The organism is Streptomyces sp. R-74717 (genome assembly GCF_047305335.1).
In the GTDB taxonomy this organism is placed as follows: Bacteria; Actinomycetota; Actinomycetes; order Streptomycetales; family Streptomycetaceae; genus Streptomyces; species Streptomyces atratus.
The window spans coordinates 5881783-5995933 of record NZ_CP102361.1 but is presented as its reverse complement, the minus strand read 5'-3'; the positions used below and the strand labels follow the sequence as shown (position 1 = coordinate 5995933).

101 protein-coding genes, 2 tRNA genes, 1 pseudogene and 1 riboswitch (2 of these 105 running past the window's edge) are annotated in these 114151 nt (G+C 70.3%); of the genes and pseudogenes, 44 read left to right on the top strand and 60 right to left on the bottom strand.

The features are described 5' to 3' along the window. Positions 1 to 181 carry the final stretch of a hypothetical protein gene (locus NRF20_RS27495; RefSeq protein WP_114244900.1) on the top strand. The gene continues 239 nt to the left of window position 1, outside the view, so the window shows 181 of its 420 coding nt (coding positions 240–420); the start codon falls outside the window, past its left edge; it ends in the stop codon at positions 179 to 181. Positions 182 to 214: 33 nt separating this feature from the next. Here the strand turns inward: NRF20_RS27495 and NRF20_RS27490 are convergent, their stop codons facing one another. Next, the gene (locus NRF20_RS27490) at positions 215 to 976 is read right to left on the bottom strand and encodes an SDR family oxidoreductase (RefSeq protein WP_413753460.1); all 762 of its coding nucleotides are present in this window, start codon (positions 974 to 976) and stop codon (positions 215 to 217) included. 148 nt (positions 977 to 1124) lie between these two features. Between NRF20_RS27490 and NRF20_RS27485 the strand changes: the two genes are divergently transcribed. Beyond that, positions 1125 to 1958 carry a helix-turn-helix transcriptional regulator gene (locus NRF20_RS27485; protein ID WP_398630955.1) on the top strand — a complete coding sequence of 278 codons (834 nt, stop codon included), beginning with the start codon at positions 1125 to 1127 and terminating at the stop codon, positions 1956 to 1958. Positions 1959 to 2324: 366 nt separating this feature from the next. Here the strand turns inward: NRF20_RS27485 and NRF20_RS27480 are convergent, their stop codons facing one another. Next, positions 2325 to 3731, bottom strand: coding sequence for a cystathionine beta-synthase (locus tag NRF20_RS27480; RefSeq protein ID WP_398630956.1), 1407 nt, complete (start codon positions 3729 to 3731; stop codon positions 2325 to 2327). A 155-nt stretch (positions 3732 to 3886) separates the two neighbouring features. On the opposite strand from NRF20_RS27480, the gene NRF20_RS27475 reads away from it, so the two are divergent. From NRF20_RS27475 to NRF20_RS27465, 3 genes are all read left to right on the top strand, one after another. After that, positions 3887 to 5005 carry an SGNH/GDSL hydrolase family protein gene (locus NRF20_RS27475; RefSeq protein WP_398631055.1) on the top strand — a complete coding sequence of 373 codons (1119 nt, stop codon included), beginning with the start codon at positions 3887 to 3889 and terminating at the stop codon, positions 5003 to 5005. A gap of 130 nt (positions 5006 to 5135) precedes the next feature. Further along, positions 5136 to 6356, top strand: a complete 1221-nt coding sequence (locus NRF20_RS27470) for an acetyl-CoA C-acetyltransferase (protein WP_266361056.1) — start codon at positions 5136 to 5138, stop codon at positions 6354 to 6356. Positions 6357 to 6748: 392 nt separating this feature from the next. Then, positions 6749 to 7588, top strand: coding sequence for a hypothetical protein (locus NRF20_RS27465; RefSeq protein ID WP_398631056.1), 840 nt, complete (start codon positions 6749 to 6751; stop codon positions 7586 to 7588). A gap of 66 nt (positions 7589 to 7654) precedes the next feature. Here NRF20_RS27465 and NRF20_RS27460 read toward each other — a convergent pair whose 3' ends face one another. After that, a complete protein-coding gene (locus NRF20_RS27460; protein WP_266361055.1) occupies positions 7655 to 7972 on the bottom strand; it encodes a hypothetical protein in 318 nt (105 codons plus the stop codon). A gap of 100 nt (positions 7973 to 8072) precedes the next feature. Between NRF20_RS27460 and NRF20_RS27455 the strand changes: the two genes are divergently transcribed. After that, positions 8073 to 8300 carry a DUF4287 domain-containing protein gene (locus NRF20_RS27455; RefSeq protein ID WP_266361054.1) on the top strand — a complete coding sequence of 76 codons (228 nt, stop codon included), beginning with the start codon at positions 8073 to 8075 and terminating at the stop codon, positions 8298 to 8300. A gap of 75 nt (positions 8301 to 8375) precedes the next feature. On the opposite strand, the gene NRF20_RS27450 is transcribed toward NRF20_RS27455, so the two are convergent. From NRF20_RS27450 to NRF20_RS27420, 7 genes are all read right to left on the bottom strand, one after another. Continuing rightward, positions 8376 to 9263: a Bax inhibitor-1/YccA family membrane protein gene (locus NRF20_RS27450; RefSeq protein ID WP_398630958.1), complete on the bottom strand. Its 888-nt coding sequence runs from the start codon at positions 9261 to 9263 to the stop codon at positions 8376 to 8378. Positions 9264 to 9400: 137 nt separating this feature from the next. Then, on the bottom strand, positions 9401 to 9742 hold the full coding sequence (locus NRF20_RS27445) for an ArsR/SmtB family transcription factor (RefSeq protein ID WP_398630959.1): 342 nt from the start codon (positions 9740 to 9742) through the stop codon (positions 9401 to 9403). A gap of 284 nt (positions 9743 to 10026) precedes the next feature. After that, positions 10027 to 10248 (bottom strand): alkylphosphonate utilization protein, encoded by a 222-nt coding sequence (locus tag NRF20_RS27440; protein ID WP_266361050.1) that lies wholly within the window; start codon positions 10246 to 10248, stop codon positions 10027 to 10029. Positions 10249 to 10278: 30 nt separating this feature from the next. Beyond that, positions 10279 to 10701: an ATP-binding protein gene (locus NRF20_RS27435; RefSeq protein WP_398630960.1), complete on the bottom strand. Its 423-nt coding sequence runs from the start codon at positions 10699 to 10701 to the stop codon at positions 10279 to 10281. A 19-nt stretch (positions 10702 to 10720) separates the two neighbouring features. Further along, the gene (locus tag NRF20_RS27430) at positions 10721 to 12418 is read right to left on the bottom strand and encodes a SulP family inorganic anion transporter (RefSeq protein WP_398631057.1); all 1698 of its coding nucleotides are present in this window, start codon (positions 12416 to 12418) and stop codon (positions 10721 to 10723) included. A 68-nt stretch (positions 12419 to 12486) separates the two neighbouring features. Then, positions 12487 to 12828 (bottom strand): ArsR/SmtB family transcription factor, encoded by a 342-nt coding sequence (locus NRF20_RS27425; protein ID WP_413753459.1) that lies wholly within the window; start codon positions 12826 to 12828, stop codon positions 12487 to 12489. 253 nt (positions 12829 to 13081) lie between these two features. Further along, a tRNA-Leu gene (locus NRF20_RS27420) sits at positions 13082 to 13167 on the bottom strand. A 466-nt stretch (positions 13168 to 13633) separates the two neighbouring features. Here NRF20_RS27420 and NRF20_RS27415 point away from each other — a divergent pair. Next, on the top strand, positions 13634 to 14404 hold the full coding sequence (locus NRF20_RS27415) for an ABC transporter ATP-binding protein (protein WP_266361044.1): 771 nt from the start codon (positions 13634 to 13636) through the stop codon (positions 14402 to 14404). A gap of 58 nt (positions 14405 to 14462) precedes the next feature. Next, positions 14463 to 16991, top strand: a complete 2529-nt coding sequence (locus tag NRF20_RS27410; protein WP_398630962.1) for an ABC transporter permease — start codon at positions 14463 to 14465, stop codon at positions 16989 to 16991. Between the two features lie 113 nt (positions 16992 to 17104). Here the strand turns inward: NRF20_RS27410 and NRF20_RS27405 are convergent, their stop codons facing one another. The 13 genes from NRF20_RS27405 to NRF20_RS27345 form a co-directional block, all read right to left on the bottom strand. Then, a complete protein-coding gene (locus NRF20_RS27405; protein ID WP_398630963.1) occupies positions 17105 to 18409 on the bottom strand; it encodes a class I SAM-dependent methyltransferase in 1305 nt (434 codons plus the stop codon). Between the two features lie 323 nt (positions 18410 to 18732). Then, positions 18733 to 20118: an NAD(P)/FAD-dependent oxidoreductase gene (locus NRF20_RS27400; RefSeq protein WP_114244909.1), complete on the bottom strand. Its 1386-nt coding sequence runs from the start codon at positions 20116 to 20118 to the stop codon at positions 18733 to 18735. 461 nt (positions 20119 to 20579) lie between these two features. After that, the gene (locus NRF20_RS27395; protein ID WP_266361037.1) at positions 20580 to 21521 is read right to left on the bottom strand and encodes a Ppx/GppA phosphatase family protein; all 942 of its coding nucleotides are present in this window, start codon (positions 21519 to 21521) and stop codon (positions 20580 to 20582) included. Positions 21522 to 21593: 72 nt separating this feature from the next. Next, entirely contained in the window at positions 21594 to 22136 is a 543-nt protein-coding gene (locus NRF20_RS27390) for a DUF501 domain-containing protein (protein ID WP_266361035.1), read from the bottom strand. Positions 22137 to 22195: 59 nt separating this feature from the next. Next, positions 22196 to 22666 carry an FtsB family cell division protein gene (locus NRF20_RS27385; protein ID WP_114244912.1) on the bottom strand — a complete coding sequence of 157 codons (471 nt, stop codon included), beginning with the start codon at positions 22664 to 22666 and terminating at the stop codon, positions 22196 to 22198. 102 nt (positions 22667 to 22768) lie between these two features. Continuing rightward, a complete protein-coding gene (eno, locus tag NRF20_RS27380; protein ID WP_030926869.1) occupies positions 22769 to 24049 on the bottom strand; it encodes a phosphopyruvate hydratase in 1281 nt (426 codons plus the stop codon). Between the two features lie 362 nt (positions 24050 to 24411). Further along, on the bottom strand, positions 24412 to 25170 hold the full coding sequence (locus NRF20_RS27375) for a transglycosylase family protein (protein ID WP_413753458.1): 759 nt from the start codon (positions 25168 to 25170) through the stop codon (positions 24412 to 24414). Positions 25171 to 25173: 3 nt separating this feature from the next. After that, positions 25174 to 25345: riboswitch (cyclic di-AMP (ydaO/yuaA leader) on the bottom strand. A 300-nt stretch (positions 25346 to 25645) separates the two neighbouring features. Next, a complete protein-coding gene (locus tag NRF20_RS27370; RefSeq protein ID WP_413753457.1) occupies positions 25646 to 26590 on the bottom strand; it encodes a transglycosylase family protein in 945 nt (314 codons plus the stop codon). A gap of 105 nt (positions 26591 to 26695) precedes the next feature. Beyond that, positions 26696 to 28009: a cytochrome P450 gene (locus tag NRF20_RS27365; protein WP_398630966.1), complete on the bottom strand. Its 1314-nt coding sequence runs from the start codon at positions 28007 to 28009 to the stop codon at positions 26696 to 26698. Between the two features lie 9 nt (positions 28010 to 28018). Next, positions 28019 to 28981, bottom strand: coding sequence for a nucleoside triphosphate pyrophosphohydrolase (locus tag NRF20_RS27360; protein WP_398630967.1), 963 nt, complete (start codon positions 28979 to 28981; stop codon positions 28019 to 28021). A 47-nt stretch (positions 28982 to 29028) separates the two neighbouring features. After that, positions 29029 to 29685, bottom strand: coding sequence for a SurA N-terminal domain-containing protein (locus NRF20_RS27355; protein ID WP_398630968.1), 657 nt, complete (start codon positions 29683 to 29685; stop codon positions 29029 to 29031). Between the two features lie 161 nt (positions 29686 to 29846). After that, positions 29847 to 30248: a GtrA family protein gene (locus NRF20_RS27350; RefSeq protein ID WP_413753456.1), complete on the bottom strand. Its 402-nt coding sequence runs from the start codon at positions 30246 to 30248 to the stop codon at positions 29847 to 29849. Next, the gene (locus NRF20_RS27345; protein ID WP_398630970.1) at positions 30245 to 31210 is read right to left on the bottom strand and encodes a glycosyltransferase family 2 protein; all 966 of its coding nucleotides are present in this window, start codon (positions 31208 to 31210) and stop codon (positions 30245 to 30247) included. Before NRF20_RS27345 ends, NRF20_RS27350 begins: the two co-directional genes overlap by 4 nt. 123 nt (positions 31211 to 31333) lie before the next feature. On the opposite strand from NRF20_RS27345, the gene NRF20_RS27340 reads away from it, so the two are divergent. Next, entirely contained in the window at positions 31334 to 33820 is a 2487-nt protein-coding gene (locus NRF20_RS27340; RefSeq protein ID WP_413753455.1) for a YfhO family protein, read from the top strand. Here the strand turns inward: NRF20_RS27340 and NRF20_RS27335 are convergent, their stop codons facing one another. The 4 genes from NRF20_RS27335 to NRF20_RS27320 all read right to left on the bottom strand — a co-directional run bounded on the left by NRF20_RS27335 (position 33821) and on the right by NRF20_RS27320 (position 39354). Beyond that, positions 33821 to 34654 carry a glycoside hydrolase domain-containing protein gene (locus NRF20_RS27335; protein ID WP_266361015.1) on the bottom strand — a complete coding sequence of 278 codons (834 nt, stop codon included), beginning with the start codon at positions 34652 to 34654 and terminating at the stop codon, positions 33821 to 33823. Positions 34655 to 34850: 196 nt separating this feature from the next. Further along, positions 34851 to 36389 (bottom strand): protein kinase domain-containing protein, encoded by a 1539-nt coding sequence (locus NRF20_RS27330; protein ID WP_398630972.1) that lies wholly within the window; start codon positions 36387 to 36389, stop codon positions 34851 to 34853. Beyond that, positions 36386 to 37066 carry a hypothetical protein gene (locus NRF20_RS27325; RefSeq protein WP_398630973.1) on the bottom strand — a complete coding sequence of 227 codons (681 nt, stop codon included), beginning with the start codon at positions 37064 to 37066 and terminating at the stop codon, positions 36386 to 36388. The genes NRF20_RS27330 and NRF20_RS27325 overlap by 4 nt, the downstream gene beginning before the upstream one ends. Before the next feature lie 119 nt (positions 37067 to 37185). Continuing rightward, complete coding sequence (locus tag NRF20_RS27320; RefSeq protein ID WP_413753454.1) at positions 37186 to 39354, bottom strand: N-6 DNA methylase; 2169 nt, start codon at positions 39352 to 39354, stop codon at positions 37186 to 37188. Positions 39355 to 39588: 234 nt separating this feature from the next. Between NRF20_RS27320 and NRF20_RS27315 the strand changes: the two genes are divergently transcribed. Together NRF20_RS27315 and NRF20_RS27310 are read left to right on the top strand one after the other, a co-directional pair. Continuing rightward, positions 39589 to 40425, top strand: coding sequence for a DUF4190 domain-containing protein (locus tag NRF20_RS27315; protein ID WP_413753453.1), 837 nt, complete (start codon positions 39589 to 39591; stop codon positions 40423 to 40425). Between the two features lie 28 nt (positions 40426 to 40453). Next, complete coding sequence (locus NRF20_RS27310; protein WP_413753452.1) at positions 40454 to 41191, top strand: hypothetical protein; 738 nt, start codon at positions 40454 to 40456, stop codon at positions 41189 to 41191. 98 nt (positions 41192 to 41289) lie between these two features. Here NRF20_RS27310 and NRF20_RS27305 read toward each other — a convergent pair whose 3' ends face one another. Further along, positions 41290 to 42045 (bottom strand): HNH endonuclease family protein, encoded by a 756-nt coding sequence (locus tag NRF20_RS27305; protein WP_413753451.1) that lies wholly within the window; start codon positions 42043 to 42045, stop codon positions 41290 to 41292. A gap of 295 nt (positions 42046 to 42340) precedes the next feature. On the opposite strand from NRF20_RS27305, the gene NRF20_RS27300 reads away from it, so the two are divergent. Beyond that, entirely contained in the window at positions 42341 to 43780 is a 1440-nt protein-coding gene (locus NRF20_RS27300) for an ATP-binding protein (protein WP_413753450.1), read from the top strand. Positions 43781 to 43847: 67 nt separating this feature from the next. Here the strand turns inward: NRF20_RS27300 and NRF20_RS27295 are convergent, their stop codons facing one another. Then, the gene (locus tag NRF20_RS27295; protein ID WP_413753449.1) at positions 43848 to 44714 is read right to left on the bottom strand and encodes an SCO6745 family protein; all 867 of its coding nucleotides are present in this window, start codon (positions 44712 to 44714) and stop codon (positions 43848 to 43850) included. A 114-nt stretch (positions 44715 to 44828) separates the two neighbouring features. On the opposite strand from NRF20_RS27295, the gene NRF20_RS27290 reads away from it, so the two are divergent. Beyond that, positions 44829 to 45437, top strand: coding sequence for a TetR/AcrR family transcriptional regulator (locus tag NRF20_RS27290; RefSeq protein ID WP_398630980.1), 609 nt, complete (start codon positions 44829 to 44831; stop codon positions 45435 to 45437). Positions 45438 to 45654: 217 nt separating this feature from the next. On the opposite strand, the gene mfd is transcribed toward NRF20_RS27290, so the two are convergent. The 3 genes from mfd to NRF20_RS27275 all read right to left on the bottom strand — a co-directional run bounded on the left by mfd (position 45655) and on the right by NRF20_RS27275 (position 52870). Next, entirely contained in the window at positions 45655 to 49185 is a 3531-nt protein-coding gene (mfd, locus tag NRF20_RS27285; RefSeq protein ID WP_413753448.1) for a transcription-repair coupling factor, read from the bottom strand. Positions 49186 to 49499: 314 nt separating this feature from the next. Next, entirely contained in the window at positions 49500 to 52085 is a 2586-nt protein-coding gene (locus NRF20_RS27280) for an ABC transporter permease (RefSeq protein WP_398630981.1), read from the bottom strand. Beyond that, positions 52082 to 52870: an ABC transporter ATP-binding protein gene (locus NRF20_RS27275; RefSeq protein ID WP_266360998.1), complete on the bottom strand. Its 789-nt coding sequence runs from the start codon at positions 52868 to 52870 to the stop codon at positions 52082 to 52084. Before NRF20_RS27275 ends, NRF20_RS27280 begins: the two co-directional genes overlap by 4 nt. A 551-nt stretch (positions 52871 to 53421) precedes the next feature. Between NRF20_RS27275 and NRF20_RS27270 the strand changes: the two genes are divergently transcribed. The 3 genes from NRF20_RS27270 (at position 53422) to NRF20_RS27260 (ending at position 57191) form a co-directional block, all read left to right on the top strand. Continuing rightward, on the top strand, positions 53422 to 54906 hold the full coding sequence (locus NRF20_RS27270) for an MFS transporter (protein ID WP_398631058.1): 1485 nt from the start codon (positions 53422 to 53424) through the stop codon (positions 54904 to 54906). 198 nt (positions 54907 to 55104) lie between these two features. After that, complete coding sequence (locus NRF20_RS27265; protein ID WP_398630982.1) at positions 55105 to 55569, top strand: DUF485 domain-containing protein; 465 nt, start codon at positions 55105 to 55107, stop codon at positions 55567 to 55569. Between the two features lie 26 nt (positions 55570 to 55595). Further along, positions 55596 to 57191, top strand: a complete 1596-nt coding sequence (locus NRF20_RS27260) for a cation acetate symporter (protein ID WP_413754612.1) — start codon at positions 55596 to 55598, stop codon at positions 57189 to 57191. 41 nt (positions 57192 to 57232) lie between these two features. Here the strand turns inward: NRF20_RS27260 and NRF20_RS27255 are convergent, their stop codons facing one another. From NRF20_RS27255 to NRF20_RS27245, 3 genes are all read right to left on the bottom strand, one after another. Continuing rightward, on the bottom strand, positions 57233 to 58126 hold the full coding sequence (locus NRF20_RS27255; RefSeq protein ID WP_398630983.1) for a cellulose-binding protein: 894 nt from the start codon (positions 58124 to 58126) through the stop codon (positions 57233 to 57235). A 182-nt stretch (positions 58127 to 58308) separates the two neighbouring features. Then, positions 58309 to 60768, bottom strand: coding sequence for an SUKH-4 family immunity protein (locus NRF20_RS27250; protein ID WP_398630984.1), 2460 nt, complete (start codon positions 60766 to 60768; stop codon positions 58309 to 58311). A gap of 5 nt (positions 60769 to 60773) precedes the next feature. Next, positions 60774 to 61751: an SMI1/KNR4 family protein gene (locus NRF20_RS27245; RefSeq protein ID WP_398630985.1), complete on the bottom strand. Its 978-nt coding sequence runs from the start codon at positions 61749 to 61751 to the stop codon at positions 60774 to 60776. 302 nt (positions 61752 to 62053) lie between these two features. On the opposite strand from NRF20_RS27245, the gene NRF20_RS27240 reads away from it, so the two are divergent. Next, positions 62054 to 62578: a YwqJ-related putative deaminase gene (locus NRF20_RS27240; protein WP_093896451.1), complete on the top strand. Its 525-nt coding sequence runs from the start codon at positions 62054 to 62056 to the stop codon at positions 62576 to 62578. A gap of 10 nt (positions 62579 to 62588) precedes the next feature. Beyond that, positions 62589 to 63122 carry an SUKH-3 domain-containing protein gene (locus NRF20_RS27235; RefSeq protein WP_398630986.1) on the top strand — a complete coding sequence of 178 codons (534 nt, stop codon included), beginning with the start codon at positions 62589 to 62591 and terminating at the stop codon, positions 63120 to 63122. Positions 63123 to 63290: 168 nt separating this feature from the next. On the opposite strand, the gene NRF20_RS27230 is transcribed toward NRF20_RS27235, so the two are convergent. Next, the gene (locus tag NRF20_RS27230; protein ID WP_398630987.1) at positions 63291 to 64604 is read right to left on the bottom strand and encodes a sensor histidine kinase; all 1314 of its coding nucleotides are present in this window, start codon (positions 64602 to 64604) and stop codon (positions 63291 to 63293) included. 156 nt (positions 64605 to 64760) lie between these two features. Between NRF20_RS27230 and NRF20_RS27225 the strand changes: the two genes are divergently transcribed. The 7 genes from NRF20_RS27225 to NRF20_RS27195 all read left to right on the top strand — a co-directional run bounded on the left by NRF20_RS27225 (position 64761) and on the right by NRF20_RS27195 (position 70418). After that, the gene (locus tag NRF20_RS27225; protein WP_413753447.1) at positions 64761 to 65621 is read left to right on the top strand and encodes a hypothetical protein; all 861 of its coding nucleotides are present in this window, start codon (positions 64761 to 64763) and stop codon (positions 65619 to 65621) included. A gap of 15 nt (positions 65622 to 65636) precedes the next feature. Next, a tRNA-Gln gene (locus NRF20_RS27220) sits at positions 65637 to 65709 on the top strand. 110 nt (positions 65710 to 65819) lie between these two features. Beyond that, the gene (gene glmU / locus NRF20_RS27215) at positions 65820 to 67268 is read left to right on the top strand and encodes a bifunctional UDP-N-acetylglucosamine diphosphorylase/glucosamine-1-phosphate N-acetyltransferase GlmU (protein ID WP_413753446.1); all 1449 of its coding nucleotides are present in this window, start codon (positions 65820 to 65822) and stop codon (positions 67266 to 67268) included. Between the two features lie 120 nt (positions 67269 to 67388). Continuing rightward, positions 67389 to 68363 (top strand): ribose-phosphate diphosphokinase, encoded by a 975-nt coding sequence (locus tag NRF20_RS27210; protein WP_398630990.1) that lies wholly within the window; start codon positions 67389 to 67391, stop codon positions 68361 to 68363. 183 nt (positions 68364 to 68546) lie between these two features. Further along, positions 68547 to 69125 carry a 50S ribosomal protein L25/general stress protein Ctc gene (locus NRF20_RS27205; protein ID WP_398630991.1) on the top strand — a complete coding sequence of 193 codons (579 nt, stop codon included), beginning with the start codon at positions 68547 to 68549 and terminating at the stop codon, positions 69123 to 69125. Positions 69126 to 69242: 117 nt separating this feature from the next. Further along, positions 69243 to 69836: an aminoacyl-tRNA hydrolase gene (gene pth / locus NRF20_RS27200; protein ID WP_114244947.1), complete on the top strand. Its 594-nt coding sequence runs from the start codon at positions 69243 to 69245 to the stop codon at positions 69834 to 69836. Between the two features lie 111 nt (positions 69837 to 69947). Next, the gene (locus NRF20_RS27195; protein WP_398630992.1) at positions 69948 to 70418 is read left to right on the top strand and encodes a hypothetical protein; all 471 of its coding nucleotides are present in this window, start codon (positions 69948 to 69950) and stop codon (positions 70416 to 70418) included. A 27-nt stretch (positions 70419 to 70445) separates the two neighbouring features. Here NRF20_RS27195 and ppc read toward each other — a convergent pair whose 3' ends face one another. Beyond that, the gene (ppc, locus tag NRF20_RS27190; protein ID WP_398630993.1) at positions 70446 to 73175 is read right to left on the bottom strand and encodes a phosphoenolpyruvate carboxylase; all 2730 of its coding nucleotides are present in this window, start codon (positions 73173 to 73175) and stop codon (positions 70446 to 70448) included. A gap of 276 nt (positions 73176 to 73451) precedes the next feature. Between ppc and NRF20_RS27185 the strand changes: the two genes are divergently transcribed. From NRF20_RS27185 to NRF20_RS27155, 7 genes are all read left to right on the top strand, one after another. Beyond that, a complete protein-coding gene (locus NRF20_RS27185; RefSeq protein ID WP_398630994.1) occupies positions 73452 to 74453 on the top strand; it encodes an acyl-CoA desaturase in 1002 nt (333 codons plus the stop codon). After that, positions 74450 to 75136: a TetR/AcrR family transcriptional regulator gene (locus NRF20_RS27180; protein WP_266360971.1), complete on the top strand. Its 687-nt coding sequence runs from the start codon at positions 74450 to 74452 to the stop codon at positions 75134 to 75136. The genes NRF20_RS27185 and NRF20_RS27180 overlap by 4 nt, the downstream gene beginning before the upstream one ends. Before the next feature lie 234 nt (positions 75137 to 75370). Further along, the gene (locus tag NRF20_RS27175; RefSeq protein WP_398630995.1) at positions 75371 to 75658 is read left to right on the top strand and encodes a hypothetical protein; all 288 of its coding nucleotides are present in this window, start codon (positions 75371 to 75373) and stop codon (positions 75656 to 75658) included. 163 nt (positions 75659 to 75821) lie between these two features. After that, the gene (locus NRF20_RS27170; RefSeq protein ID WP_398631060.1) at positions 75822 to 76199 is read left to right on the top strand and encodes an ATP-binding protein; all 378 of its coding nucleotides are present in this window, start codon (positions 75822 to 75824) and stop codon (positions 76197 to 76199) included. Then, entirely contained in the window at positions 76196 to 76798 is a 603-nt protein-coding gene (locus tag NRF20_RS27165) for a Uma2 family endonuclease (RefSeq protein WP_413754611.1), read from the top strand. The genes NRF20_RS27170 and NRF20_RS27165 overlap by 4 nt, the downstream gene beginning before the upstream one ends. A gap of 107 nt (positions 76799 to 76905) precedes the next feature. Next, the gene (locus NRF20_RS27160; RefSeq protein WP_413753445.1) at positions 76906 to 77256 is read left to right on the top strand and encodes a DUF6247 family protein; all 351 of its coding nucleotides are present in this window, start codon (positions 76906 to 76908) and stop codon (positions 77254 to 77256) included. After that, a complete protein-coding gene (locus NRF20_RS27155; RefSeq protein ID WP_398630997.1) occupies positions 77253 to 77513 on the top strand; it encodes a hypothetical protein in 261 nt (86 codons plus the stop codon). The genes NRF20_RS27160 and NRF20_RS27155 overlap by 4 nt, the downstream gene beginning before the upstream one ends. Before the next feature lie 13 nt (positions 77514 to 77526). On the opposite strand, the gene NRF20_RS27150 is transcribed toward NRF20_RS27155, so the two are convergent. Further along, entirely contained in the window at positions 77527 to 77889 is a 363-nt protein-coding gene (locus NRF20_RS27150) for a VOC family protein (RefSeq protein ID WP_114244953.1), read from the bottom strand. Continuing rightward, positions 77886 to 78686 (bottom strand): trans-aconitate 2-methyltransferase, encoded by an 801-nt coding sequence (locus NRF20_RS27145; protein WP_398630998.1) that lies wholly within the window; start codon positions 78684 to 78686, stop codon positions 77886 to 77888. Before NRF20_RS27145 ends, NRF20_RS27150 begins: the two co-directional genes overlap by 4 nt. 88 nt (positions 78687 to 78774) lie before the next feature. On the opposite strand from NRF20_RS27145, the gene NRF20_RS27140 reads away from it, so the two are divergent. Continuing rightward, complete coding sequence (locus NRF20_RS27140; protein WP_266360965.1) at positions 78775 to 79272, top strand: MarR family winged helix-turn-helix transcriptional regulator; 498 nt, start codon at positions 78775 to 78777, stop codon at positions 79270 to 79272. Here the strand turns inward: NRF20_RS27140 and NRF20_RS27135 are convergent. After that, entirely contained in the window at positions 79231 to 80016 is a 786-nt protein-coding gene (locus NRF20_RS27135; RefSeq protein ID WP_398631062.1) for a LuxR C-terminal-related transcriptional regulator, read from the bottom strand. The two genes, NRF20_RS27140 and NRF20_RS27135, sit on opposite strands and share 42 nt — an antisense overlap. A 276-nt stretch (positions 80017 to 80292) precedes the next feature. Between NRF20_RS27135 and NRF20_RS27130 the strand changes: the two genes are divergently transcribed. Continuing rightward, on the top strand, positions 80293 to 80736 hold the full coding sequence (locus NRF20_RS27130; RefSeq protein ID WP_413753444.1) for a GNAT family N-acetyltransferase: 444 nt from the start codon (positions 80293 to 80295) through the stop codon (positions 80734 to 80736). Here the strand turns inward: NRF20_RS27130 and galK are convergent. Genes galK through galT form a run of 3 tightly spaced genes read right to left on the bottom strand, consistent with a single transcriptional unit; the run spans position 80729 to position 83912 of the window. Continuing rightward, entirely contained in the window at positions 80729 to 81895 is a 1167-nt protein-coding gene (gene galK, locus NRF20_RS27125; protein ID WP_398631000.1) for a galactokinase, read from the bottom strand. The genes NRF20_RS27130 and galK overlap by 8 nt on opposite strands. Beyond that, the gene (gene galE, locus NRF20_RS27120) at positions 81892 to 82872 is read right to left on the bottom strand and encodes a UDP-glucose 4-epimerase GalE (RefSeq protein WP_398631001.1); all 981 of its coding nucleotides are present in this window, start codon (positions 82870 to 82872) and stop codon (positions 81892 to 81894) included. Before galE ends, galK begins: the two co-directional genes overlap by 4 nt. Beyond that, positions 82869 to 83912: a galactose-1-phosphate uridylyltransferase gene (galT, locus tag NRF20_RS27115; RefSeq protein WP_413753443.1), complete on the bottom strand. Its 1044-nt coding sequence runs from the start codon at positions 83910 to 83912 to the stop codon at positions 82869 to 82871. The genes galE and galT overlap by 4 nt, the downstream gene beginning before the upstream one ends. Before the next feature lie 224 nt (positions 83913 to 84136). On the opposite strand from galT, the gene NRF20_RS27110 reads away from it, so the two are divergent. Both NRF20_RS27110 and NRF20_RS27105 read left to right on the top strand, forming a co-directional pair. Beyond that, the gene (locus NRF20_RS27110) at positions 84137 to 85807 is read left to right on the top strand and encodes a sodium:solute symporter family protein (protein ID WP_398631003.1); all 1671 of its coding nucleotides are present in this window, start codon (positions 84137 to 84139) and stop codon (positions 85805 to 85807) included. A gap of 15 nt (positions 85808 to 85822) precedes the next feature. Further along, complete coding sequence (locus NRF20_RS27105; protein WP_398631004.1) at positions 85823 to 86110, top strand: hypothetical protein; 288 nt, start codon at positions 85823 to 85825, stop codon at positions 86108 to 86110. A gap of 30 nt (positions 86111 to 86140) precedes the next feature. Here NRF20_RS27105 and NRF20_RS27100 read toward each other — a convergent pair whose 3' ends face one another. The 6 genes from NRF20_RS27100 to NRF20_RS27075 form a co-directional block, all read right to left on the bottom strand. After that, positions 86141 to 86836: a helix-turn-helix transcriptional regulator gene (locus NRF20_RS27100; protein WP_413753442.1), complete on the bottom strand. Its 696-nt coding sequence runs from the start codon at positions 86834 to 86836 to the stop codon at positions 86141 to 86143. Positions 86837 to 87052: 216 nt separating this feature from the next. Further along, positions 87053 to 88957 carry a PQQ-binding-like beta-propeller repeat protein gene (locus NRF20_RS27095; RefSeq protein WP_413753441.1) on the bottom strand — a complete coding sequence of 635 codons (1905 nt, stop codon included), beginning with the start codon at positions 88955 to 88957 and terminating at the stop codon, positions 87053 to 87055. A gap of 64 nt (positions 88958 to 89021) precedes the next feature. Further along, on the bottom strand, positions 89022 to 90854 hold the full coding sequence (locus tag NRF20_RS27090) for a PQQ-binding-like beta-propeller repeat protein (RefSeq protein WP_398631007.1): 1833 nt from the start codon (positions 90852 to 90854) through the stop codon (positions 89022 to 89024). A 247-nt stretch (positions 90855 to 91101) separates the two neighbouring features. Next, positions 91102 to 92859 (bottom strand): PQQ-binding-like beta-propeller repeat protein, encoded by a 1758-nt coding sequence (locus tag NRF20_RS27085; protein ID WP_398631008.1) that lies wholly within the window; start codon positions 92857 to 92859, stop codon positions 91102 to 91104. 247 nt (positions 92860 to 93106) lie between these two features. Beyond that, on the bottom strand, positions 93107 to 94858 hold the full coding sequence (locus NRF20_RS27080) for a PQQ-binding-like beta-propeller repeat protein (protein ID WP_398631009.1): 1752 nt from the start codon (positions 94856 to 94858) through the stop codon (positions 93107 to 93109). Positions 94859 to 94972: 114 nt separating this feature from the next. Further along, positions 94973 to 96790 (bottom strand): ABC-F family ATP-binding cassette domain-containing protein, encoded by a 1818-nt coding sequence (locus tag NRF20_RS27075; protein WP_413753440.1) that lies wholly within the window; start codon positions 96788 to 96790, stop codon positions 94973 to 94975. Positions 96791 to 96949: 159 nt separating this feature from the next. On the opposite strand from NRF20_RS27075, the gene NRF20_RS27070 reads away from it, so the two are divergent. Beyond that, positions 96950 to 97615 (top strand): lipoprotein, encoded by a 666-nt coding sequence (locus NRF20_RS27070; protein ID WP_413753439.1) that lies wholly within the window; start codon positions 96950 to 96952, stop codon positions 97613 to 97615. A 34-nt stretch (positions 97616 to 97649) separates the two neighbouring features. Here the strand turns inward: NRF20_RS27070 and NRF20_RS27065 are convergent, their stop codons facing one another. The 6 genes and pseudogenes from NRF20_RS27065 to rsmI form a co-directional block, all read right to left on the bottom strand. Further along, a complete protein-coding gene (locus NRF20_RS27065; RefSeq protein ID WP_398631013.1) occupies positions 97650 to 98543 on the bottom strand; it encodes a 4-(cytidine 5'-diphospho)-2-C-methyl-D-erythritol kinase in 894 nt (297 codons plus the stop codon). Continuing rightward, the gene (gene rsmA, locus NRF20_RS27060; protein WP_114244970.1) at positions 98540 to 99415 is read right to left on the bottom strand and encodes a 16S rRNA (adenine(1518)-N(6)/adenine(1519)-N(6))-dimethyltransferase RsmA; all 876 of its coding nucleotides are present in this window, start codon (positions 99413 to 99415) and stop codon (positions 98540 to 98542) included. Before rsmA ends, NRF20_RS27065 begins: the two co-directional genes overlap by 4 nt. A gap of 79 nt (positions 99416 to 99494) precedes the next feature. After that, a pseudogene (locus NRF20_RS27055) lies at positions 99495 to 99941 on the bottom strand (ubiquitin-like domain-containing protein); the annotation flags it as partial. Between the two features lie 191 nt (positions 99942 to 100132). Next, positions 100133 to 100999, bottom strand: a complete 867-nt coding sequence (locus NRF20_RS27050) for a TatD family hydrolase (protein ID WP_398631015.1) — start codon at positions 100997 to 100999, stop codon at positions 100133 to 100135. 41 nt (positions 101000 to 101040) lie between these two features. Continuing rightward, positions 101041 to 101421, bottom strand: a complete 381-nt coding sequence (locus tag NRF20_RS27045; RefSeq protein WP_398631016.1) for a hypothetical protein — start codon at positions 101419 to 101421, stop codon at positions 101041 to 101043. Positions 101422 to 101580: 159 nt separating this feature from the next. Then, positions 101581 to 102477 carry a 16S rRNA (cytidine(1402)-2'-O)-methyltransferase gene (gene rsmI, locus NRF20_RS27040; RefSeq protein WP_266360942.1) on the bottom strand — a complete coding sequence of 299 codons (897 nt, stop codon included), beginning with the start codon at positions 102475 to 102477 and terminating at the stop codon, positions 101581 to 101583. A gap of 53 nt (positions 102478 to 102530) precedes the next feature. Between rsmI and NRF20_RS27035 the strand changes: the two genes are divergently transcribed. The 4 genes from NRF20_RS27035 (at position 102531) to NRF20_RS27020 (ending at position 107491) form a co-directional block, all read left to right on the top strand. After that, positions 102531 to 104297: a dolichyl-phosphate-mannose--protein mannosyltransferase gene (locus NRF20_RS27035; RefSeq protein WP_398631017.1), complete on the top strand. Its 1767-nt coding sequence runs from the start codon at positions 102531 to 102533 to the stop codon at positions 104295 to 104297. A 150-nt stretch (positions 104298 to 104447) separates the two neighbouring features. Next, a complete protein-coding gene (locus NRF20_RS27030; RefSeq protein WP_398631018.1) occupies positions 104448 to 106085 on the top strand; it encodes a penicillin-binding transpeptidase domain-containing protein in 1638 nt (545 codons plus the stop codon). Positions 106086 to 106145: 60 nt separating this feature from the next. Next, complete coding sequence (locus NRF20_RS27025) at positions 106146 to 106643, top strand: YbaK/EbsC family protein (protein ID WP_398631019.1); 498 nt, start codon at positions 106146 to 106148, stop codon at positions 106641 to 106643. After that, entirely contained in the window at positions 106640 to 107491 is an 852-nt protein-coding gene (locus tag NRF20_RS27020; protein ID WP_398631020.1) for an EamA family transporter, read from the top strand. Before NRF20_RS27025 ends, NRF20_RS27020 begins: the two co-directional genes overlap by 4 nt. A 30-nt stretch (positions 107492 to 107521) precedes the next feature. On the opposite strand, the gene NRF20_RS27015 is transcribed toward NRF20_RS27020, so the two are convergent. Then, the gene (locus tag NRF20_RS27015) at positions 107522 to 107950 is read right to left on the bottom strand and encodes a hypothetical protein (RefSeq protein WP_413753438.1); all 429 of its coding nucleotides are present in this window, start codon (positions 107948 to 107950) and stop codon (positions 107522 to 107524) included. Further along, entirely contained in the window at positions 107947 to 108210 is a 264-nt protein-coding gene (locus tag NRF20_RS27010; protein ID WP_413753437.1) for a hypothetical protein, read from the bottom strand. The genes NRF20_RS27015 and NRF20_RS27010 overlap by 4 nt, the downstream gene beginning before the upstream one ends. A gap of 71 nt (positions 108211 to 108281) precedes the next feature. Between NRF20_RS27010 and NRF20_RS27005 the strand changes: the two genes are divergently transcribed. Beyond that, positions 108282 to 109127: a Scr1 family TA system antitoxin-like transcriptional regulator gene (locus NRF20_RS27005; protein ID WP_413753436.1), complete on the top strand. Its 846-nt coding sequence runs from the start codon at positions 108282 to 108284 to the stop codon at positions 109125 to 109127. Between the two features lie 12 nt (positions 109128 to 109139). Continuing rightward, complete coding sequence (locus NRF20_RS27000; protein ID WP_398631022.1) at positions 109140 to 109346, top strand: DUF397 domain-containing protein; 207 nt, start codon at positions 109140 to 109142, stop codon at positions 109344 to 109346. A gap of 168 nt (positions 109347 to 109514) precedes the next feature. Here NRF20_RS27000 and NRF20_RS26995 read toward each other — a convergent pair whose 3' ends face one another. Next, positions 109515 to 111053: an MFS transporter gene (locus tag NRF20_RS26995; RefSeq protein WP_413754610.1), complete on the bottom strand. Its 1539-nt coding sequence runs from the start codon at positions 111051 to 111053 to the stop codon at positions 109515 to 109517. A gap of 292 nt (positions 111054 to 111345) precedes the next feature. Between NRF20_RS26995 and NRF20_RS26990 the strand changes: the two genes are divergently transcribed. Further along, complete coding sequence (locus NRF20_RS26990) at positions 111346 to 112338, top strand: Lrp/AsnC family transcriptional regulator (protein WP_398631023.1); 993 nt, start codon at positions 111346 to 111348, stop codon at positions 112336 to 112338. Between the two features lie 32 nt (positions 112339 to 112370). Here the strand turns inward: NRF20_RS26990 and NRF20_RS26985 are convergent, their stop codons facing one another. Both NRF20_RS26985 and NRF20_RS26980 read right to left on the bottom strand, forming a co-directional pair. Next, positions 112371 to 113171, bottom strand: a complete 801-nt coding sequence (locus NRF20_RS26985; RefSeq protein ID WP_398631024.1) for an SDR family NAD(P)-dependent oxidoreductase — start codon at positions 113169 to 113171, stop codon at positions 112371 to 112373. Continuing rightward, on the bottom strand, positions 113168 to 114151 hold the 3' portion of the coding sequence (locus NRF20_RS26980) for a serine hydrolase domain-containing protein (protein ID WP_398631064.1). 180 nt of this gene lie beyond the right edge of the window; 984 of the gene's 1164 nt are visible here — the last part of the coding sequence; the start codon falls outside the window, past its right edge; its stop codon occupies positions 113168 to 113170. The genes NRF20_RS26985 and NRF20_RS26980 overlap by 4 nt, the downstream gene beginning before the upstream one ends.

The window sequence follows — 114151 nt, the reverse complement described above, 5'->3', positions numbered from 1 at the left end:
CGGGATCATCTCGCTGATCCTGGCCATTCCGCTGTCGGCGATCGGCGCCGCGGCCGCCCATACCGGGGGCCTGGTCGTCGCCTGGCTCGGGATCGTCGCCGTCAATGCCGTGCACGCCGCCCGCAGCTGGCCCTGGTTCCGGCACCGTTCCGGGCGCACTGAGTCCGACTGGGAGGACTGAGGGCCGCGGGCCGGGCCCCGAAAAAACGGGGTGCTACGCCTGGCGGGTGGGCAGCACGACCAGCTGGCGCAGGTTGATGTGGCGCGCGCGGCTGGTGGCGTAGGCCACGAGGTCGGCGATCTCCTCGCTCGACAGTGCCCCGAGCGCGTCGAACATGCCGTCGAGCTGCCCGCTCAGCTCGGCGTTGTCGATGTGGCCGCCCAGTTCCGTGTCGGTGAGACCCGGCTCGATGTTCGTGACGCGGACGTCGCGCGGTCCGAACTCCGTGCGCAGCGACGACGACAGGTGGGTGAGCGCGGCCTTCGTCGCCCCGTACACCGCGTAGTTGGGGAACGTGACGTGCGCGCCGATGGACGAGATGTTCACCAGGTCCGTGGTGCGGCCGTCGGCGGCCGCCGCCACCAGGTCGGATGTGAAGGCCCGGATGATCCGAAGGGCGCCCGTCACATTGGTGTCGATCATCCGCTGCCACTCGTCCGTCCGACCCTCGTCCACCGGGTTCGGCAGCATCACACCGGCCGCGTTGACCACCAGGTCCACCTGCCCGAACGTGCTGTGCACCCGCTCGGCCGCGGCGTCCACGGACGCCTGGTCGGTGACATCGGCGGTGACGGCGAGCGCCTCACCGCCCTCCGCCTCGATCGTGACGGCCAGCTCCTCCAGCCGCTCCGCGCGCCGGGCCAGCAGTGCGACCCTGACTCCCTGGGCGGCGAGCAGCCGGGCGGTCGCGGCGCCCATTCCGCTGGCGGCTCCGGTGATGACGGCGGTGCGGCCTGCGAGGGTCTCGTACGACATGTCCGTACTCCTTGCGCTCTCAGGACCGGGGCGTTTCCCCGGGCCCGGTCCCACTCTGCGCGGCTGCCGCCCGGCTACCCAGGGATGCGTCGTTCCTGGGTCTGCCAGTACCAGGTTCGGCGCCCGCGCTTCTTCTACGATCGGTGTCATGGACGGCGACCTCGGTGATTTCCTCCGCTCACGGCGAGCCCGCATCCAGCCCGAGGACGTGGGGCTGAACGCGTACGGCGGCCGACGGCGGGTTCCCGGACTCCGGCGCGAGGAGGTCGCGCAGCTCGCGGGGGTGAGCGTCGACTACTACATACGACTGGAGCAGGGGCGCGGCCCGAGCGTCTCGGACGCCGTGCTCGACGCGATCGCCCGGGTGCTCCAGCTGGACGAGACGGAGCACACGTATCTGCGTACGGTGGCACGCCCGGGGCCGCGCGTCTCGGCCCCGGGCGCCACCCAGCGGGTCCGCCCCGGCCTGCGCCTGCTGCTGGACACGCTCGGCGGGGCCCCGGCGTTCATCCTGGGCCGCCGGATGGACGTACTGGCGTGGAACGCGCTGGGGGACGCGGTCGTCGGCTACTCGCGGATGCCCCCGGCGGAGCTGAACATCCCGCGCCAGGTCTTCCTCGACCCGGCAACGCGCGAGCTCTATCCGGAGTGGGCCGCGGTGGCGGCGGAGACGGTCGCACATCTGCGACTGGACGCGGGGCTGCACCCCGATGACAAGCAACTGGCCACGCTGGTGGGCGAGTTGTCCATGAAGAGCGAGGACTTCCGTCGGCTGTGGGCGGATCACCAGGTGAAGGCGAAGACCTACGGCGTCAAGCGCATCGACCACCCGGTGGCGGGCGAGCTGACCCTCCCGTACGAGACGCTCGGCGTGCCCGGCGACCCCGGCCAGTCCCTGGTGGTCTACACCCCGGAGCCCGGCAGCGAGACCGCGGAACGCATCGCGCTGCTGGCGAGCTGGGCGGCCGCACCGGCCGGATGAGGCGCCGCCGGGGGCGCGAACGGCCCCTCACCCGGCCGGCCAGGCACTCGCCCGTCGCACGGTCCGCGCACATGACCGTCGCAGACGTCCGTCGCACATGGATGTATCGCGGGGACCGCCGCACCCCCGGTTTCCCAGGGGGCGGGACGACGGCGGTCCCCGCGAGGGACACGGTCCGGGTCAGGGCCGGTCACCGCGTCCTGGCGACGGTGGAGGTCCGGGAGCCGCTCCGTAGTCCGTGTCGCCGTATCGGGTGTCGGCGGGTTTCCCTCCGACGCCCATCAATCTGCCGGACTCGTGTTAAGCCGGTGCTGCGCGTACGTGTCGCGCTCGTACCGTTTTCGCGAAGCCCGGCCTCCGAGCCGGCTACGGCTTGCCGGGCGCCGCGTCCTTGGCGAGGAACGCCAGCAGGTCCTGCCTGCTGACCACGCCCTTCGGCTTGCCCTCCACCAGCACGATCGCCGCGTCCGCCGCGTTCGTGCCGCCGAGCACCGCCATCAGGTCCGCGACCGGTTCGCCGGAGCCGACCTGCGGCAGCGGGGGCGACATGTGCTTCTCCAGCGGGTCGGAGAGCGAGGCGCGCTGCGCGAACAGGGCGTTCAGCAGCTCCCGCTCCACCACCGAACCGATGACCTCGGCGGCCATCACGTCCGGGTGGCCCGCGCCCGGCTTCACGATCGGCATCTGCGAGACGCCGTACTCGCGCAGGACGTCGATCGCCTCGCCGACGGTCTCCTCGGGGTGCATGTGGACGAGCGTCGGGATCGGGCCGTCCTTGTGGTCGAGCACGTCCCCGACGCGTGCGGACGGCCCGGTGTCCTCCAGGAAGCCGTAGTCGGCCATCCACTCGTCGTTGAAGATCTTGCTCAGGTAGCCGCGGCCGCTGTCGGGCAGCAGGACGACGACCACGTCGTCCGGGCCCAGTCGCTGCGCGACCTCCAGGGCGGCGACGACCGCCATGCCGCAGGAGCCGCCGACCAGCAGGCCCTCCTCCTTGGCGAGGCGGCGGGTCATCTGGAAGGAGTCCTTGTCGGACACGGCGACGATCTCGTCCGTGACCGTACGGTCGTACGCGCTCGGCCAGAAGTCCTCGCCGACACCCTCGACGAGATACGGGCGTCCGGAGCCGCCGGAGTAGACCGAGCCCTCCGGGTCCGCGCCGACGACCTCGACCGAGCCGCCGCTGATCTCCTTCAGATAGCGGCCGGTGCCGCTGATCGTGCCGCCGGTGCCGACACCCGCGACGAAATGGGTGATCTTCCCGTCCGTCTGCTCCCACAGCTCCGGACCGGTGGTCTCGTAGTGCGAGCGCGGGTTGTTCGGGTTGGAGTACTGGTCGGGCTTCCAGGCTCCCGGCGTCTCGCGGACCAGCCGGTCCGAGACGTTGTAGTACGAGTCGGGGTGCTCGGGGTCAACGGCCGTCGGGCAGACGACGACCTCGGCACCGTAGGCGCGCAGCACATTGATCTTGTCCGTGGACACCTTGTCCGGGCAGACGAAGATGCACTTGTATCCCTTCTGCTGGGCGACGATCGCCAGGCCGACGCCCGTGTTGCCGCTGGTCGGCTCGACGATCGTGCCGCCGGGCTGCAGCTCGCCGCTCTGTTCGGCGGCCTCGATCATGCGCAGGGCGATGCGGTCCTTGACCGAACCGCCGGGATTGAAGTACTCGACCTTGGCCAGGACCGTCGCCTGGATGCCGGCCGTCACACTGCGCAGCCTCACCAGCGGGGTATTGCCTACGAGACTGATCATCGAATCGTGGAATTGCACCGTGTACTCCGGGGTCTCCGAGATGGTGCGGCAAGCGTATGCGTACGGGCACGGGATTGGGCGAAGCGATTGAGCGGCGGTCACTGCGGGGCAGTTAGCTGTATGTACGGCGGTACGGCAACGAGGAGGTGGACCGGACTGTGTCGAGGGCAAGGGTGGCACGGCGGATCGCGGCGGGCGCGGCCTACGGCGGCGGCAGCATCGGGCTGCTCGGCGCGGCGGCGGTAGGCGTACTGCTGGCGGAGGTCCAGCTGGCGAAACGGCAGGTGGGCGGCGGTATCGCACCGGTTCCGCCGAGCGCGGACGGGCGGTACGGGGTAGCGTTCGCCGGCCCTGCGGACCCGTTGTCGCTGGTGTTGCTCGGTGATTCGACGGCGGCCGGGCAGGGGGTGCGCCGGGCCGGGCAGACACCTGGGGCGCTGCTCGCATCGGGGCTCGCGGCGGTGTCCGAGCGGCCGGTGGATCTGCGCAATGTGGCGCAGCCGGGCGCCCGGTCGGACGATCTGGAGCGGCAGGTCTCGCTGCTGCTCGCCGACCCGTCCCGTACGCCCGACGTGTGCGTGATCATGATCGGGGCGAACGATGTGACGCATCGGATGCCCGCCACCCAGTCGGTGCGCTGTCTGACCACCGCCGTGCGCAGGCTGCGTACGGCGGGTGCGGAGGTGGTGGTCGGCACGTGCCCGGATCTCGGCACGATCGAGCCGGTCTACCAGCCGCTGCGCTGGCTGGCCCGGCGGGTGAGCCGACAACTGGCGGCGGCCCAGACGATCGGTTCGGTGGAGCAGGGCGGGCGGACGGTGTCGCTGGGCGACCTGCTGGGGCCGGAGTTCGAGGCGAATCCGCGGGAGCTGTTCGGTCCGGACAACTACCACCCGTCGGCGGAGGGGTACGCCACGGCGGCGATGGCGCTCCTGCCCACGCTCTGTGCGGTGCTGGGGATGTGGCCGGAGTCCGACCGCCTGGACGGGGCCCGGCGCGAGGACATGCTGCCGGTGGCCAAGGCGGCCTCCCAGGCGGCCAGGGAGGCCGGTACGGAGGTCACGGGGGCGCGGGCGCCCTGGGCGCTCCTCAAGCACCGCAGGCGGCGGCGTCTGCCCGCGGCCACGGAGCCCCATCCGCACCCGGAGGCGCATGGAGAGGCACCCTCGGAGACACGCGGGGAACCACAGGGCGACTCGCACTCGCACTCGCACGAGGAGGCGCACAAGGACACGCGCAAGGAGCCGTATGGAGAGTCGCACGGGGAGTCGCACAACCTGCCTGCCAATTGATCGACTGAGCGGTCGCTTAGAAAAGAGGTCGGCGTCACATGCGCTGCCCGGTGACCCAGCACCTACGTACAGGTAACTTCCAAGTCAGCACCTGCCAGAACCCGCCTTCCAGCCCTCATGGAGCCGCGTGATGCCCGAAGCCGTGATCGTCTCTGCTGCCCGTTCCCCCATCGGCCGGGCCTTCAAGGGTTCGCTGAAGGACCTGCGCGCGGACGACCTGACCGCCACGATCATCCAGACCGCGCTGGCCAAGGTGCCCGAGCTGGACCCGGAGGACATCGACGACCTGATGCTCGGCTGCGGCCTCCCCGGCGGCGAGCAGGGCAACAACCTGGGCCGCATCATCGCCGTACAGATGGGGATGGACCACCTTCCCGGCTGTACGGTCACCCGCTACTGCTCGTCCTCCCTCCAGACCAGCCGGATGGCGCTGCACGCCATCAAGGCCGGCGAGGGCGACGTCTTCATCTCGGCCGGTGTCGAGATGGTGTCCCGCTTCGTGAAGGGCAACTCCGACAGCCTGCCGGACACGCACAATCCGCTGTTCGCCGACGCCGAGGCGCGGACCGCGGCCCGCGCCGAGCGGGGTGGCGACGACTGGCACGACCCGCGCGAGGACGGCCTGGTCCCGGACGCGTACATCGCGATGGGGCAGACCGCGGAGAACCTGGCCCGGCTCAAGGGCGTCACCCGCCAGGACATGGACGAGTTCGGCGTCCGCTCGCAGAACCTCGCCGAGGAAGCCATCAAGAACGGCTTCTGGGAGCGCGAGATCACCCCGGTCACCACCCCGGACGGCACGGTCGTCTCGAAGGACGACGGCCCGCGCGCGGGCGTCACCCTGGAGGGCGTGCAGGGCCTGAAGCCGGTCTTCCGCCCCGACGGCCTGGTCACCGCGGGCAACTGCTGCCCGCTCAACGACGGCGCCGCCGCGCTCGTGATCATGTCCGACACCAAGGCGCGCGAGCTGGGCCTGACCCCGCTGGCCCGGATCGTCTCGACCGGTGTCTCCGGCCTCTCCCCCGAGATCATGGGATACGGACCGGTGGAGGCCAGCAAGCAGGCGCTGAAGCGCGCCGGGCTGACCATCGACGACATCGACCTGGCCGAGATCAACGAGGCGTTCGCCGCCCAGGTGATCCCCTCCTACCGCGACCTCGGCCTGCCGCTGGAGAAGGTCAACGTCAACGGCGGCGCCATCGCCGTCGGCCACCCCTTCGGTATGACCGGAGCCCGGATCACCGGCACGCTGATCAACAGCCTGCAGTTCCACGACAAGCAGTTCGGCCTGGAGACCATGTGCGTGGGCGGCGGCCAGGGCATGGCGATGGTCATCGAGCGGCTGAGCTGAGCTGCAGCGGAGGGCAGGGGTCGCCTGAGGTACGAAGGCGGCACCTGCCCGCAGCGGAAGCGAAGCGAACGCGACCACAAGCTCGAGCGGCTGAGCTGAGCTGCAGCGGAGCCGACCCCGGCATAGCCGTCGACCGGTTCACGGCCGAGGACATGGCCGGTTCCGAGCCCCGACCGTGACCGAATCTCCCCCAGGATGTGACCTATCTCCTGGGGGAGAGCCATTCCCGCAGGTCACACCCGCAACAGGGTTAAACCCCAGGCCCAAAGACCTGTCCAATTCGTGACGTAATGCACTGACACCGGGCGCAGGTAGGGGACAAGCTGAGGTAGGAAGTCGGGGGATCGATTGAAACCGGGAGTATGTCAGTGAGCGTCATGTCTCTTGCCCTGTTGCTGACCACCGCCGCTGCCACGGCCGTCGGCGCTGCCGCTCTGCACGCCGCTCACGGGCTGCGCAAGCAGATCACGGCCCTTCGTACGGAGCTGACCGTGGCCCGCGTCCAGGGTGCCGCCGTACCCGCGCAGAGCCGCAACGACGTGTCCCCGGCCGCCGAGATACGCGCGGCCGTGGCCGAAGCACTCGCCGAGGAGCGGGAGCGCGAGCTCGCCGAGGCCCGCGCCTTCTGGGCCACCCAGGAAGCGCGCGACGCCGCCGACGCCCCGTCCCTGCTGGGCGGACTGACCGGGATCGGCGAGGACGCACCGTTCTTCATGCCGCGCCAGGCCGACTTCGCGGGCCTTGAGGCGATGGACCTCGACGCCACCGAGGCGCTCGAAGAGCTGACGGAGCTGACGGAGCTGGCCGAGCTGACGGACATGACCGAGCTGCCCGAGACGGCGGAGTTCGCCGAGGATTCCCCCGAGCTGGCCGCGGCCCGTCGCCGTCACCCCTCGCACCCCGACTTCGTTCCGGTGCAGACCCCGGTCGTCACCGACCACGAGCGCACCGTGAACCGCCTCGAAGAGCTCGCCGACAGCTGTACGGAACTCGCCGATGTGCGCCCCGGCCCGCTCGGCACCCTCGACGTCTATGTCTTCGCCGACGGCACCACGCTCTGCATGACCCCCGGCCACCGCGAGACGGCCGAGCGCCTCGCCGAGTCGCTGCTCGCGGGTGAGCACCCGGTACTGCTGGGCGGCTCCGGCGTCTCCGGCGCGTACGCCCTGACCTTCTCCTGCGGCAAGGAGAACGTCTACATCCTCGCCGACCGCGTCATCGCCTCGTTCTAGCCCCCGGCGCATCCGGGCAGGGCGGCTCTCGCCGGCCCCTGCCCCCGGACCACCGCCCGCCCGCCGCTACGCGAACGCCCGCGCAGCGGCCTCCGCCACGAATTGCACGGCCTCGTCCAGCTCAGCCGACGGGGCCGTTTCCAGTGCCACCGCCAAGTCACGCCCCGCTACGGCAAGTTGGTCGCCGATCGCGAAGATCCCGGCGTCCGGAATGATCCGCGGTTCCCGATCCGGCGCCTCGATGCGCTGGGCCCGCAGAGCCAATTCCCTGGCCGTGGCCAGCCCTTCGGCAGCCGCGCCGCGCTGCAGACGGCTCTGCGGCGCGGCGCGCAGCCGGTCGGCGAATCGGTCCACGGCGGTGATCAGCGGGGTCGTATCGAGCACTCCGTGACCCTACGCGCCCTGCCGGGATGGTTGCCAACGGGCCGCTGCTCGGGCACGGTGTCGGGAAGGACCAGCAACGCGCACTGCGTCGGAGGCGCCGATGTCCCAAGTCTTCTCCGAAGAGACCCATCGCAATCTGCTCTCCAGAATCCCCCGCTGCACCGGTCGTGAAGTCTCCGACTGGCTCCGCACCGTTGAGGAAGGCCCCGCTCTCCGCTTCGAGGAGAAGGTCAGCTGGCTGCGGAGCGAACACGACCTCGCCTACGGACACGCGAAGGCCCTCATCCACGAGTACGACCTCAGAAGGGCCGCGCGCAAGCTGCTCTAGGCACACGTGAGAAAGGGGAACGGCCCGCAGGCACAGTGCCTGCGGGCCGTTCCGTTCCCGTTGCGGGGCGGCGTGTCAGTCGTCGCCGCTGAGGATGGAGAGCAGACGCAGCATCTCCAGGTAGATCCACACCAGGGTCATGGTGAGGCCGAAGGCCGCCAGCCAGGACTCCTCGCGCGGGGCGCCGAACGCGATGCCGTCCTCGACCTGCTTGAAGTCCAGGGCCAGGAAGCACGCACCGAGGACGATCCCGATGACGCCGAAGAGGATGCCGAGGCCGCCGCTGCGGAAGCCCAGGCCGTCACCGCCGCCGAAGACGGCGAACAGCAGGTTGACCACCATCAGGAGCATGAAGCCCATGGCGGCGGCCATCACGAAGCCGTAGAAGCGGCGGGTGACGCGGATCCAGCGCATCTTGTACGCGAGAAGCACACCGGCGAAGACACACATGGTGCCCATCACCGCCTGCATCACGACGCCCGGCCCGATGTACGTGCTGACCGCGCTGGAGATCACCCCGAGGAAGACACCCTCGAAGGCCGCGTACGCGACGATCAGCGCCGGGACCGGCTTGCGCTTGAAGGACTGGACGAGCGACAGGACGAACGCCACCAGGGCGGCGCCGATCGCGATGCCGTAGGACTTGCCGAGGTTGGCCTCGTCGACCGGCAGCAGGGCCCAGGCGAGCACGGCGCCGAGCACCACGGTGCCGAGCGTGAGCGCCGTGCGCGTGACGACATCGTCGATCGTCATCGCACCGGAACGCGCCGGTGCCTGCGGGACGCCGTACTGGGTGTCCTGCTGAGCGTAGGGGTTGGTGGCGTACGGGTTGGCGGCGGTGCCCTGCGCGTACGGGTTGGTACCCGCTGCGGGGGCCCCGGCCTGCGGCGCCGCGTTGAAGCCCGCGTATCCGTTGTCGCGGCTGAAGCCCCGTCGCGAGAAGACCGGGTTGCTGCTCCTCATCTCACTCCTCCATGGCCACCCTGCGCGGCCTTCCCATAAGAGTAATGGGTAGGCAAAACAATCAGACTAGTGCTTGGGGAGGATCTTTGGGGAACAGGCGGACGGGTGGCCGTCCTCCCCGGCCGACGGCCACCCGCTCAAGGCCTGTCCGGGTCGGTGGCGCGCAGGTCGGCCAGCAGTTCGGCCTGGCCGGCCAGGACCCCGGACAGGATGGTCCTGGCGACCTTGAGGAGTTCCGCCACCTGCGTGTTGGCCAGGGAGTAGTACACGCCGGAGCCCTCCCGGCGCGCGACGACCAGATTCGCCCGCCGCAGCACGGCCAGCTGCTGCGAGAGGTGCGCTGGCTCGACGCCGGTCTCGGGCAGCATCTCGGAGACCGCGTGCTCCCGCTCACTGAGCAGTTCCAGCACCCGGATGCGCACGGGGTGCCCGAGCGTCTTGAAGAACTCCGCCTTCAGTTGGTACAGGGGCGCGCTCACCGAACCGGCCTCTTGCCCTCTGCCCCGGCCGTCCGGCCGGGGCGCCGCAGCTGCGCGTGTGCCGTGCATCGCGTCCCCCAAAAACTCTTCGCCATGGGGCCATCCTCGCGCGTTCGCTCAAACGTGCTGACCTCGTTAATTGCCGAGATTAGCAATCCGTGGCATCCGGACGGCAGGTGCGGGCCCGCCCTGGCCGGCGTCCGCCGTACGGCAGCACGCCCCGCTCCCGTACGGGACAGGGCGGGGCGTGGGCCGTGTGCCGACCGCGTCCGGAGCGGTGCCGCTCAGGCCTTCTTGAGGAACTCGGTCCTGAGCACCAGGCCCTTGACCTTCTTGGTGTTGCACTCGATCTCGCCGGCCTTGCCGGTGAGACGGATGTTCTTCACCAGCGTGCCCCGCTTGAGGGTCTCCGAGGTCCCCTTCACCTTCAGATCCTTGATCAGCGTGACGGAGTCGCCGTCCTCAAGGGCCGTTCCATTGCTGTCCTTGACGATCATTTCGGCCATCGTGCGTCCTTGCCTCGTTCTGCCCGCTTCCTACAGCGGGACGGTAATCCAGATGCTCTTGCCCCGGCCGTCCGCGTCCTTGCGCACGACCGTGGTGCCGCCGAGCCCCAGGGTGAGTTCGACGACCGTCGCCAGGCCGCCGCCCGTGCCGGTGGCCGGTCCGTGCAGGGCCGGCTCGTACGGGTGGCGGTCGTGGACGCCGAACGCGAAAGTGTCCCGGCCCGCCGCGTACAACACGGTCACGGTCGGGGACAGCACGGCGGCGTGCCGGACGCTGTTGGTGACCAGTTCGCTGAGGATCAGCAGCACCGGATCGACGCTGGGGTGACGCAGGCTGACGCCCCATTCGACCAGCACCTGCTCGGTCGTCTCGCGCGCGGTCCTGACGGCGGCACCCATGGCGGGCAGGGTCAGGACATGGCGCAGCGGCAGCGCCTCGTGCCGGTCCGTCATGAGGCTTTCTCGGCGGCGGTCATCGGGAAGCCTCCCCGGGCTGGACGGTGACGGGGCCGACGGCGGCGGGCATTCCGGTGACGGGTGCGACGGCGCCGCGGACGGCGGGTACGAGACCGACGGACCGCAGACGGTCGCGGGCCGCCGCGACGGCCTCCGGGGTGGTGGCGTGGTCCCGCCCGTCGGGCCGGAGCAGGTCCAGGGCGCCGACGGCCTCCAGCGCGCGCCGCTGGCCGGGCCGGATTCCGGAGGCCAGCACGGTGATGCCGCGTCGGTTGAGCTTCTGTACGGCGTCCTTGAGGGCCAGGGCGCCCGTGCCGTCCATCGTGGTGATCCGCGACATCCGCAGGATGACGACGCGGACGTCGGCGACCTCGGAGAGTTCGAGGAGGAAACGGTGGGCACCGGCGAAGAACAGCGGCCCGTCGATGCGGTAGGCGACGATGTGCTCGGCCAGCAGCGCGTGTTCCTCGTCGCTGTGCTCGCCGGGCAGGCCGGGGCGGAGGTCCACCTGATCCATCCGGGCCTGGCCGGCCACTGCCCTCAGCGCCAGCGCACCGGCCACCACCAGGCCGATGACCACCGCGTACACGAGGTCGAGGGCGAGTGTGGCGGCGGCCGTCAGGACGAGCACCGCGGCGTCGGAGCGGGTGGCGCGGGCCATCGCGCGCAGCGTGCCGACCTCGACCATGCGGATCGCGGTGGCCAGCAGCACCCCCGCCAGAGCGGCGAGCGGAATCCTGGACACCAGAGGGGCCGCCGCGAACACGATGCCGGCGAGGACGGCGGCGTGGGTGAGCGCGGCGAGCCGGGAGCCCGCGCCCGCCCGGACGTTGACCGCGGTACGGGCGATGGCGGCCGTCGCGGGGACACCGCCGAACAGCGGGGCGGCCAGGTTCGCGATGCCCTGCCCGAAGAGCTCCCGGTCCGGATCGTGTTTCTGCCCGACCGTCATGCCGTCGGCGATGGTGGCCGACAGGAGCGACTCCAGTGCCGCGAGCGCGGCCACGGCCACCGCGGGCGCGAGCAACGAGCCCAGCGCCGACACGTCCAGGAAACCCAGGGAGGGGACCGGCAGCCCGGACGGCAGATCACCGATCGGCTCTGCCGAATCCAGGTGGAACAACTGGGCGGCCAGTGTCGCGGCGATCACCGCCACGACGGAGAACGGGACGGCGGGCCGCAGACGCGCACCCAGCAGCATCACGGCCGCCACACCCGCCGCGAGGGCGACGGCGGTCCAGTTCGGCGCCTTCGCGAACTCCTCGGCCGCCCGCCAGGCCACCACGAGGACCTTGTCGCCCTCGGGTTCGGCCACACCGAGCGCGTTGGGGATCTGCTGCAGTCCGATGACACAGGCGATGCCCAGCGTGAAGCCCTCCACCACCGGAGCCGGGATGTACCGCATGTACCGGCCGGCCTTCAAAAGGGCCAGTCCGATGAGCAGGACCCCGGCCATCATCCCCACGGTCAGCACCCCGCCGGGCCCGAACTCGGCGACGATCGGCACGAGCACGACCGTCATGGCCCCGGTGGGCCCGGACACCTGGAGGTTGGAGCCGCCGAACAGCGCCGCCAGGGTGCCGGCCACCACCGCGGTCGCGAGGCCCGCCTCGGCGCCCAGCCCGGAGGAGACCCCGAAGCCGAGTGCGAGCGGCAGCGCCACGATGGCGACGGTGAGTCCGGCGAGCAGATCGCGGCGCGGGTTGCGGCGCATGGCCGCGAAGTCGGCCCGGTCGGGCAGCAGCGAACGCACCCGGCCCGGGGCCCGGCTGAGGTCCGTACTCACCGCGCCGTGACCTCGGATTCCCGCAGCTCCGTGAGCAGCTCGTTCCGCCCGTCCAGCATCTCGGTCAGGATGCGGCGCGCGGCGCGCATCAGCTCCGCGACATCGCCGCCCGCGAGCTCATAGACCACGGTCGAGCCTTCCCGGGTGGAATTCACGATCCCCGAGCGGCGCAGGACCGCCAACTGCTGCGACAGCGCCGAGGGCTCCACCTCGATCGCCGTGAGGAGCGCCCGCACCGGCATCGGACCGTTCTGGAGCAGCTCCAGAACCCTGATGCGCACCGGATGACCCAGCATCCGGAAGAACTCGGCCTTCGCCTGGTACAGCGGAACGGGCACGACCACGGACCCCCTGTCGGCCCTCGGAGACCCGGGGGCATCGCTCGGCACCACGCCTGCGGCTACTTGCGGACACAGCAAACGCATAATGTATCGAATTGCAGAAATTCGCAATTCGCAGAATGCGAGCTGCGCCGTTGATGACGGTTCGTCAATACGGGTCCCCACTGGATCGGCTGCCGCGCCGCGGCAACCCCGGTCGCCGGCAGGGCCGCCGTACGGCGCTCTGCCCACTCGGCCGCCGTGCGCAAGGTGGTGCCCGGAACCGGACTCGAACCGGTACGCCCCCGAGGGGCAGCGAGGTTTAAGCTCGCCGTGTCTGCATTCCACCATCCGGGCCTGGCGCGCGGCTCCGCGTTGGCACATGACCCTATCCGGGGGCTTCCTCCGATCAGTGGATCAGTGGCGCGATGTTGTCTTATTTTATTGACCGTTTGAGGGGTCGTCAGCACTCGCAAGAGGGCATCGCCACATGCCTGGGCGGGGTAGCGGGCGCGGCGACCGGTAATCCGGATTGACGTAAAGTCGCCGCACCCGGACGGCGCATTCGCCAGGCGCGCGCCAGTGATCGCCATGGGCACGCCACCCTGGCCGGGCAAGGGGGCCGTGTCGATGTCCTCAGGGTCGGTGTCATACCGCAGGAGGACGCAGAAGCCCCTCGGGTGCGACTCAAGACGGCCCCTGGAACGGGCACGGGGTCTGACGACCTGCGGCGATACGGCGGTGACGATAGAGGGGTTCCAAAGGCAACCGCACGCAACCCCGGACGAAGCCCTCGGCCGGAGCCCCGAATCAGGAGATTCCCGTGACCACCACTTCCACCGCACACCGCGTCACCACGGTGGCTGCCCGCGCCACGGATCTGTCGAAGGTCTACGGAGAGGGCGAGACCAGGGTCACGGCCCTGGACCGGGTCTCCGTGGACTTCCCGCGGGGCGAGTTCACCGCGATCATGGGCCCGTCCGGTTCCGGCAAGTCCACGCTGATGCACTGCGTGGCCGGCCTCGACAGCTTCAGCAGCGGTTCGGTACGGATCGGTGAGACGGAGCTGGGCTCCCTCAAGGACAAGCAGCTCACCCAGCTCCGCCGGGACAAGATCGGCTTCATCTTCCAGGCGTTCAACCTGCTGCCGACGCTGACGGCCCAGGAGAACATCACGCTCCCCATGGACATCGCGGGCCGCAAGCCCGACGCCGAGTGGGTCCGCAAGGTCATCGACATGGTGGGCCTCTCCGACCGGCTGACCCACCGGCCGACCGAACTCTCCGGCGGCCAGCAGCAGCGCGTCGCCGTGGCCCGTGCCCTGGCCTCGCAGCCGGAGATCATCTTCGGCGACGAGCCGACCGGAAACCTGGACTCCCGCTCCAGCGCCGAGGTCCTCGGCTTCCTGCGCAACTCGGTGCGCGAGCTGGGGCAGACCGTGGTGATGGTGACCCACGACCCGGCGGCCGCCTCCTACGCGGACCGGGTCATCTTCCTCGCGGACGGCCGGATCGTCGACCAGATGATGCACCCCACCGCGGACGGGGTCCTCGACCGGATGAAGGCGTTCGACGCCAAGGGCCGCACCAGCTGAAGCCCGCCCTTCCCCGCGCCCTCTTCCGGAACCCCTCCCCATCCCAGGACTGACAGACATGTTCCGTACCGCCCTGCGCAATGTGCTCGCGCACAAGGCCAGGCTGCTGATGACCGTCCTCGCCGTCATGCTCGGCGTGGCCTTCGTCTCCGGCACCCTGGTCTTCACCGACACCCTCGGCAACGCCTTCCGCAATCAGTCGGCGAAGAGCTACGACGACGTCGCCGTCGCCGTCACCACCTACGCCGACCAGCGCGACGAGAAGACGCCCGCCATCACCGCCGCCACCCTGAAGAAGATCCAGGGCCTGGACGGTGTGGACACCGCCACCGGCCGGGTCGACGGCTTCGCCGGGGTCGCCGACCCCGACGGCAAGCTGATCGGAAACGGCTGGTCGAACACCGGCAGTAACTTCTCTCCCGGCAAGAACGGCAAGGACTCCGCGTACACCTTCGTCGACGGCAAGGGTCCGGACGCGTCCGACCGGATCGCGCTCGACAAGGAAACCGCGAAGAAGGGCAAGTACCACGTCGGTGACCAGGTCCGGGTCGCCACGAACGGACCGGTGAAGGAGTACACCCTCTCCGGTGTCTTCACCACCGAGGACGGCACGGTCAACGCGGGCGGCAGCCTGGTCCTCTTCGACACCCCGGTCGCCCAGAAGCTGTACCTCAGGCCCGGCGAGTTCAGGGACGTCAACATCGCCGCCGCAGCCGGCGCCTCGGACCAGAAGCTGCTCGCCGAGGTGAAGCCGCTGCTGCCCAAGAACGCCGAGGCCAAGACCGGCAAGGCCCTCGCCGATGAGCAGGCCAAGCAGATCGAGAGCGGTCTGAGCAGCCTCAACGGGATGCTGCTCGCCTTCGCGGCGATCGCCCTCTTCGTCGGCATCTTCCTGATCGCCAACACCTTCACCATGCTGGTCGCCCAGCGCACCAAGGAACTGGCGCTGATGCGCGCGGTCGGTGCCTCCCGCCGCCAGGTCAAGCGCTCCGTGCTCCTGGAGGCGGCGGTGGTCGGCGCGATCGCGTCGGTCGTCGGGTTCGTGCTCGGCCTCGGTCTCGCCACCGGACTGCGCTCCGCGATGAGCCTGATCGGCGGGAAGATCCCGGCCGGACCTCTGGTCATCTCGCCCACCGCGGTCGCTGCCGCGTTCGGCGTCGGCATCCTGATCACCGTGCTGGCCGCCTGGCTGCCCGCCCGCCGAGCAGCGAAGATCCCGCCGGTAGCGGCAATGAGCAGCGTCCACGCGACGGCCACCGTCAAGTCCCTGGTGCTGCGCAACTCGATCGGTGCCGTGCTCACCCTGCTCGGCGGCGCGGCGATCGTCGCAGGTGCGGCCAAGGCCGGATCGACCGGCCGGTTCGTCGTCGGCTTCGGCGCGTTCCTCGCGCTGGTCGGTGTCATCGTGCTCATCCCGCTGCTGTCGCGGCCGGTGATCGCACTGGTCCGCCCGCTGCTGCAGCGGCTGTTCGGGGTCTCCGGCAAGCTGGCCGCGCAGAACGCGGTCCGCAACCCGCGGCGTACCGGAGCCACCGCCTCCGCGCTGGCGATCGGCCTCACCCTGGTCACCGGTATCTCGGTGCTGGGCGTCACCCTCGGCCAGGCGATCGACCGGGCCACGACGGACAACATCAAGGCCGACTACATGGTCTCGATGGCGAGCGGCAGGCCGCTCGACGAGTCAGCACTCACCGCCCTGGAAAAGGCCGACGGCGTCGTCGCGCTCTCGCCCCAGCAGGCCACCTCCATAACGGTCAAGGACACGTATCACTCGGCCTCCGGAGTCACGCCGGGCGATGTCCAGCAGGTCTTCTCCGTGAAGACGGTCTCCGGTTCGCTGGACTCGCTGGGCAACGGCGAGATCGCCGTCGACAACAAGACCGCGAAGTCGAACGGCTGGAAGACCGGCGACACTCTGCCGGTGACGTACGAGGACGACAAGAAGGGCACCCTGAAGGTCGGCGCAATCTACGAGGAGAGCGAGTTCCTCTCGTCGGTCCTGATGCCCAAGAACATCGTGAACGCGCACCAGAGCCACCCGGAGATCCGCGAGATCTGGCTGAAGATGGACGGGGGCGCGTCGAAGGCCAATGAGCAGGCCGTGGTCGACGCCCTGGGAGACAACCCGGCGATGTCCGTCATGGACCAGCAGGACATCCGGGACACGTTCGGCGGCTTCATCAGCCAGGCCCTGAACATCATGTACGGGCTGCTGGCAATGGCTCTGATCATCGCGGTGCTCGGGGTCGTCAACACCCTGGCCATGTCGGTCTTCGAGCGTCAGCAGGAGATCGGCATGCTGCGGGCGATCGGCCTGGACCGGCGCAGGGTGAAGCGCATGATCCGGCTGGAGGCCGTGGTCATCTCGCTCTTCGGCGCGGTGGTCGGCGTCGCGCTCGGTACGTTCCTCGGCTGGGCGATCGGGCAGACCCTGAAGTCCGACATCCCGGACTACGCCCTGGTCATCCCGTGGGACCGGATCGGACTCTTCCTGGTGCTCGCCGCGCTGGTGGGCGTGCTGGCCTCGCTCTGGCCGGCCCGCAGCGCCGCGAAGCTGAACATGCTGACGGCGATCAAGACCGAGTAGCAGCCGTCCGGCACCGGGACGGGACGGCCGGGGGCCGGTACGCGCAGCGCGGAGCTGCGGGTACCGGCCCCCGGTGCGTCCGGTCCGGGTGCCGGGGTCTCCCTGTGCCGGTGTCAGCCGGTCGCCGACGCCGTCCAGTCGCGGGCCCTCAGCGGCATGCGGGCGGCCCCGCCCTCCGCCGGGCGCACCACGAGGATCTGGTTGACGCCGATCTTGTTGTGTTCGAAGGAGAGCGCGGAGGCGGCCATGTAGAGGCGCCAGACCCTGGCCCGTCCCGGCGAGGTCATCCGGACCGCGCGGTCCCAGTTCTTCTCCAGGTTGGTGACCCAGCTGCGTAGGGTCAGTGCGTAGTGTTCGCGGATCGACTCGACGTCACGTGCCTCGAAGCCGGCTTCCTCGAGGGTCGTGACGGTCCGTCCCACCGGGGCCAGTTCGCCGTCCGGGAAGACATAGGCGTCGATGAACTCGTCCACGTGGTATGCGGACTCGTCCCTCTCGGGGCGGCGGGCGATCTGGTGGTTGAGCAGCCGGCCACCGGGCTTGAGGAGTGCGTAGATGTCGTCGGCGTATTCGCGGAAGCGGACCGAGCCGACGTGTTCCGCCATGCCGATGGACGAGATGGCGTCGTACGGGCCGTCCCTGACGTCCCGGTAGTCCTGGACCCGGATCTCGATCCGGTCGGTCAGGCCCTCTTCCGCGATGCGCTTCCTGGCGTAGGCGGCCTGTTCGACGGAGAGGGTCACTCCGGTGACCCGGGCACCGTACTCGCGGGCGGCGTGGATGGCCATGGAGCCCCAGCCGCAGCCGACGTCGAGGAGGCGGTCGCCCTCCTTCAGCGCGAGCTTGCGGCAGACCAGGTCGAGCTTGTCGCGCTGGGCGTCCTCAAGACTCCCGTCGTCCTCCCAGTAGGCGCAGGAGTAGACCATGGACGGGCCGAGGACCAGTTCGTAGAAGTCATTGCCCACGTCGTAGTGGTGGCTGATGGCCTCCTTGTCGCGGCGCTTGGTGTGGAGGGTGCCGGTGCGGCGGCGTACCTCCTCGGGCGGCGGGGCCGGCGGGAGCCAGGGGCCGGCGAGCTGCAACAGCCCTTTGGCGAAGGCCCGCACCTTCGGGTCGCGGACCGGGTGGACGCTGTCCTTGGCCTCCACGCCCCGGTCCCAGATCAGCGAGGCCATCAGATCCAGGGCCTCGTACAGATCACCTTCGATGTCGAGTTCGCCCGCCACCCAGGCGCGGGCCAGGCCCAGTTCACCCGGCTTCCACAGCAGCCGGCGCAGCGCGCGGCGGCTGTGGATGACGAGGACGGGGGCACCGGGCGGTCCGGATTCGCTGCCGTCCCAGGCCCGGATACGGACCGGCAGCCTTTCTCCCAGCAACTCCTCGGCGAGAGCGGTCAGCCGCAATGCGGCGTCTGCCATGGCGCACACCTCCGTGATGGTGTTCCCAATGTGCCCAAACATGCCCAAACATGCCTGCAACCACGCCGAGCACCCGCGGCGCCACGACGAGGTACTACACCGTCAACAGTCTGCGGAGCGCGCACCATCCCGCTACAGCGCAACGGAACAGCAAAATACCTGCACGACACATGTATCCGTTGGTGCACCGTCATCGGGCCACCGCACCGCGCACCGCACCGCGGCGGCCGGACGCACCGAAGGGGCCGCCCGCACCACGGATGGCGGACGGCCCCTTCGGGCGTTGTGCACGTACTGCGCGGGTGAGTGGACCCGCGGGCGGACTAGGAGGCCTTGGCCTTCTCGCCCTCGGCCTTGGCGGCGGCCGGTGCCGGGGCCGGCTTGGCGGCCTCGTAGAACTCCTCGCGCGGCGTCTCCATGGCGCCGAGCGAGACGACCTCGCGCTTGAGGAACATCGCAAGGGTCCAGTCGGCGAAGATCCGGATCTTACGGTTCCAGGTCGGCATCGCCAGACCGTGGTAGCCACGGTGCATGTACCAGGCGAGACGTCCCTTGAGCTTGATCTTCATCTTGCCCATGACGATCATCGCGACGCCCTTGTGCAGCCCCAGACCGGCGACCGCACCCTTGTTGGCGTGGCTGTATTCCTTCTGCGGGAAGCCGCGCATCCCGGAGATGACGTTGTCACCGAGGACCTTGGCCTGACGCAGCGCGTGCTGGGCGTTCGGCGGGCACCAGGCGTTCGGGTTGCCGGCCCTGCGGCCGACCATGTCCGGAACCTGGGCGTTGTCGCCCGCGGCCCAGATGTAGTCGGTGCCCTGCACCTGGAGCTTCTCGGAGGTGTCCACGTGACCGCGCGGACCGAGCGGCAGGCCGAAGCGGGCCAGCGCCGGGTTCGGCTTCACACCGGCCGTCCACACGATCGTGTTGGAGTCGACCTCGAGGCCGTTCTTCAGCACGACATGACCGTCGACGCAGGAGTCCATGGAGGTCGAGAGGAAGACCTCGACGCCACGGGACTCCAGGTGCTCCCGGCCCCAGGTGCCCAGCTTCGGACCGACCTCGGGAAGGATCTTGTCGGCGGCATCGACGAGGATGAAGCGCATGTCCTCGCGCTTCACGTTCGTGTAGTACTTCGCCGCGTCGCGGGCCATGTCCTCGACCTCGCCGATGGTCTCCGCACCGGCGAACCCGCCACCCACGAAGACGAACGTCAACGCCCGGCGGCGGACGTCCTCATCGGTCGTCGAGTCGGCCTTGTCCAGCTGCTCGAGGACGTGGTTGCGCAGGCCGATGGCCTCCTCGATGCCCTTCATGCCGATGCCCTGTTCGGCGAGGCCGGGGATCGGGAAGGTGCGGGAGACCGCGCCCATCGCGATGACCAGGTAGTCGAAGGGCAGCTCGTAGGCCTCGCCGACGAGCGGCGCGACCGTGGCGACCTTGCGGTCCTGATCGATGGTCGTGACGCGGCCGGTGAGAACCTCGGCCTTCGGCAGTACGCGTCGCAGCGGGACGACGACATGCCGAGGCGAGATGCTGCCGGCGGCGGCTTCGGGGAGGAAGGGCTGGTAGGTCATGTACGACCGGGGGTCGACGACCGTGACGGTCGCCTCGCCGTAGCGCATCTTCTTGAGAATGCGCCGAGCTGCGTACAGGCCTACGTACCCACCGCCTACTACGAGGATCCTGGGACGCTCCGTGGTGCTCATGCCATCGAGTATCCACCCCCCTCGGAGGGCATGCTCGTGAGCCCCTTCACAAGGTATTCCCCACCCTCTGCTACACTTCGCCGCCCGCGTGACCGAGGTCATGACACCGGAGGGGAACCACGGTGTAGTGGCGAACGTTGTTCACCGCCTGTGAGCTGGCTCTTGAGCCTCCGAGCGGGGTGAACCACCGCTTCGATTCACACATCGGCAACGCATCCGGAACAGTCCCGTATCGACACGGAACGACCCCGCGAGCGGCCCTGGATGCCCATACGGACCAGAACTGCCCCCCACGGGGCCGAATTCCTTGTGAAGAAGTTCACGAACTTCATTGCGACGTGTCTTGCGAGGCACCCCCCGGGTGGCCCACGAAGGCTCAAAAGTGCAGGCCAAAGTGCGCATGAGCACCGTTCTCGCACCCTGCCGGAGGGCCTCCGCGCGCCTCCCCCGCACAAGCGGACCTACGCGATCGACCAGCCGATTCCGTCGAGGATGTCGTGCTCACTGACGACGATCTCCTGGGCCCCGGTCCGCTTCATCACGGCGAGCAGGATCAGCGCTCCCGAGGTGATCACATCGACCCGTCCCGGATGCATCGCACCGATCGCGGCACGCTCGGCGTGGGTGGAGGTGAGGAGCCGTCCGGTGATCTCCTGGACCTGGTCGAGGGAGATCCGGGAGTGGTGGATCGCCTCGGAGTCGTACACGTCGAGCCCCAGGGCGATCGCGGCGACCGTGGTGACCGTCCCGGCGAGGCCGACGAGGGTGGCGGCCCCGGTGAGCGGGACGCTCTCCTCGGCGAGATCGAGGGCGGCGTCGATGTCGGCGCGGATCGCGGTGATCTGACCGGGCGTCGGCGGATCGCTCACGACACCGTCGTGCACGAGGTGCCGCTCGGTCATCCGTACGCAGCCGATGTCCACGGAGCGCGCGGCCCGCACATGGTCGTCGCCGACGACGAACTCGGTGGAGCCGCCGCCGATGTCCACGACGAGATACGGCTTCGCGAGGTGATCTCGGCCCGCGAGCTCCTTGGTGGCACCGGTGAAGGAGAACTCCGCCTCCTGGTCGCCGCTGATCACCTCGGGCTCGACGCCCAGGATGTCCAGCACGCCGCGGACGAACTCGTCCCTGTTCTCCGCGTCCCGGGAGGCGGAGGTGGCGACGAAGCGTATCTTCTGTGCCCCGTGCTCCTTGATCACCTCCGCGTACTGGCGGCATGCGGCGAACGTCCGCTCCAGTGCCTCGGGGGCGAGCCGGCCGGTGCGGTCGACACCCTGGCCGAGGCGGACGATCTCCATCCGGCGGTCGAGCTCGACGAGCTCACCGGTGGACGGGTCCGCGTCGGCGACGAGCAGACGGATGGAGTTGGTACCGCAGTCGATGGCGGCCACGCGAGTCATGAATGCTCCTGTGGGATCAAGCCCCTCCGGCGATCGAGGAGCGGGGCCCGGGGGCGGAGCCCCCGGGAACGGTCAGGCCTCGTCGCCCGCGTCCGCGGACTGGCAGGGCGTCACGCACGGCCCCTTGCGCCACCACTCCGGCAGCATCGCGATCGCCTCGTCGCCGAGCGGGTTCACCCCGGGCCCCGCGGCCAGCGAATGGCCGACCAGCACGTGCAGGCACTTCACCCGGTCCGGCATGCCCCCCGCACTCGGGAACCCCTCAAGGACCTCGATGGCGTCGCGCCGCGCGATGTAGTCCTCGTGCGCGGCCCGGTACGCGGCGGCCAGCTCGGGGTCCGTACCGAGGCGCTCGGTCATCTCCTTCATGACGCCGTTCGCCTCCAGCGTGCCGATCGCGGACGCGGCACGCGGGCACGTCAGGTAGTACGTCGTCGGGAACGGCGTACCGTCCTCCAGCCGGGGCTGCGTCTCGACCACGTCCGGGTTGCCGCACGGGCAGCGGTGCGCGATCGCGCGCAGCCCGCGCGGCGGGCGGCCCAGCTGCTGCTGGAAGGCGGCGATGTCCGCCTCGGTGGGCGCGGTGGACTCGGTCTGCGGAGGGGGGGTTTCCATGCCTGCCTAGGTTCTGATCGGGCTGCTCGAACTGCGGTTCTGCAGATGGATGAAGAGAGTCAGTCGCGGTCGGCGCTGTCGACGCCGTCCCAGAGGTTGGAGTGCCACGGCCGGCCGGACTCGTCCGTCTCGCCGTTGCGCTCCTTGACCGCGTCGGGGTCGATCACCGTGTAACCGGTCTCCCCGGGGAGAAGGTAGTGCAGGTGCTTGCGGGCCAGCTGCCTGATGTACGCATCGTCCTGGAGGCGCGCCTTCTCGTCGCGCAGCTCCTCGGTGCGGGCCGCGGCCTCCTGCGCCATACGCTCCTGGTCGGCGATCTCGTCCCGCTGCGACACGTACTGCCGCATCGGGTACGCGAGCGCGACCACCAGGGAGCAGACGACGAGGGCGAGGAAGGCCGCCCGGCCGGTGAGCCGGGAGCGGCGGGCCTGACGGCGGTTCTGCGACCGGTAGACGCGGGCGGCGGTCTGCTCGCCGAGCAGCCGCAGCCGGGTCGCGGTGGAGAACCGGTCCCGGTCCTTCGCGGCCATGTCTCCGCCTCCCCATTACGCACGTCCGTCCCCGCACACGGTACGGGACCGAGTGGGGGGACGGACGGAGGCCGGGGCCTTCGGCCCTCGAAGGGCCGGTGCTCAGCCCTTGAAACGCGGGAACGCCGAGCGGCCCGCGTACACCGCGGCGTCGTCGAGGATCTCCTCGATGCGCAGCAGCTGGTTGTACTTGGCGACGCGGTCCGAGCGGGCCGGGGCGCCGGTCTTGATCTGGCCGCAGTTCACCGCGACGGCGAGGTCGGCGATGGTGACGTCCTCGGTCTCGCCGGAGCGGTGGGACATCATGCACTTGAAGCCGTTGCGCTGGGCGAGCTCGACGGCGTCCAGGGTCTCGGTCAGCGAGCCGATCTGGTTGACCTTGACGAGCAGGGCGTTGGCGGAGCCCTCCTCGATGCCGCGGGCCAGACGCTCCGGGTTGGTGACGAACAGGTCGTCGCCGACGATCTGCACCTTGGCGCCGAGCTTCTGGGTGATGACGTTCCAGCCGGCCCAGTCGTCCTCGTACAGCGGGTCCTCGATGGAGACCAGCGGGTACGCGGAGACGAGCTCCTCGTAGTACTCGGTCATCTCGGCGGCCGAGCGGGACTTGCCCTCGAACTCGTACTTGCCGTCCTTGTAGAACTCGGACGCGGCGACGTCGAGCGCGAGCGCGATGTCCTTGCCCGGGGCGTAGCCGGCTTCCTTGATGGCCTCGAGGATGAGGTCGAGGGCGGCGCGGTTCGACTCCAGGTTCGGTGCGAAGCCGCCCTCGTCGCCGAGGCCGGTCGAAAGACCCTTGGTCTTCAGGACCTTCTTCAGCGTGTGGTAGACCTCGGCGCCCCAGCGCAGGGCCTCGGAGAAGGACTCCGCGCCGATCGGGGCGATCATGAACTCCTGGATGTCCACGTTGGAGTCGGCGTGCGACCCACCGTTGAGGATGTTCATCATCGGGACGGGCAGCAGGTGCGCGTTCGGGCCACCGAGGTAGCGGAACAGCGGCAGGTCCGAGGCCTCGGAGGCGGCGTGGGCGACGGCCAGCGAGACGCCGAGGATGGCGTTGGCGCCGAGCGAACCCTTGTTCTCGGTGGCGTCCAGGTCGAACATCGCCTGGTCGATCAGCCGCTGCTCGGTCGCGTCGTAGCCGACGAGCTCCGGGCCGATCTGCTCGATCACGGCCAGGACGGCCTTCTCGACGCCCTTGCCCTGGTAACGGTTGGGGTCACCGTCGCGAAGCTCAATGGCCTCGAACGCACCGGTGGAGGCGCCGGACGGCACGGCAGCACGACCCGTGCTGCCGTCGTCGAGGCCAACCTCGACCTCGACCGTGGGGTTCCCCCGGGAGTCGAGGATTTCCCGGGCTACGACGACGTCGATGGACGGCACGAGGCATCTCCTTCTGGGATATGACACTGGTTGTGCAGGGTCACTTTGGCCTTGCGACAAGAGCCTAACCGGCCCGGCCCGCTCAGTCGGACGACCGCCCGTCCCCTGGGACGAAAAAGGACCCGAGAGTGAGCATTACCGGACAAACAGTCAGAATTTTACTCGCCAGTAACTACAACAGTTGAACGATCACCCATAGTCGGCACTCCCTGCGCGGCACACGGCGCTCCCCCTATACAGGGGTGATGCACCACACATGGAGGTGGCACGTCGGACAGAGGTGACGCGTCACGCAGAAACCCCGGCCCGGCGCATACGGGGGATTGCGCGCCGGGCCGGGGTGCTCGGGGGGAGAGCCTGAACTACTTCGTCAGGTGGAGCTGCTGACCCGGGTAGATCAGGTCGGCGTCCTTGACGATGTCCTTGTTCAGCTCGAACAGCTGCTGCCAGCCGCCCTCGACCTTGCGGTCGGCGGCGATCTTGCTCAGGGAGTCGCCGGAGGCGACCTTGTACTCGCCGTCGCCCTTCTTGACCTTCTCGCCGGTCGGGGTGGTGACGGTCTTCTTCGACTCGGCCTGCGGGGCGGCGGAACGGTCCGAGCGGGAGGCGGCCGGGGCCTCGGTGCGCCCGGTCTTCTCCGGCTGGGCCTGCTGCTTCGGCGCGGCCGGGGTGCTCTTCTGCTCGGTGGCGTTGGAGCTGGAGGTGGAGTTCGAGGAGGAGCCGGTGTCGACGCCCGGGTCGACACCGTCGTTGGTCAGGTTGCCGGCACCGGCGCAGCCCCAGGCACCCGGACCCTGCATGTCGAGGAGCTTCTCGGCGGTGGCGATCTGCTGAGCCTTGGTGGCCAGGTCGGCACGGGGGGCGTACTGCGTACCCCCGGCGGCGGCCCAACTGGACTGCGAGAACTGCAGACCGCCGTAGTAGCCGTTACCGGTGTTGATGGACCAGTTGCCACCGGACTCGCACTGGGCGACGGCGTCCCAGGTGGCGACGGAGGCGGCGGAGGCGCCGGTCGCGCCCATCAGCGGCACGGCGACAGCGGTACCGGCGACACCGGCGAGCGTGGCGATACGGACGGCCTTGGACGGGCGGCGGTGCTTGCCCTTGCTGGAAAACAGCATGGAACTTCTCCTCACCGACGCCTACGAGGTGAGCTGTCGGGTTCGGGCCAAGTGAGTTGCCCGGTCGCACGTCCTAGCACGCGACTTCACCCCAAGCCGGTCCTGATGCGTCTTTCGACGATCGGGTCCGGCGCTTACCTGGGTCCCCCGCTCCTGCCTACGGCGCTTTTACGCGTCTGTTCCCTTCGACCGACGGCAGGATTCGGCGTGACGGTCGACGGGGCCCGCGGTGCGAGCGGTTCCGACCGTAAACATACGCAACCCCCACATTCAAAGACGGACACATCGGACAATCTTCCCCTACTTGCATCTGAGGAACCGTCGTTTTCGCAGGTGGGGGCGGTGCAGAAGGGTTACCCGGGCGCGACACACCAGTTGACGCAAAGAGACCCATGTCTCACTTACACATAAGCGGACATAAGTCTCTGAACTACCCCAGTTTTCGAGGCCCTTTTAACCGATTTTCAGACTGCCCTCACTCGGCCTTCACGTCGAGATCGAGGCTCTGGCCGGGGAGGATGAGGTCCGGATCGGAGCCGAGGGCATCCTTGTTGGCCTCATAGAGTGCGGGCCAGCCACCGGAAACCTTCTGTGCGTCAGCAATCGCCCAGAGGTTGTCGCCGGGGTGCACGGTGTACGTACCGTCGGCGACCGGAGCGGCCGCGTCGCGCGCGTCGGCGTCACCGCGGGAGGCATGGCGACCCGACTCGCGGTCACCGCCGTTCGCGTCCCGGTCCCCTTCGGGGGCCGGCGCGCCGCGATGCTTGCCACCGACACCGTCGGACGAATCGGATGAGCCGGATGAATCGGGCACACCGGAGGGCGGAGTGGCTGACGCGGTACCCGAGGGCTTCGCCGTCGCCTTGGCCTTGCCGGCCGACTTGTCGGCGCCGCTCGAGTCCTTCGAGCGGCGCGTACCGTCCGAGGCACTGTCCGACGGCGTGGCGTCATCGGACGGGGCCGCCGACGCGCCGTCAGCCGGCTCCGCGCTCTGTGTCGGCCCGGAGGAGGCCGCAGACCCCGGGTCGACACCCGGCAGCGTCCCGTCCACCGCGAGGCCGGAGATGACCGCACAGCTGGGCCACGCCTGCGGGCCCTTGTCGTCCAGGACCTTCTCGGCCACGGCTATCTGCTGCGCGCGGCTGGCGAGGTCGGCACGCGGGGCGTACGTCTCACCGCCGTACGCCTTCCAGGTCTCCTGCGAGAACTGCAGACCGCCGTAGAAGCCGTTGCCGAGGTCGGCGCTCCACATGCCGCCGCTCTCGCATTCGGCCACCCGGTCCCAGGTCGTTGCGTCGGCCGCGTGCGCACCGGCCGCGCCGAGCAGCGGGATGGCGATGGCCGATCCGGTCACGCCCGCGGCGACGACGATGGCGGGTGCCTGACGGGGGCGACGGTGTCTGCCGTTCGCGGAGCCCATGGGGTTGCCTTCCGTGTGACTGACGAGTGACTGGTGGGTCGAACGGTGAACCTAGCGGGACTCGAACGCGTGTCACAAGTCGATGCAGCACAGATCACGTGAAAGTCACAGAGTTGACGGAGTGTCACTTTCTGCCGTGACGGACCCTGGCGCGAACTCCACGGGCAGAGTGCGCAGTCCACGCATGATGAGCCCGCCACGCCACCGCAAATCGGTAGATTCCACCGCAAGTCGCAGATCCGGAAGGCGCCTCAGAAGCGTCGCGAGCGCGGTCTGTCCTTCCAGTCGGGCGAGCGGTGCTCCCAGGCAGTAGTGGATGCCGTGCCCGTATCCGAGGTGCTGATTGTCACGCCGTGCGAGGTCGAGCGTGTCGGGGTCCTCGAAGCGCTCCGGGTCGCGGTCGGCTGCGGCGAGTACGACAAGTACGGGGTCGCCGGCCGCGATGTCCTGTCCGCCGAGCGTCAGCGGCTCGGTGGCGAACCGCCAGGTCGCCAGCTCCACCGGGCCGTCGTACCGCAGCAGTTCCTCGATCCCGGTCTCCAGCAGATCGCTCTCCCCCGCGTCGAGGGAGCGCTGCAGCCGCTCGCGCTGCGCGGGGTTGCGCAGCAGTGCGTACACCCCGTTGCCGATGAGGTTGACCGTCGTCTCGAACCCGGCGAAGAGCAGGATGAAGGCCATGGCCGCGGCCTCGTTCTCGGTGAGGTGCTCGCCGTGGTCGCTGGCCCGGATCAGCCCCGAGATCAGGTCGTCCCCCGGGTTCTCCCGCTTGCGGTGGATCAGTTCGGCGAGATAGCCGCGCATCTTCTTCACCGACCTGGCCACCCCGCCGCGCGGGCCGCCGCCGTGGCGGATCATCATCCCCGCCCAGTCCCGGAAGTCGTCCTGGTCCTCGCGCGGGACGCCGAGCAGATCGCAGATCGCGTAGATGGGCAGCGGGAACGCGAAGTCGTGGATGAGGTCCGCCTTCCCCTCCGCGATGAAGCGGTCGATGAGGCGGTCCGTCAGTTCCTGCACCCGCGGCGCGAACTCGGCGACCCGGCGCGGAGTGAACGCCTTGGAGACGAGGCGGCGCAGCCGGGTGTGGTCGGGCGGGTCGATGTTCAGCAGATGCGTCATCAGCTCCGCCTTGCGCTCGCCCGGGATGCCCGTCTTCCCCTTGGCGTGCGCCGGCTCGGCGTGGTGCGCCGGGTTCTTGGAGAGCCGGGTGTCGGCGAGCGCCTGCCGGGCGTCGGCGTACCGGGTCACGAGCCAGGCCTCGACACCGCTGGGCAGCGTGGTCCGGTGCACGGGACTGTGCTCGCGCAGCCAGGCGTAGGCCGGGTACGGGTCGGTGGCGAACTCCCAGGTGAAGAGTTCGGGGGCGCCGGCGGGGCAGGCGGCGGGGTGATCGGCTGGGCGGTCGGCGGGGCTGTGGTTCACCCCCCGACGTTATCCGTTGCCCTCCGCCGCCCGGATGGCGTCCCGGTAGGCGCGGCCCGCGGCCCGCAGTGCGGCTTCCGGGTCGACACCGTCCTGTTCGGCGCGTACGGCGAGGGCGAGGAGCTCGTAACCGATGCCGTCGCCCGTGGGAAGCGCCACATCGAGTCCTGCGGTACGGACCCGGCCGGCCAGTTTCGCCGCGAGCGCCAGTCCGGGCTGGCCGAGCGGGACTCCGTCGGTGACCGAGTCGCGCTGCTTCTCGATGGCCTTGGTGCGCAGCCAGTGGGCGTGCACGTCCTCCGGGGTCTCGGCGGACTCGTCGCCGAAGACGTGCGGGTGGCGGTGGATCAGCTTCTCGACGAGGGTCGCGGCCACGTCGTCGACGGAGAACGGCTCGTCTTCGGCCTCCTCTGCGATCCGGGCGTGGAAGACGACCTGGAGGAGTACGTCCCCGAGCTCCTCGCGCAGCTCGTCGCGGTCGCCGTCCTCGATCGCCTCGACGAGTTCGTACGCCTCCTCGATGGCGTACTTGGCGAGGCCCTTGTGGGTCTTCTGCGAGGTCCAGGGGCATTCGACCCGGATCCGGTCCATGACCTGGACCAGATCGAGGAGCCGGGCGCCCGGCAGATCGTAGGAGCCGGGCAGCAGCTCCAGATCCGGCATCTGTACCCGGCCCGAACCGGCGAGCCTGGCCAGCCCGTCGGTCAGCGGCTGGCTGCCCTCGCCGCCCGTGAGAACGACGACGCTCCGGCCGCCCGCACAGGCGTCGACGAGCTCCTGCGCGGTGGGCGCGGAATGCTCGACGCCGACGCCCGCCTCGCGCAGATACGGCAGCTGCGGGTGGTCCGGCTCGGCGCAGAGCACCCGGTCGGCGGCGTGCAGCGTCTGCCAGGCGGGCCAGGACAGAAGTCCCGGCGCCACGCGGTGGCTGGCGGTGAGCAGGACGATGCGGCCGGGGTCTTCAGCGTTCACCGTTCGAATCTACCTCGGTCGGTCCGGTCGCCGTTTTCCACGGCCTTCTAGGCGCCGGACCCGTCGCCCGTCTCTGCGGGCTTGGTGACCTGGGTGATCCAGGGAGCCTTGTAGTTCGCGAGCTGGGTCTGCTTGTTGTCCCAGGCGCCGTAGCGCGGATTGACGTCGACCTTCAGTGCCTTCGACGCCTTGCTGAGTGCATCGCCGACGGCCTTCTGCCCCTCGGGCTGCTGCAGGTCGGCGCCGAGTGCCTGGGCCAGCTTCGTCAGCTGGACCTGCTCGCGCAGGACGGCGTCGATCTGGCCGGGGGCGACCCAGCTCTGCTGGAGCATCGCCGTCCGCAGCTGCGCCTCTCCGCCGGACTGGGCGGCCGCCGCCTTCCGCATCTGCTGGATCTCGTTGCGGCTGACGGTCACGCCCGCGTCCTGCGCGGCCCGGTCCAGGACCCGGTCGAAGATCATGCCGTGCAGCTTGGCCCGGCTGAGCTGCCCGGACTTGTCGATGAGCTGGGACGCGTCCTTCGAATCGCGCTGGGCCTCGCGTACGGCCGCCACCTGGCCCTGCAGCGTGGACACCTCGATCCGGTCCCCGCCGACGAGGGCCGCGGCGCCCGGGTGGGCCTGGCCGCCGCAGGCGGTCAGGAGTGGGGCTCCGGCGAGCAGGGCGGCGGAGACGATGAGCGCGGTGCGACGGCGGCGGTGCAAAGGAACCTCCCGGGGAGAGTTTGTGCATCAGTGCACAAGACCTTGCGGTGATCGATGTTAGGCAGTGGATGTGGTTGGGGCCACTGGTTCGACCAACGATTCGGAAGGAGTTGGGGATGTGGGCCCGCTCAGGGGCGTCCGACCGTGCTCGGCGGCGGCGCTCAGGACACGCGTTCGACCGCCGGGACCTTGCTGTCCGGGCGCAGCATGATCGTGCGCGAGACGACGAATGTGATCGGGATGGCCGCCGCGGCCGCGACCAGCGGCGCGTACCGGCTGCTGAACCCGGCGAGATCGACCAGCAGATAGACACCGCCGGTCGTGATGACGAAGTTGGCGGCGTTGGTGAGCGGGAAGAGCAGGAACTTCCGCCAGGTCGGACGGGTCCGGTAGGTGAAGTAGGAGTTCAGGAAGAAGGAGCCGGTCATGCTCAGCGCAAAAGCGACCACATGGGCGGCGATGTACGGCAGCCAGGTCAGCAGGACGAGGTAGCAGCCGTAGTACGTGCCGGTGTTCACGACTCCCACGAGGGCGAATCGGGCCATCTGTGCCTTGACCGTCATCGGCGTACGAACTCCTGGGGCTCCCGTATCGACTGCGGCGCCGCCTGGATGTTCGTGGCCTTCACCAGGAAGTGCGGGCGCCGCTTCACCTCGTAGTAGATGCGGCCGACGTACTCACCGACCACCCCCACTATCACCATCTGTACCCCGGCAAGGGCCGTGACCACGACGATGAGTGTGACATAGCCGGGCGTGTCCACGCCTTTCACCAGGGCGAATCCGACGATCCAGGCGGCATAGGCGAAGGCGACCGACATCAGCACCATGCCCAGGTATAACGCGGCGCGCAGGGGCTTGTTGTTGAACGAGAGCAGTCCGTCGAGTCCATAGTTGAGAAGCTTCCCGAAGGTCCAGGCGGAGCTGCCCTGCTCGCGGACGGCATTCTCGTAAGCGAAGGTCGTCGTCCGGAATCCGACCCAGGCGAACAGTCCTTTGGAGAACCGGTTGTACTCGGTGAGTTCGAGGACGGCGTCGACGGTACGCCGGGACAGCAGCCTGAAGTCACCGACGCCGTCGACCAGTTCCACGTCGACCATGCGGTTGATCAGCCAGTAGTAGGCGCGGGCGCTGACGGTGCGGGTGACACGGTCGCCCTTGCGGGTGCGGCGGGCGATGACCTGGTCGTAGCCGTGGGCGTGCTCGTCCAGCATGCGGCCGATGAGTTCCGGCGGGTGCTGGAGGTCGGCGTCCATGATGACGACCGCGTCGCCCTCGGCGTGCTGGAGGCCGGCCAGCATGGCGGCCTCCTTGCCGAAGTTCCGGCTGAAGGAGACATAGCGGGCCCGCGGGTCGGCGGCGGCCAGCTCCTGGAGGATCACCAGGGTCCGGTCCGCGCTGCCGTCGTCGACGTAGACCAGCTGGAATTCTTGTCCCAGCCTGGTCATTTCGTCCGTGACGCGTTCATGGAAGCGTTCGAGAATCTCTTCCTCGTTGAAACAAGGCACCACCAGCGAGATCAGCACGGATGCACATCAACCCGTCCACGTGTCGGAATCCGGTGCTTCATATGACCGATGGGCGTCCATCAAGTGAACTGACCCATTTTGGCAGGGGTTTATGCGTTCGAGGCTGTCATATTCCTGCGTATGCCGACTTTCCGTCCCCGCCTGCGTGCGGGCTCGCTCGCCGCGCTGCTCACCGTCGCCGCGGTCTGTGCGGGTGATGCCTGGGCGCGCAGTTTTCCGTTCGGGCCGCGCACCCGGAGCGTCAACGACCTGGGCAACCAGTTCGTGCCATTCCACGCCCGGCTGTGGGACCTGCTGCACGGGAGTGCCGACGGCGGAGTGCTGCTCAACTGGTCGTCCGGGTACGGGACAAGCTTTCTGCCGGATCTCGGCACCTATCTGACCAGCCCGTTCGCCCTGCTCGTCGGGGTCTTCCCGCGGGACCAAACGGACCTCGCGGTCTATGTGGTAACGGTCCTGAAAATGGCGTCGGCCGCGGCGCTCATGGCCCTGTTGCTGCTGACGCTGCGCGGCGGTCGCTGGTGGGTGGCGGGTGTGCTCGGTGGTTCGTACGCGCTGTGCGGCTGGTCGGTCGTCGAGGCGTCGTACAACCCGATGTGGCTGGACGGTCTGGTCGCACTGCCGCTGCTCTGCCTGGCCGCCGAGTGGGCCCGGACGGGACGGCACCGGATCGCCGCGCCGTTGCTCGTCGCGGTGGTGTGGGCGGCCAACTTCTACACGGCCTACATGGCGACACTCGGGGCCGCCCTGGTGCTCGCGGTGCGGTTCTTCACGGAGCGGGAGGACCGGCGGGCGGTGGGCCGGGGGCTGGTGCGGGCTCTCTGCACGGTCGGGGTGGGTGTCGGTCTCGCGGCGCCCGTCCTGATTCCCGTCTATCTGGGGACGAAGCACGCCTACCCGGGCTGGGACCGGGCGTTCGCGCCCGCCGCATGGCCCGATGTGCTCGCCCGGCTGCTGCCCAACACGTACAGCTTCTTCACCCCGGCTCTCTTCCTCGGCACGGGCACCCTGCTCCTGGCCTGTGCGCTGGCCTTCCAGCAGTCCGTGCCGCGGCGCGAGCGGTGGGCGTGGGTGGGGCTGGTGGCAGGGGTCGCGCTGTCGTTGCAGTGGGGGCCGACGCATCTGCTCTGGCATGCGTTCGCCACACCCAACGGCAGTCCGTACCGGCAGACGTTCGTGCTGGCCGGGCTGGTGGTGATCGCCGCCTGGATCTCGGTCTCGTACGACTGGCCACAGTGGCGGGCGCTGCTCGGCGGCGGCACGGTGCTGGTACTGATCGCGTCCGGAGCCGGCTTCAGCGACCTGGTCACGCGGTGGACGTATCCGCTGTTCGCGGCCGGTCTGGTGGCGGCGGTGGGTGCCCTGCTGCTGGTCGGGCGTGGCCGGAGGTTCGCGGTGCTCGCCGCCGTGCTGCTGATCGGCGCACAGGCCGGGCAGGCCGCCGCGACCACCGCGTTCGCCGACCGGCAGAAACTGAGACGGCTCGACCACTACGCGCCCTGGGGCGAGCGGCAGCGGATACAGGCGGCGGCGGTCGCGGGCGCCGACGGCTGGCCGGGCTATCGCACCGACCCCGGCCGGGAGCAGACCACCGCGAACGATCCCCTGCTGGTGGGCGGGCAGGGCGCCGCGTACTACAGCAGCCATACGCCGGCCGTGCTGACCCGCACGCTGCGTGCGCTGGGCGGCGGGTGGACTTCGGGCGGCCGGGCCGTGCAGAGCCTCGACAACCCCGTCACGGACGCGATCTTCTCGGTCGGTGCGCGGGTGCGCGGGCCGCGCGATCCGTATCAGGTGTGGAACGCCCCGGACGACCGGCCGGTGACGGTGAGCCGTGAGGAGGCGCCGCCGCTGGTGACGGTACGGCGGCCGGGCGGGCCCCTGCCCTTCGGCCGGTCGCCGTACCGGAACCAGGAGGAGCTGCTCGGCTCGGCGGTCTACACGGTGCCGACGACGGTGCTGCGCGCGGCGGGGGGCGGCGCGGTGGCGGACCGGGGTGCGTACGACTACCGGGTGGGGCGCGGTACGTACACGCTGACCGCCCACTGTCCGGCCGCCTCGGAGGCGTATCTGTGGACGCCCGGCCTGTTCGGCTCGGCGCGCCTCGGCGCGGGCCCGGAGGTCGAACTGAAGGGACAGCTCCCGGCCCGCCGCGCCCCGATGGAGCGCCTGGGGTCGGCGGGCGGGAGCGCGCCGGTGGTGGTCACACTGACCGCCGTACGCGAAGGGACCGTGCCGCACGAGGCGATCGGCTGCCTGGACCGGTCCCGGCTGGCCTCGGCGGTCGCCGGGCTGAAGCGCACCGGTGCGACCGCCGTCCATGTCACCGCCGACGGCATACGGGCCGAGCTGCCGCCCGGCAGCACCGGAACGGTCGTGATCGCCGCGCCCCGCATCGCCGGCTGGAGCTGCCAGGGCCGCCCCGCCGACAGCTACCTGGGCCTGGTCGCCACCCCTGCCCCCGCCCACGGCACCTCCGTCGACTGCACGTTCCGGCCCCCGGGCCTGCGAGCGGGTGCGACGGTGGGCGCGGGCGCGGTGTTCGCCCTGCTGGTGGCGGGGGTGTGGGGGGCACGGCGGCGACGCGACCCGGCCTCCGGGAACTAGCTAGCCCACGATCGCGACCGGGGCGTCCCAGGCGTTCCGGTCGATCGTGAGCGTGCCGCCGGTGTGCGTCACCTTCTTGTTGACGGCGTACTGGTGGCCGCGGCGGTGCCCGGTGTACAGCGTCGAGGCGTACGGGAAGCCCGTAGTGGTGGAGTACACGTCGTCGTAACGGGCGTACCAGAGGATCTCCGGCAGGTCCGTGCGGTTCGTGGCGTTGGCCACGACGGCGGCGCTGGAGTTGCTGAAGCCGTAGAAGCCGGACCAGTAGCCCTTGGCCTTGACCGTCTTGTCGAACGACCGGATGTAGGCGAGCACCGTGTTCACACAGGAAGTGTTCTTCGGGTCGAAGTACTCCATGTCGAGGTAGACCGGGCTGCCCGGCTTCATGCCGAGGGCGGCCTCCTTCGCCACGGCGTCGTTGGCGTCGGTGACGGCCAGCGAGGTGGCGTTGGCGGCGGTCATCTTCTCGGGGTTGGCGCTCGTCTGGCACGGCGGCTGCGCACCGACGTACAGCGGGACCAGCTTCCATCCGGTGGCGCTGACGGACTTCACCCAGGAAGCGGTGAGGTTGGGCTGTGCGCAGCCGCGGTTCTTCCCGCCGACGTACACGGCGGCACCGTGGTAGACGGAGGAGCTGTACCAGCCCTTCATGGTGGTCAGCGACGGCGCGGTGCAGGTGTCGAAGACATGCCCGGTGTAGATCTTCGGCGCGGGCCTGGAGACGGTGGTGGCGGTGGCGGCCTCGGCGGCGAAGGCGCCACCGGCGAGAACGGCCACGCCTGCCACGGCCATGGAGATGCGGCGACGCTTCTTGGATATGCGGTGAGAAGGCACAGAGACCTCGACAGTGCTCGAAAGAAGTGAGAGGCCGACGGGGCAGGCGAGTCGTCAGCCGCCCCGGCGGCAGCTCACAGTCTCATGCCGGAGTCGGCCCCAGGCCCCGGCTGCGGTCTCCGCGACAATCCATTGCGGAAGCTTGGCGTGTCCATTACTTGGCCTCGTCGCGACCGTCGCCGGCTCCGCCGCCCCGTCAGCCGCCGTGCACCTCCACCTGGCGGTCGAGGCGGCGGCGCAGCTCCACCGGCAGCGGATGGTGCGGCCCGTACGCCCGCTCCGTGTCGTACAGCAGCCCCTGCAGCTGTACGCGCGCCGCCGCATGGTCGCCGACCGCGAGCAGGAGGTGTCCGATGCGATTGCGGATCTCGAAGGAGCGGGCCGGGTCGTTGCCCATGGCGCGGTGGTTCTCGTAGTACGGCAGAACCGCGCGGTACTCCGCGAGCGCGGCGGCCGGTTCGCCGAGCTGCTCCAGGCACTGGGCCGCGTCGTAGCGGAACTGGAGGGTCTGGGCGTCGGCCGGGCCGGCCTCCGCCGCGCGGTCGTCGGCGAGGCGGCGCAGTTCGGGCAGGGCGCGGCGGTACTGGCCGTCGTCCATCAGCGTCGCCGCGTACTGCTTGCGCAGGATGCGGACCACGGCGGAGTCCTCACCGTGCTGTTCGGCCGCGACCGGGAGGATGGAGCCGAGGATGTCCACGGCCTGGGTGATGCGGCCCTCGCCGAGCAGCTTCTTGACGTCGTCGACGGCGGCGGCGACATCGGGCCGGGCGGCGGCCGGGGCGGGCGGGGCCGGAGGCGGGGGCGGCGTGGTCGCACGGTCGGGCCACGGGGCGTGCGGGCGCAGGAAGGGGCGGGTCGGGTCGAGCGGTCCTGCCGGGAGCCCGGTGCCCCGGGCGGGGAGCAGCGGGGCGAGGTGTTCGTACACCTCCTGGGCGCCGGACGGGCGGTGCTGCGGGTCCTTGGCCAGCAGCCGCAGCACCAGCGCTTCGAGTGGTTCGGGGATGTCGGGCCGGATCCGGCGGACCGGGAGCGGTGGCTCGTAGAGGTGGCGGTGCAGCACACCGAGGGCGGTCGACCCCGCGAACGGCACGTCGCCGCTGAGCAGTTCATGAAGGAGCACACCGAGTGCGTACAGATCGGTGTACGGGCCGACAGCACCGCCCATCGCCTGCTCGGGAGCCATGTATGCCGGGGAGCCGATCGGCGAACCGGTGTGGGTGAGACGGGTGGTGTCGGTGTCCAGGACGGAGGCGACGCCCAGGTCGAGGACGGTGATGGTGCCGTCCGGACGCACCATCACATTGCGGGGCTTGAGGTCGCGGTGGACGATCGGCACCGCGTGCACGGCACAGAGGACGGCGCAGAGCTGGGCGGCGACCGCGACGGACCACTGCCAGGGGTACGGGTCGTGCTCGGCGAGATGGTCGGCGAGGTCGGCGCCCTCCACGTACTGCATGACGAGGTACAGGTCGTCGCCGTCGCTGCCCGCGTCGTGGACGGTGACCAGGCCCGGGTGGTCGACCTGGGCGGTGACCCGGCACTCGCGGACGAAGCGACGGCGCAGCTCGCCCGCGGCCTCGCTGCCGATGGGGCCGGTGACCCGGTCGGGGCGGAGCAGCTTCACCGCGACCCGGCGGTCCAGTCGCTGGTCGTAGGCCGTCCAGACCTGGCCCATGCCGCCCTGGCCGAGGATGGTCGCCAGCTGGTACCGCCCGCCGATGAGGCGTCCGCTCACCGCCCCTCCTCCTTGCGGAGGTAGTCGCTCAACTCGTCGAGCTCGGCGCGGACCTGGTCGATGCGCTGGGGCTGGGGGTTCGGCTGGGGGTTCGGTTGAGGGTGAGCCGAGGGGTGCGGCTGGGGGTTCGGTTGAGGGTGAGCCGAGGGGTGCGGCTGGTACTGCTGCGGTGATACGGCGGGCGGCTGCATCGGCTGCCTTGCCTGCATCGGCTGACGCAGCGGCGGCTGTTGTACGGGCATGGGCGCGGGGGCGGGCACACGCATCGGCACCGTGGGCGCGTATCCGTACCCCGGCGCCGAGGGCGCGTAGCCGCCCATGAGGTTCCGCTTCGTGAGCTGTTCGTAGTGACGGATGTCCCCGACCAGGTAGTAGGCGGAAGCGGCCGCCATCACCAGCAACAGCAGCGGTATGAGGACGTTGTCGATGCCTGTGGGCTCGTCATTGCCGTCCCTGCCGAGGATCGGCAGGAGCACGCAGACGAACACGAACCCGGCCCCGGTCAGCCACCAGTCGGACGTCCGACGGCGCACGATCGCGAGGCGGAGCAGCGGGCTCCACAGCAGCAGTCCGAGCGAGCACACCGAGAGCACGACGAACAGCACACGCATCGAGACGATCCAGGCCCGGCTGGGAACCCGGCGCGGCGGCGTCGGCGGATGACCCGGGGCGTACATGGCTGCTCCTGGAGACCTGGTCGTGAACGTCCGCGCACACGCTCCGTGTACGCAGATCCGAGCGTAAAGGGCGACATCGACAACCGGCCCCGGGTTGTACGGAACCGTTGTGGTTCAGCTCACTTCGGCGAGACCGTGCCGTCCGTCAGCCCGTCGTACATCCCCTGGACCAGTTGTCCGCCGAGCCGGCCGGCCAGCCGGAGCGCGTCCTCGAACTCGGCCAGGGCGCGGAACCGTTCCCCGTACCTCTGCTGCTCCGCGAGCGGCAGCCGGGGCAGTTGGAGGCGGCGGGCGTCCAGCCGGGTGGCGGTGGAGGCGTAGCTGCTGGCCTGGCGGTTGTTGGCGGTGCCGCGCAGGAAACCGGCGAGGAACCAGGGGTCGAGGGCGGCCGGATCGGGGCGCAGCAACTGAAGGTTGCGGCCCAGTGCGGCGCCCGCGGTGGCGTCGTCGATGACACGGGCGACGGAGCCGCCGCCGAGCACGGGGACGACGACATCGCCCGGTTCGACGAGGACCGGCTCCTCGGGGGGCCCGTCGACGGGGAGGCTTCCCGAAGGTGCGGTGGAGCCGAGGACGTCGTGTTCCGTGAGGACAGGAACCGGGCCGGTGCCGGAGCCGCCGGTGCGGAGCTGGAGCGCGCCGGCACGGGCGAGTTCACCGACGGTGGTGAGCGGCCAGTGAGCCGGGTCGGAGAGGGTCACGGCCGGAGGGGTGAGGGTGCCGGCGAGACCGAGCGTCTCGCTGAGCCGTTCCCGTACACGGATCAGTTCGACCGGTCCTCCCGCGGCTGCCGGGGGCGGCAGATGCCGGGCGGGGGCCAGGTCCACGTCGTCGTCGAGGAGTTCGATGACGGGGACGGCGCGGCTGACGCCCGGGCGGACCCCGGGCGGGTGGCCGGGGTCGGTCCGGTCCGTCCGTCCGGGCCTGCCCGTGCCTGCGCCCTCGCCCTCGCCCTCGCCCTCGCCCTCGCCCTCGAACGACTGCCAGGCGTCGAGCACGGCGCTGCGCACCGCCCGCCAGTCGAGCCGGTCGCGTCCGCCTGACGGGGCGGCGGCCGCCGGGCCCGCCGAGGGGGATTCGGCGGGTTCGGCGGTGTCGACGAGCAGCAGTTCGGGCGAGGGATGCAGGCCGCTGCCCGGCTTGCGCAGCACCCAGAGGTGGAGCGGGATGCCGTACGGGGGTGCGGCGCCGGCGGGGAGCGCGATGACGGCGCGCAGAGCGCCGCGGCGCAGCAGATCGGCGCGGATCCGGCGGCCGGAACGGCGCGACGCGGCGGCCGGGGGCATCAGGAGTACAGCGGTACCGCCCTCGCGCAGATGGGCCAGGGAGTGCTGGACCCAGGCGAGTTCGGACTCGGTACGGGCCGGGAAGCCGTACTCCCAGCGCGGGTCGTAGGCGAGCTCGTCGTGCCCCCAGTTGCGCTCGTTGAACGGCGGGTGGCACAGGACGGCGTCGGCGGCGAGCCGCGGGAAGGCGTCGGCACGCAGGGTGTCGCCGGTCCGTACCGCGAGGGCGCAGCCGTTGTCGGGGTCGGTGAGCAGGGCAAGCCTCAGTGCGGTGAGCGCGGCGAGGTCGGGGTCGGTCTCCTGCGCGTACAGGGCGGTCGGGCGGCCGACGGCGCGCAGCAGGGCGCCGGTGCCCGCGGCGGGGTCGAGGACCGTGCGGGCGGACTGTTTCCCGGACTCCACCAGGGCTGCCATCAGTTCGGCGAGTCCGGGCGGGGTGAGCGTGTACTGGCGCGGGTTGGCGTCCAGTTGGCGGCCGAGCAGGAACTCGAAGGTCTGCCGGGCCCCGGTCTCGGCAGCGAGTTCCACGACGCCGCGGAGCAGCGGAATGGACGGCAGCAGTTCCGCGCGGCTGGGGGTGTGAACAGCCCGTCCGGCTTCCGCGGCCGGCCCGAAGCGGGCGGCGAGCATGTCGTTGAGGGCGAGGGACAGCACACCGGCCATCCGCTCGTCCGACACGGCGGTGATCTCGGGCCAGACGGTGGGGCTCTTCTGCAGGAGCAGCAGGGCGCAGCCCGCGTGGACCAGGGCGGGGACCGCGCCGGCCGGGTGTCCTGCGAGTTGCTGCCAGACCCGTTCACGAAGGGGGACCTCGGCGAGTTTCCCCTGGTCGCGCAGCCACTGCTCGACCTCGGGCAGCGCGAAGGACGGGCTCGTCTCGGTGCCGCCGACGGGCTTGGGGAAGTCGGCATGGCGACGGCGCCAGTTGCTGACGGCGGCGCGCCCCACGCCCGCGAGCCGGGCGATCCCGGCGGCGGTCACCTCTGTCGAGTTCTCCGGCACTGGCTGTCTCCCTGGTCCTGATCCTGACGGTCCTGGCGGTCCTGGCGCTCGTCCCCGTCGGCGAGCATACCGACCGCGTTCACGCGACACCGATTCACAGCGTGCATCAACCCATCCGGCGTGAACAGTGTTGACTCGGTTCACAAGCTCTGCTGTTATTGACCCCGTCGCTACACGAGAGCGATGCACAGAACCGCTCACCACCCGTCTCTGCATTTGCCGGAGGGCACAGCCATGTCCCAGTTCACGCAGCCGCCGCAGTCCCCGCAGCCCCAGCAGCCGTACGCCCCCGCCCAGACGCCGGGCGTGCGCCCGGCCCGTAACGGACTGGGCATCGCCGCTCTCGTCCTGGGTGTCATCGGCGCAGTCTCGGGCCTGATCCCGTTCCTGTTCTGGCTGGCGGGCATCCTCGGCGTCATCGCCCTGATCCTGGGCCTGGCCGGCCGGGGCCGGGCCAAGCGCGGCGAGGCCACCAACAAGGGCATGACGACCTTCGGCGCCGTCCTCGGCCTGATCTCGCTGATCCTCGCGGTGGTGGGTGCGGTGATCACGTTCAAGGCCGTGCACGATGCGGTGAACGACCTCGACAAAGCGGTGTCGGACACCACGGCCTCCGCGAAGCCGAAGCCCGGCAGCGACTCCGCGAAGGACGGGGACGCGGCGAAGAAGAAGGACACCGGCAAGGCCCTGGGGGCCGGTGACTCCGCCGTGTACGACGACGATCTGACGGTCACGGTCGGCGACGCCACCTCGTACACCCCGGACACGTACGCCGCCGGGCACACCAAGGGCAACAAGGCCTACCGGGTCGCCGTCGTCATCGAGAACGCGGGCAAGGAGAAGTTCGACTCCGCGCTCGTCAACGTCACGGCCCACGCCGGCCAGGACGGCGTGGACGCCGATCAGATCTTCGACGGCAAGGTCGGCGAGGGCTTCAGCGGCACGGTACTGCCGGGCAAGAAGGTCACGGTCCAGTTCGCCTTCGACGCCCCCGCGGACGCCAAGAACCTGACCGTCGAGGTCAACCCCGGGTTTACGTACGACGCCACCCAGTGGGACCTGAAGCTCTGACCTTCCCTCTCGACCGGAGCCGACCACCATGCGCCCACTCGCCCGCACCGCGGCAGCCGCTCTCTGCACCATGACAGCCCTCGGCCCCACGGCGGCCTGTGACACGCTCTTCGACGATGCGCGAAGCGCCACTCCCTATGCACGGCTGACCGGCCCCGAGGTCGTCGACAAGGCCCTCGCCGCGACCCGGGGCGCCAAGTCGGTACGTATGACGGTGGAGACGACCTCCCCCGAGGGCCCGGTCGAGGCGTACGTCGCCACGGACGTCAGGGGCGAGTGCACCGTCACGCTGTCCCTGGGCGCGGCGGGCACGATGGAGCTGGTGCGGACGGGCGGCACGGTCTACACCCTGTCCGACGCCGCGATGCTCCGGGCGGCCGCCGCTCCGGACACGCCGCGCAAGGGTGCCGAAGCCGAGGTCAAAAGGCTCACGGGCCGCTGGGTGAAGGCGCCCGCCGCCGACCGGCACACGAGGCTGGCCCTGCGCTACTGCGACCGGAAGGAGTTCCTCGACCTCCTCGCGTCGAAGAGCGGAACGGCCCGCAAGGGGAAGACGGCGACGCTCGACTCCGTACCCACCCTGACCGTCACCGGCAGGACGGACGGCGGGACATGGACGGCGAGCATCGCCGCCGAGGGCAGGCCCTACCTCCTGAGGGCACGCCTGACGGACGGCGCACGCGGCAACGGCCGCCCCCTCACCATCGAACTCTCCGAGTTCAACAAGCCGTTCACGGCGAAGAAGCCGAAGATCTCACCCGCCTGACCCGCCCGACACCAAGGAACCCGCCCTCGCCCGGGCGGGTTCCGTCTGCGCGTTCACACCCGGTGCCGCACCCACACATTGGGCTCCACGACACGCGATCACCCGCCGCACTGCTCCAGCATGGTCCGCTTGTCCGCGGTCGTCACCGGCAGTTCGTACTTCAGGGACACCTGCGCGAACCGCACCGCGTACGAGCAGCGGACCGGCTTGTACGGCGGCAGCCAGGAGGCGGGCCCCGAGTCCCGCTTGGCGTTGTTGGCCGGGCCGTCGACCGGAATGAGGTTGAGCGGGTCGTTGGCGATCTGCTGCCGCTTGGCCTCGTTCCAGCGCGCGGCGCCCATCTGCCAGTCGTACGAGAGGGGCATGACGTGATCGATCTGGACCTCGGTGGCCTGCTGCTTGCGCCAGTCGATGGTCGAGCCGGTGTACGGGTCCTTGAGGGTCATCGACACGACCACACAGTCCGAACCGGAGCGGAACTTCACGTCCTTGCCGTCCCTGGCGAGGAGGTCGTTACGGGTGTCGCAGCCGTTCCTCGCGAGCGGTATCCCGTCGACCGAGTCCTTCCACGCGTAGCCGAACTTGTCGCGCGCGTACCCGGTCTTCGACCCCCGCCCCTTCGTCGCCACCTTCTCGATGATCTTCCGGCCGGCCGCCCTGTCCGCCTCGGACGTGAGCGGCGCGAGCCCCGGCTTCGTACCGTCGGCGTTGTCGAGCGGACTGGCCCCGAATCCGGTGACGGCCTGTCCGCCGCCCTCCGCCCCGCTGCCCTTCCGGCCGGTCCCGGAGGCCGCCTGCTCGGGGTCGCAGCCGGCCAGGGCCAGCACAGCCGCCACACTGAGGGCGGGCAGCATCACTCGGTACGTGCGGGGAGATATCACTCGAAGCCGTCCTGACGGGGAGAAAGCCGAACCCGCGAATCCTACGGAGGCCTTTCCCTGGGAGGCATGCACATGGCTACGGTTCGGGCCGGATGCGGCCTGAATCACACTCCCGTCGAACCACCGAACCACGGCAGGTTCACCACCGGGGGCTACAGCCTGTTCACCGATACCCGCGATCACAGCTCCGGTTAACATGCATCTATGTATGTTTCCTCGACGTATGATTCATCCATGCATGTTTCGCCGAGGTCCGGGAGGTAGACGCATGGGCTTCTACGGCCGTCAACGCACACTCGCCGATCTGGAACGCCGCATGCTGCGCATCCGGGAGTCCGGAACCGGGCAGCTGCTCGCCGTGCGCGGGCGTCGGCAGGTGGGAAAATCCCGGCTCTTCACACGCTTCGTCGAGCAGTCGGGGCTGCCCTACCTCTACTTCTCCGCCGTGAAGAACGCACCGCCCGCCCTCCAGCTCCAGACCCTCACAGCCGAGCTGCACACCTCGACGACCCCGCTCGCCGATGCCGGTTCGCTCTTCTCCGCTCCTCCCGGCGACTGGCGGGACGCACTGGGCCGGATCGCCGTCGCCTGCCGCAGCACCCCCTCCGTCGTCGTCATCGACGAGTTCCCGTGGGCTGCCGCGGCGGATCCGACCCTGGAGGGGCAGCTCCAGAACGCCTGGGACCGACAGCTGGAGAACACTCCCGTTCTCTTCGTACTGATCGGCTCCGACGTCGGGATGATGGAGCGGCTCACCGAACACGACAGACCGCTCTACGGCCGGGCCAGGAGCACCACTGTCGCTCCCTTCGACCCCGCCGAGTGCGCCGAGGCCCTGGGCGGCGGCGGGAACCCTCTGGCCGCTTTCGATACCGCACTCATCACCGGGGGCTACCCACGCCTGGTGCTGGACCGAGCACGCGCGCGCAGCACTCGGGCGTTCGTGCACGAACAGCTCGGTGACGAGAACAGCGATCTGGCGGTCATGGGACAGCGGTCTCTCGACGCCGAATTCCCCGACGCGCAGCAGGCGCGCCGCGTCCTGTCCGCGATGGGGGGTGCCGATATCGGAGTCAGCACGTTCACCCAGGTCGTCGGAAGGCTTCCCGAGGAAGGAAGCACCGCGCACACAGCGGTCACCAGGGCCATAAAGGTGCTCGCCGACAAGGGAGTGGTCAGCGTCGACGTACCGGTGGGCGCGCCCGCGAACAGCAGGCTGCGGCGCTACCGCATCGACGACCCGTATCTGCGCTTCTGGTTCCGCTTCGTCGAGGAACAGCAGGCCCACATCGCCCGCGGCCGGGCGGACATCGCCCGCGGCGCCTTCGACCGGGGCTGGCCGAGCTGGCGGGGCCGCGCCATCGAGCCGCTCGTCCAGGAGGCGGTGTACCGGCTCAGCCCCGAGCTGCCGGGACTGGAGGACGCCGGGCGGGTGGGCAGTTGGTGGAACCGCGACAACAGCCAGGAGTACGACATCGTCGTCCCCGCCGCCTCGGGGAAACGCACGCTCCTTCTCGGCTCGGTCAAGTGGCGCGAGACCAAGCGCTTCAGCAACCGCGAACTCTCCCACCTCGCCGAGGCCCGGTCCGTCGTACCGGGCGCGTCGGCGGCCCCTCTGCTTGCGGTGTGCCCGGCAGGGGTCGAGGACGGCGTGCGCCCGGATCTGACCCTCACCCCTGCGGATCTGCTGGCCGCCTGGGGCGCGTGAGGGGTGCGGGCGGCGTCCGCGATCCGGCCCCTCCGCGCACACGCACACCGTCCGGTCCCCCGTCGGCTCACACCTTCCCGATCCCCAGCGTCGTCTCGGACGGCAGCATCCCGGAACCGATCGCCGCCACCCAGAACGGCCCCAGCAGTTCGGCGAGCCGCTCCTGCCCCTCCCCGCCGAGCACCCGCCACGGGTCCGCCGCCGCTTCGTCCGTACGCCGCTCGACCTCGGCGCGCAACGCCCGCCCCGCCTCGGTCTCGACACCGCGCCCGTCCAACAGCCCACGCTCCACGAGCCGTTGGCCGGCGGCCCGCCACTCCGCGTCGCTCCATCCCCGGCTCGCGAACACCTCCGGCCGCGCCGCCCCGACGGCGGCGAAGGAGACCAGCGACTCGACCGGGTCGAGCCCCGCCTCGACGAGCGCCGCGAGATGACCGTCGCCCCGGTGCTCACGCAGGACCGTCGCCGCCTGCCAGAGCGCGAGGTGCGGCTCCTCCGGCCAGGGCAGGGCGGCGTTGGCCGCGGCGAGCGGCCGGTCGGCGATGTCGGCGGCCTCCGCGACGCGACGCATGAGCGCGGCGGCTTCGCCCAGCTCCGGACCGTCGACCGCGTCCCCCAGCAGCTTCCGGTAGGCACGGTCGACCGCCCGGGTCCGGGCCGCGAGCACCGCACCGGGTGAGGCGACGGACCAGACGCCGGGCACGTGCTCACTCGCCATCGCCGGGCTGAAGCTGTAGAAGGTGTCGGCCACCCGCCCCGCATCGGCCTCCCCGAGCGGCGCCGCGCGCCAGGCGAAGTAGCCGGGCCACCGCTCGTCGGTTCGGTATCCGAGCGCGGCGGCCTCCGCGACGGCCTCCGGCGCGTAGTACAGAACAGCGTGCAACGGCTCCAACAGATGCCACATCCGTCGCACCTGCCCCAGCGACTCGGACATGATTCCGCCCTCCACGACGTCACCGATCTAGCCACTGACTAGATATCGAGATCCCCAGACTGCCGCCCCACCCTCGAACTTGTCAACGACTAGATTCCGCGTAATCTCCTGCCCATGACCAGCGAGCGCACCTACCACCACGGCGACCTGCGGCGGGCCGTCCTCACCGCCGCACTCGACGTCATCCGCACCGAGGGGCCGGGCGCACTGAGCCTGCGCGACCTGGCACGCCGGGCCGGCGTCTCCCACGCGGCCCCCGCCCATCACTTCAAGGACCGCACGGGCCTGCTCACCGCCATCGCGACGGAGGGGTACGAGCGGTTCGCCGACGCCCTGGCCGACGCCCCTGACCTGCGGGAACGGGGCGTGCGATACGTGCGGTTCGCCACCGAACACCCGGCGCACTTCCAGGTGATGTTCCAGCCGGACCTCTACCGCACCGACGACCCCGGCCTGCTCGCTGCGAAGGACCGCGCCTCGGCCGAGCTGCGCGCGGGCGTCACCGGCCTCCCCGCTGCCGGACGCGGCGACGATGCCCGGCTCGCGGGTGTGGCCGCCTGGTCGCTGGCCCACGGGTTCGCCACGCTGCTGCTGAGCGGCAACCTGGAGGCGGCGGTGGGCACGCGGGACCCCGAGGCGGTCTTCCGGTCGGTCACGGAGTTGTTGTTCGCGCCGGCGGATGAGCGGTCGGCGTCGGGCGGGCCGGAACGGGGTGACGCGTGAGCCACTCCTGGAACTCGCGATGCCGGAACCGGTAGGCGGCACCGGTCACCCGGATCAGGCCCACTGTCCGGGACCACTCCAGAAAGCGACTCAGGAGGAACGGAAGTCGTCGGCAGTTGATCAGCAGCCAGTTCAAGTGGCTGCCACTCCATTCGCTCCATGAAAGGGATCGGCCCCGCCGGACATCCGACGGGGCCGAGGCAGGAGGCGTTCGGGGCTACGACCCCAGAATCGTCGTGAGGAACTCCCCCGTCCACGCCAGCAGTTCGCGGCCGACGACCGGCTTGCCGCCGATCCTTCCGGTGGTGGGGCGCGGGACCAGGATCTGATGGACGGCCGGCTTGATGATCGTCTTCGGATAGAGGCGCTTCAGGCGGAGCTCCTGCGATTCGCGCAGCTCGACCGGGGCGAACCGGATGTTCGAGCCCTGGAGCACGATCTCGCCGACGCCGCAGGCACGGGCCAGCATGCGCAGGCCCGCGACCAGGAGCAGGTTCTCGACCGGCTCGGGGAGCTTGCCGTAGCGGTCGGTGAGTTCCTCGCGGACCGCCCTGATGTCGTCCTCCGTGTTGGCGGAGGCGATGGCGCGGTACGCCTGGAGGCGCAGCCGCTCGCCGGGGGCGTAGTCGTGGGGGACGTGCGCGTCGACCGGGAGCTCGATCTTGACCTCCAGGGGCGGCTCCTCCTCCACGCCGCCTTCGAGGGAGGCCCGGTAGTCGGCCACCGCCTCGCCGACCATGCGTACGTACAGGTCGAAGCCGACGCCCGCGATGTGGCCGGACTGTTCGCCGCCCAGGAGGTTTCCCGCGCCCCGGATTTCGAGGTCCTTCATCGCCACGTACATGCCCGCGCCCATCTCGGTGTGCTGGGCGATCGTGGCCAGGCGCTCGTGGGCCGTTTCGGTGAGCGGCTTCTCCGGGGGATAGAGGAAGTACGCGTAGCCGCGTTCCCTGCCACGGCCCACTCGGCCGCGCAGCTGGTGGAGCTGGGAGAGGCCGAAGTTGTCGCCGCGCTCCACGATCAGGGTGTTGGCGTTGGAGATGTCGATGCCGGACTCGACGATCGTCGTGGAGACCAGGACGTCGAACTTCTTCTCCCAGAAGTCCACCACCACCTGTTCCAGGGCCTGTTCGGACATCTGGCCGTGGGCGGTCGCGATCCTCGCCTCGGGGATGATCTCGCGCAGCCGCGCGGCGGCGCGGTCGATCGACTCGACGCGGTTGTGGATGTAGAACGCCTGGCCCTCGCGGAGCAGTTCACGGCGGATCGCCGCGCCGATCTGCTTCTCCTCGTACGGGCCGACGAAGGTGAGGACCGGGTGGCGCTCCTCGGGGGGCGTGGTGATCGTCGACATCTCGCGGATGCCCGTCACGGCCATTTCGAGCGTACGGGGGATGGGCGTCGCGGACATGGTGAGGACGTCCACGTTGGCGCGGAGCTTCTTCAGCTGCTCCTTGTGTTCGACGCCGAAGCGCTGCTCCTCGTCGACGATGACCAGGCCCAGGTCCTTGAACTTCGTCTCGGAGGAGAAGAGGCGGTGGGTGCCGATGACCAGGTCGACGGAGCCCTCGCGGAGCCCTTCCAGGGTCGACTTGGACTCGGACTCGGACTGGAAGCGGCTCAGCGCCCGTACGTTGACCGGGAATTGGGAGTAGCGCTCGGTGAATGTGCCGTGGTGCTGCTGGACGAGGAGGGTCGTGGGCACGAGGACGGCGACCTGCTTGCCGTCCTGGACCGCCTTGAAGGCCGCCCGTACCGCGATCTCCGTCTTGCCGTAGCCGACGTCGCCGCAGATCAGCCGGTCCATCGGGACGGACTTCTCCATGTCCTCCTTGACCTCGGCGATGGTGGTGAGCTGGTCGGGCGTCTCCGCGTACGGGAAGGCGTCCTCCAGTTCGCGCTGCCACGGGGTGTCGGGGCCGAAGACGTGGCCGGGGGCCGCCATCCGCGCCGAGTAGAGCTTGATCAGGTCGGCGGCGATCTCCTTGACGGCCTTCTTGGCGCGCGCCTTGGTCTTGGTCCAGTCGGCGCCGCCGAGCCGGTGCAGGGTGGGCGCCTCGCCGCCGACGTACTTGGTGACCTGTTCCAGCTGGTCGGTCGGGATGTAGAGGCGGTCGCCGGGCTGGCCGCGCTTGGCGGGGGCGTACTCGACGAGGAGGTACTCGCGGGTGGCGCCCTGCACGGTGCGCTGCACCATTTCGATGTAGCGGCCCACACCGTGCTGTTCGTGGACGATGTAGTCGCCGGTCTCCAGCGTCAGCGGGTCGATCGTCTTGCGGCGGCGGGCCGGCATCCGGCCCAGGTCCTTGGTGGCGGTGCGCTGGCCGGTCAGGTCCGTCTCGGTGAGGACGGCGAGCTTGAGCACCGGGTCGACGAAGCCTTGGTCGATCGCGCCGCAGGAGACGTGGACCAGCGACGGGGAGATCTCCGCCAGGTCGGGGTCCAGGCGGGCCGCGATGCCCTCGCCGCTCAGCACTTCGACGGTACGGGAGGCGAGCCCCTGGCCCTCGGTGACGTACACCGTGCGCCAGCCGTCGGCGATCCAGCCCTTGGTGTCGGCGAGCGCGCGGGCGGTGTCGCCGCGGTACGACTCGGGGGCGTGCATCGTGAGCTTGAGGGTGTCCTCGTCGAGCTCTTCGTCCGCGGCGAACGGGGAGACCGACCACCACATCATCTCCAGCTCGCGGGCCCGGTCACGGACGTCCGCGATGCCCCACAGGGAGGCCGCGCCGACATCGATCGGGGCCTCGCCTCCGCCCGCAGTGGCCGCCCAGGACGCCTGGAGGAACTCCTGGCTGGTGGCGACCAGGTCTGCCGCCCTGGTGCGGACCCGCTCCGGGTCGCAGACCAGCGCCATCGAGCCCTTGGGCAGCACGTCGAGCAGCAGCTCCATGTCGTCGACGAGAACCGGGGCGAGGGACTCCATGCCCTCCACCGCGATCCCCTCCGCGATCTTGCCGAGCAGTTCGCTCAGCTCAGGGTGGAGTTCGGCGAGGGCGGCGGCCCGCTCGCGCACCTCGTCGGTCAGCAGCAGCTCACGGCAGGGCGGCGCCCACAGCCCGTGCTGGGCGATCTCCAGCGACCGCTGGTCGGCGATCTTGAAGTAGCGGATCTCCTCGACGTCGTCACCCCAGAACTCCACTCGAAGGGGGTGCTCCTCGGTCGGCGGGAAGACGTCCAGGATGCCGCCACGCACGGCGAACTCGCCGCGCTTCTCGACCAGTTCGACCCTGGAGTACGCGGCTGCCGCGAGCGCGTCGACCGTCTTGCCGAGGTCGGCGCTCTGTCCGATGCGCAGCGCTACGGGTTCCAGGTCGCCGAGCCCCTTGACCTGCGGCTGGAGCACGGAGCGGACCGGTGCGACGACGACCTTGACCGGGCCGGTCTCCGGGTCGTCCTTCCGCGGGTGCGCCAGGCGCCGCAGCACGGCGAGGCGGCGGCCCACGGTGTCGGAGCGGGGCGAGAGCCGCTCGTGCGGCAGGGTCTCCCAGGACGGGAACTCGGCGATCGTGTCCGGCGGCAGCAGGGTGCGCAGCGCGGCCGCCAGGTCCTCGGCCTCCCGGCCGGTCGCGGTGACGGCGAGCACGGTCCGCCCGGCCTCACGGGCCAGCGCGGCCACGGCGAAGGGGCGGGCGGCGGGCGGACCGACGAGGTCGACGTGCATACGGTGGCCGTCGGTGGCGGCCTTCACCGCTTCGGAGAGTGCCGGATCACGTACGACGACATCCAGCAGGCCGTGCAGGCTCATGAAGGGCTTCCGTCCGGGTAACGAGGGCGAGGTCTGACAGCCGGCTGCTGCCAGGGGGCAACGCGAAGGACCCGACACGTCTCACGGGCCGGGGGTTCCCAGCGTACGACTCCGCTGGGACAGCCGCGCCCGCAATCCGGCTCCGCGCGTTGGATCCGGCCCGGTCCGTGCGCCGGGCACGCGCCAGGACAACAGCCCTGCCCCGCGCGCCCACGGTTCGCGCCCCGGGCCGTACGGACACGGATCCGGCCCCGGAGTGTTTGGAGGAACACCCCGGGGCCGGATCCGTCATCCTACGTCGGTCGTCACCCTCGCTATTCCGTGGCGATCGCGTTCAGGACGTTCATCCTGCCCGCCCGGAACGCCGGGACCAGGGCCGCGAACAGGCCGACGAAGGCCGATGCGACGAAGACCGTGAGGATCGTCGGCCACGGGATCTCCAGGACGCCGAGGCCCTCCAGGGCCAGCAGCTTCTGGGCCGCCGTGCCCCAGCCCATGCCGAGGCCGAGACCGAGCAGGGCGCCGAAGACCGCGATGACCACCGACTCCAGGCGGATCATCCGGCGCAGCTGGCGGCGGGAGAGGCCGATGGCGCGCATCAGGCCGATCTCGCGGGTCCGCTCGACCACCGACAGGGCCAGGGTGTTCACCACACCGAGCACCGCGACGATGATCGCGAGCGCCAGCAGACCGTAGACGATGTTCAGCAGCTGGCCGATCTGGTCCTTCAGCTGCTGCTTGAAGTCGGCCTGGTTCTTCACCTCGTACTGCGGGTACTTGACGAGGGCGTCCTTGAGGGCGGCGTACGCCTCCTTCTCCTTGCCGTCCGCGGCCTTCGCGAACATGATCATGTTGTCCGGCAGGGCGTCGGCGGGGACGTACCGCGCGGCGGTCGTGATGTTGATGTACATCGCGCCCTTGTCGATGTTCACGTCGTCCGAGGTGATCGCGGCGACCTTCAGCTTCGCGGTCTCGCCGTCCTTGAACGCGACGGTGAGCCGGTCACCGACCTTGACGTGGTGCTTGGTGGCGTACGTCTCGCCGACCGACATCGCGTCCTTGCCGTACGCGTCGGCCAGCTTCCCGGAGACGGTCTCGCGGCGGACGTCGTCCTTGTACGTGGGGTCGACGGCGGCGAGGCCCTCGTCCTCGGTGGCGCCGTCGGGGGCGGTCAGCTTGGCATCGACGATCTTGTAATTGGTGAGGTGCTCGATGTCCGGCACGGACTCCAGGGACTTCACGGCCTGGTCCACGATCAGTGTGGGCGTGTTGCCCGACGCCTGGACGATGAAGTCCGCGCCGACCGACTTGTCGAGTTCCTCGGTGGCCGAGGCGACCATGGAGGAGCCGACGACGGAGAGACAGGCCACCAGGGCGAGGCCGATCATGAGGGCGGCGCCGGTCGCTCCGGTGCGGCGCGGGTTGCGCAGGGCGTTGCGCTCCGCGAGCCGTCCGACGGGGCCGAACATCCGCAGCATGACCGCGCTCAGCACCCGGACCACGAAGCCGGCCAGCAGCGGGCCGATCACGATGAAGCCGATCAGGGTGAGGACCACGCCCGCACCGAGGAAGAGCGAACCCTCGCTCGACTTGTCGGCCCGGGTCGCGGCGAGGAGCGCGGCGCCACCGGCGAGGGTGAGGACAAGCCCGATCGCGGCCCGGACCCGGCCCGCGCGTCCGTCCGCCGGGGTTCCGGCGTCGCGCAGGGCGGCCATCGGGGAGATCTTCCCGGCCCGGCGGGCCGGGATGTACGCGGCGACGACCGTGACGACGATGCCGAGCGCGAGGCCGACCACCGGGGTCGTCCAGGCGACCGTGAGGTCCTTGGTGGACAGGTCCATGCCCATGGCGTCCATGAGCTTCATCAGGCCCACGGCGAGGCCGACACCGGCGCCGACGCCGAGGACGGAGCCGACGATGCCGAGGAACAGCGCCTCGATCAGCACGGACCGGTTGACCTGCCTGCGGCTGGAGCCGATGGCCCGCATCAGGCCGATCTCGCGGGTGCGCTGGGCGACCAGCATCGAGAAGGTGTTGACGATCAGGAAGATGCCGACGAGGAAGGCGATCCCGGCGAAGCCGAGCATCGCGTACTTCATGACGTCGAGGAAGGAGCCCATCGAGTCCTTGTTGGCGTCCGCGGCCTCCTTCTGAGTCTGGAGCTTGTACGCGGAGGTGTCGCCGAGCGCCGTGGCGACGTGTCGCTTCAACTGTGTGTCGGTGACGCCGGATTCGGCGGTGACGGAGATGAGGCTGAAGACGTCGGGCCTGCCGAGCAGCTTCGTCTGCGCGGTGGCGGTGTCGAAGTAGACGATCGCCGCACCGGGGTTGGTGACCTTGAAGGTGGCGATGCCGCTGATCTTCGCGTTGATGTCGCCGGTGGCGGCGATGGTGCGCAGCTCGTCACCGATCTTGAGGTCGTGCTTGTCGGCGGTGTCGGCGTCGACCATCACCTCGGTCGGGCCGCGCGGTGCGTGGCCGGAGGTGATCTCCATCGAACGCAGTTCGTTCTTGGTCCAGTTGCCCGCGATCGTCGGGGCGCCCGTCGTCGAGCCCATGTTCTTGTTGTGGCTGTCGACGACGGTGACGGACATGCTGTTGACCGCGCCCTCGGCGTCCTTCACACCGGTGGCCTTGCGGACCTGCTCGACGGCGGAGGCGGGGAGTGTGACGGGCTTGCCGTTCCCCGGGAGCCGGTCGTTGTCCTCGGGACTCCTGGGGCTGACGGTGACATCGGCCGACGTCACGGCGAAGAGCTTGTCGAACGTGGTGTTCATGGTGTCGGTGAAGACGAGCGTGCCGCACACGAACGCCACCGACAGCAGGACCGCGACGGCGGAGAGCGCCATTCGTCCCTTGTGCGCGAAGAAGTTGCGCCTCGATGTCTTCCAGACGGTCATGACGTCCGCCCTCTCGAGTCGAAGTCCTTCATGCGGTCGAGGACCTGGTCGGCCGTCGGGCCCAGCATCTCGTCGACGATGCGTCCGTCGGCGAGGTACAGCACCCGGTCCGCGTAGGAGGCGGCGACCGGGTCGTGGGTGACCATGACGATGGTCTGGCCCAGCTCGTCGACCGACCTGCGCAGGAAGCTCAGCACCTCGGCACCGGCCCGCGAGTCCAGGTTTCCGGTGGGTTCGTCACCGAAGATGATCTCCGGCCGGGCGGCGAGCGCCCTGGCCACCGCGACGCGCTGCTGCTGGCCGCCGGAGAGCTCGGTGGGCCGGTGCTTCAGCCGCTCGGCGAGACCGACCGTCTCCACGACCTGCCGCAACCAGGCCGCGTCGGGCTTGCGGCCCGCGATGTCCATCGGCAGCGTGATGTTCTCCAGGGCGTTCAGCGTCGGGAGCAGGTTGAACGCCTGGAAGATGAAGCCGATCCGGTCCCGGCGGAGCTGGGTGAGCTTCTTGTCCTTGAGCCCGGTGATCTCGGTCTCGTCGAGATGGATCTGGCCCGAGGTGACGGTGTCCAGGCCGGCCAGGCAGTGCATCAGGGTCGACTTGCCGGAGCCGGACGGTCCCATGATCGCCGTGAACTGCCCGCGGGCGATGTCCACATCGACATGGTCGAGCGCGACGACCCGGGTCTCCCCCGCCCCGTACGCCTTGACGACCTGCCGCGCTCGCGCAGCGACGGCCGTACGCCCTCCAGTGCCCCCGTGCCTGGGAATGGTTACAGCCGTTGTCACGGTTTTTCTCCTATGTCGGTCAGCATTTTTCGGTCAGCGTTCGAGATGTCGCGGGTGTACCTGTGAAGTCTGGTGTTCCGAGGGGGTCCGGCACCCTGGTGCACAGCGCAGTCTTCGAGTGGGGTTTTCCCCACCCCGCCCCCCTGCGGTCAGCCGCATTCGCGGTGGGAATCAGCCGCTTTCTGCGGTGTAGGAACACGCTAAGGAACGGGCCCCCACCATCACGTCCTCCGCCGGGAGGAACCACCCCTGGGCAAAACTGAGGAGCGCCCCCTAGGGGTCTCGGCCCCCGGGTGGAGACCCGCCTCAGGGACTGGACCCATGGGTGCACGCGCCGGGGTCCGCAGAGGTCTTCGGACACATCCCCCAACAGCGGCACTCTCCCCGCCGGGATCCACGGGTGAGACAGTGTCCCGAGAAAATACGTGCAGGGGGAAGGAATCTTGGTGAGCAGCGCGGGCGGCAATACCGAAGCGGTGTCCGGGCCCGGGGCCGGCCCGGCCCCCTCCCCCGCGGCGCCGCGGGGACGCGGCCCGGTGGTCGCCGCTCTGATGCTCGGCATGGCCCTGGCGGCCATCGACGGCACCATCGTCTCGACCGCCGTTCCGCAGATCGTCGGCGACCTCGGCGGCTTCTCCGTCTTCTCGTGGCTGTTCTCCGGCTATCTGCTGGCCGTGACGGTCTCCCTGCCGGTGTACGGGAAGCTCTCCGACACCTTCGGCCGCAAGCCGGTCCTGATCGCCGGCATCGCCCTGTTCCTGTTCGGTTCGGTGCTCTGCGCCGCCGCCTGGAACATGGCCGCGCTGATCGCCTTCCGGGTCGTCCAGGGCCTGGGCGGCGGCGCCCTGCAAGGCACCGTGCAGACCATCGCCGCGGACCTGTATCCGCTCAAGGAACGCCCGAAGATCCAGGCCAAGCTGTCGACCGTATGGGCCACGTCGGCGGTCGCGGGGCCGGTGATCGGCGGGCTGTTCGCGGTGTACGCCGACTGGCGCTGGATCTTCCTGATCAATCTGCCGATCGGGGCCCTCGCGCTCTGGCTCGTCGTACGCCACCTCCACGAGCCGGCCCGCACCCGCCGGGCGGCCGGCGCGCCCCGCCCCCGCATCGACTGGGCGGGCGCCCTCGCCGTCTTCGCCACCGGCACCCTGCTGCTGACCGCGATCGTCCAGGGCGGTGTCGCCTGGCCCTGGTTCTCCGCCCCGTCCCTCGGGCTGCTGGCCGGCAGCGTCGTGCTCGGCGCGCTGACCGTCGTCATCGAGCGGCGGGCCGCCGAGCCGATCATTCCCGGCTGGGTCTGGCGGCGGCGGACCATCGCCTCGGTCAATCTGGCGCTGGGCGCGATGGGGCTGCTGATGGTCGCCCCCACGGTCTTCCTGCCGACGTACGCCCAGTCGGTGCTGGGTCTCGGCCCGATCGCCGCCGGTTTCGTGCTGTCCGTGATGACCCTGAGCTGGCCGGTGTCGGCGGCCTTCTCCAACCGCGTCTACAACCGCATCGGCTTCCGCCGCACCGCGATCACCGGCATGAGCTGCGCCCTGCTGATACTGCTCGCCTTCCCGTTGCTGCCGTATCCGGGCGAGCCCTGGCAGCCCGCCCTGATCATGCTGCTGCTCGGTGCGGCGCTCGGGCTGTTCCAGCTGCCGCTGATCGTCGGGGTCCAGTCGACGGTCGGCTGGGCCGAGCGCGGCACGACGACCGCCTCCGTACTCTTCTGCCGCCAGGTCGGCCAGAGCGTCGGCGCCGCGCTCTTCGGGGCCGTCGCCAACGGGGTCCTCGCCTCCCGGCTGGCCGCCGCCCCGGTCCCCGGGCTGCCGGGCGACCTGGACGCGATCTCGCACGCCCTGGACGCCCCGGGCAGGCTCTCGGCCGCGGCGACGGACCATCTGCGGCGGGCCGTCGACGCCGCCGTCGACCACGTCTACCTGGGTGCCGCCGGGGCCGCGGCGCTCGCCCTGCTGGTGCTGGTCTTCGTGGCCCCGCGCCGTTTCCCGGTCCTCACCGAGGAGTCCGGGAACGACGCCCCGGCGCCGTAGACGTCCGCATCGCGCCGCGGGGCAAAGGGGCCCCATTCGGCGAGACCTCATGCAACTGAGCCATTACCGTGGGCAGTTCAGGCCAACCCCTCCCCAACCACCGTACCCGCGAGTAATGTTCGCGCTTCCGACAGCACAGCCGCACTCCTGCCTTGCCGTCCAACCCAGGACCCGAGCCATGCAAGGAGCAGCACCCAGATGTCGTACGGAAGTCCACCCCCGTCCCCGTACTCCTCCTGGCCCGGACGGCTGCCGAAGCCGTCCCGGCGGCATCAGCCCCCGCCTCCGCATGACCCCGAATACCTGCCGCCCTGGCAGAGTTCGGAGCCCTCACCGCCCCCGGAACGGCCGAGCGCCCCCACCGCCCCCGTGCCCGTCCCGGGCCGTCACGGCGATCTGCGCCGGCTGCGCACCGCGTACCGGCTGCTGCGGCGCATCACGACCCTGACCGCACTCGGCTACTTCGTCGTCTTCCTGCTGCTCTCCGGATTCGCCAAGGACCTGATGGACCGCCCCCTGTTCGGCGGTCTCAACATCGGCCTGGCGCTGGGACTCTGCCAGCTCCCCGTGACACTGCTCGCCATCGTCCTGTACGAGCGGACCGCCCGGAGCACGGTCGATCCGCTCGCCGCACGGCTCCGAAGAACAGGAGCGGCCCGGTGAACGGATTCGACAATTCCGCGCAGTCGATGTCCCTGGTGGCCTTCCTCGCCGTGGCCACCGTGGCCCTGCTGCTCTGCGTGATGACCGGCCCGGACCGCGACGACCTCGACGAGTTCTACACCGGCCCCCGCTCGCTCTCGCCCCTGCGCAGCGGTCTCGCGCTCGCGGGCGACTATCTCTCCGCGGCCACGGTTCTCGGCACCACCGGCATCATCGCCCTCACCGGCTACGACGGGATGATCCTCGCCCTGAGCATCACCCTCTCGCTCGTCCTGCTGATGTTCCTGCTGGCCGAACCGCTGCGCAACGCGGGCGGGTTCACCATGGGCGACCTGCTCGTGCGCCGCGCCCCCGGCCGCGCGGTCCGTATCACCGCCTGCGCGGCCACCATCGCCGCGCTCGTTCCGATGATGGTCGTCCAGCTCGCGAGCAGCGGCGATCTGCTCTCCTTCATCCTGGGGTTCGACAGCTCCGGATTCCGCACCGGTGCCATCATCGGGCTCGGCATCCTGATGATCGGTTACGCGGCGATCGGCGGCATGAAGGGCACCGCGCTGATCCAGATCGTGAAGACCGTGGTCCTCCTCGTCGCCGCGTTCACCATCTCCGTACTGATCATGAACCGCTTCGACTGGGACACCGGCGCCCTGCTCTCGGCCGCCCGGCAGGGCAGCGGCGCGGGGGCCGCGTATCTGCGCTCGGGGCTCCAGTTCGACGGCAGCGGACTCGACATGGTCAGCTCCGAACTGACCGTAGTACTCGGCGCCGCCTGTCTGCCGCACGTCACCATGCGCATGACGAGCGCCGGCTCCACACAGGCCGTCCGCCGCTCGCTGTCCTGGGCGGTCGCCGTGGTCGCCGTACTCTGTCTGCTGCTCGTCGTGATCGGCTTCGGTGCGGGGGCACTCGTCGGCCAGGACCGCATCACCGCCGCCGGGGCATCCGGAAACAGCTCGATCCTGCAGATCAGCGGGGTGGTCGCGGGCGGTGGCCAGCTGGGCGCGCTGGTCGTCACGACGATGACGACAGCGATCTTCCTGACTCTGCTCGCCTCGGTCGCCGGAATGATCCTGGCCTGCGCGAACTCCCTCGCGCACGATCTCTTCGCGCACGGTCTGCACGGGGTGCGCGACCCGGACCGGAAGCCGCTGGCGGGCCTGTCCGAAATGCGTACGGCACAGGCCGCAGCGGTCGCCGTCGGGCTGCTCGCCACCACACTCGCCGTCGTGGCCAGGCACTGGAACGTACAGGCGCTGGCGACGCTCTCGTTCTGTGTCGGTGCGTCGGCACTGGCCCCGGCGCTCGTCTACAGCATGTTCTGGCGACGCTTCACCCGTACCGGACTGCTCAGCACCCTGATCGTCGGCACCGTCACCGTCATGGTGCTGATCACCGGCACCAATCTCGTCTCGGGCTCACCGTCTTCGGTCTTCCCCGAGTACGACTTCAACTGGTTCCCGTTCACCACGACCGGGCTCGTCTCCATCCCGGCCGGTTTCCTGGCGGGATGGCTGGGAACGGTGCTCGAGCGGCGCACGGCGGCCGAAGAACGCCGACGGTACGAGGCCGAGGAACCGCAAATCCTGGCGGGCGCACCGCAGAACACGGCGGCCCGCACCTGAGAAACCCCCATGTCCGGAGGCGAAGGCCCCGGCGGTCGGTCTCAGTCCTCCGCCGGGGCCACCCGCCCGGTGAGCGCCGCGAGTGAGTTCCGCACGTGCGCCATGTGCGCCTGGACCTCCTCGCGGCCCTCCTCGTGCTCCCGCAGGATCCGCTCCGTCTCCCGGACCACCCGCTCCTCACGGACCCTGGCCGCCGCGATCAGCTCCGCACCCTGCGCCTCGGCGTCCTCCTGGCCGTGCCGTGCGGCCTCCTCGGTCCGAGCCAGCGCCCGCCGCGCCTCGGCCAGTCGGACCTCCGCCTGCTCGGTCAGCTCGTCGTGGTGCGCGGCCTGCGCGGCCTCGGCCTCCGCCACCTCGCGTTCGGCCGTCTTCCACCGCTCGGAGTGCTCCTGCTCCTGATGCGCGAGGACGCTCGCGGTACGGCGACGCGTCTCGGCCATCGCGGACTCCGCCTGCTCCCGCACCTCCGCGGCCTCCTTGCGGGCCTCGGCGACGGCCTCCTCGGCGGTTTCCCCGGCCGTGACCAGCGTCCCGTCGGCGTACTTCTCGGCCGCTGCCCGCATCGCCTCACAGTCCGCGCGCGCCGACTCGCGGAGCCTGCGGCCCGCCTCGTCCGCCGCGTCCCGCAGCGCCTGCGCCTCCTCCTGGGCGGCGCCCCGTACATCCCGGGCCTCGCTCTCGGCGAGCGCCAGGATCTGCCGGGCGCGCTCACCGAGTGATTCATAGGTCTGCGGGGCGAGCTTGGCGACGGCCTCGCTCAGCCGGACCGACTCGGCCGAAAGCTCCTCCACCAGCGCGGTCAGCCGGGACACCTGCTCCCACGCCTCGTCCCGCTCGGCCGACAGCCCGGCCACGGTGCGGTCCACCTGCTCCGGACGGTAGCCACGTCCGCGTACGCCGACGAAACCATGCGCGGACACCGGTGCAGAACTCATCCTTGAAGCCTCTTTCCGACTCTCCGACCACCTGCAGTACGTCTAAGGATGCGGCAATTGATACAGAAGTCGGAATCGTTTCGCGACTTTCCGGACGGAAGCGACCGGCATCACAGACCGCCCACAGCACGGCGCCCGGCCCCCTCTCGGGGAGCCGGGCGCCGTCCGCAGAGCCTGCCGGGTCAGATCAGCCCGTCCCACATCTGCTCAAGGAGTACCGACCACCAGCTCTCCGACGACGCCAGCGCCGCCGCGTCCAGCGCCACCAGCTGGGCCTGGAAGTCGACCGTCCAGCGGCCCGCCTGCTCCGGGTTGAGCCCGAAGCGCAGCCGCCACATCCGGCCGAGCAGCGCCATCGAGCGCTGGAACTCCGGCAGCCCGGTGTTCACGAACTGCGGCGCCACCGACTGACCGTGCCCGCCCGCAGGGGAACCTGCCTCGACCGGCACCGCCACGATGTTCGCGGTGCCGTACTGGACACAGATCGCCCGCCCGAAGTCGGACCCCATGACGAGGTACGACCCCGCGTCGGGGGCCGCCTGCACCTGCCGCTGCGCGGCCAGCTCGGCCAGCGTCGGCACCACCGGCTGACCCGGCTGCGCCCAGAAGAACGGCCCGAAGTCGGCGGGCAGCCCCGCCCACACCAGCGTCCGCGCCACGGCCTCGGGCACGCCCTGACGCGACACCGCGCGCTGGTCGAAGCGGAGGATGCCCTGCGGCCCGAAGGTCTGCACCATCTCCTGGGCGATGGCCTCCGGCGGCACCGGCGGCGCGGGCGGCATCTGCGGCAGCGGAGCCCGAACCGGTGCGGGACGAGCCGGCCCGTCCGCGACCTGATGCAGCTCCCCCTGATGGGTGAGCAGATGCTGCATGCCCTGCTGACGGCTGGCGTGATCGGTGCCGTACGGGGCGACGCTGGTGATCCGCACCTGCGGCCAGGTCTCCCGGATCATCCGCGCGCAGTAGCCACCGGGCAGCTCGCACGACTCCAGCTCGGTGTGCAGCTCGATGACCTGCTGCGGCGGCACGTTCATGGCCCGCAGCTCGTGCAGCATCTGCCACTCGGGGTGCGGGGTGCCCGGCGCCGAGCGGCGGATCAGCTGCTGCTCGCTGCCGTCGGGCGCGCGGTAGCGCAGCACGGCCTGGTAGCCGGGGCCGACGGTCGGCTGACCGGTCGGCGCCTGCGGATATCCGTACGCCGGGGGCGGCGGGGTGTGCGGATTCGGCGGTATGGGGCCGGGGGCGCCGCCCTGCGGCATTCCCGGCGGACCCGGCGGACCGGGAGGCTGCGGCGCGGACGGCCCGACCTGGCCGGGGCCCGCGAGCATCGTCGCAGCATGGTGCACACCGCCACCGGGCGGCGGAGGCGTCGACCCAGAAGGAGCGGGGGGCGCCGGGGGCCCAGGAGGCGCGGGCGGCTGCGGGGCTCCAGGAACTCCGGGCGGCCCCGGAGGCTGCGGCGCACCCGGACCACCCATGCTCGGGTCCGCGAGCATCGTCGCAGCATGGTGCACACCGCCACCAAGCGGCGGAGGCGTCGAACCAGGAGGAGCGGGGGGCGCCGGGGGCCCAGGAGGGCCGGGCGGCTGCGGGGCTCCGGGCGGACCCTGCTGGGGGACGAGCTGCGTCGGCAGGTACCCGCCCGCCGGAGCGCCGGGCGCACCCGGTCCCGAGGGCGGTGGCACGGGCGCACCCGGCCTGGCGCCCGGGGTGCCGGGGGCACCGGGTGGCGGCGGGGTCGTCGAACCGCCCCCGCGCGCACCGCGCGGCGGCACGACGGCCTTGCTGGTGGCCGCATCCGCGATGTCACCGGCACCGGGGCCAGGAGCACTCGGGGCAGGTGTTCCGGGTGCGGGTGTGCCGACTCCCTGCCGGTCCAGGCCAGGGGCGATCGCCGTCGGGGGCAGTCGGCTGCCACCGGACATCAGGGCGGTCGGCGCATCGGCCGGTACGACCGGCGGCGGGGTGCCGTCGTCGTCGGCGCCGGAGAGCGGCGGTGCGAACACCGTGGCCGGCAGTGGCACCGCACCGTCGTCGGAGCCCGCATTGGTGTCGGTCCCGGCCCAGGGGGTCGACCCGACAGGCACGTTCGGCGGGGATACCGGAATGCCGTCGTTGGCGGTGGGCTCGTACGCGACCGGCCCGCCCGGCGAACCCTGCGCAGCCGCGGGCGCGGGAGCAGCAGGGGCGACGGGGGGCGGAGTGGTCGAAGGGGCCGAAGGGGCTGAACGGGCCGAAGGGGCCGCGTCCCGGTCCGCCCGACGGTCCGGGATGCCCAGCTTGTCGGCCGCCTCCTGGAGCCACTCCGGGGGGCTCAACAGGAAGGACGTCTGGTTCAGATCGATGCGCTGCGGCGGCTCCGGAGCGGTCGGTGCCGCATCATGTGCGCCGTACTCCTCCTCGTACCGCCGGATCACCTCGCCCACCGGCAGCCCCGGCCACAGGGTGGCCTCACCGCTGTCCCTGGCGATCACCAGCCGCTGCCGGCCGCCGTCCGAGACGGGACCCTCGGCACGGTCCTCGCCCCACGCCACGAAGCCCAGCTCGAACTCCCGTACCCGCACCTCGCGGTGCTGGTACGCGGGCACGTCGCCGTTGATCCACTCGTCCGCGCGCTCCTGCGCCTGCGCAAAGGTCACCATCGCGCTCACCCCTCCACCGGGACGGCCCGCGCGAAGCCGCCGTCCACCATCAGGTTCGCCACGGTCTCCAGCTCCGGCGGATTGCCCGCCAGACGCTGCAGGAAGGCGTCGAAGTCGCCACCGCACGGCAACAGCAGCCGGTCCACCCGCTCCTGCACGTTCCAGCCGTCCTGGTCCCGGGCGTCGTCGTACGCGCAGAACCAGACCGAACCGACACCGTTGCCCTTCACCTTCACCGCGAGGATGCCGCCCTGGACGAAGCCGACGCCCAGGTAGTCCTTGGTGAGGTGATCCCGCAAGCACTTGTTGACGTACACCAGGTCGTTCACGGCGGCCTCCTCGCGCACCGTGAAGAACGGCTGGTCGACCAGGAGACCGAGCTCCGCGTCGAGCGCCGCACCGACCGGGGCCGAGCCGCCCGCCGCCTTGAGGAAGGAGCGGTAGGCACCGGGCAACCGGTAGCCGAGGTCCTCCTCGACGCCCAGGATCTGCTGCTCGCTCACCGCGACGGCGCCCTTGGGCAGCCGGAAGTGCGCGGGCCGGGTCTCCTGCAGCGGACGGGTGCCGCGCTTGTTCTGGTCGACCGCGGTGGCGGCGAGGCCGCCGTGATGCCGGAGCAGCGCCTTGACCTCGACCGGGATCAGCTCCATGCGCCGGCCGCCGGCTACGTGGTGCCAGGTCCAGCCGTGCGGGGTGGCGACGGCGGGAATCGTGTCCCACAGCTCATGGCCGCTCGCCGCCAGCGCGGTGTTGGCCGAGACGTAGTCGGTGAGCCGCAGTTCGTCGACGCCGAAACCCTGCGGGGGCTCGGCAATCTCGGCGGCGGCGCGCGCGTACGGCGCGAAGTCCGGGCTGCCGTTCTCGTCCATGCGCACACCTCTGGGGTGGCGGGACGCCCGGACCGGGTCCGGGAAATGCACGAGCTGCCCGGCGTAGGCCGCGTTCGGTGGCGCGGCTTGCTGCCCGAGCCGACCTGTCGTCATGGCTGTTGCCCCCTGCTGCGTATGACTGGTGAGGACCGACCTGCCCAAGGGGGCGGTCCGGGCACAGCCTATGCGGTGGCGCAAGAGCGGGTCTCGCCCCTACGCCACCCCTCTCCTCTTCCGTCACGAACCGTCACAGCGACGTGACTGACGAGCGATGCTCCTGCCACTGCCGGGTGACACGGAGACGCGTTTCCCCGCCCCAGCTTCCCCACCAGCCGGGACATTTGGCAGGCTGTCACCGAACTCGGGGGCGTGCACATCGCGCAGCTACCGCTGCGGGCACGGGAGGGAAAAGCACCATGCACAGCGCACAAACAGTCACATCCGGGGATCCACGCCTCAGCTGGAGCAACACCGGAACCAGCCTCACACCCCGGCTGCACCACCGCCGCGACGGCATCCTGCCCGCGGTGGCCGCAGCGCTGTCCGTACGCGGTGAGACGCTCACCTGCACAGCGGGCAAGGGCGACCAGCCGCCCGTACTGCACCCACTGGTCCAGGACTTCCTCGACACCCTCACCAGCGGCCAGCGTGAACGCTTCACCGGCCGCTGCCCCGAGGCGATACTGCTCTCCCGGCAGCTCACCGCGGCCGAAGCCGGCCGTTCCAAGCGGGCCCAGCGCAAACCGCTGACCAACGGCGAGGCCCGCCGCGCCCTGAAGCACTCTCGGCTCACCGCACGGCGCATCCGTGAGGACGGCGACCCGATGCACGGCAGTTACGCGCCGCCGTGCCGCTCCTGCGAGGCGATGCTCGCCCACTTCGGCGTACGCCCCGTCGACCTCACCACCACCGGGGCGGCGACCACCGCCGAGAAGGGCTGACCGCGCGCCGATGCACGACCGAACCGACCTACCCGCACAGGCGGGCCCCGCGGACCGCGACCGCCACTCCTCGACCCGCTTCCCCGTCGCCGTCGACGCCGCCCTGCGCGCCGCGGGCTGGCAGCCCGGCCGCTGGGACATCCGGCAGGCCGAGGAGTGGGCCGACGCACTGCGCTCGCACGCGTCGCCCGCCGGTCATCAGCACGCGGTCTTCCCGGCAGCCGTGGAGGCATGGGCGGAGTTCGGCGGACTGCACATCACGGCGTCCGCGCCGGGCCGGCAGATCGCACCGGCCTCGGTGCGCATCGATCCGCTGAGCGGACTGCATCTCGCCCGCACTCTCGGCGACCTCGGCCGGGCGCTGGAGACCGAGGTCAGCCCGCTGGGCGAGGAGGGGGACGGGCAGGCCGTCCTCGCGATCGACACACAGGGGCGGGTGTACAGCATCGATCACACCGGGGACTGGTACCTCGGCCCGGACATCGACCGGGCGCTGGCAACACTGGTCGGCGGCATCCAGCCGGAGCGCCTCGCCCCGGGCTGAGCGGCCTGATGGTCCGGCCCGTCCGGCGATCGAGGACAAGACGGCACCCGGCCGTGCCCGGTCACGATTCCGCCCCGGCAACCCACTGTCCCGGTTCCGTCCTCGAACGCCGGACGGGCCGGAATCGCCCGCCTGGCGATCCAGGACGAAGCGAGGCCGCAGGGCGGATCAGGCCACCCCCCGGTCCGGCAGTACCGCCGACACCCGGAAGCCGCCCGCATCCGTCGGGCCGGAGACGAAGACGCCGCCGAGGCCCAGCACCCGCTCCCGCATGCCGACCAGCCCGTTGCCCCCGCTCGGCAGCCCCGCGTCCGCCGTGGCGGCGTCCGACGGGCCATTCTCCACCTGCATCGCGACTTCCGAACCCCGGTGCGCAAGCCGCACCCACGTCTTCGCACCCGCCGCGTGCTTGTGCACGTTCGTCAGGGCCTCCTGCACCACCCGGTACGCGGTCTGCTCGACCTCGGGCGCGTACGGGCGGACCTCGCCGTCCACCGAGAGTTCCACGGTCATGCCGGCCGCCCTGGATTCCCCGACCAGGGTCTCCACCTCGTGCAGCCGGGGCCCGTCCTCCGTGGCGGCGGCCGCCGCGGCCGCCGCCGCCCGGCCGACCGAGGCGAGCGGCGGCTTCGCGGAGCGGGCCGCCGCGGGCTCCCCGCTCCGCAGCACCCCGAGCATCTCGCGCAGCTCGGTCAGCGCCTGGCGGCCCATGTCGCCGACCAGGGCGGCGTTCCGCACCGCTTTCGCCGGGTCCTTCGGCGCGACGGCCTGGAGCGCGGCGGCGTGCACGACCATCAGGCTGACCCGGTGGGCGACCACGTCGTGCATCTCGCGGGCGATCCGGTGGCGCTCCTCCGTACGCGCCCACTCGGCCCGCTCCTCGGCCCGGTCGGCGAGCAGCGACAGCTCCCGCTCCAGCGAGTCCGCCCGCTCCCGAAGGCTCTCCATCAGCCGCCGCCTGGCCCCTATGTAGAGGCCGAACAGCACGGGCGGTGCGGTGAGCCCGAGCGACATGAAGAGGGACAGCAGCGGTATGTACCAGGCGTCGCGCCCCAGGTCGGTCTGCTCGGAAACGCTCTGCCGCAGCTGTACGTACGTGACGATGAACGTCCCCGTGAAGGACATCCCCATCAGCACCGCGGTGATTCTTCGCGGTACGTCGGAGGCGGCCAGCGTGTAGAGGCCGACCAGGCCCATCAGGAAGCCCATCTCGGCGGGCGTCGTCGCGATCGACACCAGCACCACGGCGATCGGCCAGCGCCGCCGCACCACCAGCACGGCCCCCGCGAGCAGCCCGAACACGACGCCGACCGGCACCGGCAGCCCCGTGCCCCCGGCGAACTCCACCCCTTCCAGTGCGCATTCCAGCGCCGACAGGAGCGCGAGCCCCACGTCCAGAGCGACACTGCGCCGTCGTTCCCACCACCAATAGCCGCGGGTGGTCGTACCCGCGGCTTCCCGGTATGCCCCCGTTGCGGTCATGCGGTCCAGCCTACGGGCGGGCGCACCTCATTTTCGGGCGACCTGGACAGCACGTGGTGCGTTCGAACGGAGGACGAAACGAGCGACGATCGCCCGAAATGGCGAATCGACCGCACTTTCGACCCGGACGTTCGCATTCCGGACGACGCTCACCGTATGACGGAAACCACAGGCAGGTACGCCGATTTCGAGGGCCTCCGCAGGCAGGCCATCGCACTGCGACGGGAGGGCCTCAGTCGCCGCCAGATCAACCGGCTCCACGTCCACAACAACGACATCCTCAACCGGCTCCTGGTGGGCGAACCCGCCCCGGAGTGGACGAAGCGCCCGAACGCCAAGGACGACCTGCGGGAGAAGGCGCGGGAGCTACGGCGCCAGGGCATGACGTACGACCGGATCCAGGTGGAGCTGGGCTGCTCGAAGAGCTCGATCTCGCTGTGGGTGCGGGATCTTCCGAAGCCTGTTCCCGATCACAGTGCTGTCGAGCAGGCTCGACTTGCCGGGCGGATGCGCTGGGACCACGAGCTGGCGATACGGGACGCCGAGCGGCAGCAGACGAAGGACGCTGCGGAGGGCGAGGTGGGAGCGATGAGTGACCGGGAACTCTTCTTCGCAGGTGTGGCCCTCTACTGGGCGGAGGGGAGCAAGGACAAGTCGTACAGCCGACGGGAGACAGTCACCTTCATCAACAGCGACCCGGACGTCGTGAAGGTCTTTCTCGCATGGCTCGACCTGCTCGGCATCGAGCGGGAACGCCTGCGGTACCGAGTGATGATCCATGAGTCCGCCGACGTGACGGCCGCCGAGCTCTACTGGGCCGACCTGGTTCATGCAGACGTCTCAACCTTCCAGAAGACGACGCTGAAGAAGCACAACCCCAAGACGGTACGGAAGAACGTGGGCGCCGGGTACAGGGGATGTCTCGTCGTCCGGGTGTCCAAAGGCGCCGACTTGTATCGTCGTATTGAGGGGTGGTGGCGCGGAATCACTAGCCAAGCCCAACTCCGGCTCGGGTAAGGTCTGACGCAGTGATCCGCCGTAGTGTAATCGGCAGCACGGCATCCTTTGGAGATGTTCGGTCTAGGTTCGAGTCCTAGCGGCGGAGCCCACAAAATGCGGGCCCCGACCAGTGCGGTCGGGGCCCGCGCCCATGTCGGTCCAGAGGTGCCCCGGTATCCTTCGGGTGTCCACCACCCGAAGCCGAAGGGCATTTCCGTGAGCTCCGAACGCCCGGCAGCCGTCGTCGTCCTCGCAGCGGGTGAGGGCACCCGCATGAAGTCGAAGACCCCCAAGGTTCTGCACGAGATCTCCGGGCGCTCGCTCGTCGGACATGTCGTCGCCTCCTCCCGCGAGCTGGACCCAGAACACCTCGTCGTGGTCGTCGGCCACGAGAGCGAGCAGGTCAGCGCGCATCTCACCGCCGTCGACGACCGGCTGCGGACCGCCTACCAGGCCCAGCAGAAGGGCACCGGAAACGCGGTGCGCGTCGGCCTCGACGAGCTCGGCGGGACCGTCGAGGGCACCGTGATCGTCGTCTGCGGCGACACCCCGCTGCTCTCCGGCGAGACACTCACCGCGCTCGCCGCCACCCACACGGCCGACTCCAACGCCGTCACCGTGCTGACCGCCGAGGTCCCGGACTCCACCGGCTACGGCCGGATCGTCCGCGACCCGGCCAGCGGTGCGGTCACCGAGATCGTCGAGCACAAGGACGCCACCGACACCCAGCGTGCGATCCGGGAGATCAACTCCGGGGTGTTCGCCTTCGACGGCCGGCTGCTCACGGACGCCCTCGGCAAGGTCCGTACCGACAACAGCCAGGGCGAGGAGTACCTCACCGATGTGCTCTCCATCCTGCGCGAGGCCGGACACCGGGTCGGCGCCTGTGTCGCCGACGACCACCGTGAGATCCTCGGCATCAACAACCGGGTCCAGCTGGCCGAGGCCCGGCGGCTGCTGAACCAGCGGCTGCTGGAGCGGGCCATGCTCGCCGGTGTGACCGTCGTGGACCCGGCGTCCACACTGATCGACGCCACCGTCACCTACGAGCGGGACGCGATCGTGCACCCGGGCACCCAACTGCTCGGCAGCACTCATCTCGCCGAGGACGCCGAGGTCGGCCCCAACACCCGGCTCACGGACACCGTTGTGCACGCGGGCGCACGCGTGGACAACACGGTCGCGGACCGGGCCGAGGTCGGCGAGGGCGCGACGGTCGGCCCGTACGCCTATCTGCGACCCGGCACCAAGCTCGGCCCGAAGGCCAAGGCCGGTGCTTATGTGGAGATGAAGAACGCCACGATCGGCGAGGGCACCAAGGTCCCGCACCTGAGCTATGTCGGCGACGCGACGATCGGCGATCACACCAACATCGGTGCCGCCAGCGTCTTCGTGAACTACGACGGTGTGGCCAAGCACCACACGACGATCGGCTCACACTGCCGTACCGGGTCGGACAATATGTTTGTGGCGCCTGTCACGGTCGGGGACGGCGTCTACACCGCGGCCGGCTCGGTCATCACCAAGGACGTACCGTCCGGTTCGCTGGCTGTCGCCCGCGGCCAGCAAAGGAATATCGAGGGTTGGGTGGCCCGCAAGCGTCCGGGAAGCGCCGCCGCGCAGGCAGCTCAGGCCGCCACCCAGGAGCACGACGGCGAAAGCTGACCGGAAACAGGTGCGCCTCGTACGGCGTACCGTGATAGATGCTCACCCCATTTCGGCTGGCTCGTTGCACATCGGGACACATGCGTGCAGCGCCAGAAACACGTCTGAGGAGACTGTGCTGTGACCGGGATCAAGACGACCGGCGAGAAGAAACTGATGCTCTTCTCCGGCCGCGCCCACCCCGAGCTGGCCGAGGAGGTTGCGCACCAACTGGGTGTCGGCCTCGTGCCGACGAAGGCCTTCGATTTCGCCAACGGTGAGATCTACGTCCGCTTCCAGGAGTCCGCCCGCGGTGCCGACTGCTTCCTGATCCAGAGCCACACCGCTCCGATCAACAAGTGGATCATGGAGCAGCTCATCATGCTGGACGCGCTGAAGCGCGCCTCGGCCCGCTCCATCACGGTGATCGTGCCGTTCTACGGCTACGCCCGCCAGGACAAGAAGCACCGCGGTCGCGAGCCGATCTCGGCCCGTCTGGTCGCCGATCTGATGAAGACGGCGGGTGCCGACCGCATCCTCACCGTCGACCTGCACACCGACCAGATCCAGGGCTTCTTCGACGGCCCGGTCGACCACCTCTTCGCGCTGCCGATCCTGGCCGACTACGTCGGCGCCAAGGTCGACCGCTCGAAGCTGACGATCGTCTCCCCGGACGCCGGCCGGGTGCGTGTCGCCGACCGCTGGTGCGACCGCCTGGACGCCCCGCTGGCGATCGTCCACAAGCGCCGTGACAAGGACGTCGCCAATCAGGTGACCGTCCACGAGGTCGTCGGCAACGTCAAGGGCCGGGTCTGTGTCCTGGTCGACGACATGATCGACACCGGCGGCACCATCTGCGCCGCCGCCGACGCCCTGTTCGCGCACGGCGCCGAGGACGTCATAGTGACGGCCACGCACGGTGTGCTCTCGGGTCCGGCCGCGGACCGTCTGAAGAACTCCAAGGTCAGCGAGTTCGTCTTGACGGACACTCTGCCGACCCCGGGTGAGCTGGAGCTCGACAAGATCACGGTGCTCTCGATCGCCCCGATGATCGCCCGCGCGGTGCGCGAGGTCTTCGAGGACGGCTCGGTCACCAGCCTCTTCGAAGCGCAGTAAGCGGCACAGCACGGAAGATCCACTTTGGGGTGCGGCCTCCCCGCCGGGTAGACTCAGCGAGTTGCTCGGCGAGGGAGGCCGTACTCATGTGTACGGCGGTCCGTTATCGACGCGCTCTTCGTAGCAGGCCTGTCGTGGGCCGGGTGACCGTCCAAGTTTCGTCACCATACGAGGAGTGCAGTCATGGCTGAGGTCAAGCTCGCCGCCCAGGCCCGTACCGAGTTCGGCAAGGGCGCTGCCCGTCGCACCCGCCGCGCCAACCTGGTTCCCGCGGTCGTCTACGGCCACGGTGCCGAGCCGGTTCACATCAACCTGCCGGGCCACGACCTGATGATGGCGCTCAAGACCGCCAACGTCCTGATCGGTCTGGAGATCGACGGCAAGGACGCCCTGGTCATCCCCAAGGCCGTGCAGCGCAACCCGCTCAAGGGCGACATCGAGCACGTCGACCTGCTGACCGTCAAGCGCGGCGAGAAGGTCAACGTCGAGATCGCCGTGCACGTCGAGGGCGAGCTGGCCCCGGGCGGCAACCTCCTGGAGTACGTGCAGAACACCCTGCTCGTCGAGGCCGAGGCCACCCACATCCCCGAGTCCGTCACGGTCTCCGTCGCGGGCCTGGACGCCGGCGACTCGATCCTCGCCAAGGACATCCCGCTGCCCAAGGGCTCCGTGCTGGCCGGTGACGAGGACGCCGTCGTGCTCCAGATCGTCGCCGCGCAGGCCGAGGAGCCGGCCGCCGAGGCCGAGGGCGCCGAGGCCTGAGCCTCGCCTTCCCTGCTTCACTGACGGGGCGGCGGTTCCTTCTTCGAGGGTCCGCCGCCCCGTTTCCCTGTAACCGGGCCATCCGGAACCATCCGTACGCGAGGAGACCGAGCGCAGATGTCCGACGCCACCGAACCCTGGCTCATCGTGGGCCTCGGCAACCCCGGTCCCGAGTACGCGGCGAACCGGCACAACGTCGGTTTCATGGTCGCCGACCTCCTCGCCGAGCGGATCGGCGGGAAGTTCAAGCGGGCCCAGAAGGCCCAGGCCCAGGTCGTCGAGGGCCGCATGGGCCCGCCGGGACCGGAGAACCGCCGGGTGATCCTGGCCAAGCCGATGTCGTACATGAACCTCTCCGGCGGCCCCGTCACCGCGCTGCGCGACTTCTACAAGGTGCCGACCGACCACATCGTGGCGATCCACGACGAGCTGGACATCGACTACGGGACACTCCGGCTGAAGCTGGGCGGCGGCGACAACGGGCACAACGGGCTCAAGTCGATGACCAAGTCGATGGGCGCCGACTACCACCGGGTCCGGTTCGGGATCGGCCGGCCGCCGGGCCGGATGCAGGTCGCGGACTTCGTGCTGAAGGACTTCTCGTCCACCGAGCGCAAGGAGCTCGCCTACCTCGTGGACCGGGCCGCCGACTCGGTGGAGTGCCTGCTCGCGGAGGGTCTGGAGCGCGCGCAGAGCGCGTACAACTCCTGACACCCGCAGCAGCGGTCGCGGCGCGTACAACTCCGACATTCCCGCCGGTACCCCAGCGATTTTCGGTCATAAGTTGACCGCGAGCGTTGCTCTGCCCAAGGATCGCTCCCCATGAAGCGGAGCTCCTCCCACCGCGCCCTGGTCTACGCCCGCAGCGCCGCCATGGGCTGTGTCGTCCTGCTGCTGCTCGTCGCGGGTGTGCTGTCCTCCTGGAGTTCGGCGCACCACATCGTTCTGGCCAAGGGCCGTGAGCACGGCACGATGACCGTAACGGGCTGCGGCGCCGATGTCTGCACCGGACCGTTCGCGCCGTCCGGTCAGGCCGCCGCGCGCCCCCGGGTGACGATCGAGAAGTCCGTCGCGGCGCGGAGGGGCGATCGCTTCCCCGTCGTCGTGAAGCCGGGCACGGACGATGTCGTACGCACCGGAACACCCGGTTTCCTGCATGCCTGGGTGCCGCTGGGCGGTGCACTGTTGCTGGCCGCCCTGGTCATCGGCGGCGGTCTGCGGCTGTCCCGGATCGCCTGGGGCACCGGGGTCGCGGGCGCGACCCTGCTGGTGGCGACGTTCATCGCCCTCTGAGCAGGGCCGCACCCGCGTCCGGGGGGCTCAGCCGGTGTTGCGCAGACCCGCGGCGACACCGTTCACGGTGAGCAGCAGGGCCCTGGCGAGCAGCGGGTCCGCTTCCTCGCCGCGTGCCGCCGCCTCGCGCTGGCGGGCCAGCAGCGAGACCTGGAGATAGGAGATCGGGTCCAGGTAGGCGTCCCGGATGGCGAAGGTCTGCTGGAGCACCGGGCTGGTGCCGAGCAGTTCGGTGCCGCCGGTGACCCTCAGGACCTCCTGGACGGTGAGCGCGTGCTCGGCCTCGATGTCGGCGAAGACGTGCTTCAGCTCGTCCGGGACGAGTGTGTCGACATAGTGGCGGGCGATCCGCAGATCGGTCTTGGCGAGCGTCATCTCCACGTTCGAGATGAAGTTCCGGAAGAAGTGCCACTGCTCGTGCATCTCGTCCAGAACGGTGTCCAGGCCGGCCTCGCGCAGCGCCTTGAGCCCGGAGCCGACGCCGTACCAGCCGGGCACGATCTGCCGTGACTGGGTCCAGCCGAAGACCCACGGGATGGCCCGCAGCCCGTCCAGGCCGGCGCCGGAGTCCGGACGCCGCGACGGACGCGACCCGAGGTGCAGCTCGGCGAGCTGGTCGACCGGGGTGGAGGCGAAGAAGTACGCGGGCAGGTCCGGGTCCTCGACCAGCTTGCGGTACGCGGCGTGCGCGGCGTCGGAGACGGTGTCCATCGCCGCGTCCCAGCGGGCCAGGGCCTCGTCGGACTGGCGGGGCGCGGTGTGCAGCGCGGAGGCCTGGAGGGTGGCCGCGACGGTCAGCTCCAGGTTCTCCCTGGCGAGCGCCGGGATGAGGTACTTGTCGGAGATGACCTCGCCCTGCTCGGTCACCTTGATCTCGCCTTCGAGGGTGCCCCACGGCTGCGCGAGGATCGCGTCGTGGGAGGGGCCGCCGCCGCGGCCGACGGTGCCGCCGCGGCCGTGGAAGAGCCGCAGCCGTACGCCGTAGCGGTGCGCGACGTCACGCAGTCGGCGCTGCGCCCGGTGGATCTCCCACTGCGAGGTGGTGATGCCGCCGAACTTGGAGGAGTCGGAGTACCCGAGCATGACCTCCTGCACATCGCCGCGCAGCGAGACGAGGCGGCGGTACGAGGGGTCGGCGAGCATTTCGTCGAGGATGACGTCTGCGGCGCGCAGCTCGTCGGTGGTTTCCAGGAGCGGCACGATGCCGATCTTGGCCCAGCCGCCGTGCAGGTCGAGCAGGCCGGCCTCGCGGGCCAGGACGGCGGCCGCGAAGACGTCGTCGGCGCCCTGGCACATCGAGATGATGTACGACTCGATGACCTCGGGGCCGAACCGTTCGAAGGCTTCCTTGACGGTGTGGAAGACGCCGAGGGTCTTCTCGCCCGCGGCGTCCAGCGGGGCCGGGGTCGGGGCGAGCGGGCGGCGCGAGCGCAGCTCCTTGGCGAGCAGCTTCTGCCGGTAGTCGCGCGGCATGTCGGCGTAGCGCCAGGACTCCTCGCCGAGCCGGTCGAAGAGCTGGCCGAGGGCGTGGTGGTGGGCGTCCGCGTGCTCGCGTACGTCCATGGTGGCGAGCTGGAGGCCGAACGCGGCGAGCGTGCGGATCGTGCGGTCCATCCGCCCGTCGGCGAACAGGCCGCCGCGGTGCTCGCGCAGTGAGGTCTGGATGAGTTCCAGGTCGGCGATGAGCTCGGCGGTGCCGAGGTAGTCGCAGCCGGGGCGGTGCGGGGTGCCGCCGGCAAGGCGCTCGCGGGTGTTGACGAGCTTCTGCCGGATGCAGGTGGCCTTGAGGCGGTACGGCTCCTCGGCGTTCAGCCGCTTGTAGCGCGGGCTGATCTCGGGGAGGCGCTCCAGGTCGGCCTGGAGCGAGGTCAGCAGCTCGTCGGTGGCGCCGGTGTAGCGGATGGAGTTGGAGAGCTGGGCGCGCAGGTGGTCGACGAGTTCCAGGGCGTCGGTGATGCCGTGCTCGTGCTGGAGGATCAGCACCTCCCTGGTGACGGCTGGCGTCACGTTGGGGTTGCCGTCGCGGTCGCCGCCGATCCACGTACCGAAGGTGAGGGGGCGGGTGCCCGCGGGCAGCTCGACGCCGACCCGCTCCAGCTCGGCCGCGAGGTCTTCGAGTACGTCCCCGACGGCGCCCGTGTGCAGTTCGTCGAGGTAGTAGATGGCGTTACGGGCCTCGTCGGCCGGCTCGGGCCGGACCACGCGCAGCTCGTCGGTCTGCCAGATGAGGTCGATGTTCTCGGCGAGCCGCAGATCCTGGCGGCGCCGGTCGGCGTCGATGACGGGCGTCTCCAGCAGCTCGGCGATGCGGCGGAGCTTGTTCAGCACGGAGCGCCGCGCGGCCTCGGTCGGGTGCGCGGTGAAGACGGGCCGTACGTTGAGGTTCTTGACGGTCGCGCGCAGGTGCTCGGGGTCCGCGTCCTTCAGCCGGTCGGCGGTACGGGCGAGGAGACCGCCCTCGGCGGCGCGCCGGTCGCGCATCTCGTGGGCGCGGTGGACCTGCTCGGTGACGTTGGCGAGGTGGAAGTAGGTGGAGAAGGCGCGCACCAGCTGCGCGGCGGTCTCCAGGTCCGTGTCGCCGAGGAGTTCGGCAGCGGCTTCGCCGTCGGTCCGGGTCAGGGCGCGGACCCGCTCGACCAGGTCGAGGAGTTCCTGGCCCTCCTGGCGTACGAGGGTCTCGCCCAGCAGATCGCCGAGGCGTCGGATGTCGGCGCGCAGCTCGGGGCTGGCGGCGGGGGTCTGGTCGGCACTGCTCACGGTGTGCGGCTCCTTGCAGTGGTTGAGCACGGGGATCTCCGGGGCCTGGTGCTGACGACACCCCGGGAAGCAGAGTGCGGACCGCGCTGTCCGACCCCACCAGGATAGGTGTCCACGCCGTCGGCACCGCTCGCGCCCCGACCGGGTTTCCCGTTCACGGGCGGCCCGTCGCGCTCTCGTGCAGCGGGCCTCCGCGCTGCCATACTTACGTAGCCGTAGGTTACGGATGCGTAGCCAGAGCTATCCGTCGTATTCCTCATCCCCAGGGGACTCCCCATGAACACCAGCCCCGCTGTGATCGACGACACCCAGCCATCGGCGGCCGACGGTCAGGTCCTTCCCTCCGCCACGCTCGGCGGGGACGACAAACGGTCGGTCGAACAGATCGCCCTTCTGCTGTTCATCGTGGTGCCGTTCGTGGCGCTGGTCGCCGCAGTGCCGCTGGCCTGGGGCCGAGGCGTGAGCTCGCTCGATCTGGGTCTGCTCGTGGCGATGTACTTCATCGCCTGCCACGGCATCACGATCGGCTTCCACCGCTACTTCACCCATGGCTCCTTCAAGGCGAAGCGCCCGCTCCGCATCGCCCTGGCCGTCGCGGGTTCGCTGGCCGTGGAGGGCCCGCTGGTGCGCTGGGTGGCCGACCATCGCAAGCACCACCGCTTCTCCGACGCGGAGGGCGACCCGCACTCGCCGTGGCGTTTCGGCGAGAGCCTCCCCGCCCTGATGAAGGGCCTGTGGTGGGCGCACATCGGCTGGATGTTCGACGAGGAGCAGACCCCGCAGCAGAAGTACGCCCCCGACCTGATCAAGGACCCGGCGATCCGCGGGATCTCCCGCCACTTCCTCACTTTCACGATCGTGTCGCTGGCGTTCCCGCCGCTGGTCGGCGGTCTGGTGACGATGTCGTGGTGGGGCGCGGCAACCGCCTTCTTCTGGGGTTCTCTCGTACGGGTGGCCCTGCTGCACCACGTCACCTGGTCGATCAACTCCATCTGCCACGCGGTCGGCAAGCGTCCCTTCAAGTCCCGTGACCGGTCCGGCAACGTGTGGTGGCTCGCGGTCCTGTCCTGCGGCGAGTCCTGGCACAACCTGCACCACGCGGACCCGACGAGCGCGCGCCACGGCGTGATGAAGGGCCAGATCGATTCGAGCGCCCGGCTGATCCGCTGGTTCGAGAAACTGGGCTGGGCGTACGACGTGCGCTGGCCGGACTCCGCCCGGATCGACTCCCGCCGTATCGAGTCCCGGCGCGACCCCGCGCGCGCCGACGCGGCATGATTGACGACGTGGCGACCGACTCCAGCACCAGCAGCGAGAACAACCGTCCCCCCTCCGCCCGGCGCACCCGCCGGGTGAGGATGACCGGCAAGGAACGCCGCGAGCAACTGCTGGACATCGGCCGCACCCTCTTCGCCGACAAGGGCTTCGAGGGCACCTCGGTCGAGGAGATCGCGGCCCGGGCCGGCGTCTCCAAGCCGGTCGTCTACGAGCACTTCGGTGGCAAGGAGGGCCTGTACGCCGTCGTGGTCGACCGCGAGATGCGCCAGCTGCTCGACATGGTCACCGGCGCCCTGACCGCGGGCCACCCCCGCGAACTCCTGGAACAGGCGGCGTTCGCCCTGCTCGACTACATCGAGACGTACACGGACGGCTTCCGCATCCTGGTCCGCGACTCCCCCGTCGCCCAGTCGACGGGCACCTTCGCCTCCCTCATCAGCGACATCGCCACCCAGGTGGAGGACATCCTGGGCCTGGAGTTCAAGGCCCGCGGCTTCGACCCGAAGCTGGCCCCGCTGTACGCCCAGGCACTGGTCGGCATGGTCGCCCTGACCGGCCAGTGGTGGGTCAACGCCCGCAAGCCGAAGAAGGCGGAGGTCGCGGCCCATCTGGTGAACCTGGCCTGGCACGGCCTGGAGAACCTGGAGTCGAAGCCGCGGCTGGTAGGACATCGCAAGAGCTGAGGGGGCGGCGTGCAGGGGCCGGCCCGAGCGGTCCAGCCGGATCGGGCCGCCGATGGAGTGGACCGCACCAGCTGGGGCGGCCCGCTCCGCGTTGCTCCGGAGGCGGTCGCGTCAGACAGTCCGGTCCAGCCCACTACCCTTGGCTCCGCCAAGAAACACAGCAAACGCGTCGCCGGGTATAGCCGGCACAGGGCCGTGCGCGATGGCTTACATGCAGAACATATAGGTGACCCGGTGATCCGGCTGCTGCCCTGGACCGGGGCGGTCGGGAAGCCCAACTACCTCTCCACTGACGGCACCGGCCCGTTGTCCCGGCTCGCCGACCAGATCGAGTACGTACAGCTCGGCCTCGCGGGCAAGCTCCTCAACCACGTACGAGTCGCGCTCTCCGGCCCCACGCCGGATACCTCGGAACTCAGGCTTCTGACGGCCCAGTTGACCGACGCACTGCGCGACGCCCTGCTCATCGCCGAGAGCCGAGGCGCCCGCCTCGCCCCGGTGGACACCGATGAGGACCAGTGAAGGAGGCGCGGTCGTGCCACCGCTCATCGAAATCGTCCACGGTGCCCTCGCTCACTGCGCCACCGCTCCACAGGCACTGGGCCTGGTCTCCTTACCCGGCGGAACCCTCGCGTCAGCGAGCGCGGCCCGCTGTTACGCAACGACGACGGCCCGGTCCTGAGGACTGCCGCCGGATGCGGTGGACGCCCTGGAACTGATCACCGGGGAGCTCGCCGCCAACGCCCTGGAGCACAGCGCGAGCCGTTCGATCACCGTTGTGCTGTCCCGTACCGCCCGGACGGTCGTCGTCGGAGTGATCGACGAAGGGCGGGGCAGCGCGACCGCAGCGGGCACACCACCGCCGGATCAGGAGGACGGGCGCGGGCTGCTGATCGTCGGCGCGCTGGCCTCCCGTTGGGGTCAGCGTCGCGCATGCGGCGGTCTCATGGTCTGGGCCGAGGTCGACACCGGCCCGGCGTCACTCCTTGTGATGACGCCGCTCGATTCCGACCGCTACCGTGAGGGAGCAGGCCCAGAATCCCGCCCATGGGAGGAATCATGACCGCCGAGCCGATCGCCGGGCAGAGCAGCCGCTGGCCGGTGCCACCCCAGGACGGATACACGGTGGACGATCTGTTCACCTTGCCCGATCTCCCGCCGCACACGGAGCTGATCGACGGGAGCCTGGTTTTTGTGAGTCCACAGCGAGATTTTCGCAGCACGATGATCGATCTGTTGATGGCCGGGCTGCGTGGCACGGCGTCACCCGCGGTGAAGATTCGCCGCGAGATGACCGTCGTGCTCGACCGACGCAACGGCCCGGAGCCGGATATCTCCGTCGTCCGTGCCGAAGCCGTCACCGGCCCCGAACTGACCCGCTTCCGGGCCGCCGACGTCCTCCTCGCCGTCGAGGTCGTCTCCCCCGACTCCGAGGCCCGCGACCGCAACGCCAAGCCGCAGAAGTACGCCGCGGCCGGTATCCCGAACTTCTGGCTGGTCGAGATGGCCGGCACCGACCAGCACCCGGTGGTGCGGGTCTACGAGCTGGCCCCGGTCTCCAAGGCGTACGCCCTGACAGGAATCCACCACGACCGGCTCAAGACGGGTGTTCCGTTCCCGATCGACATCGACATCACACGGGACGCACTCAAACAGCTCTGACCGCCGGGCACGGGCCGCTGTGCCCCGCCGGCCTTACTGGGCGAACACCGCGCCGGCACCACTGTCGGTACCGTACGAAGACCGAACCACCCGCACCGGAGGTCACCGTGAGCGCCCAGCCCGACAGCCCATACGGACCGCTGATTCCCATGCCTGAACTCACGCCTGATGCCCTGCGGGCTGCGGTTGCCCGGATCGCCCCCAGCCGCATTCCCGCGCTCACTCAACACCTTTTCGAGGCTACGACGAACGCACAGCAGACGCAGAGCCTCGCTCCGCTAAGGGCGTTCGTCCACTCCTGGGCCGTGTTCGTGGCAATCGAGCGGCATCCCGAGCACGCCGCCCGGCTGCATGCACTGGAGCGGGTTGTGAACGCGGGCGAGGAAGACCCGACCGAAGCAATCACCGAGATACAGCGTATCCGTGAGACAGCCGAGGCGGAGGCCGGACTGCGGTGACCGGCTGGACGTGGGACTTCAACCCCAGCGCGGAGTACATCACTGGTGGACTACCGCCCGGCGTCGTGGCGGAAGTCGAGCGGCTCGCCACTGAGCTCACCGCGCTCGGGCACGACGCGGTGAAGGTCGGAAGGCCGCTCGACAAGGAAGGAGGTCTCAGAGAGTTCGACCTCATGGGCGGGCGTGGGTTCATCAGCTTCCTCGCCGTCCCACGCCATGAGTGCGTCTACATCTGCAACGTCACCTGGTACGACTGAGCCCTGCCGCTCGTCAGGCAACCCGCTCCAGAAATTCCAGCCGGTTGCCCACCGGATCGTGACTGAAGAAGCGCCGGTGCCCCGGCAGTTCGCCGTCCCAGCGCACCTCGGCACCGTGCTTCTCCAGTCGCGCCGCGAACGCCTCGATGTCCGTGACGCGCAGGCCCGGGTGGGCCTTCCTCGCCGGGCGGAAGCCGGGCTCGATACCCAGATGGAGCTGGACCGGACCGGCCTGGAACCAGCAGCCGCCGCGGGCCGCGAGGGCGGGGGGTTTGGCGATTTCCGTCATGCCGAGGGTGTCCGCGTAGTACGTGCGCAGCGCATCCTCCGAGCCTTCGGGGGCGGCCAGCTGGACGTGGTCGACGGCGGCGATCATCGCGTCTCCTTGCGGGCCACGGCAAAGATGCGGCGGAACGGGAACACCGTGCCGTGCGGGCCCTTGGGGTAGACGGTGCGGAGCCGGTCGCGGTATTCGGCGAGGAACGCTTCGCGGGCCTCGGGGTCGTCGGCGAGGGCTGTCAGGACGGGGCGCAGGCCGGTGCCCTTCACCCAGTCGAGTACCGGGTCCTCGCCGTGCAGCAGATGCAGATACGTGGTCTCCCAGACGTCGGCCGTGATGCCGGGGGCCGTCAGCGCGTCGAGGTAGGCGGCAGGGCTGAGCACCGCGTCGGCGTGGCGCAGCTCGCCGGCCAGACGGTCGCGCCAGCGCGGGGACCCGGCGAGTTCCCGCATCAGGACATGGCTGGGCTGGTCGAAGTTGCCGGGGACCTGGAAGGCGAACGTGCCGCCGGGGGTGATCGCGTCCAGCCAGAGGGGGAAGCGGGCGGTGTGGTCCGGGACCCACTGGAGCAGGGCGTTGGAGACGATCAGGTCGTACGGCTCCGCGGGGGTCCAGGTCGTGGCATCGGCCTCGGCGAAGTCCAGGAGGGGGCCGGCGTGTGCCCGGGCCTGTTCCAGCATCTGCGGGGAGTTGTCGTAGCCGGTGATCCGGGCCTTCGGCCAGCGGTCGGCGAGGAGGGTGGTGACGTTTCCCGCTCCGCAGCCGAGGTCGGCGACGCGGGGCGCGGGGGCGGCCGGAGGCTCGGCGATGCGGGCCAGGAGGTCGTGGAAGGGGCGGGTGCGATGGTCCGCGTGGCGCAAGTACTGCTGCGGATCCCAGGTGGGTGCGGTCATGGAGCCAGGATCACGCCAGAATTATCTTGATGTCAAGACACTCGAATTCAAGAGACTTCATGTCGACAGACCCTCTACACTGATCCACATGGAGGACGAGGTCGACCGTCTGGTCGCTGCATGGCGCCGCGAGCGCCCCGACCTCGACGTGGAACCACTCGAGGTCCTCAGCCGCGTCTCCCGCCTGGCACGCCATCTGGACCGGGCCCGCCGGATCGCCTTCTCCGAGCACAATCTGGAGCCGTGGGAGTTCGACGTACTGACATCGCTGCGCCGCGCGGGTGATCCTTATCAGCTGTCCCCCGGCCAGTTGCTCACCCAGACCCTGGTCACCTCGGGCACGATGACCAACCGTATCGACCGGCTGACCAAGAAGAACCTCGTCGAGCGGCTCCCCGACCCCAGCGACCGCCGCGGCGTACTGGTCCGGCTCACCGCCGAGGGGCGCGACAAGGCCGACCAGTCGCTGGCCGGCCTGCTCGCCCAGGAGCGCGCCATCCTGGGCGAGCTATCCGCCCGGCAGCGCGGTGAACTGGCTGGACTGCTACGCCAGTTGACCGCCCCGTTCGACAACATCCCCGGCTAGGGCCGGTTCCGGATCGACCGGTCCGACACCCGCCCGCCGGGCCAGCGCGACCGCGGCCAGCGTGGAGTGCACGCCGAGCTTCCCCAGCACGTTCTGCATGTGCGTACGCACCGTGTGCGGGGAGAGGTAGAGCCGCTCCGCCACTGCCTTGCGGCCCAGGCCCGCCACCATGCAGCGCAGCACCTCGCGCTCGCGCGGGGTCAGTGACGCGACCAGCTCCTCGCTCTCGGTGCGGTGCTTGCGCGCCGCCGTCAGTTCCCGCAGCACGCCCGTGAGCAGGGCCGGGGGCAGATGTGTCTCGTCCCGCAGCACCCCCCGGATGACCGTGAGCAGCCGTTGCAGTGAGCAGTCCTTGGCGACCCAGCCCGAGGCTCCGGCCTGCAGCGCCAGCGCGGCCCGGAGCGGGTCGTCCTTCTCGGCGAGCACCACCGTATGCACGGAAGGCTGGCCCGAACGGACCCCGGCGACCAGCGAGATGCCGTCCACCGGGCCGTTCTCCCCGCTGCGGGGGACCGGGACGGGTGCCCGGCGGCCTCTCGCCGCGGTCAGGATGCCCAGTTCGGCATCGATCAGCATCACGTCATAGCCTCGCCCCTCGGCGGCCGCCCGTTCCAGACATCGCAGCGCGGCGGGGCCGCTGCCCGCCGCCGTCACATCGACGTCCGGCTCGGCCGCGAGCGCCGCTGCGAGCGACTCGGCGAAAATGCGGTGATCGTCCACCACGAGAACCCGGATACGAACCACAGGCACCCCCATGCTGCCTCTGTTGCTGGGCCACCCCCGGCCCGACGAAGGGACGGAACGGCGCGGGTACGGCCGCCCGGATCGGGGAGATGGACCGCAGTCCCACGGCCGCCGCCGTGTTTCGACTGCAACCCGCCCCGGGCGCCGTACCCGACTGTCTCGTACCCCTGAATCAGCACCGGCCCCCACCGGTGCTGTGCATCAGGGTACGGCCGGGGCGCCGGGGCGGAAGGAAATTCGCAGAACTGACAGGCTCTGCTCCGTAGGCTGTGTTACATGTTCCGTCTTGAGACAGAAGTGGACAAAGGGCGGCGCACCCTGCTCAGCCGGCGACTGCGCGACGACAACACAGCCGGCTCCCCTGAGCTCCGCGTGCTGCGCACCGACCCCGCCGGACAGGAAATCCCCCTGGAAGTGTGGGCATTGGACGAGCTGGGCGCCGTCGCCGGCGGTCTGACCGGCCGCACCTGGGCGTACTGGCTTCATGTGGACCAGCTCTGGGTCGACGCCCGCCACCGCGGCTGCGGCCTCGGCTCACGGCTGCTCGCCGAGGCGGAACGGGTGGCCGGGGCCGATCGGGCCTGCACCCGCTCCCGGCTGGAGACCTGGGGTTTCCAGGCTCCGGACTTCTACCGGAAGCGGGGCTACGAGGTGAGCGGGCAGGTCGAGAACTACCCGCCCGGAGTCACCGAATTCATCATGACCAAGAACCTCAGCTGAGGCGTCGGGCACCCGCCGAAGGAACGGCGGGGAAGATCCGCGGCGCCGCGTACCCCGCCGAAGCGAACGCCTCCATCACGGACTTGGCGACCGTGTCCGCCTGCGCCTCGTCCACCAGCACGATCGCCGAGCCGCCGAAGCCACCGCCGGTCATCCGCGCACCGAGCGCCCCGGCCTCGCCCGCCGCCGACACCACCAGGTCCAACTCCGGGCAGGAGACCCGCAGATCGTCACGGAGCGAGACGTGCCCCGCGTCGAGGACCGGGCCCGCGCCCCGCACATCGCCCGCGTCGAGCAGCGCGATGACCTGCTCCACCCGCTCGTTGTCGCTGACCACATGGCGTACGTAACGCACCACGGACTCGTCGACCCCGGCCTCGGCCAGGGTGTCCAGGGCCGCGCCGAGACCCTCGTACGGCAGCTCGCGCAGCGTTCGCAGGCCGAGCGCGGCGGCCCCCGCCTCGCAGCCGGCCCGCCGCTCGGCGTACGCGCCGTCGCCGAGCTCGTGCTTGACCTGGGTGTCCACGACGAGCAGCCGCAGCCCGTGGGCGGCCAGGTCGAAGGGGACCTGGCGCTGGGTGAGGTCGCGGGTGTCGAGGTACAGCGCGTGGCCCTCGGTGCAGCAGGCGGATGCCATCTGGTCCATGACCCCGCACGGCACGCCGACGAACGCGTTCTCGGCGCGCTGGCCGATGACCGCCAGCTCCGAGGCGGAGAGCCCCAGTCCGAAGAGGTCGTTCAGAGCCAGCGCGGTGACGACTTCGAGGGCCGCGGAGGAGGAGAGCCCGGCGCCGGTGGGAACGGTGGAGGTCAGCAGTATGTCCGCCCCGGTGACCGGGTGACCGGCCTCGCGCAGCGCCCAGACGACTCCGGCCGGGTACGCCGCCCAGCCGTGTCCCTGGTGCGGGGCCAGCTCGTCGACCCGGAGCCGGACGACACCGCCCGGTACGTCGGTCGAGTGGAGCCGCAGCTCGCCGTCGGCGCGGCGGGCGACGGCGGCCCGCGCGGTGTGCGGCAGCGCGAGCGGCATCACGAAACCGTCGTTGAAGTCGGTGTACTCGCCGATCAGATTCACTCGGCCGGGTGCCGCCCAGACCCCTTCGGGGGCACTCCCGTACAGCTCGGTGAAGGCGGCGGCCGGCTCACTGTTCTCGGTCATGGGGTGGTGGGCTCCTCTCGGCGGGCGAACGTCCAGGCGTCGGAGACGATTCCGGTCAGGTCCGCGCGCGACGGTGTCCAGCCGAGCCGCTCCCTGGCGGTGGTGGCGGAGGCGACCAGCACGGCGGGGTCGCCGGCGCGGCGCGGGGCCGCGGTCTCGGGGACCGGGTGGCCGGTGACCTCACGGACGGTCTCGATGACCTCGCGCACCGAGAAGCCGTTGCCGTTGCCGAGGTTGCAGATCAGGTGCTCGCCCTCGGTGGCCGCGTCCAGGGCCAGCAGGTGGGCCTCGGCGAGATCGGCGACATGGATGTAGTCGCGGACGCAGGTGCCGTCGGGGGTCGGGTAGTCGTCGCCGTACACGGAGATCGACTCGCGCTGCCCGAGGGCGACCTGGAGGACCAGCGGAATGAGGTGCGACTCGGGGCTGTGCCGCTCCCCGCAACTGCCGTACGCCCCGGCCACGTTGAAGTAGCGCAGCGAGACGGCGGCCAGTCCGTGCGCGGCCGCCTCACCGGTGATCATGTGGTCGACGGCGAGCTTGGTGGCGCCGTAGGGGTTGGTGGGCGCGGTCGCGTCGGACTCCGTGATGGGGGTGGTGACCGGTTCGCCATAGGTCGCGGCGGTGGAGGAGAAGACCAGGGTCCGCACCCCGGCGTCCCGCATCGCGGCGAGCAGCGCCACGGAGCCCCCGACGTTGTTCACCCAGTACTTCTCCGGGTCCATGACGGACTCGCCGACCTGCGAGTACGCGGCGAAGTGCAGCACCCCGTCATAGGAGGGGTCCAGCCACTTCGCCGCGTCCTGGATGCGGCCCTCGATGAACTCGGCCCCGGCCGGGACACCCTCCCGGAACCCGGTCGAGAGGTCATCGAGGACGGTGACCGCGTGACCGGCCTCCAGCAGATGCTGGGCGACCACGCTGCCGACATAACCCGCGCCACCCGTGACCAGGTACTTCTTCTGGGGCTTGCTCACTCGCTCGCTACCTCTCGCAGTCGCTGGGCCGCGACCTCCGGCGGCACATCGTTGATGAACACGTTCATGCCGGATTCGGAACCCGCGAGGAACTTCAGCTTGCCGGAGGTGCGTCGGATGGTGAAAAGCTCCAGGTGGAGCCCGAAGTCCTGCCGTCCCGGGACACCGAACGGTGCCTGGTGCCAGGCCGAGATGTACGGGGTCGGCGGCTCGCCGGGGCCGAAGATCCGGTCGAATCGTCTCAAGAGTTCCAGATAGATCTGTGGGAACTCTGTGCGCGCGGCCTCGTCGAGTTCCCTCAGATCGGGGACGCGGCGGCGGGGGTGGAGGTGGACCTCGTACGGCCAGTGCGCCGCGTACGGCACGAAGGCGACCCAGTGCTCGCCACTGATGACGATCCGCGAGCCGTCCTTCTCCTCGCGGGCCACGACGTCGTCGAAGAGGTTGCGGCCGGTCTCGGCGCGGTGGGCCTCCATCGAACGGAGCATCAGCTCGGTGCGCGGGGTGACGAAGGGGTAGCCGTAGATCTGCCCGTGCGGATGGCCGAGCGTGACGCCGATCTCGGCGCCCCTGTTCTCGAAGCAGAACACCTGCGTGACCTGCGGCAGCTCGGCGAGTTCGGCGGTGCGGTCGGTCCATGCCTCCAGGACCAGGGCGGCCTGGTCCTCGGTGAGGTCCGCGAACGACGCGTCGTGGTCCGAGGTGAAGCAGACGACCTCGCAGCGGCCGGAGTCACCGGCGAGCGAGGGGAAGCGGTTCTCGAAGACGGCGACGTCGTAGTCCGCCTCGGGGATCTCGCTCAGCCGGCCGTCCCGCGAGGGACAGAGCGGGCACTCGTCGGCCGGCGGGTGATAGATGCGGCCCTGGCGGTGCGAGGCGATGGCGACGCTGTCACCGAGGAACGGGTCGCGGCGGATCTCGGACGAGGTCGAGACGGCGTCGAGGGGCCTCCGGTCGACGGCGTCGCGCACGACATCGTCACGACTGTCGTAGTAGAGCAGCTCCCGGCCGTCGGCGAGCGTCGCAACCGTCTTCTTCACCAGGTTCCTCCAAACATAACCAAACACAATGAACCACAACTCAACAGACCCGTCAATGACGCCGACGGGGCGCATGTGAGCAGGATCTCTAGCGCTTCCTGCCTGGATTTACCGGTCAGACGATCACAATCAAACAAAGAACCCCAGAAAAAGTGTTCAGTTTTTGAACACAAGGGCGTAGTTTCCTTCGAGTTCAGTTCGCGCAACGAAGCGAGTACCCCCACATGCACTACCTGGCCGAAGGGCTTCGGCTCCCCACGAACGGGCTCGACTACACGATCCTGGCGATCTACTTCGTCGTCGTCCTCGGCATAGGTTTTGCCGCACGGGCGAGCGTGAAGACGAGCCTCGACTTCTTTCTCTCCGGGCGGTCACTCCCTGCCTGGGTGACCGGGCTCGCCTTCGTCGCGGCCAACCTCGGTGCCACCGAGATCCTCGGCATGGCGGCGACCGGCGCGCAGTACGGTGTCGCGGTCGTGCACTGGTACTGGATCGGTGCCATCCCGGCCATGGTCTTCCTGGGCCTGGTGATGATGCCGTTCTACTACCGGTCGAAGGTCCGGTCCGTACCGGAGTTCCTGCTCCAGCGCTTCGACAAGTCGGCGCACCTGCTGAGCTCCGTGCTCTTCGCCTTCGCGGCGATCCTGATCGCGGGCGTCAACCTCTACGCGCTGTCGATCGTCGTCGAGGCGCTGCTCGGCTGGCCGCAGTGGGTCGCCATCGTGGTCGCGGGCCTCTTCGTGCTGGTCTACATCACCATCGGCGGTCTCTCCTCGGCGATCTACAACGAGGTGCTGCAGTTCTTCGTCATCCTCGCTGCGCTGATCCCGCTGACCCTGCTGGGTCTCAAGCGCGTCGGCGGCTGGGACGGTCTGACCGGTTCGCTGGAGAAGAGCCACGGCTCCGACTTCCTCTCCGCCTGGGGCGGCACCGGCATCGGTGACGCCAACCCGCTCGGCGCCAACTGGCTGACGATCATCCTCGGCCTCGGTTTCGTGCTCTCCTTCGGCTACTGGACGACCAACTTCGCCGAGGTGCAGCGCGCCCTGTCCGCGAAGAACCTCTCCGCCGCCCAGCGCACCCCCCTGATCGCCGCGTTCCCGAAGATCTTCATCGTCTTCCTCGTGATGATCCCGGGCCTGGTGGCCGCCGTTCTCGTACCGAAGATCGGCACCCCCGGCTCCGACCTGACCTACAACGACGCGATCCCGCTGCTGATGCAGGAGTTGCTGCCCAACGGTGTGCTCGGCATCGCGGTGACCGGTCTGCTGGCCGCGTTCATGGCCGGCATGGCGGCGAACGTGTCGTCGTTCAACACGGTGTTCACGACCGACATCTGGGCGCGGTACGTGAAGAAGGACCAGCCGGACGCGTACTACCTGCGCTTCGGCCGGCTGATCACGGCGATCGGAGTGCTGGCCTCCATCGGCACGGCCTTCATCGCCGCCAGCTTCTCCAACATCATGAGCTACCTCCAGACGCTGTTCTCCTTCTTCAACGTCCCGATGTTCGTGGTCTTCATCATCGGCATGTTCTGGAAGCGGGCCTCGATGAAGTCCGGTGTCTGGGGTCTGGTCGCGGGTACCACCGCCGCGATGGTCAACTACTTCGTGATCTACAAGCAGGGGATCATCGACATCCCTACCGACCAGGGCGCCAACTTCGTCTCCGCCATCGTCGGCTTTGTCGCCGGTGCGGTGGTCATGGTGACCGTCACGCTCTTCACGGCCCCGAAGCCCGAGGCCGAACTGGCCGGTCTGGTCTACGGAACCGAGTCCCCGGACGGCGTGGAGGCACCGGCCGAGGGCGACAGCGCCTGGTACCGCAAGCCGGCCCTGCTGGGCTGGGGCGCGATCGTCCTCGCCGCCCTGTGCTACGTCCCCTACTCGTTCTGATCGGAGGAACTCACCATGTCCGACCTGCACAAGGAAGTCTCCGAACTGGAGCAGAAGTCCGCGACCGCGGCCCGTCTCTTCGACATCCGGCGGATCATCGGCGGCCTCTTCGTGGTCTACGGCGTGATCGTCACCATCGCCGGGATCAACCCGTCCGACGCGGACCTGAAGAAGGCCCAGGGCGTCCACATCAACCTGTGGACCGGCCTGGCCATGCTGCTCCTCGGGCTGTTCTTCCTGGTCTGGCTGAAGCTGCGCCCGGCCGAGGTGCCGTCCGACGGCCCGGACCCGGCGGACGGCTGACGTACCGCATTCAGCAGGGGCCCGGCGGCATCACCCGATGCCGTCGGGCCCCTGCTTGTCCAGCGGCACCGCCCGGTCCAGCAGCCCCGTGCGGGCCGCGAGCGCCGCGGCCTCCAGCCGGGAGCCGACGCCCAGCTTCATCAGCACCCGCTGCACATGGGTACGCGCGGTGCTCGATGCGATCCGCATCCCGGCCGCGATCAGCCGGGTGTCCTCGCCCTCGGCGACCCGGATCAGGACCTCGACCTCGCGCGGGGTGAGCATCTGCAGCAGCCGCTGCCCCTCGTCGTCCGGCGCCGCGACCGGATTGAGCAGCTCGGCGAAGGCGCCCTGGAGCAGTTGCGGCGCCACCGCGGCCTCTCCGGCTCGCGCCTTGACCATCGCCCGTTCGACACCCTCCATGCGCTCGTCGTGCCGGACATACCCCACGGCGCCTGCCGCGAAGGCCGCCGCGATCCCGCGCGGGCTGGGCACGGGCCCGAGCACCACCACGGCCACCTGAGGGCGCTCGCGCCGGATCCGTACGATCGGGTCGAAGGCGCCGGGTTCGGCAGGTGCCGCGGTGCCGAACAGGCAGACCTCCGGAGCCCTGCTGACCACCAGCTCCGCCGCCCGCGACGTCGGCGCTGCCGCCGCGAGCACCCGGTGGCCCCGCAGTTTCAACGCCGAGGCGAGCGCCTCGGCGAGCAGTCGGTGATCATCGACCACCATGAGCCGCACGCCCATCGAGCACACCCCCATAGCACCGGCACCAGGCCCCCCGGCCCGCCCTGACCCGGCAAGCTACACGCTTGTTCGACGTTCCGGACCCCTTACCCGGCAGAAGACCCGGGGAGTGTCGGATTATGTGCCATTCAGGGCCGCTCGACGGGCGGAAAACGATCGGCCCTGCCGGTCGAATGATCGACCGGCAGGGCCGGGGTCGCAGGTACCGCGTACGGATCAGCTGGTGCCGAAGGAGACGGCGAGGTACTCCTTGCCGCCCAGCGAGGCCCCGCCCCCCTTGCTGATCATCGTCTGGGAGATGCACAGCCGGCCGGCGGAGTAGAGCATTTCGGAGTAGTCCCAGGAGAAACTGGTCTCGGCGTCGCGGGCGGACTTCTCGCTCGGGTTCTCCATCAGCACGGTCTGCTTGAAGGTGGCGCCGTCGATGGAGACGATCTGGCCGCCCTTGTCGTACGGGGGCGTCTTGTACGCGATGATGTTGCCGCCGTCCATGCGGAGCGGGAACATCGTGTAGCGGTCGCCCGCATCGGCCCGGTCACTGGTCGGCTTGCCCGTGGTGAGGTCGAAGGAGACGATCTCGTTGGTGTCGCCGTACTCGCCGGTGCCCTCGTGGTCCTCGGTCGGCACGTAGATGCGGTTGTTGCCGACGGCCAGCTTCTGGCAGCTCTCGACCTCGGTGGTGGTGCAGCGCGCGGCGTACTTCTCGCCGTCCGCCGCGATCCTGGTGAGCAGTTTGCCGGTGGAGGCGTCGATCGAGAAGAAGTCCGAGATGCCGCTGCCGTCACCGGCGGTGTCGCCGACGTCGGCCGCGACGACCAGCGGCTTGGTGGAGACGATGCTCGCGTAGCCGACACCGGGTGGCATCTTGTAGGAGGAGAGCGGGGCGCCGGTGGTCGGGTTCAGCGCCTGGATGACGAGCTGCGGGTCGTCGTACGCACCGCACTTGCGGACGACGGCGAGCGCCTCGCCACCGGCGTAGCCCGCGTCGTAGCAGCCGTCGGTGGAGACCTTGGGCTTCCAGCGCTCGGCGCCGGTGTTCAGGTCGAACGCCGCGCCGCCCTCGGTGCCGGCTGCGGCGACCGTGGTGCCGCCGAGCGTGATTTCGTTGTACCTGAGCGGCTCGTCACCACTGGTGGCGGCGGTCACCGACTTGCTCCACATCAGCTTGCCGGTGTTCAGGTCGATCGCACCGACCTGGTTGCACGGCTGGTACTTCTTGGTCTTGGTCGGCTTGGCCTCCTCGAAGGCGATGGCCGTCTTGTAGTCCTTGGACATGTGCCGGGAGGCGGCGCAGACCTGGCCCGCCAGCGGGATGGACCACAGCTTGGTGCCCTTGACCGCGTCATAGCCGACGATCTCGTTCAAGCCGGTCTTCACATACGCCTTGTCGGTCATCCAGGAACCGTCGACCTTGGTGACGTCATTGACCTTCGGCTCCGGCAGTTGGAAGGCGACCTTGGACTTGGGGTCCGCCGGTGCCTTCTCCTTGCCGCCGCCACCGACAGCGCCGCCCTGGCCGCCGTCCTTGCCCTCGGCGGTGCCGCCGCTGGACTGGGACGCCTTGTCCTTCTTCCCGTCGTCACCACCGCTGGAGGAGAACCAGATGCCCCCGCCGACTATCAGCACGACGGCGACCGACGCGGCGACGATGATCTGCATCTGGGTGGTGAACTTCTTGCCCCCGTTCCCGTTCTGCTGCGGGGGGTACGGCTGCTGCATCGGGGTGGTCTGGTAGCCGTAGCCCTGCTGCGGCGGCTGGCCGGGCGGCAGGCCCTGCGGGAATCCGTAACCCTGCTGCGGCTGGCCGGGCACGGGCGACTGCGGGTAGCCATAACCGGGCTGCGGCGGCTGGCCCTGCGGATAGCCATGGCCCGGCTGCGGCGGCTGGCCCTGCGGATAGCCGTAACCGGGGCCCGGCTGCTGCGGCGGGGTCTGCGGGGCGCCTGCGGGCGACGGGGTCTGCGGGGCACCGAATCCGCCCGCGGGCGGGGTGGCCGGCTGCTTGCCGAACGGGTCGGCGGGCGGCGGGGTCGGTGCGCCGAACCCGCCCGGCGGGGGGTCCTGCGGGGCACCGAATCCGCCCTGGGGCGGCTCGTTGGGCGGCTGGGGGGGCTGCGTCATGGCGTACGTACCTCTGGGGAAAGGGAGTTGGTGGGGCGGGGCCGTCGAATGCCTGCGTGTGCCGTCAGTTGCCGAAGGCCATCATGGTCTTCGCCTCCAGCTCTTCCTCGTCGTTGCTCGCGCTGACCCGTCCGCTCGCGATGAAGGAACGGCCGTCCGCGTAGACGATCTTCGAGTTGTAGAAGGAGTTCTCGATCTCGGCCGTCGACACCGGGTGCCGCAGCACCATCTGCGGCGTGCCACCGGTCGGTGCGAGGGTGGCGATCCCGCCGCCCTTGTTGTACCCGGCCTTCACGTAGAGCAGCACCTTGCCGCCCTCCATGCGCAGTGGCTTCACCACACGCCCGGCCGGGGCCGCGGCCTTCCACTTGGACTTGCCGGTGTTCAGGTTGAACGCCACGACCTTGTTCGTATCGGTGATGCCGGTGGAGTCCGGCGTGGTCGACATGTAGAACGTGTTGGCGTCGGCGGCGACACCGGTGCAGCCGTCCAGGGACTTGCCGAAGACGGCGAAGGCATTGCCGCAGTCCGGAGCGAACTTGTCGCCCTTGTCACTGACGAGTCCGGAGCGGAGCGAGCCGTTCTCCTTGAGGGAGAGGACACTCCATTCCTTGTCCTTCTTCAGGGAAACCACCAGCGGGCTCACCGAGAAGACCCGGTCGATCTCCCATCCGCGCTTGGGCCGGTACGTCCACCGGGGCTTCCCCGTGACCGGGTCGAGCTCCTGGATCTGATGCTGTGGATTGTCGACGTCATCGGTGTGGCAGCTGGCGGCGGCGATCAGCTTGGGCCCGCCCGCGAAGGCGAACGGCTGGCAGTTGCCCGGCTGCTTGCCGAACAGTTCCTTGCCGTCGCTGACCCGGTAGGCGTTGGAGTTGCCGGTGCGCCCGACCGTCACGGTGTCGCCGCTGATGGCCAGCGAGACGTCCGACATCATGTCCCAGATGCCGTTCTGTTTGACCGACTTCTTCCAGCCGGCCTTGCCGGTGTTGAGGTCGATCATCTGGAGGTCCGCGCAGTCCGCCTTGTCGGTGGTGCCGTTCTCGACCCCGATGACGATCTTGCCGTCGGTGGTGGGCTGCGAGGGCGCCGCGCACAGGTCGGCGGGCAGCTTCAGCGTCCACTTCTGCTTGCCGTCGGTCACGGAGTAGCCGGAGATCGCGCGGTACATGCCCTTGACGACGGTGTCGCCGACGACCCAGGGGCCGTATACGTCCGCACCGTTGCCCGGCAGGTCGACATCGTTCTTCTGCAGCCAGAGAACCTTCGCCTCGCCCTCCTTGCGCCCGGCGTTGAGGTCGTCGTCGGTCTCGCGGCCGTCGCCGTTGCCGTTGCCCTCGTTGACGGAGGGCGAGCTGCTCGGCTTGGCGTCGCCGCTCTTGTCCGCGACGGGCTTCTTGTCGTCGTCGCCCCCGCTCGTGGCGATGAAGATGCCGCCGCCGATCACCAGGAGCGCGACGGCCGCGGCGCCGATTATCAACGCGGGCTTGCGCTTGGGGGAGTTGCCGCCGCCCTGGCCACCGGGGCCGCCGGGGACCGGTGCGCCGGGGTACTGCTGCTGCGGGTAGCCGTATCCGGGCTGCGCCGGCTGACCGTACGGACCGGGCTGCTGCCCGTACGGACCCGGCTGCTGGTTGTACGGGCCGGGCTGCTGGGCGTACGGGCCCGGCTGCTGCTGGTTGTACGGGCCGGGCTGCTGGGGGTAGCCGTATCCGGGGGCCTGGCCCGGCGCCTGACCGGGCGTCTGCGGGTAGCCGTAGCCGGGCTGCGCGGGCGGCGGGGTCTGCGGCGGACCACTCGGCGGCGGACCCTGGGGCGGCTGAGGACTCCCCTGCGGCGGCTCCTGCGGTGCGCCGAAGCCTCCCTGCGGCGGTTGCTGGCTGGGCGGCTGGGTCATCAGCACGTCCCCCTTCGTGCGGTCCGGTGCCCGTTCCGTTCTCCCCCGCGATTCCGCAGGGCTCGAAGAGTCCAACAAGACCCCCCGAACTCCCCGGAAAGGAGCGAATCAGGCATGGATCCCGCGGCGTTACGACAGTCGAGCGGGGCTTCTTTGTACCACCCGCGAGACCTCGGGCACCGGGGCGGTCCGCCCCCTGTTCCCAAGGGAGAACCGCCCCGTGATGCCTCCGTTACGCCTCGGACCGTCAGTTGCCGAAGACCGCCAGCGACTTCGCCCGCTTCTCGTCCCCGTCCTCGATCCCGCTGAGGCTCGTACTCAGGAGGAGGGAACGCCCGTTCACGTAGGCGACCCGGGTGTCGAAGAGCGCGCGTTCGGCCTCCGCCCCGGCGGCCGGGTGCCGCACCACCATCTGCGGTGTGCCGCCGGTCGGCGGGAGGGATGCGATGCCGCCGCCCTTGTTCTTCGCCGCCGACAGGTACATCAGCAGCCTGCCGCCCTCCACCCGCATCGGCATCAGGGTCTGCCCGGCGGGAGCGGCGGCCTTCCACTTCGTCTGTCCGCTGGCCAGGTCGAAGGCGACGACCTTGTTCGTGGGGTCGGACTCGCCGGGTTTGGTCGCCAGATAGACCGTCTTGTCGTCGGCCGCCACCCCGAGGCAGTTGTCGAGGTTCCTGCCGTCGGAGGCCACGTCGGTGTCGCACTGCGTCTTGTAGTTCTCGTCGCCGCCGACCAGTTGGGAGCGGTAGGTGCCGTCCGCGTTGAGCATGATGATCGCCCATTGGTCCCCCTTCGTCAGGGAGACGACCAGCGGGCTGACCGAGTAGAACTGCGCGACCTGCCAGCCCTTCTTGACCTTGTACTTCCACAGGACCTTGCCGGTGACCGGGTCGATCCGCTGCACCTGCTGTTCCTTGTGGTCGTCGGCCGCCGTCTGACAGCTGGCCGCGGCGATCCCCTGCGGGCCACTGGCGAAGCCGAACGGCTGGCAGTTCCCCGGCAGTTCGCCCCAGAGCACCTTGCCGTCACTGACCCGGTAGGCATCCGTCCTGGTGGTGCGCCCCACGGTCACGGTGTCGCCGTTGATCGCCATCGCAACGTGGGAGAGCCCGTCCCAGGCGCCCTGGCGCTTGTAGGTCTTGTGCCAGCCGGCCTTGCCGGTCGTGAGGTCGACCATCTGGAGCGCGTCGCAGAACGCCTGGTCCCCGTTGCCGGACTTGATCCCGAGGACGATCTTGCCGTCGGCGGTGGCCTGCGAGGGCGCCGCGCAGAGTTCCGACGGCATACGCAGGCTCCACTTCTGGCTGCCGTCGGTGACCGAGTAGCCGGAGACCGTGTGGTACATGGCCTTAACGATGGTGTCGCCGACGATCCAGGGGCCGTAGACGTCCGAGCCGTTGAGCGGCAGGTCGACGCCGCCCTCCTGGAGCCAGAGGACCTTCGCCTCGCCCGGCTTACGCTTGGCGTTGATCCCGTCGGCCTCGGCACGGAGGTCGCTCGGCCCCTGGTCCTTGTCCTTGTCATCGGGCTTGCCCTTGCCGGTGGACGAGACGTCCGGCTCGGGGTCGGCGCTCTTCTTCGCCGTGGGCTTCGTCTCGTCGCCCCCGCTCGTGGCCAGCCAGACACCACCGCCCGCCAGCAGCACCACCGCGAGCACGGCACCGACGACCGCCCCGCGCCGGCCCTGGAAGAACCCTCCTCCGCCGCCGCCCGCGGGGCCACCGGGCTGCGGTGGCGACGGCACACCGTAGGGACCGGGCTGCGTCGGTGCGTCGTACAGCCCCGGCTGCGACGGCACGCCGTACGGGCCGGGCTGGGTGGGCGCGTCGTACGGGCCGGGCTGGGCGGGCGGCGGCCCGTACGGACCGGGCGGCTGCGTGGGAGGCCCGTACGGACCGGCGGCCTGGCCCGACGGCTGGGTGGGAGGCCCGTACGAACCGGACGGGGGATCGTACGGAGCCCCGAAGCCCCCCTGCGGCGGTTGCTGGCCGGGCGGCTGGGTCATCAGCACGTCCCCCTTCGTGCGGTCCGGTGCCCGTTCCGATCTCCCCCGCGATTCCGCAGGGCTCGAAGAGTCCAACAAGACCCCCCGAACTCCCCGGAAAGGAGCGAATCAGGCATGGATCCCGCGGCGTTACGACAGTCGAGCGGGGCTTCTTTGTACCACCCGCAACACCTCGGACACCGGGCCGGTCCACCCCCTGTTCCCAAGGGAGAACCGGCCCGTGATGCCCCCGTTACGCCTCGGGCCGTCAGCTGCCGAAGCCCACGATCGACCTCATCGACTTCTCCGCCTCGTCGTCGATCCCGCTGATCCTCGCCTGCACAAGGAAACAGCGCCCGTTCTCATAGGCGACCCGGGAACGGGAGAAGCCCCTTTCGACCACGTCGGCCGCCGCCGGGTGCCGCAGCACCATCTGCGGCGTACCACCCGCCGGCGGGAGGGACGCGATACCGCCGCCCTTGTTCTTCGCCGCCGCCACGTACATCAGCAGCCTGCCGCCCTCCATCCGCACCGGCATCATGGTCTGACCGGCCGGCGCCGCAGCCTTCCACTTGGTCCGACCGGTGTTCAGGTCGAAGGCCACGACCTTGTTGGTGGGATGGTCGGCCGCCGGGTCGGCCTTCGTCGCGAGGTAGACCGCCTGGTCGTCGGCCGTCACGCCGAGGCAGTTGTCGAGACTCTGGCCGTCGGTGAGGAGTTCGTCGTCGCACTCCGTCACGTAGTCCTCGGTGCCACCGATCAGTTGGGAGCGGTAGGTGCCGTTCTCGTTGAGCACGAGGATGGCCCACTTGTCGTCCTGCTTCAGCGAGACGACCGGTGGGCTCGCCGAGTAGAACTGCGCGACCTGCCAGCCCTTCTTGATCTTGTACGTCCACCGGACCTTGCCGGTGACCGGGTCGATCCGCTGCACCTGCTGTTCCTTGTGGTCGTCGGCCGCCGTCTGACAGCTGGCCGCAGCGATCCCCTGCGGGCCACTGGCGAAGCCGAACGGCTGGCAGTTCCCCGGCAGTTCGCCCCAGAGCACCTTGCCGTCACTGACCCGGTAGGCATCCGTCCTGGTGGTGCGCCCCACGGTCACGGTGTCGCCGTTGATCGCCATCGCGACATGGGAGAGCCCGTCCCAGAGGCCCTGGCGCTCGTACGTCTTGTGCCAGCCGGCCTTGCCGGTCGTGAGGTCGACCATCTGGAGCGCTTCGCAGGACGCCTGGTCCCCATTGCCGGACTTGATCCCGAGGACGATCTTGCCGTCGGCGGTGGCCTGCGAGGGCGCCGCGCAGAGTTCCGACGGCATACGCAGGCTCCACTTCTGGCTGCCGTCGGTGACCGAGTAGCCGGAGACCGTGTGGTACATGGCCTTGACGATGGTGTCGCCGACGATCCAGGGGCCGTAGACGTCCGAGCCGTTGAGCGGCAGGTCGACGCCGCCCTGCTGGAGCCAGAGGACCTTCGCCTCGCCCGGCTTGCGCTTGGCGTTGAGCGCGTCGGCCTCCGCACGGAGGTCATGCGCGCCCTGGTCCTTGGCCTTGCCGTCGCCCCCGTCGCCGGTGGGGTCCGGCCCGGGATCGGTGCTCGCCTTCGCCGTGGGCTTCGACCCGTCGTCGCCCCTGCTCGTGACCAGCCAGATGCCACTGCCGGCCAGCAACACCACTGCGAGCACGGCACCGATGACCGTCCCGCGCCTGCCCCGGAAGAACCCTCCGCCACCGGTCCCTGCGGGGCCTCCGGGCTGCGGCGGTGGCGGACAGCCGTATCCGGGCTGCGGCTGCCCCGGATAGCCGTACGGACCCGGCTGCGTGGGTGCGTCGTACGGACCGGGCTGCTGAACGCCGTACGGGCCCGGCTGCGCGGGGGCACCGTACGGCCCCGCGGCCTGAACGGGCGGCGGCACGGGGCCGTATCCGGAAGGTGGTGGTGGCGACGGCTGAACCGACCCCGGCGGCGGATCGTACGGAGCCCCGAAGCCTCCCTGCGGCGGTTGCTGGCCGGGCGGCTGGGTCATCAGCACGTCCCCCTTCGTGCGGACCGGTCCGGCATCTCTACCTGTGCCGGGCGAGCCTTCTTTCTATCACCCGCCCCACAGGCCCCACTGGTCACACCGAAGGCACCGCAGCGGTCAGGCCTCCTCGGCCAGTTCCAGCCAACGCATCTCCAACTCATCGCGCTCGGCGACCAGTTCGCGCAGCTCCGCGTCCAGCTTCGCCACCTTCTCGAAGTCCGTGGCATTCTCCGCGATCTGTGCGTGCAGCGTGGTCTCCCGCGTCGACATCTTGTCGAGCTGCCGCTCCACCTTCTGCAGTTCCTTCTTCGCCGCACGTGCGGCCTGCGGGGAGACGCTCGCGGCCGGCGCGGCCTTCTCCTTCGCCGCCGCGGGTGCGGCGGAGGGGGTGGCCGCCTCCTCCATCCGCTGCCTGCGCTCCAGGTACTCGTCGATCCCGCGCGGCAGCATCCGCAGCGTGCGGTCGCCGAGCAGCGCCATCACCCGGTCCGTGGTCCGCTCGATGAAGAACCGGTCGTGGGAGATCACGATCATCGATCCGGGCCAGCCGTCGAGGAGGTCCTCCAGCTGGGTCAGGGTCTCGATGTCGAGGTCGTTGGTGGGCTCGTCGAGGAAGAGGACGTTCGGCTCGTCCATCAGCAGGCGCAGGATCTGGAGCCGGCGCCGCTCACCGCCCGAGAGGTCACCGACCGGGGTCCACTGCTTCTCCTTCGAGAAGCCGAACTGCTCGCAGAGCTGGCCCGCCGTCATCTCCCGGCCCTTGCCCAGGTCGACCCGGTCCCGTACCTGCTGGACCGCTTCGAGCACCCGCAGGTTCGGGTTGAGCTCGTGGACCTCCTGGGAGAGGTAGGCCAGCTTGACGGTCTTGCCGACGACGACCTTCCCGGCGGCGGGCTGCGCGTCGCCCTGTGTGCGGGCCGCCTCGGCGAGCGCCCGCAGCAGCGAGGTCTTGCCCGCGCCGTTGACCCCGACCAGGCCGATCCGGTCGCCGGGGCCGAGCTGCCAGGTGAGGTGGGTGAGCAGCGTCTTGGGGCCGGCCTGGACGGTCACGTCCTCCAGGTCGAAGACGGTCTTGCCGAGCCGGGCGTTGGCGAACTTCATCAGCTCGCTGGTGTCGCGCGGCGGCGGCACGTCGGCGATCAGTTCATTGGCCGCCTCGATGCGGTAGCGCGGCTTGGAGGTACGGGCGGGGGCGCCGCGGCGCAGCCAGGCCAGCTCCTTGCGCATCAGGTTCTGCCGCTTGGACTCCTCGGTCGCGGCGATCCGCTCCCGCTCGGCCCGCGCGAAGACGTAGTCGCTGTAGCCGCCCTCGTACTCGTGGACCGTGCCTCGCTGGACGTCCCACATGCGCGTACAGACCTGGTCGAGGAACCAGCGGTCGTGGGTGACGCAGACGAGCGCCGAGCGGCGTGCCCGCAGATGGCCGGCCAGCCAGGAGATGCCCTCGACATCGAGGTGGTTGGTCGGCTCGTCGAGGACGACCAGGTCCTGCTCGGCGATGAGCAGCTTGGCCAGGGCGATCCGTCGCCGCTCGCCGCCGGAGAGCGGGGCGATGACGGTGTCCAGGCCGTGCTCGAAGCCCGGCAGGGCGAGACCGCCGAAGAGTCCGGTGAGCACATCGCGGATCTTCGCGCTGCCCGCCCACTCGTGGTCGGCGAGGTCGCCGATCACCTCGTGGCGGATGGTCGCCTCGGGGTCGAGCGAGTCGTGCTGGGTGAGGACACCGAGGCGCAGCCCGCCGCTGTGGGTGACACGGCCGCTGTCCGCCTCCTCCAGCCTGGCGAGCATCCGGATGAGGGTCGTCTTGCCGTCGCCGTTACGGCCCACGACACCGATCCGGTCCCCCTCGGACACGCCGAGGGACACACCATCGAGCAGGGCACGGGTGCCGTACACCTTGCTGACCTGCTCGACATTGACCAGATTGACGGCCATTTCACTCCTGCCTGGGGGATCGATCGACGTCCCAGGGTAGTCGGCTCGCGGCTGCGATAGCGTGCCGCAATCGATCAAGGGGCGGGGGCCCCGGTCGGAAGATCTTCGAACATCTCAGGGGTGGGGACTTCAGTGGGGACTTCGACGGTGCGTGACACCGTGCGGAATGCTGTCCGAGGGCCGGTGCGGGGCGTGGTTGCGGCGGCACTGCTGGCGACGCTGGTGCTGGCGGGCTGTTCGTCGGCGTCGCAGGATGCGGGGGCCGTGGCCGAGAAGCCGGCCGGCGGGAAGCCGTCGCAGAAGGCCGGGACGGCCGGGAAGACCGCCGCCAAGGGCGGCACGGTCGGCGGCTCCGGCTCGGCCTGCCCGCTGCCCGTCACCTTCGACCTCGCGGCGTCCTGGAAGCCGAAGGCCGTCGACGTCGATCCGGACTCCGAGCTCGGTGCCGCACTGGGCGTGCAGGGCCAGGTCACCATGGTCTGCGAGATCGACGCGAAGCCGGCGGGGAACATCGGATATCTGCGGGTGTGGCAGGGCAAGAAGTCCGACCGCACCCCGCGCCAGGTCCTGGAAGCGTTCATCGCCGACGAGGACGGCGCCGGAAAGGTCACGTACACCGAGTCCAGGGCCGGCGGTCTGGCCGCGGCCGAGGTCGGTTACACGGTCAGGAGCAAGCTGCTGGACGAGCTCAAGAAGGAGCGGGCCTTCGCCGTCGCCACCCCGGACGGGCCGGTCGTGGTCCATCTGGGCGGGATGGACTCCGAGGAGCACGAGGCGATGCTCCCGGCGTACGAGCTGGCCAAGAAGAGCCTGCGGCTCGGCTGACCGGGCGGCGGTTCCGCCGCCCGGCCGGCCCGGCTCACAGGACCGTGGCACCCGGCGCCGGGGACACCGCGGCCCGTGCGTTCCTGCATGTCCCCGAGGTGATCAGCGCCTCGGCCACCTTCCGCGCCGACTCCGCGTCCGCCACCAGGAACGCGGTGGTCGGCCCGGAGCCCGAGACCAGGGCGGCCAGGGCGCCGGCCTCGGTGCCCGCGGCGAGGGTGTCGGCGAGGGAGGGACGCAGGGAGAGCGCGGCGGGCTGGAGGTCATTGCTCAGGGCGCCCGCGAGAGCCGTGGCGTCACCGGTCCGCAGCGCGTCCAGGAGCGTGGCGGACGCGGCGGGATCCGGGACGTCCGTACCGGCCGTGAGCCGGTCGAACTCGCCGTAGACGGCCGGGGTGGAAAGCCCGCCGTCGGCGACCGCGAAGACCCAGTGGAAGGTTCCGCCGACATCGATCGCGGTCAGCTGCTCGCCGCGTCCGACGCCGAGAGCCGCGCCGCCGACCAGGCTGAACGGCACGTCACTGCCCAGCTCCGCGCAGATGGCGAGGAGCTCCTCCCGGCCGGCACCGGTGGACCAGAGGGTGTCGCAGGCCAGCAGGGCGGCCGCACCGTCGGCGCTGCCGCCCGCCATGCCGCCCGCGACGGGGATGTCCTTGGCGATGTGGATGTGCACATCGGGTGCGATGCCGTGCCGCTCGGCCAGTGCGATCGCGGCGCGGGCGGCGAGGTTCGTCGCGTCCAGCGGGACCTTGGCGGCGTCCGGGCCCGAGCAGGTGATGCGCAGTTCGTCGGCGGGGGTGACGGTGACCTCGTCGTACAGGCCGACGGCGAGGAAGACATTGGCCAGGTCGTGGAAGCCGTCGGGGCGCGGGGCGCCGACCGCGAGCTGGACGTTGACCTTGGCGGGGACGCGGACGGTGACGCTCACTCGCCACTCCCGGAGGGCTTGTTCTCGGCAATGGCGGCGAACTCCTCGACCGTCAGCGCCTCGCCGCGGGCCTGCGGCGAGATCCCGGCCGCGACCAGGGCCGCTTCCGCGGCGGGCGCGGAGCCCGCCCAGCCGGCCAGGGCCGCCCGCAGGGTCTTGCGGCGCTGGGCGAAGGCCGCGTCGACGACCGCGAAGACCTCGGTCCTGCTCGCGCTCGTCGTGATCGGCTCGGTGCGCCGGACCAGCGAGACCAGACCGGAGTCGACGTTCGGGGCGGGCCAGAAGACATTGCGGCCGATGGACCCGGCGCGCTTGACGTCCGCGTACCAGTTGGCCTTCACCGACGGCACGCCGTAGACCTTGTTGCCCGGCCTGGCGGCCAGCCGGTCGGCGACCTCGGCCTGGACCATGACGAGGGTCCGCTCGATGGACGGGAAGCGCTCCAGCATGGTCAGCAGGACCGGCACGGCGACGTTGTACGGAAGGTTCGCGACCAGCGCGGTCGGCGCCGGGCCCGGCAGCTCCCGGACCAGCATCGCGTCGGAGTGCACCAGGGCGAACCGGTCGGCGCGCCCCGGCATCCGGGCGGCGACCGTGGCCGGCAGGGCGCCCGCCAGCACGTCGTCGATCTCGACGGCGACGACCCGGTCCGCCGCCTCCAGCAGCGCCAGGGTCAACGAGCCGAGCCCCGGACCGACCTCGACGACGACATCGTCCGGGCGGACTTCCGCCGTCCGCACGATCCTGCGGACCGTGTTGGCGTCGATGACGAAGTTCTGACCGCGCTGCTTGGTCGGGCGTACGCCCAGCTTGGCGGCCAGCTCGCGAATGTCTGCGGGGCCCAGGAGGGCATCGGGCTCAGTGGTGCTCACCCGGTAAGCCTACGGCCGCGGCGCGGCCGGAGGTTCGCCCCCGTTGCGCGTACGGCCTCCCGCTCCGACGCCTCCGCTACCTCCACGCCCGGACGACGACCTCGTCGCCGTCGGCGAGCGAGCTGCCGAGGGCAGGGGTGACGGTGTCGTGGGCGGTGACGGTGACACCCTGGTCGGCGAGGAGTTCGTCGACGTCGTCCGCGAAGGTGTGCAGGGTGCGGGGCGTGCCGTCGACGTCGAGCGTCACCGCCTTGTCGCAGGCCACGAACGCGGTGGTGCCACCGGCCAGGAACACGACGACGAGGGCCTGCGGGACGAGACGGCGCAGGCTCTCGGGGCGGACGGGGACCTTGCGCCGCCGGGCGGCCCGGCGCGCCGCCGCCCGGCCGCCGTTGGCGCCGGGGAGGGGCCGGCCGGGCAGCAGGGGCGTATCGACGACTGTCGGGGCGCGGACCGCCCAGGCGGCGAGCGTCAGCTGCTCATGGAGCGGTACGGATGCGGCGGCCGGAAGACGGGTGGGCGGCATCGCCACCGCCGTACGCCCCCTGCCGCGTGCTGCACGATGGCTGCCCTTCGAATTGCTCACGACGCTCCAGAGGATCCGATCGGCCGGCTCGCCGGATGGCGCCCGGGACGATAGCGGAGCGTCGATGACTCTCCAAAACGGCTCAACTACACACCGTAGCCGCGGAGTCGGCCGGTACGGGCCAGTACCGGTCAGTAGTCGAATGCGCGGGCGGTGTTGTCGGAGATGGCCGACGCCAGGGCGTCCTCGTCCACGCCCTTCACCTCCGCCATGGCACGCAGCGTGACCGGAATGAGGTAGGGCGCGTTAGGCCGTCCGCGGTACGGGGCGGGGGTCAGGAACGGTGCGTCCGTCTCGACCAGGACCAGTTCCATCGGCGCGACGGCCAGTGCGTCACGCAGCGGCTGGGCGTTCTTGAAGGTGACATTGCCCGCGAAGGACATGAAGTACCCGGCGTCCGCGCAGATCCGGGCCATGTCGGCGTCACCGGAGTAGCAGTGGAACACGGTCCGCTCGGGGGCACCCGCGTCGGCGAGGATGCGCAGCACATCCGCGTGCGCCTCGCGATCGTGGATGACCAGCGCCTTGCCGTGCCGTTTGGCGATCTCGATGTGGGCCCGGAAGGATTCCTCCTGCGCGGCCATTCCCTCGGGGCCGGTACGGAAGCGGTCGAGCCCGGTCTCGCCGACACCGCGTACGTGGTCGAGTGCGGCCAGCGCGTCGATCTCCGCGAGGGCCTCGTGCAGCGCCGCCCGGCCGCCCCCCTCACGCGCCCCCTGCCGCGACCGGCCATCGGGGTCGCCGTGCACGATGCGCGGCGCCTCGTTGGGGTGGAGGGCCACCGCCGCGTGCACGTTCGCATGCGCGGCGGCGGTCTCGGCGGCCCAGCGCGAACCCGCCACGTCGCAGCCCACCTGGATCACGGTGGTCACATTGACCGCCGCGGCCCTCGCCAGACCCTCCTCGACAGTTGCGTCCTGCATGTCCAGGTGGGTGTGCGAATCGGCGACCGGTACCCGGAGGGGTTCGGGCAGCGGCGGGGCGTCCTTGGAACTCATAGGGCGATCCTATGAGAGCCCGGTGTCACCGGGCCCGGACCTCACTTACGGCGCTGCCGCGCACGAAACCGCTGCACGATACGCCACTGGCGCGGGTGGCGCTCCGACGCGCTCTCCGGGGACGGTATGGGCCCGGCGGTGGCGCCGGTCGAGGTCGCGAAGTTCAGGCGTCGCAGGGTTTCCGCGATGGAGGAGACCTGCCCGGCGCGCATGATGCGGACTTTGTGCCCACTGCAGTTGAGGCAGGTGAGCCGGTTCAGCGGCGAGGGAACGAGCTGCCCCTGCACGCGGTACACAACGAAGGGCTGGCCGCGGCCGTCCGTGTGGTGCTCGATGTCGTAGACCTGTTCCCAGCCGTATCCGCAACTCATGCAGGCGAAGGCATACGCCTCATGCACGGTGGTTGCTGCGATCTCGCTCATGCCTGCTCCTCTTGTCCGCCGGACAAGCACTCCGGAAAATGCGTCCCTCGTCCAGTGGACGCCGCTACCGGCGGGAGCGCATCAGGCCCTGTCGAGTGTTGGAGCGGATTTGGCCTTCTCGTGGCAGAAAGGCCCGGTGCGCGGCTCGCGCTTTGCTTTTTACGATAGTCCTTTGCCCTCAGCTGGACCGGTTCGCGCCGCATTCTTTGCCGCAACGACCGCATCGAAGACTTCACGCTTGGGCAGCCCCGCATCTGCGGCAACAGCGGCAATGGCCTCCTTGCGCCGCTCCCCCGCCTCCTCGCGCACCTGCACCCTGCGTACCAGCTCCGCGGCGTCCAGTTCTTCGGGTCCGGAGTCGGCCGCGCCCTCGACGACCACGGTGATCTCGCCGCGTACCCCTTCGGCCGCCCAGACCGCCAGCTCGCCCAGCGGGCCGCGCTTCACTTCCTCGTACGTCTTGGTCAGCTCCCGGCACACGGCCGCCCGGCGGTCGGCGCCGAAGACCTCGGCCATCGCCGCGAGGGTGTCGTCGAGCCGGTGCGGGGCCTCGAAGAAGACCATGGTGCGGCGCTCGTCGGCGACCTCGCGCAGTCTGCCGAGCCGTTCGCCCGCCTTTCGCGGCAGGAAGCCCTCGAAGCAGAACCGGTCGACGGGCAGCGCGGACAGGGCGAGAGCCGTGAGCACTGCGGACGGGCCGGGGACCGCGGTGACCCTGATGTCCTTCTCCACGGCTGCGGCCACGAGCCGGTAGCCGGGATCGGAGACGGACGGCATCCCGGCGTCCGTCACCAGCAGCACGCGGGCGCCGCCGGTCAGTGCCTCGACGAGTTCGGGCGTACGGGCCGACTCGTTGCCCTCGAAGTAGGAGACGACCCGCCCCGTGGTGTGGATGCCGAGCGCCTGCGTGAGGCGGCGCAGCCGTCGGGTGTCCTCGGCGGCGACCACATCGGCCGTCTCCAGTTCGGCGGCGAGGCGTGGCGGGGCGTCCGCCACATCGCCGATGGGGGTTCCTGCGAGTACCAGCGTTCCAGTCGTTCCAGTCACATGAGTCATCCTCCCAGCACGGGCGGCAGCGCTCGCACAGACGCGTTCCCTACGATGGCGCGGTGACGAGTACTGCGCCCGAAGCCCAGCAGGGCCAAGACGCCGGGGAACCGCACGGCGAAGAGCCCGCATCCTGGCAGCAGCGGCTGCGCCGCTTCGGCCATTCGCCCCGGCCCGGAATCGGGCTGCGTGAACGGCTGATTCCGCCGTACACCCGCCCCGGCGCCCAGTTGTGGGCGGTGCTCGGGATCTCTCCGCCCATGGCCGGGCGCCTGGTCCGGTGGTCCGCCTGGGGCGGTCCGCTGCTGGTGGCACTGGTCGCCGGGGTGCTGCGGTTCTGGAACCTGGGCAGCCCGCACGCGCTGATATTCGACGAGACGTACTACGCCAAGGATTCCTGGGCGCTGATCAACCAGGGGTACGAGGGGAACTGGCCCAAGGACATCGACAAGCTGATCCTCGACGATCCGTCGAAGGTGCACATCCCGGTGGATCCGGGTTATGTGGTGCACCCGCCGGTCGGCAAGTGGGTCATCGGGATCGGTGAGCAGATCTTCGGTTTCACGCCGTTCGGCTGGCGGTTCATGGTGGCGGTGCTCGGCACGCTGTCGGTGCTGATGCTGTGCCGGATCGGGCGGCGGATGTTCCGCTCGACGTTCCTGGGGTGCCTGGCCGGCACGCTGCTCGCCGTCGACGGTCTGCACTTCGTCATGAGCCGCACCGCGCTGCTCGACCTGGTGCTGATGTTCTTCGTGCTGGCGGCGTTCGGCGCCCTGCTGATCGACCGCGACTGGGCGCGGCGCCGCCTCGCCGCCGCGCTGCCGGTCGACGAGGAGGGTGTGCTGCGCCCCGATGCCGGGGTCGCGGAGAATCTGCGGCTGGGCTGGCGTCCGTGGCGGCTCACCGCCGGTCTGATGCTGGGGCTGGCCTTCGCCACCAAGTGGAACGGCCTGTACATCCTGGTCGGCTTCGGTCTGATGACGGTGCTGTGGGATGTGGGCGCGCGCCGGACCGCGGGTGCGGTTCGCCCGTACGCGGCGGTGCTGAAGCGAGATCTGCTGCCGGCGTTCGTCTCGACGGTCCCGGTCACGATCCTCACGTATCTCGTCTCCTGGACCGGCTGGATCGTCACCGACAAGGGCTACTACCGGAACTGGGCTCAGACCGACGGCAGGGGCGGCAGCTGGACGTGGTTGCCGGACTGGCTGCGCAGTCTGTGGCACTACGAGTACCAGGTCTACGAATTCCATGTGAATCTGACGTCCGGCCACACCTACCAGTCCAATCCGTGGAGCTGGATCGTGCTCGGCCGGCCCGTCTCGTACTTCTGGGAGGAGCAGCCGGGCTGCGCGGCGTCGGAGACCGGCAAGTGCTCCCGCGAGGTGCTGGCCATCGGGACGCCGCTGCTGTGGTGGGCGGCGTGCTTCGCCCTGGTGTACGTGCTGTGGCGCTGGCTCTTCCGGCGCGACTGGCGGGCGGGGGCGATCGCCTGCGGTGTGGCGGCGGGCTGGCTGCCCTGGTTCTTCTACCAGGAGCGGACGATCTTCCTCTTCTACGCGGTCGTGTTCGTGCCGTTCCTGTGTCTGGCGGTCACGATGATGATCGGCGCGATGCTGGGTCCGGCGGCGGGGACCGGGGCCGAACGGGAACTCGACCTGGTGACCGGCGATCCGCCGGGGGAACGGCGGCGGACGCTGGGGGCGGTCGCGGCGGGCGTGCTGGTGTTGCTGATCATCTGGAATTTCATTTATTTCTGGCCCATTTATACGGGGACGCCCATTCCCGACGGGTCCTGGCGGGGCCGAATGTGGCTGGATACCTGGATTTGACCGGCACACCTTGATTTGACCGGCATATTCATGCCACACGTATCGCATTCCGATAACAACCGTCTCGGCCGTCTCCGCCCTCCCGTAGTGTGCCCGGCAGCATTCCCTTGAACGCGTTCAAGGGAACTCCTGGGGAGGGGGACTGCAGGGATGCGCAGTGGAGCGAAGGTTGCGATGGTCGGCGGAGTGTTCGCGGTCGTGGTCGGCGGGGTGGGCTACGCGGCGTACAACGTCCTGGACGGGCTGAACGGCGGTGGCGGCGACGGCACGGACAGCAAGTCCACCTCTGCCGAAGTGAAGACGGGGCCGGTCACCAAGGCGGAGATCGACGACGCGTCGAAGAAGTTCCTCAAGGCCTGGGCGAGCGGTGACGCGGCCGCCGCGTCCCAGCTCACCAACAACGCGGCCGAGGCCGAAACGGCCCTGACCGGCTATCGCGAGAGCGCCCATGTCACCAAGGCGCTGATCACTCCGGGCCCGGCGGTCGGCACGAAGGTGCCGTACACGGTGAAGGCGACCGTGTCGTTCGAGGGGAAGTCCAAGCCCTGGTCGTACTCCTCCGAACTGACCGTGGTGCGCGGTCTGACCACCGGCAGGCCGCTGGTCGACTGGGCTCCCGCCGTGATCCACCCGGATCTCACGGCCGGTGCGTCGCTCAGGACGGGCGAGGCGTCGACGCCGTCGATCGAGGCCGTCGACCACAACAACAAGGTGCTCACCAAGGAGAAGTACCCCTCCCTGGGGCCGATCCTGGACGCACTGCGCGAGAAGTACGGCGAGAAGGCCGGCGGCACCGCGGGCATCGAGACCTGGATCGAGAACGCGGACGCGGGCGGCCCGAACAAGGCTCTGCTGACGCTCACCAAGGGCAGGCCGGGCAAGCTGCAGACGACGCTGGACGCGAATGCCCAGGCGGCGGCCGAGGTGGCCGTGAAGAAGTTCAGCCAGGCCTCGGTGGTCGCGGTCCGCCCGTCCACGGGCGCGATCCGCGCGGTCGCCAACAATCCGGCCACCGGGTTCAACGCGGCGATGCAGGGCAAGCAGGCACCCGGTTCGACGATGAAGATCGTGACGGCGGCGATGCTGATCGAGAAGGGCCTCGCCTCGGCCAACCAAAAGATCGAGTGCCCGCCGACCGTGATGTACCAGGGCCGCACCTTCCAGAACCTGGACGGCTTCTCGATTCCCGACGGCACTCTGACGACCAGCTTCGCCCGTTCCTGCAACACCGCCTTCATCAAGCTGATCGACGAGACGAAGGACGACGCGGCGCTCGCCAAGGAGGCCCGCGACGTCTTCGGAATCGGACTGGACTGGCAGACCGGCGTCGTGTCCTTCGACGGCAGCGTGCCCGAGGCCACCGGGGGCGAGGCGGCCGCCCAGTACATCGGTCAGGGCACGGTCCAGATGAACGCCCTCAACATGGCGTCCATCACCGCCACCGCGAAGAACGGCACCTTCCGCCAGCCGATCCTCGTGGACCGGGATCTCGACGGCCGGCAGCTCGCCACCGCCTCCCGGTCGCTCTCCCCGTCCGTCTCCCAGCAGCTCACCAACATGATGCGCCAGACCGCGAGTTGGGGCACCGGAAAGAACGCGATGGCCTCGGTCGGCGGCGACAAGGGCGCCAAGACGGGCTCGGCGGAGGTCGACGGCCAGGCCACGTCCAACAGCTGGTTCACCGGCTTCAGCAACGACCTCGCAGCCGCGGCGGTCGTCCAGTCCGGCGGCCACGGCGGGGACGCGGCGGGACCGGTGGTGGCGGCGGTACTGCGCGCGGGGTCGTGACGCGTCCCGCGTACGGAACCTCGTCGCGCGCCCCGTGGCGCGTTCGCTAGCGTGCAGGGCATGAGCACGAACGACACCACCGTTGGAGAAGCCCACCCCCGATTCGCCGAGGCCCTGCGGGAACTCGGCCTCGATGTCGAGGTCCGTCGGTTCCCGGAGGCCACACGCACCGCCGCCGAGGCCGCCGCCGCGATCGGCTGCGATCTCAGCGAGATCGTCAAGTCCCTGATCTTCGAGGCCGACGGCGTCCCGGTGCTGGTCCTGATGGACGGCTCCTCGCGCGTCGATGTCGAGCTCGTACGCGGGGAACTGGGGGCCGGGAAGGTCAAGCGGGCCGGGGCCGACCTGGTCCGGGAGACGACCGGGTACGCGATCGGTGGCGTGCCGCCCTTCGGGCACCGCACGAAGACCCGGGTGCTGGCCGACCGCGGTCTGCTGGACCACGATGTGGTGTGGGCGGCGGCGGGCACCCCGCACACCGTCTTCCCTCTCGACCCCAAGACGCTGATCGGGCACGCCGGCGGAACCGTGGTGGACGTGCGCGAGCAGTCGAAGTGACACCGCTGGTCGCGTTCGCGGTCCTGGTCGCGGCCGTCACGCACGCCAGTTGGAACGCGATCGCGCACGCAATCAAGGACCAGCTCCTCTCCTTCACCCTGATCTCCGGCGGCGGTCTGCTGATCGGCGCGGCTGCCGCCTGCTTCGTCCCGCTCCCGGCCGCCGGGGCCTGGCCGTACCTGCTGGTGTCGGCCGCGCTCCATGTGGCGTACATGCTGCTGCTGATGCGTTCGTTCACCCTGGGCGACTTCGGGCAGATGTACCCGATCGCCCGGGGTACGGCGCCGCTGGTGGTGACGGTCCTCGCCGCGGTCTTCGTCGGCGAGCACCCCGACGGCTGGGCCACCGCCGGAGTCGCGGTGGCCTCGGCGGGGCTGGTCGGGCTGGCCCTCTGGGGCATCCGGGGCTCCGGCAGGCGCCCCGACTGGCCGGCCCTGCTGGCCGCCCTCGCGACCGGCCTGGCCATCGCCGGGTACACCACGGTGGACGGCGTCGGCGTCCGCGCCTCCGGCACCCCGCTCGGCTACATCGCCTGGCTGATGATCCTTGAGGGACTGGCCATCCCGGCCTACGCGCTGTGCCGCCGCCGCGCCGAACTCCTGCCCGCCCTCCGCCCGTTCGCCGTACGCGGGCTGCTGGGCGCGGCCCTGTCGGTGACGGCGTACGGCCTCGTCCTGTGGGCCCAGACCCGGGCGGCACTGGCCCCGATCGCGGCCCTGCGGGAGTCGTCGATCATCGTCGGAGCGGCCATCGGGACGCTGTTCTTCAAGGAGCGGTTCGGCGCACCGCGGATCGCGGCGGCGGGGCTGATGGTGGTCGGCATCGGGCTGATGCTGCACACGAGTTGAGCACGACGACCCTGCGGCTCCGCCCCTTGTTCAATCGGGGTGCACGGAGAGGGTGTACGTGAAGTCGGTGTCGGGGACGACGACGAGGAACGGGTTGCCGCCCTTGATGTGTGCCTGGGCCGCGCGCTGGCCTTGCCGGTCCTCGTACCAGGCACGGAGCTCGGCGGGGCGGTCGGGCGTGGAGCCGACCGGCAGCCGTTTCAAGGGCTGCACCCCCGCCGAACGCTCCAGGTCCGATCGCGGGCCGAAGCCGGAGTCGGAGTCCGGATCGGCGTCGGGATCGGCGTCGATCCGGTCCGCGATCCATAACGCCTGACCGCCCAGCCACCGCAGCGCCAGCACCGGTGAGATGGTCCGGAACGTGCCCAGCACGTGTCTCTCCATCTTCCCGGTGCCCCCGAAGAACTCCATGGCCAGCGCCTCGCACCGGTAACCCTCCGGCACCGCCGCCCCGTTCACAGCCCACCCCGACTGCTCCGCAGATTCCGCAACGCGTTCTCCACGCTCAGCCGCTCGGCCGGAGTTAGCGCCCGGACCCACTCGGGCTCCGCCTCCCACTCCACACCGCCACCGACCGGCCGCAACGACCAGTACGGACCGGCAACCCCGCGGAACTCACCCACCCGGTCGCCATGGCCGGTGTCCCGGAAAAGCGTTCCGGGCGAGGGGACTTGAAGGGGTTCGTGACGGGTCAGGGCACCGTCGTCGCCTTCGGGCACGTCAACTCCGCTCTGTAGCCATCCCGCTACCAAGAGGCTTCAGCGTGACCTAGAGTCGGAATGTCATCAACATGGCTGAGAGGGAGGACACATTGGTAAACCGCAAGGAGTTGAACCCGGAAGCAAGCCCTCAAGCAGCTTTCGGCGCACGTTTACGCAGGCTGCGCGAAGAGCGCGGCTGGACCCAGGATCACGTCGGTGCGCTGGTCGGCTGCACAGGCAGGCATATCTCGGCCCTCGAAACCGGTCGCAAATCACCGACTCTGCCGTTCTCACGCCGCGTCGACGTGGCATTGGATACGACCAACACCGCCGATTCGTTCGAGCGCGAATGGCGCGAGATCAAGCACGGCAATCTGCTGGAGGGCTTCCCGGAGTACGTCGGATACGAAGGCCGGGCAACGGAGATCCGACTGTTCCAGATCGGGATCGTTCCCGGGCTGCTACAGACCCAGGAGTACGCGAAGGCTTTGGCGAACGGTGATGTGTGGCGCGGCTCCATCACGCCCGAACAAGCAGAAGAGCGCGTCTCGTTCCTGGCTCAGCGACAGGCCGCATTAACGAGGGCGCGACCGCCCATGCTCATCGTGGTGATGGACGAAAGCTGCATCCGCCGCCCGATCGGCGGCCCCGAGGTCATGGAGTCCCAGATTCAGAAGCTGGCCGATTTCGCCGCACTCCCCAACACGGTCCTCCAGGTGGCGCCTTTCGGCATAGGGGAGCGTCGTCCCTTCAACCTGCCGGTCAACTTGCTCACCCTGCCGGACCGGTCCATGGTCTCGTACGCCGAATCCCACTCACAGGGCAACGTGGACCGCGAAAGCGCTTCCGTTCTGCCTCTGTTGACGGCCTACCATCAACTGCAGGCCGAAGCGCTTTCCCAAACGGCATCCGTGGCGATGATCAAGCAGGCATGAAAGGGAAGATCCGTGACTAACGAGCCTCGCTGGTTCAAGTCTTCGTACAGCTCCAACGGTGGCGACTGCGTGGAGGTTGCCGCCGACCTCACCGCCCCGCACGGCATCGTCCCCGTACGCGACTCCAAGAATCCGGGCGGCCCCGTGCTGCACGCCTCCCCCACCTCCTTCGCCAGCTTCGTCGCGGGCGTCAAGGCCGGGGAGTTCGGCGCCGTCTGACCTGGACCGACCCCACACCGCCCCGCCGTGCCACGCACGGCGGGGCGGTCGGGCGTCCGACCGCCGCGCAGGCCGACCTGCTGGAGTTCGCCAACGCAGGGCGGGAGTCGGCGGCGGGCAGCTCGCGGGCCGACGCGGCGGAAACCGATGCTCCGGGTCTCGCCGCGCTCAGCTCGCCGGGACCGTCGCCAGGCGGGCCGGCGGTTCCTCGGTGGCCGGGGCCGCCGGGGTCGCCGACTTGGCGGCCGGGCGCAGGAGCACGGCGCAGGCGAGGGCGGCCAGCAGGGCGAGCGAGGCCGAGACGGTCAGGCACAGCCGCATGCCGTCGAGGAAGGAGTCGCCCAGGGCGGTCAGGGCCGGTCCGGTGGCGGCGTCCAGGTCGAGCCCGGCCACGGCGCCGAGTCCCTGCTCGCGGGCGGTGTCGAGGACACGGGCACCGGCCTCGGCGGGCACCCCCGCGTCGGCGAGGCGGCCGGGCAGCGCGTCGAGGGCCCGGGTGGTCAGCAGGGCGCCGAGCACGGCGGGGCCGAGGGCTCCACCGACCTGGCGGAAGGCGTTGTTCCCGGCGGCGGCCATCCCGGCCAGGTGGTACGGGACGGAGGACACCGCGGAGGCGGTCATCGGGGTGAGCACGGCGCCCATGCCGAGGCCCAGCAGGGCCAGCCGCCAGACGATCGAGCTGTAGGAGGTGTGGGCGTCGACGCCGGTCAGCGAGAGCATCGCGCCCGCCGCGACGACCAGGCCCGTGGTGATCAGGACCCGGGCAGAGACCCGGTGCATCAGGCGTCCGATGGGCGCGCCGACGACGAGGGCCACCCCGGACACCGTCACCATCCGCAGCGCCGCCTCGATCGTGGTCAGGTGCTGGACCATGCCGAAGTAGAGACTCAGCACGAAGAAGAAGCCGATCAGCCCGAGGAAGCTGATCATGGCGACCAGGGCGGTGGCGGTGAAGGCCGGGCTGCGGAACAGCGCCAGGTCGAGCATCGGGCTCGCGCTGCGGCGCTCCACGGCGACGAACACGGCGGCGGATACCGCGCCGAGCACCAGGGCCGTCACCACGGCGGGCTCGCCGAAGCCGTCCGCGCCGCCCTCGATCACGCCGTAGACGACCGCGGTGACCGCGACGGCCGCACTGATCTGTCCGGGCCAGTCGAGCCGGCGGCCGTGCGGGGCGCGCGAGTCGGGCAGCAGGAACGCCGCGACAACCAGCACGATCAGGGAGACCGGCACGGGCAGGAGGAAGATCCAGCGCCACGCGACGTGCTCCAGCAGCGCACCCGCGATCAGCGGGCCCACGGCGAGCGAGGCCATCAGGGACATGGCCCACAGGCCGATGAACCTGCCCCGTTCCCGGTGGTCGGGGACCGCGTGGCTGATCAGGGCCAGCGTCGTGGGCAGCAGCGCCGCCGCCCCCAGCCCGGAGACGGCCTGCCCTGCCCACAGGGCCTGCACCGAGTCCGAGGACAGCGAGATCGCCGCGCCCAGCGCACAGAAGGCCATGCCCGCCTGGAAGACCCGCTTGCGGCCGTGGACGTCGCCCCACACCCCGGTGGTCAGGATCAGCGCGGCCATCGGCAGCACGAAGGCGTCCGAGACCCAGGACAGCTGGGACGTGGAGGCGCCCAGAGCCCGCTGGACGGCCGGCAGGCTCACCGACACGGTGGTCACGGGGAGGTAGGCGACGAAGACGCCCAGGCAGGCCATGACGAGCGTGACGCCCCGCCCTGATCCGTCCTGTGTCGTTGCGGAATTCACGAAGAGGTTCCTTCTGCTGCGGGGGTAGGTGCCGCGCGGGCACCGGTTGCGATGTGAGCACCGCCGTCCGGCGTGCGCCCGCTCCCGGGCGCACCGGCGTACCACCGCGTTCCGCGCGGTCCGCCGGATCACCCGCAAAGCCGCCGACCAGCTTCGCCCCGACCGTCGATGAATCCCCAAGCGATCCCGGCGAACGTCATGGAACCTCCAGATAAAGCGCCGCCCATGTGACCATTCATCCATGCCTGACGATCTGGACCGCAAAATCATCCATGGGCTGAACTGCTCGCCGCGGGTCTCCTTCCGCCGCCTCAGCGAGGTCGTCGGGGTGTCCGAGCAGACCGTGGCGCGCCGCTACAGCGCCCTGCGCCGCGGCGGCGTCGTCCGCGTCGTCGGGCTGAGCAGCCCCGCCGCCCACGGCCGGTCCGAGTGGATCGCGCGGCTGCGCTGCCGCCCGGACGCCGTGGGGCCGCTCGCGGATTCCCTGGCCCGCAGGCCGGAGGTCGCGTACACGAGCATCGCGTCGGGCGGTTCGGAGATCATCTGCATCATCCGTTCGCCCGCCGGGACCGTCGGCGACGACGTGCTGCTGCGGCAGCTTCCCCGGGCGGCCTCGGTCCTCGACCTGAACGTCGATCTTCTCGTCCACGCCTTCGGTTCCCCGGACACGGCCGGCTGGACCGGGCGGGAGGGCTCGCTCACCGAGGAGCAGGTGCGGCTGCTGACCGCGGAGCGCCCCATCCCCGCCGGGCCCCCGCTCACCCCGACCGAGGAGGACCGCCCGCTCCTCGAAGCGCTGGCGGAGGACGGCCGCGCCTCCCACACCCGGCTCGCGGAGGCCACCGGCTGGTCCAAGCCGCGCGTGGCCCGTCGGCTGGAGGCCCTCGAAGCGACCGGCTCGCTGGTCTACGACATCGACACCGTGCCCGAACGCCTCGGCTACGAGCTCAACGCCACCCTCTGGCTCCAGGTCGACCTGCCTCGGCTCCAGAAGATCGGCGAGGAGCTCAGCGGGCACGACGAGTGCGCCTTCGCCGCCGCCATCAGCGGCAAGCACAACATCATGGCCGTGGTCATCTGCAAGGACACCCCGGACTTCTACCGCTACCTCAGCGGCCGCTTCGCCCGTACCGAGGGCATCAGGGGCTACGAGATCAGTGTGCGCGTGCGCCGCCTCAAGCAGGCCGCCTCCCTCATCCTCAACGGGCGGCTCATCCACCCCGCGCTCGCCTGACCCGGGCGCGGGGCGGACCCGGCCCGCATCGGTCAGGCCCCCGAAACCGCGTCCCGGAAGCCGTAGTTGCCCGCCGTCAGCCCGCCGTCCACGCGCAGCGTCGTCCCCGTGATCCAGGCCGCGTCGCGCGAGGCGAGGAAGGCGACGGCGGACGCGATGTCGTCCGGCTCGCCGACCCGGCCGAGCGGGTAGAGGCCGCTCACCCGGGACAGTTCCACGTCGCGGCCCGCCCAGGCGTCGGTGCGGATCGTGCCGGGTGCGACCAGGTTGACGCGTACGCCGCGCGGTCCCGCATGGCCCGCCAGGGTACGGGTCAGGCTGCCCAGGCCCGCCTTGGCCGCGCTGTAGGCGTGATTGCCGAAGTCCTGTTCGCCGTTGACCGAGCCGATGTTGACGATCGCGCCCCGGCCGGAGACCACCAGGTGCGGGAGGGCGGCGCGGGCACAGCGGTACGGGCCGGTGAGTGTGATGTCCAGGTCGCGCTGCCAGACCTCGTCGGGTTCGTCCTCGAAGAACGGGGCGTCGGGGGCGCAGGCGTACGCGTTGTTCACCAGCACATCGAGGGAACCGAAGGCGGCGACGGCGTGGGCCACCGCGGCCTCGACCGCGGCCCGGTCGCCCACGTCGCAGGGCAGCGACTCGGCCGTCGCGCCCGTCTCGCGTATCTCCGCGGCGGTGCGTCCTGCGCGGTCGCCGTCCAGGTCGGTGACCAGGACGCGCGCGCCCTCCGAGGCCAGTCGGCGGGCCGTGGCCGCACCGATGCCCTGGCCCGCTCCGGTGATGAGTACGCCGTAGCCGTCGAACCGTGAACCAGCAGGGTGAGGAGGGGTCATAGCGCCGACCGTACTGCCCTGACCAGGGCCTGCGCACGGGGATCGGCGGTGACTCCCTTCTGCAGACCGTTCGTCACATAGCCCAGCGCGATGCCGGATTCGGGGTCGGCGAATCCGAGCGAGCCACCCCGGCCGGGGTGGCCGAACGAGCCGGGGGCCAGCAGCGGGGCCGCCGGGCCGTGCAGCATGTAGCCGAGGCCGAAGCGGGTGCTGACGGCCAGGACCCGGTCGGGGCCCGCCGACTCCTCGGTGCGGGCGAGGGTGAGCGTGGCCGGGGCGAACAGTCGGTGGCCGTCGACCGGGCCGATCATCGCGGCGTAGCAGCGGGCCAGCGCGCGGGCGGTGGCGATGCCGTTGGAGGCGGGGAGTTCGGCCACCCGGTAGGCGGGGTCGTTCTCGTCGGGGAGGGGGTCGATGGCCCCGAAGGCGCGGCGGGTGAGGGACTGCGGGTCGCGGTACGCCTCGACGACGGACCGCTTGGGGCGCATCCTCAGGGCGCCGCCGTTGCCCGCGTCGGCCGGGGGTTCGACGGGACCGATCCGGCCCACCCGGTGCGCCTCGTCCGCCGGGAGGCCGAACCAGAAGTCCAGGCCGAGCGGGCGGGCGATCTCCTCGGCGACCCAGCGGCCGACGGTGCGGCCGGTGACCCGGCGCACCAGTTCGCCTATGAGCCAGCTGTAGGTCTGGGCGTGGTAGCCGTGGTCGGTGCCGGGTTCCCACTGAGGGCGCTGGGCCGCGACGGCCTGTGGCCCGGAGATCCCGTCGGCCGCCTCGGAGGGAGTCAGCGGGCAGTCGAGGGCGGGTATGCCGGCCCGGTGGGCGAGGAGGTGGCGGACGAGCACACGTTCCTTGCCGGCCGCCTTGAACTCCGGCCAGTACGTGCCGACCGGGGCGTCGAGGTCGACCTGGCCGCGCTGGTGCAGCATCAGCGGTACGGCGGCGGCGATGCCCTTGCCCGCCGAGCGGACGATCTGCACGGT

Bases quoted from the DNA above. Each gene is read 5' to 3' on its own strand.
- NRF20_RS27240 (WP_093896451.1), top strand. From the start codon at position 62,054: ATGCACAGCGCACAAACAGTCACATCCGGGGATCCACGCCTCAGCTGG.
- NRF20_RS27375 (WP_413753458.1), bottom strand. From the start codon at position 25,170: ATGCTGTTTTCCAGCAAGGGCAAGCACCGCCGCCCGTCCAAGGCCGTC.
- NRF20_RS27045 (WP_398631016.1), bottom strand. From the start codon at position 101,421: ATGAGCGAGATCGCAGCAACCACCGTGCATGAGGCGTATGCCTTCGCC.
- NRF20_RS27110 (WP_398631003.1), top strand. From the start codon at position 84,137: ATGCACTACCTGGCCGAAGGGCTTCGGCTCCCCACGAACGGGCTCGAC.
- NRF20_RS27270 (WP_398631058.1), top strand. From the start codon at position 53,422: ATGCTCGGCATGGCCCTGGCGGCCATCGACGGCACCATCGTCTCGACC.
- NRF20_RS27005 (WP_413753436.1), top strand. From the start codon at position 108,282: ATGGCTGAGAGGGAGGACACATTGGTAAACCGCAAGGAGTTGAACCCG.
- NRF20_RS27390 (WP_266361035.1), bottom strand. From the start codon at position 22,136: ATGGAAACCCCCCCTCCGCAGACCGAGTCCACCGCGCCCACCGAGGCG.
- NRF20_RS27450 (WP_398630958.1), bottom strand. From the start codon at position 9,263: ATGAGGAGCAGCAACCCGGTCTTCTCGCGACGGGGCTTCAGCCGCGAC.
- NRF20_RS27235 (WP_398630986.1), top strand. From the start codon at position 62,589: ATGCACGACCGAACCGACCTACCCGCACAGGCGGGCCCCGCGGACCGC.
- NRF20_RS27325 (WP_398630973.1), bottom strand. From the start codon at position 37,066: ATGTACGCCCCGGGTCATCCGCCGACGCCGCCGCGCCGGGTTCCCAGC.
- NRF20_RS27195 (WP_398630992.1), top strand. From the start codon at position 69,948: ATGAAGCGGAGCTCCTCCCACCGCGCCCTGGTCTACGCCCGCAGCGCC.
- NRF20_RS27410 (WP_398630962.1), top strand. From the start codon at position 14,463: ATGTTCCGTACCGCCCTGCGCAATGTGCTCGCGCACAAGGCCAGGCTG.
- NRF20_RS27030 (WP_398631018.1), top strand. From the start codon at position 104,448: ATGCGCAGTGGAGCGAAGGTTGCGATGGTCGGCGGAGTGTTCGCGGTC.
- NRF20_RS27435 (WP_398630960.1), bottom strand. From the start codon at position 10,701: ATGACGGACCGGCACGAGGCGCTGCCGCTGCGCCATGTCCTGACCCTG.
- NRF20_RS27265 (WP_398630982.1), top strand. From the start codon at position 55,105: ATGTCGTACGGAAGTCCACCCCCGTCCCCGTACTCCTCCTGGCCCGGA.
- NRF20_RS27090 (WP_398631007.1), bottom strand. From the start codon at position 90,854: ATGACCCAGCCGCCCAGCCAGCAACCGCCGCAGGGAGGCTTCGGCGCA.
- NRF20_RS27145 (WP_398630998.1), bottom strand. From the start codon at position 78,686: ATGACCGCACCCACCTGGGATCCGCAGCAGTACTTGCGCCACGCGGAC.
- NRF20_RS27430 (WP_398631057.1), bottom strand. From the start codon at position 12,418: ATGCGCCGCAACCCGCGCCGCGATCTGCTCGCCGGACTCACCGTCGCC.
- NRF20_RS27385 (WP_114244912.1), bottom strand. From the start codon at position 22,666: ATGGCCGCGAAGGACCGGGACCGGTTCTCCACCGCGACCCGGCTGCGG.
- NRF20_RS27140 (WP_266360965.1), top strand. From the start codon at position 78,775: ATGGAGGACGAGGTCGACCGTCTGGTCGCTGCATGGCGCCGCGAGCGC.
- NRF20_RS26995 (WP_413754610.1), bottom strand. From the start codon at position 111,053: ATGGCCTGCCTGGGCGTCTTCGTCGCCTACCTCCCCGTGACCACCGTG.
- NRF20_RS27150 (WP_114244953.1), bottom strand. From the start codon at position 77,889: ATGATCGCCGCCGTCGACCACGTCCAGCTGGCCGCCCCCGAAGGCTCG.
- NRF20_RS27295 (WP_413753449.1), bottom strand. From the start codon at position 44,714: ATGTCCGAGTCGCTGGGGCAGGTGCGACGGATGTGGCATCTGTTGGAG.
- NRF20_RS26990 (WP_398631023.1), top strand. From the start codon at position 111,346: ATGCCTGACGATCTGGACCGCAAAATCATCCATGGGCTGAACTGCTCG.
- rsmI (WP_266360942.1), bottom strand. From the start codon at position 102,477: ATGACTCATGTGACTGGAACGACTGGAACGCTGGTACTCGCAGGAACC.
- NRF20_RS27075 (WP_413753440.1), bottom strand. From the start codon at position 96,790: ATGGCCGTCAATCTGGTCAATGTCGAGCAGGTCAGCAAGGTGTACGGC.
- NRF20_RS27485 (WP_398630955.1), top strand. From the start codon at position 1,125: ATGGACGGCGACCTCGGTGATTTCCTCCGCTCACGGCGAGCCCGCATC.
- pth (WP_114244947.1), top strand. From the start codon at position 69,243: ATGTCCGACGCCACCGAACCCTGGCTCATCGTGGGCCTCGGCAACCCC.
- NRF20_RS27280 (WP_398630981.1), bottom strand. From the start codon at position 52,085: ATGACCGTCTGGAAGACATCGAGGCGCAACTTCTTCGCGCACAAGGGA.
- NRF20_RS26985 (WP_398631024.1), bottom strand. From the start codon at position 113,171: ATGACCCCTCCTCACCCTGCTGGTTCACGGTTCGACGGCTACGGCGTA.
- NRF20_RS27095 (WP_413753441.1), bottom strand. From the start codon at position 88,957: ATGACGCAGCCCCCCCAGCCGCCCAACGAGCCGCCCCAGGGCGGATTC.
- NRF20_RS27405 (WP_398630963.1), bottom strand. From the start codon at position 18,409: ATGGCAGACGCCGCATTGCGGCTGACCGCTCTCGCCGAGGAGTTGCTG.
- NRF20_RS27400 (WP_114244909.1), bottom strand. From the start codon at position 20,118: ATGAGCACCACGGAGCGTCCCAGGATCCTCGTAGTAGGCGGTGGGTAC.
- NRF20_RS27245 (WP_398630985.1), bottom strand. From the start codon at position 61,751: ATGACGACAGGTCGGCTCGGGCAGCAAGCCGCGCCACCGAACGCGGCC.
- NRF20_RS27230 (WP_398630987.1), bottom strand. From the start codon at position 64,604: ATGACCGCAACGGGGGCATACCGGGAAGCCGCGGGTACGACCACCCGC.
- NRF20_RS27300 (WP_413753450.1), top strand. From the start codon at position 42,341: ATGGGCTTCTACGGCCGTCAACGCACACTCGCCGATCTGGAACGCCGC.
- NRF20_RS27025 (WP_398631019.1), top strand. From the start codon at position 106,146: ATGAGCACGAACGACACCACCGTTGGAGAAGCCCACCCCCGATTCGCC.
- NRF20_RS27470 (WP_266361056.1), top strand. From the start codon at position 5,136: ATGCCCGAAGCCGTGATCGTCTCTGCTGCCCGTTCCCCCATCGGCCGG.
- NRF20_RS27370 (WP_413753457.1), bottom strand. From the start codon at position 26,590: ATGGGCTCCGCGAACGGCAGACACCGTCGCCCCCGTCAGGCACCCGCC.
- NRF20_RS27255 (WP_398630983.1), bottom strand. From the start codon at position 58,126: ATGAGTTCTGCACCGGTGTCCGCGCATGGTTTCGTCGGCGTACGCGGA.
- NRF20_RS27490 (WP_413753460.1), bottom strand. From the start codon at position 976: ATGTCGTACGAGACCCTCGCAGGCCGCACCGCCGTCATCACCGGAGCC.
- NRF20_RS27340 (WP_413753455.1), top strand. From the start codon at position 31,334: ATGCCGACTTTCCGTCCCCGCCTGCGTGCGGGCTCGCTCGCCGCGCTG.
- NRF20_RS27440 (WP_266361050.1), bottom strand. From the start codon at position 10,248: ATGGCCGAAATGATCGTCAAGGACAGCAATGGAACGGCCCTTGAGGAC.
- NRF20_RS27455 (WP_266361054.1), top strand. From the start codon at position 8,073: ATGTCCCAAGTCTTCTCCGAAGAGACCCATCGCAATCTGCTCTCCAGA.
- NRF20_RS27205 (WP_398630991.1), top strand. From the start codon at position 68,547: ATGGCTGAGGTCAAGCTCGCCGCCCAGGCCCGTACCGAGTTCGGCAAG.
- mfd (WP_413753448.1), bottom strand. From the start codon at position 49,185: ATGAGCCTGCACGGCCTGCTGGATGTCGTCGTACGTGATCCGGCACTC.
- NRF20_RS27310 (WP_413753452.1), top strand. From the start codon at position 40,454: ATGCGCCCACTCGCCCGCACCGCGGCAGCCGCTCTCTGCACCATGACA.
- NRF20_RS27395 (WP_266361037.1), bottom strand. From the start codon at position 21,521: ATGACTCGCGTGGCCGCCATCGACTGCGGTACCAACTCCATCCGTCTG.
- NRF20_RS27130 (WP_413753444.1), top strand. From the start codon at position 80,293: ATGTTCCGTCTTGAGACAGAAGTGGACAAAGGGCGGCGCACCCTGCTC.
- NRF20_RS27100 (WP_413753442.1), bottom strand. From the start codon at position 86,836: ATGGGCGTGCGGCTCATGGTGGTCGATGATCACCGACTGCTCGCCGAG.
- NRF20_RS27260 (WP_413754612.1), top strand. From the start codon at position 55,596: ATGTCCCTGGTGGCCTTCCTCGCCGTGGCCACCGTGGCCCTGCTGCTC.
- NRF20_RS27350 (WP_413753456.1), bottom strand. From the start codon at position 30,248: ATGACGGTCAAGGCACAGATGGCCCGATTCGCCCTCGTGGGAGTCGTG.
- NRF20_RS27180 (WP_266360971.1), top strand. From the start codon at position 74,450: ATGATTGACGACGTGGCGACCGACTCCAGCACCAGCAGCGAGAACAAC.
- NRF20_RS27290 (WP_398630980.1), top strand. From the start codon at position 44,829: ATGACCAGCGAGCGCACCTACCACCACGGCGACCTGCGGCGGGCCGTC.
- NRF20_RS27105 (WP_398631004.1), top strand. From the start codon at position 85,823: ATGTCCGACCTGCACAAGGAAGTCTCCGAACTGGAGCAGAAGTCCGCG.
- NRF20_RS27185 (WP_398630994.1), top strand. From the start codon at position 73,452: ATGAACACCAGCCCCGCTGTGATCGACGACACCCAGCCATCGGCGGCC.
- NRF20_RS27305 (WP_413753451.1), bottom strand. From the start codon at position 42,045: ATGCTGCCCGCCCTCAGTGTGGCGGCTGTGCTGGCCCTGGCCGGCTGC.
- NRF20_RS27225 (WP_413753447.1), top strand. From the start codon at position 64,761: ATGACGGAAACCACAGGCAGGTACGCCGATTTCGAGGGCCTCCGCAGG.
- galK (WP_398631000.1), bottom strand. From the start codon at position 81,895: ATGACCGAGAACAGTGAGCCGGCCGCCGCCTTCACCGAGCTGTACGGG.
- NRF20_RS27085 (WP_398631008.1), bottom strand. From the start codon at position 92,859: ATGACCCAGCCGCCCGGCCAGCAACCGCCGCAGGGGGGCTTCGGGGCT.
- NRF20_RS27165 (WP_413754611.1), top strand. From the start codon at position 76,196: ATGACCGCCGAGCCGATCGCCGGGCAGAGCAGCCGCTGGCCGGTGCCA.
- NRF20_RS27250 (WP_398630984.1), bottom strand. From the start codon at position 60,768: ATGGTGACCTTTGCGCAGGCGCAGGAGCGCGCGGACGAGTGGATCAAC.
- NRF20_RS27315 (WP_413753453.1), top strand. From the start codon at position 39,589: ATGTCCCAGTTCACGCAGCCGCCGCAGTCCCCGCAGCCCCAGCAGCCG.
- NRF20_RS27080 (WP_398631009.1), bottom strand. From the start codon at position 94,858: ATGACCCAGCCGCCCGGCCAGCAACCGCCGCAGGGAGGCTTCGGGGCT.
- NRF20_RS27050 (WP_398631015.1), bottom strand. From the start codon at position 100,999: ATGAGTTCCAAGGACGCCCCGCCGCTGCCCGAACCCCTCCGGGTACCG.